Here is a 115343-nt window from a genome sequence, read left to right as displayed (position 1 = left end):
TGAGCACGTTTGCCAGCCGCTCTAATTGCGGTTTCTAAAATCTGATAGCTATCTTGCATGTTCTTTTGTCCTTATGCTGGTCAATTCAAAGTCTGGCGAGGTATTTCTAATCACCAATTTGACCGGTATTTCTTCTATAGTTTGATCAATATAGGGATCTTGCCCCCTGGCTTCCAAGCAAGATAAGACACGCTTCGCGGTTTCCTCGACATCTTGATGAATCGTCGTCAAGCGATAACTGTATTGCGCGGTTTGCGGCGTATTATCAAAGCCAATGATGTGAAAATCTTGGGGGGCATCAAAGCCATTTTCTCGCATCCCATCCAAAAAGCCGCAGGCCAGCTGAGCATTAGCACAAAACACACCATCGACTTTCCCACCTTCAGCACAAAAAACGTGAGCTGCTTGCCTTCCTCCTTCATATCCATCCATGTCGGCGACAATATGAAGTAAATCGCTCTCATCACATAGACCTATCTCAGCCGTGGCCTGACAAAACCTCTCGCCGCGGTTGATACCAGACCAAGTAGAGTCTTTATAATTCAGCCAAGCAATAGACGAGCAGCCACAACGCACAAACTGCTCCGCAACAAGAACGGCTGCCATTTTATTGTCGGAACAGACAAAATCCACATCAGGGATATCCATATGACGATTAATGCCGACGACAGGAATATTATGTTGTACGCACTCTTTCACCAATTCCACTGGTGGCTGGCCGGATGTGACGACCACTCCCGACACACGAAATTGCGTAAAGCGCCGAATGGTTATTTCCAATTCGTCCGCATCACGTACTTCTGTAACGAGGGCTTGATAGCCCTTACGCTGAATTTCACTCAACAAGCCCTCAAGCAAACTGCTACGAAAAGGATCACTTAAGCGCGCCACCACCACACCCACTAACTGGCTGCGTTTACGGTTTAAACCCTGAGCCAAAAAATTAACTTGATAACCCAACTCATTCGCCGCCTGTAATATTTTTTCGCGGGTTTCGCGAGCCACATTGCCTTGATCGCTAAACACGCGAGACACAGACGCACGAGACACGCCAGCAAGTTTCGCAACATCTTCGGCAGATACAGATCGGCCACCTCGAGAATCGGTCACATCTTGCCTCCTTGTCCTATTGAAAGAGAATCAAAGACATGTCGACTAAGATCAATATCGTCTAAATCTAATTGCAAACCATCTCGACTCAAAAACATGTCAGGAATATCCCTCACAGCTTGCAATAAACTCGGTATCGCCTCATCAAAACAATGATAAATCCCCAACGCCTTAGCACCAGTGTCCACAAGCAAGCGCTCACAACCTGGCAAATCCCCATGAGAGGAGTCATTAGATAAAGCCTCAAAAGACGCGCATTCCTGAAAAGCCATGTCCACATCTTTCATCAACGACTGGCTAGCAGCAGTAGGACGACCATCTCCACTGTAAAACAAGGTTTTTTCATCGGCCGTAATTCGAATCGCTTTGTTCGCCATTTCATGCTGAGTGTTCGCTGTGCGGATGTGCCAGTGCTCCCATTCGAATTCATCCGCAATGTCCTGCCAATGAATCTCAAAACACACCTGAGTTTCCGGCCACACAGCCAACTCCACCAGCGCTTTTAGAGGCTGCTGCTGTTCGGCTTGGCAAAAAATAGTCAAAGGCTCCGTGCGATTGAAACTTTTCCATTGGTTAATCAACGCGGCTAAACCTGAGCTATGGTCTGGATGTATGTGTGTAAAATAAATTACCTGAATATCATTCACACCAATACTTCTCTGCCAAATCGCCCGAGGCACCGTTGGCCCACAATCGATAAGCCATTGGTTTTGCTGACAATCTATAATTCTAATCGAGGAGGTATTGTTGCGTTTAGAGAACGCACTACCACTACCAATTACGTCAATTTTCATACTGCCTCACCAAGATGTCTTTTTAGCTTAATTAAATTGTCATAAAGATCCGACAAAGTAGGCCACCATAATGTCGGTTAGAGATTGCATTTTTTTTACAAATCACTGAACACGTGTTCATTTGTTAAAAAAACTTCAAAAATCCTACCGACACTCGTTTTATCGGTTTGGAGAAAAGAGAAGGCATGGCGCACTTACACATAAAAAACTTACAGGCAGGCTACGGCAAAAAAATGATATTAGATAATATCAATTTAACCGTTGAGCAAGGCGAGATGATTGCCTTACTCGGTCCATCTGGCTGTGGAAAAACCACGCTACTCAATGCCTTATGCGGCTTCGTTCCTGTTAGTAATGGCGAAATTTTTGCCGGTAACCGAGCCGTTTCTCAGCTTCCCGCCGAAAAACGCAACATTACCATGGTCTTTCAAAGTTACGCTCTTTGGCCTCACATGACCGTCGCACAAAACATCGGCTACGGGCTCAAAGTTCAAAAAGCCAAACGGGCAGAAATAGACTGCCGCGTCGCGGAATTATTAGGCATAGTAAAACTAGAAGGGTTAGAAAATGAGAAGGTTACCGCCTTGTCGGGGGGGCAGCGTCAGCGAGTGGCATTAGCACGCGCTTTGGCGATCAGACCCGATGTGCTGGTTCTCGATGAGCCACTTTCGAACCTTGATGCAAAGGTTAGGCTAAGCGTTCGCCATGAAATCAAAGCACTGCAAAAACAACTTGGCTTCACCTCACTCATCGTCACCCATGATCAAGAAGAAGCCTTGGTTATGGCGGACCGAATTGCTGTGTTAAACCAAGGCAAAATCGAGCAAATTGGTACACCAGAAGAGATTTATCATCACCCAAGTACACCTTTTGTTGCCGACTTTATGGGGGCAGAAAACCATATCGAATGGCCCACTAACGACGACGCTTTCCATCTAAACCTGGGTAACCATACCACTCCATTAGACATTTATTTTCGTAGTGAAAATGCCGTGCTATCGACTCAGCAACCTGCAAGTAAAGATGACTTCCATACGGGCTTGGAGATCAACGGTCACGTCGAACAAAGTGTGTTCTTTGGCAACAATTACCAAATTAGTGTGCGCTGCGGGAAGCACGCCATACAGGCGGATCACGACCAGAATCTACCTGAGAATACTCCCGTTACTTTACGCGTTCCCACCGATGCTCTGCATGCTTTCATTAAAAACGTAGAACATGCCAAGCATCAAAAAAACCATGCCGTTACTGTTTAATCAATGAGGATGAATCATGTTTACTAAAACGAATGTCGCCGTAATTGCCGCTGTCGGCCTTACTCAATTTTCAACTTTTGCTTACGCAGACACCACACTCAACGTGGCCTCTGCCGGCAGTCAAAACATGGTGGATTACGTAAAAACCTACCTTGCTCCTAAATTTGAAGCAACGCACCCAGGTGTGAAAGTTAACGTAGTTGGTACAGGCCCAGGTGATGCGGGCTCCCACAAAATTATGGAAAAGCTATCGGCGCAAAATGACAGCGGTATGGATAAATGGGACATTGATGTGGCCGTTGTGCACCAAAAAATTGGTGGGGAAATGGTAGAAGATGGCTTACTGTCAAAATACCGCAGCGAAGTTAAAACGGGTGACATGGTCTCTCGCGACAGTGCTAAAAATGCATTAGGTGTCAATGTTGATGGTTACGTTATGCCCATGTTCCATAGCCAAACCGCCATCGCTTATAACAGTGATTTCGTTACAAACCCACCAACGTCTTATGACGAATTGGTTAAGTGGACGCAAAAGCACCCTAAAGCGTTTGGCTATAACGGCATCAAGAACGGCATGTCTGGCGTTAGCTTCGTAACTGGTTGGATTTATGCTTATGGCACAGATGCAGAAAGACTGTCTTCTGCGCCATATGATAAAAATGTCGAATCGTCTTGGGATAAGGCCTTTGCCGAACTAAAAGAGTTCAACAAGAACATCACTTTCACACCGGGCAACGCAGGCACGTTAGACATGCTAAACCGTGGTGAGATTTTCATGGGGCCGGTTTGGGTCGACATGTTCTACAGCTGGAAAGAGCAAGGCAAGATCCCACCTTCGCTCAAACTCTCTTTGATTGCACCAGGCATGCCAGGTCAGCCAATGTACTACGTGACGCCAACCAAAGCTGCGCACCCTCAACTGGCTCGCGAGTTCATTGAGTTAGCCACCAGCCCAGAAATTCAAGCCAACGGCATTGTAAAGCAGTTCAACTGGTATCCAGGCATTGATGCGAATTATGTAGAAGCCAAGCTTGATAAAGCCACATGGGAAAAATTGTTCGCAGAAATCACACCGAACGATTTATCTAAATATGGCAAAAGCTTCCCAATTGGACCCTACTTTGATGACATCAAAGAAGGCTACGAGCGGAACGTTTCTAACTAGATCAGTGAACTGGATAGTGAACTAAATCACTGAGCGAAGTACTCGTTCAACCTAAGCCCTGAGCACGCATTCCCTATATTAAGCGGCTCAGGGCCATTTTCTCTTGTATTGCTCATTGGAAATAAACATGCGTCAAACAACATCACGCAATCTACTAAAGAATCCTCTTTGGTTAATCGCCCCAGCCGCGCTCATGGTCGGTATCTTTTTCTTATACCCATTGTGCTTTTCGCTCTATTCAGCCATGACATTAGATGATGGCGGTTTTACGCTCAGCCATTTAAGCAAAGCCTTTGAGCTTTACTCAAATGACATCCTTTTTACCATCATCATTGTGTTGATTTCGGTCGCCATTTTGGCGGTATTATCCATTACCATTGCCGCGTTAATTACCTTATCGCCATTTCGTTCTTTGACGAAGATACTGGGCTTTCTTTATCGTTTGCCTTTATTCATTCCCTTTATCGTCACCGCGCAAATGATGCGCACCTTTTTGGCGAAAAATGGCTTAATGAACAATGCCTTTGTCGCTTCTGGCTTACTAACGCCCATGGATACTGTGTCTTTCCTTGGCTGGAGCGGCATTATTATTACCTTTGTCTGGAAGCAATTGGCCTTTTCAACCTTATTAATCTCTGGCGCCATGGCCGCCCTGGACGACTCTCAAATTCGTGCCGCTCGCAATTTAGGCGCTTCGCGTTTTCGCATTTTATTTCAAATCATCTTGCCACAAATTATTCCGACGCTGGGTGTCGCCATGGTTTTATCCATTGTCACCATGATGTCGGTATTATCCGTTCCACTGATGATAGGCACAGGCTCGCCTACTATGATGACAGCGGATATGGCGTTCCGTATCAACTCTTACGGCGATTATCACGTGGCGAACGCGCTAGGCTTGGTGTCGTACTGTATTTGCGCTGGCTTGGCTTGGTTTTATCTGCGCCAAAATCTCAAAGAAAAAGGGGCTAACTGATGATCTATCCACAAACTAAAGCCTTACTAGACAAGCTCAACATTCGCACTATGCGATTCAGCTTCTGGCTACAATGTGCCTTTATCTTATTGCTCGCACTGGCGTTATTTGGCCCAATCATGAACTTACTGATTTGGACCGTAACGGAGAGTTGGTACTTTCCGCATGCGCTCCCCAGCCAATGGGGATTCAAATATTGGCAGCAAGTGTTTAACCCTTATAGCGATGTGTCTGGTTCATTATTTACCAGCTTACTGATTGCGGTATTAACCGTGGTGGTTTGTATGATCGTCTCAATTCCGGCGGGCTATGCTCTCTCCAAACGCAGTATGCCATTACGTATTTTTTGGATGTTACTGTTTTTAATTCCTCAAGCATTTCCAAATCTAACCGTGTACATGAACATCGCTCGGCTGTTTTATGAATTTGGCTTAAACGGTACCTTACCTGGTGTGATCATAGTTCATAGCGTTCATGGTTTGATGTTTTCTATCTGGATCAGTGTCGCAGCATTTTCATCAACTGACCCAATGCTAGAGCGTGCGTCACGGAATTTGGGGGCAGGGCCTTTCTACACCTTCTTTCATATCGTATTACCACAAGCAGCACCGGGGTTAATCGCCAGCTGTATTTTTGTCTTCTTAGAGTCATTAGACGAATTTACCGGGACTTTCTTTGTTGGTTCGCCGAATATCAGCACATTGCCACTCTTGCTGTACACCGCCAGTATGGAAGGGAACTATCAGATAGCCTCAATCACCGCATTAATTCTTCTTGTGCCGTCCATCCTATTTATGGTCATCATTCACAAATTTATGAAACCTGAGATGCTATCTAAACTAGGCAAATAACACTATGAAAACAGAAACAGCTTCAAGGCTGCGACCGTCGACATAATACGAATTAACCATTTGAATTGGATTGGGTTCACTTTTTTTAATACGTAGTAGCCGATGAAAGAACCTATAACCAATCCAGGCACCGCGTATAAGCTGGTTTTTGTGCTCTCGACTGAAAGCAAGCCAAGGCTGATATAAAATGGCAGTTTTACCACGTTAATAATGAAAAATGCCCACGCGCGGGTGCTGACATAAGTTTCTTTATCGAGCTTTTGTTCCAATAGGAACAGGCTAAATATCGGCCCTGCAGCGTTGGCCATCATGGTCACAATGCCACCAATAAACCCCATGGAATAAGCCGCCAGCGGCTTCTGCATAAAAGACGTTGGGCGGTAATCTAGATAAAGGCCCAGCGCAATCATGGCAATAATCATCACACCTAGAAAGCTCACAAACTGCTCCGCGTTAATGTTTGCGAGGAAATGGCTGGCGACAAACACCCCGAGAAAAGCCAAAGGCAAAAAGCGCGCTAAAACAGACCAAGCGATTTTAGACCTATAGCTAAACACCGCCATAATATCGGTAATAATATACAGAGGTAATAAAATGGCTAACGCCTCAGGCCCTGGGACAGCAATCATCACAATGGGCAGGACCAATAATCCCATGCCGCCAACAGAAAACTTAGAAAAGCCGGTAATTAAACCCGCTAGAAATAACACAATAACCGTAATGTCCACGTTCCACTCCTTCAAATATCTCACGACATAACTCGTTTTATGCGTGCAATAATACGGCAAATAATGAACAATAAATAATCTCGTTTTATTATCAAAACGATCCCAATTAATAATCATCTTGAGACCATCATGAAACTGGATCAATTAAGAGCCTTTATTGCCGTGGTCGAAACGGGCAGTTTTCGATCCGCCGCAGACGCCATTCACAAAACTCAACCAGGCATTAGCGCGGCCGTAAAAGCATTAGAAGAACAATTTGGTTTTTTGTTGTTCGACCGTAACAGCTATCGGCCGACACTAACACCTGAAGGCCATGCCTTTTTCCTGCAAAGCCAAAAACTCATGTCTCAGGCTCTGCAGCTGGAAAATTTAGGCAATGACCTCGCCCAAGGCACAGAAGCGCCACTGCAGCTCTGTTTAAGTCAAATGGCGTTAGACGATAACTGCATGTCACGCATTAAAGCCTTTCAGCACCATCACGCTAATATCGCCTTAGACATCACCACAGATCACCTTTATGGCGTGCAAGAAAAGCTCGCCAAGAACAAATGTGAAATCGCCATTGGCCCACGATACGGGCTCGATGACAGACACGCCTTTATCGAACTGAATAAAATCACCATGATGGCTGTGATCAGCCCAGAATTACTTGCTACGCTTAACGCCAGCGACACCAAGATCAAGCAACAATCCTTGTACGCCATTCCCCAAATTTTGGTCAACGACACCACGGCCAATGTCTCAGAAAATGGCCATAGGTACGTTTTACCAACAGGCAAACGCTGGTACGTAAACGATTTTCAAGCGAAGAAAACCTTGTTGGTGCACGGACTTGGTTGGGCACGCATGCCGAAGCATTGCATTCAGGCAGAATTGAGTAACGGACAACTGGTGCCGATTGAAGTGGAGAATTTTACCTCACAGAATCAGCTGCCCATTTTTATGATTCGCTTACGCCATCAAACCCAGAGTTCGCAAGCGAACGCATTCTGGGAAATGATGAAAGGCTTTTCTAACAGCACGGGAAGCGATTTATAAAGTACGATTCAACGACCAATCGTAATCTAGAAAACGGGGGGTCATATCCTTGTCTTTAAGCTTCTGAACCTCTTCAGGGTTTAAAGACAAATCCACTGCGTGATCGACTAAAAACTGTTCCAACGATGAATAGCCCTTCCAGCCTTTTTCGAAGTCTTCTCGATACCATTTGAAAATCGACGACAACGCTAGCTTGCCATTATCTATTCGATTCCGACTGCGATCTTGCAAGAAAAGTCGCGTTTGTTCGTCTAGCTGAGCATCTAAACGCTTGCCCGTATAAGCTTCATTACGAAGCGCAGGACAACCGATACTCGCACAATTCACCGCGAAATGAATGCGTGGGTCTTGATAACGATCTGAACCACGAATCAAGGTATGTTCGATATCATCCAAAGATCGAGTTTCACCCAATAGCGGAATAAAAGACTGACTCCACGGCGAACTAAAAAAGCTGCCGAGATCTTTAATCGAATCCAAATCCGGCCACTGGGTAAGAATCAAATCCACCGTCCAGGCATTGTACGCGTTGATCAAAAACGCCAATTGCTCGTCTTTAGACCAATCATCAAACTCAGGGGTCGCTACTTGAGACAAATCCGCTAAGTAGCGATCCAGTTGCGCCTTATCATCGGCAAAGCCTTGATAATCCACTTGGCTTGCCTGACCGCCATTGAGCGGCAACACATGCTGTTTTAGCAATGCACCCCATTGACTATGATCAAATGCGTTTGCCGCGCTTACCTGAGCGCTGAACAAGCCAGTGAGGATGAGACTCAGCAAAGTCAAAACCAATAAACGAAGCGTTTTCATCGAATTAACCTCGTCGCCAAGTGTGGTATTTTTCCAGCCAATTCAAAATACGCTGTGGCGCGTGAGCACGCTTCCATTCACCTGCGGCGTATTTGTTGGCTTCCGCCCATGTTGGATAAGTATGAATCGTGCCGAGGACTTTATTCAGACCAAGACCATGCTTCATCGCCAGTACAAATTCTGCCAACAAATCCCCAGCGTGTTCGCCAACAATGGTCACGCCCAAGATCTTATCTTTGCCCGGCACCGTCAGCACTTTGACAAAGCCTTTTGCCGCACTATCGGCAATGGCGCGATCCAAGTCATCCAATTCGTAACGCACCATTTCATAAGCAATGCCTTGGTCTTTGGCGTCTTGTTCACTCAAGCCCACTCGCGCCACTTCAGGATCAACAAACGTCGTCCAAGGAATCACTCGATAATCGACACGGAATTTTTTCAGAGATCCGAACAAAGCATTTACCGCCGCGTACCAAGCTTGGTGAGCCGCAACGTGAGTAAACTGATAAGGGCCTGCCACATCGCCCGCGGCAAAAATATTGGGATAGAGCGTTTCCAGATAATCGTTAGTGACGATGGTACCTTTAGTCTCAATGCCAAGGTTCTCCAAGCCATAACCTTCCAGACGCGCTTCGCGGCCAACTGCACAGATGAGCGCATCAAACTCAATGATCGATTCTTGTCCATCATGCTCAACGATCAAACGCTTCACCTCGCCTTCTTTTTCACAACGTACGGCACTGTGAGAAGTCAGCATGATTACGCCATCTTGAATTAAGCTTTCTTGTGCCAGCTTGGACACTTCTTCGTCTTCTCGGCCCATAATACGAGCCGAGCGTTCCACTTGTGTAACCTTGGACCCTAAACGAGCAAAGCTCTGCGCTAATTCACAACCAATCGGGCCACCACCTAAAACCACAAGGCGCTTCGGCGGCTCATCGAACTTAGCAAAGGCGTCCCACATGGTATCGCTGGTGTAATAACCCACCTCGTCTAAACCTGGCAGATTCGGCACAAAAGGGCGAGCGCCGGTTGCCAACACAATACTGCGCGCCGTCAAACGTTGCGTGTCGCCTTCATGTCGTTGAATTTCTACCGTCCAAGGGTCAATCAACTTGGCGTAACCCTGCACCACATCGACACCCATTTTGCTGTAACGCTCAACGCTATCGTGAGGCTCAATTGTCGCAATCACATCGTGGATTCGCTGCATGACTTTTTTGAACGAAAACGTCGGCTCGCTGCTGTTCAAACCATAGTTTTCAGCATGGCGCATTTGATGTGCGACTTTCGCACTTTTGATCAATGCCTTACTCGGAATACAGCCGTAATTTAAGCAATCACCTCCCATTTTGTTAGCTTCAATCAAGGTCACTTTGGCTTTCACTGTGGCTGCAATGTAAGCACTCACTAAGCCACCAGCCCCAGCACCAATAACAATCAAATTTCGATCAAAGGATTTTGGCTTGGTAAATCCAGCATAAACGCGACGCGCTTTCACTACATCGACTATTTTTTTCGCGATAAGAGGAAACACTCCCAACAAGACAAAAGACAATAATAACGAAGGCGATAAAATGCCCGACAAACTCTCTAACTGACCCAATTGAGTCCCTGCGTTAACGTACACCAAGGTGCCCGCGAACATACCCACTTGGCTGACCCAGTAAAAAGTAAAAGCACGGATGGTCGTCAAACCCATCAGCAAGTTAATCAAGAAAAAAGGGAAGATAGGCACAAGACGAAGGGTGAATAAATAAAAGGCGCCGTCTCTCGCAATGCCTTCGTTAAAGGCTTTTAAACGATCACCAAAGCGTTTTTGCACTGTGTCTTGAAGTAGATAGCGAGAAACCAGAAACGCCAGTGTTGCACCAATGGAACTGGCAAAAGACACGATCAGCGTGCCCCAAGCCAAACCAAACAAAGCACCAGCCGCCAATGTCATGATCGCCGCACCAGGCAAAGACAAAGCGGTAACGACAACGTACAACAGCAAAAACGCACCACCAACCAATAACGGACTCTCATCACGCCAAGCATCAAACTGCGTAAGGCCAGACTTCAAGCCTTCTAGCGTTAATAGCTGGTGTAAATCGAAATAGAAAAAGCCCGCCGCCAATGCTGCAATGAGTACCAGCAATCCAATTTTTTTCATTAGTAGAACTCCGAAAGAGCCTTGCGACTCGGGGAAAATACAATTAATCAATTCGTTAATGGTATTTAGACAGAATACAGACTGGAATTATTACAGCAAGAAGGATTATTTTTTCAATAATCCACTAAGAGCAGAAAATGAAGCCGCGTCTGACAGACTCAAACGCGGAAAACAGAAAAATCGCGGCTTATAAAACGGCTTTAATACGACCAGCCCAAAGGCTAAATAACACACCAAAACAGCAAATACACAAAATTAATATGACCAAGCCAGAAAGACCATAAATCGCGATTGCCGTTGCGAACGTCGGTGGCCCAACCGTCGCACCAATATTACCAAACTGAGCAAGTAAGCCATAACCTTGCGCTTGTTCACTTGGGTTACGAGCAAGTGTTGGAATCATCGCCAACGCAGAGCCAGGTACCATTCCTAGAAACAACACCATCACACCAACCACAACACAGAAGAGTTCAGCCGAGCCACTGATTAATGACAAAACTACCGCACTGCTGGCAACGCCAAAATACGCCATCAATGCGACTCTTTGCGGACGCATCAGATATTGCGCAATGGCGCCCGCCAAAAAAGTACCGCTAGTACTAATGAGTGGCAACACAACCATCATCAACTTCTGTAGTGTCGAATCGCCAATCAAACCAGGCACGTAGGTCAACACAGACACAAGTGTGCAGGTATAAAACAAGAACACACAACTAGGCAATAAAGCGCGAGGATTACGATAAATTTTTATCATCTGTCTCAAGAAGCCATCCTGCATTTCTGTCACTGGTACCAAATCCAAAACCGGATTTTTTCTTAGCTTGAAGAACAACACCACACCGATTGTGGTGATAAAAACGCCATGGCTTAAAAATAAAGTCTGCAAACCATATTGATCTAAAATATTCTTCCCAGCCCAGCCACATAACGCAAAAGCAACGCCAAAGAAGGTGCCCCAAATCCCCATGGTCAAAGACTTGTGTTGTGGCGCACTTAACTTGGCAATCAAAGTTGGTGCCGCGACAACCACACCTAACTGAGAAAAGCCTTCCAACATGCGTGTCACAAATAACAGATTAAAAGGCGGCAGAGTGGATTGAATCAAAGACAAGCAACCGCCTAGCAGTAAAGCGCCCACCAATACCTTCAAATAGCCAACTCGACTGGCAATCATGCCCGCCGACACACCAAACACCAAACCAGCAATCCCCACTGCGGAAAGCGCCGCTCCTGTTGACGTCGCACCCATTTGATAATGCTCAAGCAAACCATCAAACGAAACAGAGAACTTGGCAAACTGCATCGCCGCAGAAATACCCGCGATCCAAAGTAAAATGACTTCCAGCCACTGGGTTTTAGGCTCAGTGATTGAGAAGTTATTAGAAGTAGAGGAAGAGCTGGACATTGATTTTCCTTTTAACAATATTAATCAAGCCATATGCACATGAAGAGATACAAAAAGCTGACCTAGTGGACAATTTATGGGCGCTATTCTAAAGCAAAAAGCACCAAAGATGGGCAGGTATTTCTAATAGATAGGGAAAAATGATTATTGCTTTTCTCGATAGTGAGAAGGAGGAAGTGAGTGATGTCTCGCCCAAAGTCGACGAAACTGCCTTGGATCGTCGAAGCCGCAACGTTCTGCGACATTTTCTATAGGCAGAGAAGAACTTTGTAAAAGTTGCATTGCTAAAGCAAGGCGCAGTTTATGAATATATTCTCGTGTCGTCACTCCCGCGCTTTCTTTAAACAAGCGCACAAGGTGTCGCGGGCTACATTGGGCGACCTCAGCTAAACATTCCAATGACCAATCACGAACAGGATCAACCTGAATAGCATCTTGCACACGATGTACACTTTGATGGAAGTGATTGCGGTTTTCTAACCACGGAGATTGACTCGGATCATTGGGGCCACGACGAGAAAACAGCACCATATGACGCGCTACCTGACTCGCACAATTAAAGCCAAATTCCTGTTGTATTAGATACAGAGCTAAATCAATACCTGCCGTCACACCAGCACTGCTATAAAAATCACCATCTACAGTAAACAATCGATTAGCAAGCACCTTAGCGCTAGGCGCTGCCTCTTGCAGTTCGTCTATATGCATATGGTGAGTCGTACAGACTCGTCCGTCTAAAAGACCAGCCTTAGCAAACAATAAAGTCCCCGCACAAATACTAATATAGCGGCCAATACAATGTTTCTGCTGACCTAACCAGTTCACAGTTGCTTCCATGCAAGACGAATCCAAATCAATGAATTCACCCGCCAAACCGGTACTTACAACCCAGCTATTAGCCTCTATAACATCGGGTAATGACGCCACTTGAATAGTCAAACCCAAGGTATTTTCAACCTTTGTTTCGGGGCCAACAAAATGCAATTCAAATTGCCTCTGCCCCTCAAACTCAACTCCTGAAACAAAACGATTTGCATATTGAAAGGCTTCCGCTGGGCCAATCGTATCCAACAAAACGCTATTTGGTAGCATAATAAAATAGACATGAATCTTAGCTATCGCGGACACGCTTTATGCCTCTTTAAAGATTGTTTTTAACTGATAAAAGAACCGAGTACCAAAGGTATTAACCAACAAACCAACCAATACAAAACAAACACCGATCCATTGTAGTGGTAATAGACTTTCATCCAATATTATCGACGCAAAACTCAAACCCACGACAGGCACACCCAAGGTCAAAGGCGCAACCTGACTGGCAGGATAACGGCTCATTAAATATCCCCATAAAGAGTAGCCTAAAATAGTCGCTACCAAAGCAAGATAAACCAAAGCGCCAATAGACACCCAACTCATACTAAGTAAAGCCGATTGCATCAACTCAGGCCCTTCCATAAACCAAGAGCAGACAAAAAAAGGCAAGGGCGGAACCCAAGCACTCCAAATAACCAGGTTCACATTTACCGAAAAACCTTTCTGGCTCATTGTACGAGCGCTAATATTGCCCATCGCCCAACTGGCGGCGGCAAACAAAGTCAGGACAAAACCAAATAACGTCATATCGCCTACGCCAGACACCAGCGCAATCATCAGCAAACCGCTACCGGCTAACGAAATTGCCAACACTTGATGAAAACGCACACCTTCTTTCAGAAACACCAACGCAAATACCATGGTAAACAACGCCTGAGACTGCAATACCAAAGACGCCAACCCAGCGGGCATACCATTCGCCATCGCCATAAACAAAAAGGCGAACTGCATAAACCCCATTGGTAGCGCATAAATGCACCACCACTTCAGCGGAATATTTGGCCGCTTCACCAACAAACATCCCACAAACGCCACAGCTAAAAACCGCAATCCACCCAACAACAACGGAGGCACTTCACCAAGGCCAAAAGAAATCACCACAAAGTTTAATCCCCAAGCGAGGATAATAACCAGAGCCAATACACTGTCTTTAAACGTCATAATACGTTCCACCATTAAATTTGATAGAAGCACTATAAAATCGCAACTTAATCGAAACGAGGGCAGACCGTAGGGTCAAAAAGGACATGACAAATGGTCTGACAGATAATCTCCCAGACCATTTAAAAATAAGTAATAAAAACTACTAAACCGCTGTCGCTAGTTCCGCTTTTCTCAGTTCTTTCATGCGCAAGCCGATGTTGCCAAGAATTAACATCAAGCCGCCGATGATTTGATAAGCCGTTAAGCCCATATCAAGGAAAAGCCAGTTGATGGCAGCGGCGAATACAGGGAAAGACAGTTCAGCCAAGGTAGCAAGTTGCGCGGGAACCGTTTTCAGCCCTTGGTAATAGAACCACATGCCGATAAAACCACTGAGCAACGCCATGGCAACGGCAAGACTAAGATCAATCGATTTCATCGCGACCAAGGTATCAGACTGTGATAACGCCATTGGTAATAACACCAATAATCCAGCCACAAAACGGCCTGACATGATCGCGTTGGCTGGCATGTGTTGATAAGACAAATACTTGCCACAGACCGTTGCCGCCCCCCATGCGATGACCGCAATGAGCGTGTAACCATAACCTTTTAAAATGCTCGTGGTGTCGCTTGAATAATGCCATTGTGCGTCACCCAGTTGACGTAAGTCTGGCCACATCATCACGAAGCTGCCTAATAAGATGACCGCTGCCCATTGCACAAAGTGCCCTTCAATGCGTTCTTTTAGCAACCAATAAGCCAACAAAATTGCCACGATTGGCTGTAATTTTTGCAGCAAGATCACCACAGTTGGATTCAAGTAATGAAAGGCTTCGGTAAACGCCAAGGTACCCATTGCAGAACCAATGCCGCCAATAAAAAACAAGCACGAAAAGCCGCCTATCGACATATGACGATAAACATGGCGGTAGCGCCATAGCATAGGACTGACAAACAGCACTAAGGTAAGGTGTTCGATTAAAACAATTTGCAGAGTGGAATAACCCGCACCCAGCAAGGGGTAACGAATTAAGGTATCAAGTGCCCACGTGAAACACGCGATCATGATAAAGAAAGTGCCTGCCATCTTTGGTTTCTCCAAATATCAAGATGTACAGGGGTGATGAGAACAAATACTACCAAGATCTGTACGCAAAAAAGCACAGCTCAGAAGCCCCTGAAAAACAGGCGCAACAAAGGCTTGGTCGATCTTCTATCATCCGGACTATGACCGTCGGCTCTGGAGTCTCACCAGATCTGCTGACCCTTGCTCCTTAAAAGGCATTTCTTAAGATGCTTTTCTTAAGTAAGAAACAAGGCGCTCGCGGGCTGTTTACTGGATTATTCAACCAAGCAAATTACCGCCGGTGGGGAATTTCGCCCCGCCCCGAAGTTCGATTAATGTAAAAAATTACTGTCTAACTTTAAACCCATCATCCTGCTTAGGCAATGAGTTCGGCGTTCACACTAATAAAAGAGTCTATTTCAAATATAAAACCTAGTGAGGCCTTTGTACTAAATTGCTTTGTAGTATATTGCGAGCAAAGGCCCAAACAAAAATCTGACCATTTAACCAGTATTGATATACACTCTATTTCCTAAAAAAATAATCATTGAACAGGACGGCTTCAATGCAAACTTCTTCCAAAAGTGGCATTTTTTACGCGTTAACGGCGTTTATTTTATGGGCCATCGCGCCAATCTATTTTAAAGAAATGTCGTTTGTCCCTGCCCAAGAAATTCTCGCACATCGTGTTATTTGGTCATGCCTGCTGGTTCTTGTGTTAATTATTCTGCTGCGTTACACCAAGGCATTAAAAACCGTACTAAGTTCGCCCAAGACTTTATTAGCTATGCTGGTTTCGACCGTGCTTATTGCTTTTAACTGGGGTACTTTTATTTGGGCAGTACAAAATAACAAGATGCTCAGTGCTAGCTTGGGTTATTACATCAACCCTCTCATTAGTATTTTATTAGGCGTGATTTTCTTCAAAGAAAAGTTAGATATAGTCCGTAAGGCCGCGGTGATTTTATGCTTCTGCGCGGTTGTTTTTGAGGTCATTCAATTTGGCTCATTGCCTTGGGTCGCTTTATCACTCGCTATTACTTTTGGTTTTTATGGGCTAGTGCGTAAAAAAGTAGCCGTCGATAGTTTCACAGGGATGGCTATTGAGACCGCTATTTTATTGCCTTTCGCTCTCGCCTATTTAATGCTCAGCGACTCACCAAGTGCCAATATGTTTGAAAACAGCAGCACTGTAAATTGGCTGTTATTCGCCTCAGGGCCAATTACCATGGTGCCACTAATGTGCTTCGCAGCCGCTGCGAATCGAGTGAGTATGGTGACGCTTGGCTTCTTCCAGTATATAGGGCCAACTGGCATGTTTTTCCTAGCAGTATTTCTGTACGACGAGCCACTCAGCCCTGAAAAATTCACCACCTTTGTACTGATCTGGTCAGCGCTTGCCATGCTAATTGTGGATTCTATTCGCCGCATTCGCAAAACCAAAGCTGCAAAACTGATTACCCCGAAAGAGACTATCTAAGCTTTTCGAAGGAGATGACTCATGATGAGTTATTTCCTCTCATAAAACGTTAATAACCCTAATGTAACCTGTAAGTGAGATGTATTAATAAATAGAAAAATGGAGACTCTAGCTTATGAAAACAAGGCACTTAAACGTTAACACGGTCCTAAAACCTATGGCTTTAGCCATGAGCACCATAGCGCTACTTAGCGCCTGTGCAAGCCAACAAAGCACGCAATCAACAAGCGCTTCACCCACAAATATGCCAACAGGTCTGGGTTATGAGCAAAACGTGCCAGAGCCAAGCGTTTCCTTTCCTCTACCCGCCGTAGACAATATTGCAAACAACGGCAACGAGCATAAATACAATCCAGCCTATAATCCGATTCTTGTACTGCTTTCTGGGTTTAATCAGGTATGGACTCAAGGCGATGAACAATGGGCAAAAGGTGGCGCAAACAGCAAAGGTCCCGCGGATTTTAGTCAGGAAAAAATCCTCAATAAAACGGCTTGGCAAGAAAACATCGCTTATGTGGTGAAAGTGACTAATCATCGAACTTATCAGCAAACGCTGGATGCTTATTTAGATGATCGTCGCGATAAGAACTTCAGTGTTATCGATGGTTTTGGCCCGCTTGCTAATGCCTATATAAAAGGCGCTCAAGCAAATTCGAATTTATCTCTTCATACGATTAGCGATGTCACTAGAGCATCGTCCGATCCAGCTTATTTTGACGCCAACGCAACCCTAGATTATTCCGAAGGCGGTGACGATGACAAGGCAAAAGGCTTATCATCTTCTGAGCTAGGCAAAGTCGTTGATTTAGTACATTTGCTACGGGAAAGTTCAGCGTCAACCTCACCATCAAAGTATGTATTCTCTTCACCTCGCCCGTGGCGCATGAATGACAAAGGACAAGTCATCCCCTTGGATGCTAATAAAGATGGCGTGGCAGATACAGAAACTCTGGGTGATAAAACATTCGAGCTTTACGATACCAACGTCGCTATTGTTCCTTCACTTAAATATCAACGACGCAAAGCCCAAGATGGCCGACGCAAAGATGGCGCTTTCCCAAGTGGTCACACCAACGCAGGATACCTAGCGTCCTGGGCCTACGCATACGCTTTCCCAGAACGATTCGCAGAGATGGTCACTCGTGGCTCTGAACTTGGTGAGAGTCGTATCGTGGCAGGCATGCATTCCCCCTTCGATGTCATCGGCGGCCGTATTCAATCTCAAGTCGTTGCCGCAGCGGCACTGGCCAATAGCCAAAATTCTGAACTCAAGCAAGCAGCTTATGAGAACTCAGCAGACTATTTCTCTAAACTCTCTGGCAGCCAATCGCTTTACGAACTGGCTCACCAAGCGGACAACAATGATCGCTGGGCAGACCATGATCACAACAAAGCGCTATACCGCTTTCGCATGACTTATGGTTTTACTCAAGACAAGAGCAAAGTTGGTCAAGCGCCTATTGTGCCAAAAGGTGCCGAAGTTATTTTAGAAACTCGCCAACCTTATCTGACTGCAGAACAACGTCGCGCGGTGCTTTATACCACATCCATTGATTCTGGTTACCCGGTACTAGATGAATCAAATGGCTGGGGCCGCTTAGACTACGTGACAGCTTCCGATGGTTATGGCGCGTTTCTAGGCGATGTGACTGTCACCATGGACGCATCAAAAGGCCGCTTCAATGCTCATGATTGGTGGCGCAACGATATTAGTGGCAACGGCTTATTAACTAAGCAAGGCTCGGGCTGGCTAACCTTAACGGGGAATAATTCCTATGAAGGTGGCACAATTCTGAAAGAAGGCACGTTAGAAGCTCAATCAAGCAAAGCTTTTGGTTCTGGTAATGTGCTTGTAGAAGGCGGCTCGTTGCTCGTTAATACTGGGCTTACGGTGAATAATTACACTCAGCAAGACGGTGTGCTTACCTTGTCACTTTCACAAACTAAGCAAGAGCAACTAAAGGTAAACAGCAAAACAGTCATTACTGGCGGCGATATTGTCGTTAAACCGCAACATAGCAAGCCCGTTGCTGGAGATCGCATCAGGCTGATTTCAGCAGATCAATTTGAAGGAACCTTTGACAAAGTCATCACCGAAGGCTTTAAAGCATCAGTCCTATACGACGACACAGGACTGACACTGTTAGTCAAAGAATAACTTTCTAACCGATCAGAAGAAAAGGCGAGTCTAATCGTTCGTCTTTTCTTCTTTTTTCTCTTCGCTCCCTTCTTTGTGGCCATTATTTTTTGCGAGCAAGAACAATCCGTAAAGACTGCAGTTTCCCCGTCATCAACAAGGAAGCTTCGCGGTAACGTATTGATCAGTCTATTTATTCACTCACAAAGCCCTATTGTTAGGAATATCTCCAACAAGATGGTTTCTTCCAATGAGTATTAATATCCAAAAAACCTTTGCCAAAACATTCGCAACTATTTTCTTCACACTTTCGGGTTTCGTGGTGCTTGCCAGCTTTGGTGGCGCCATCAATGAATATCGTCACGGCGAAAGCCTTACCCAAGTTATCATCAAAATTATCAATTCCAACATCATTGCTATTGCCGTGTTTGAACTGGCGATGGTCATCAATAAAGAGTACGGCAGTGATAACGAGCATGACGTTATTGTCCTGCTCAGACGTACGTTACCGCGTTTTATAGGCACTGTGTGTGTTGGCATGGCCTTAGAAGGTCTCATCATGGTGATTAAATACAGCCAACTTGATATGGCAGGAAATTTGTATTATCCGGTGGCGATTGTCGCCAGTGCGGGGTTCCTGCTGATTTCTCTTGGTGTATTTCTCAAATATGCGCCTAGAGAACACTAATATTTGCAGAATAAAGATGCTAGAAAGAGAGTGTTTTTGGATCTAAAAAAATATGCAAAATCGCTCTCTTTTTTGTTTCTTTTTTAACCTCCAAGCCTCACAATCGCGGCATGTTTGGCTACTGATTATACATAATGAAGATCATCTCGTTTGACGCCCTAAGAACCCTCCACTTACCTCAGGTTAAATACATAAAGCCTGAATCCATGTACGATCATTTGGAGGAAATCAAAGAAGCCGATTGGCTGCTATTTCCACAATATTGGCAGCTCACCGCTTTGGTTTTTGGACTTAAGAAACGCATTTTTCCAAGCCTTGCGTCATACATGATTGGTCACGACAAGGTCGAGATGACGCGAACATTTCGTACTATCGCACCACAACAACATCCTTATACGATTATTTCCGCCAACACGCCTTATGAGGCGGAAAAAATTTGGGATGAAATGCCATCACCTTTTGTGGCTAAAATCCCACGCAGCAGCATGGGAAATGGTGTATTTCTCATAGAAACGATTGGTCAGTGGCGCGATTATGTTGCTCAAACCGATGTTTTATATGTGCAGGAATATTTACCAATAGACAGAGACATGCGCGTTATTTGGGTCGGCAATAAAATTGTCAGCGGTTATTGGCGTCTACAGTCAGACAACGGTTTCCACAACAACATCAGCCAAGGAGGCCAAGTAGAAGTCGCTCTGATTCCAAAAGAAGCCCAAGACCTAGTGACTTATTTGGCAGAATCATTGGACATCAACCACGCAGGGTTCGATATCGCCATGGTCGGATCTGTACCTTATGTGATTGAAATAAATCGTATTTTTGGCAATCAAGGTTTGCCAACTATTCAACAGGATGTGAATAACGAGCTGCTCAATTACCTAAATGAACAACATTTGTTAACAACCGCTATGTTAATAGATCAACCCAGCGGATTTTAAATGTGGCACAAGGTATGAACGAATAATCATACCTTGTGTAAAATAGTACACAAACTTGCTCACGAGAAATTTTTCGTCATCGTTGCGTCATATAATTCGGCTAAAATAACTGATACAAAAATCACTCGTTAGCAAGGACTCTCCTTTGAATACTAGAGCATTTATTCCAGTTATCGGCATGCTAGCATTAGCTGGCTGCAGCTCCTTTGGTACCACATCAAATACAGCGTCTGACACCTATGTTTATGGAACTAAATCCGTTTATGTTCCCCAAGACAGCGCTAAAAACTACAGCACCGTTCCAGCAAGCTACACACTGGTTTACACAGAGTTAGTAGCTCGGCACGGTTCGCGCGCGCTTTCTAGCCCTAAATATGACGACATCAGCTTGAAAATTTGGCAAGCCGCCAAAGAGCAAAACGCACTGACACCTCTAGGCGAGCGCTTAGGCGCTGAAATTGAGCGTCTCATGGCCGCCAACGTAAAAATGGGCTACGGCAACTTATCTGAGCTGGGCAATCAAGAACAAACTCAAATCGGTGAGCGTATGGCACAGCGCAACGCCAGCTTGTTAAATCAAGCCGTACAAAACAAGCAAAACATCGCCTTTGAGTATTCAGGGCAAGATCGTGCAAGAGACAGTGGTCTAGCCTTCGTTCAAGGCTTAGAAAACGTTAACCCAGCTTTAGCGCCACTGATCAGCAAACCCGTTAAAAATAAAGCTCAGCTGTACTTCCACAAGCAAGACAACAATAAAGATTATCAAGACTATAAAGATGAAAATCCGCAACTACGCGCAGCCATCGATCATCTATTTGACCAGCCGAAAACCCAGCAAGTCGCAAGAGAAATGCTAGAGCGTGTTTACACGCCAGCCTTTGTTGACCAGCTTGCCGAAGGCAAACTGTCTTTCGTCAAAGTTGGTAAGAAAAAACCAACCGTCTACAACGATGTGGAAGCGGCGATCCAACTTTTTAATCTTTACCTAATTGCTCCAGGGTTAACTGATGAAGCAGGCGAACAACCATGGAACTTCACCCAGTTCGTCACACCTAAAGAATCTCAATGGTTGTCTTATGTGTTGGACGGGGAAGATTTCTATGAGAAAGGCCCAAGCTTCTCTGATACCAATATCACCTATAAAATGGCGTCTGTTCTAGAAGATGACTTTTTCAATGAGATCAAAAGTGTTCAAGATGGAACAAACAACAAAGCGGCAAAAATACGCTTTGCCCATGCCGAAACGATTATTCCATTTGCCGCACAAATGCAGCTAAAAGGCAGTGAAGCTGGCGTGTCTCGTGACGCTGGCTATACGTTGCAAACTAGCCCTTGGCGTGGCGGTTGGGTATCACCATACAGTGCCAATATTCAGTGGGATGTTTATCGCAACCAAGCCGGTGGCTTGTTGGTGAAAATGCTTTATAACGAGAAAGAAACCGCCTTTAAAGACAGCTGTAAACCTATTAGTGCTGACAGCTATTTTTATCAATTTTCTGAGTTAACCCGCTGCTACGGTAAATAATGATTTGGTAAAGCAATACCAAACCTTATGATCAAAAAAATAGCCATGATGCTTCTTCGCACCATGGCTATTTTTTATCCTAGAACTCATAAAAGTCACTGAACTTGTCTTGCCATGACGATCATCTTATCAAGTGCTGTGTGCAATGGCTTAGCAACGTCAGGTCTAATCCGAGAATTTGCCGTACAATCATTAATAGCTGCGGCATATTCTGTGAAGAGTTTTTTCTCTGTGTAACGCTCACTAAGATGCTTAAAAAAAGTCGCTCTTTGGCGATCAAACAGCTTTTGCATTAGCTTGGCTTGCGCTTCATTTCCACCATACATGCTTAATAATTTTGGCGTAATAACGTCATTTTGAAGAAAATCTTTATAGGCAGACAAGCCGCTATGAACCACGGCCATATCTTCTACTGCATGATGGCTAGCAAAGTTATCTAATTTGGCATCAACAAAATCCACCAGAGCCACGCAAGAATTAAGCTCGTTAATAGAAGCATTCGCCGCCAATAACGCAGGTGAACAGAGTAAATTGATGGCAAAAATGAGGTTTTTATATACCTTCAAAGCCCTTCTCCTTTCGTCTTATTATTATTGTAAAGCGGATCAAACGCTCAATAGACGACAAAGCATCACTTGCATAAAATAACACTAAGACGAGCGTAATCAAGAATATCTTGTAAATAGTTATCGACACTACTTCGATATTCTAAACCGCTAAATACACAAATAGCATGACGTCTTCAATATGTCACCGCGGCTATTTGGCTTTACAGTCAGAAATTACGCGTTCAGTAGAAGGGGGATTGTTCGTCAATTTATTCGCCGGACGAATAGGTCTTGGGGCAAAATTACCACCGCAGTTTGGACAACGGCCATTAGGAAGCATTGTATCGACACAATCGAGACAAAAGGTACATTCAAAACTGCAAATCATTGCATCTTCGGCGGACGGGGGTAAATCTTTATCGCAACACTCACAATTAGGCCTTAGTTCTAACATACATCTCCCTCCAACTTATTTAAGCACGAACAGATTAGAAGCAAGCCAACATAACATGAAGAACACCACTAAAACCTAAGACCTTAGTGGTGTTCAAAAAAACTAAATAATGGTCAGCTTAACTTGCCAGTGTAAAGCGCGCCATCGTCTGTTTCATCGCGGCGCTTTGCCCGCTTAGCTCTTCGGCTGCGGCAGCACCTTCAACGGAACCCGCTGCATTTAATTCTACAACGTCACCAACAGAAACCATGGCACGGCTCACTTCATTCACAGCCAAAGCTTGCTCACCGCTGGCAGAGGCAATTTTCGCAACAATAGCCGATGTTTCATTGATACCATCAAACACAGCTTGAAGCGATTTATTTGTGCTTTCAGCAATAGAAACACCGTTTGCCGTCTTAGACGATGATAGCTGTATTAATTTCGCCGTTTCGGCCGCAGCCCCAGTGCTTCTAGACGCCAAACCTCGCACTTCATCGGCAACCACAGCAAAGCCTCGTCCTTGCTCTCCGGCTCTGGCAGCTTCAATCGCCGCATTAAGCGCCAGTAAATTGGTCTGCTCGGCTATCTCATCAATGGTTTTGATGAAGCCAGCAATACTTTCTCCAGCGTCTTTAATTTCGTTCATTGCTATGACCATTTCTTGCATCTGAGCTTGTCCTTCAACTACTGCTTTTTGAGCAGTTTCGGCTAGCAGATTGGCTTCTCTAGCATTCTCGGCATTTTCACTGGTTTGCACCGATAGCTGCTCTAATGCTGCAGAGATAGTCTGCAAATTATCCTTCTGCTGCGTCGCGCCTTCAGCAAGAGAATGGCTAAAAATGGACACTTGCGAACTACCTGCGGCAATTTGATCTCCAGCATTTTGAATATCCATAAGAATCGTATTTAGGTTTTTCACCATATCTTGCAACGCTTGCCCAAGGCTGTCTTTCTCTGAAGCCAACACCACAGTAGCTGTCAAATCTCCATCGGCTATTTTTTGTGCTAAAACCGCCTTAGCTTTTAGGCTCTTCACCATGTTTCGGATCGCCGCATATAAACTCGCTTCTTGCTCGTTATTATTTGGCAACCGAATTTCTAAATCGCCTGCTGCGACACTGCGAACTACATTGGTCACCAACGCAGGATCACCACCTAATTGCGTTGTTGTCGCACGAGTAATCAACCATGCCACAGCGCCACCTAACAGAATGGCAATCACCACAAGCGCTTCAATAACATAAACTGCCGTCGTATTACTTGCTACTAACTGAGGCCCTAACAAGTCTTGTTCTTTCTTGATAGATAGCTTGAGATCTTCAGTCATATTGGTAACAACAGAACCGACAGGGTTTAACGTCTCATTGATAATTGCATTACGCGCTACAATCACAGAAACCAACTCGGAAAAGGCCTGTTGATATGTCGTAACATCTTGAATAACTGTACTTAACAATGCTTTACGGGATGGATTTTTTAATTCACTTTCTAGTGTTTTTAATTGTACTTCAAGATCCGAAAATTCCTGATCGACTCTATCAACCGCATCTTGGGCATTGGATTCCAAAAACTTCATGACATATAAACGCGCTAGCAACAAACTTCTTGTTGCTAATGACGCATTGTAAGCAGCGGACATATCACCATCATTTTTTGCAGAGACCAGTATTTGAGTAAGGTTTTTCTCTATGGAAGGTCCTGAAACACTCAATATATTATTAAACAATTCGTTTCTTCGTGCTTTAAAAGCGACTACCTTTTCAAAGCCAGTAACGTAATTGTTTAATGAGTCTTCTAACTCACTGATTATTTTTATATCTTCAGGGCTATTAAGATCACTCGACGCGTCGTTGATTAATGTCTGAGTTTTTCCCCAATAAACATCAAATGCCTCTTTGTCTTTTTCATTGCCCGTTAAAATGTAGCTTTTCTCTTCCATTCGAGCCATCAGCATATTGGCTTGAACCCTGCCAACAGCGTTAGTTGCTCGCGCCAGAGAACGATACTCCTCAAAACCATGCGATGCGTTGTTTAACGCAAAATAGGCCGTAGATCCGACTAAGGCTAAAAGAATAATTACAATGGAAAAACCTAGATATAATTTTTTTGCGAAGGTGAGCATATCCTTTAACCCCATTTTGAATAACGAGACGTCCGTTATTCAAAAATAGAAGGTCTTATCTAATGTGATGCGAAAAAATTGTATTTATTTGTAATCGACACCTTCAGAGCACTAGAAAGCCTTTTTTATGCTAACGAACACTTTGACAAAATTGTTACTACAGATTTAAAAATAACCTTTTTTGTCCCAAATGTTTTAACCTGACAGCTTATCCATAGGTGCGCGACTTATCGTTTGTATCATAGGCATAACAAGTCACCACAAAATAACACAAGCTTTCTTGAACAAAATGGATCAGAGCAAACACATGAACAAACGCAATGCCACTTCTGCTGATGTCGCTATTTTAGCGGGCGTATCGCAATCTACTGTATCACGTAGCTTTGACCCCAATAGTCGAATCTCAAAAACTACTCGCCAGCGAGTTTTTACCGCAGCCGAACAGCTGGGCTATCAAATCAACAAAGCCGCACAAACCATGATAAAAAAACGTAGCGATCTCGTTGGCCTTGTCACGGCTGGTTTAGAAGATCCTTTTCGCTCAGAGTTCCTACATAAGTTGATCGTTGAAGTGCAAAATAGCGGGCTTCGCCCCATGGTCATGGATGTGTCTGATAAAGAAACTATAGACGAAGAGCTACACGGACTGATTCAATATCAGCTTAGCGGTGTGATAATTACCTCAGGGACACCCAGTGAAAACATTGGAAAAGCCTTTATAAGACACGCTATTCCCGTGGTATTGGTAAATCGTACAGAGCATTCCGATGAAGCAGACATCGTTAATTTAGATAATGAAAGTGCTGGAGCCATGGCGGCTGAAGCGTTTATAAAATCAGGTAAAACTAACCTTGTCGTCGTACGATCTAAAAAGCCAAGCTTCAGTAGCGTAATGCGCGTCAAAGGTTTCTTAAATTATTTAGCGCCTTTCCTAAACAGTGAAAAAGTTCGAGCTACAGAAGTGTTGTGTGAAGCTGGGAATTATGACAGCGGTTATCAAATTGCAGACAAAATCTTAACCTCACAACATAAACCGGACGGCGTTTTTTTCTGCATGGATCATATTGCCTGTGGCTTTCTAGATGCCGCTAAGCTATTCGTAACCGCCAAAGAAATGCAGTCTATCGGAGTCATTGGCTGCGATGACATAGCCCTAGCCAGCTTTAAGGCCTATGACTTAACGACCGTTAGACAATCTTCAACCGAAATAGCAAAAGCTTCGGTGCAGACCCTATTAAACCGATTAAAGTCCCCAACCTCAGTACCCAGTAAGCAAGCGATTCCCGCGGAACTAATCTATCGCTCTACTTTAGCCAAGCCCATAACGAACTAACGTAGAAAACAAAACATACTATTTATACCGACCGAAATACGTTACCTATTGACCACAATAGAATTTTTATTTCACCTTAAATTATTTTTGAAATTTACCTTTCGTTATCGAGATTTGCCTAGTATGCTTATTTTGTTGTTCATACGTATGCACAACTATTTAAAACATCAGGAGGCAATATAAAAATGAAAAACTCTCCATATATCCTTAGCCTTGCTTTCGCGACAGCGGCGACATTTTGCGCCGCACCCGCTATGGCCAAAGGTAAGCTAAATGTTCTTTGCTCCACAGATACCGATTGGTGTAGCTTGATGGAAACAAGCTTTGAAGCAGAAACAGGTATTGATGTCTCTCTTATTCGTAAGAGTTCTGGCGAAGCTTATGCACAGCTACGTGCTGAAGCTCAAAATCCCAAAATTGATATTTGGTGGGGCGGTACTGGCGATCCTCATCTACAAGCCGCAGCGGAAAAGCTCACTCAAGTTTATAAACCTAAAGCGCTCCCAAACCTAAGGAATTGGGCACAAAACCAAGCGAAAGTATCGGGCTACCGCACTGTCGGGGTTTACGCTGGTGCACTGGGTTTTGGCTACAATGAAGATATCCTAAAATCCAAAGGATTGCCTGCCCCACAATGCTGGAAAGATCTAGCCAAGCCGATTTACAAAGGGGAAGTGCAGATAGCCAACCCGAACTCATCTGGCACTTCGTACACGGCTCTAGCGACCTTTGTACAAATGATGGGAGAGGATCAAGCTTTCGATTTCCTTGCTCAACTGCATAAAAACATTAACCAATATACAAAGTCCGGCTCGGCGCCGATTAAAGCCGCGTCCAATGGAGAAACCACCATCGGCATTACTTTTATTCACGACATAGTAAAACAAGTGAAAAAAGGCTACCCAGTTAAAGCCGTCGCGCCTTGTGAAGGTACAGGCTATGAAGTGGGCTCAATGAGTATCGTCAAAGGTGCTCGTCATCTGAAAGAAGCGAAAATTTGGGCTGAGTTTGCCTTGCGCCCAGATATTCAAACCATGGCTGAAAAAGCCAATGCTTACCAAGTACCATCCAATAAGTCAGCGACAACACCACCGGGTGCGCCTGACTTCGATACGCTAAAACTGATCGATTACGACTTTGCCAAATACGGCTCTGCGGACACGCGCCAACATTTGCTGCAACGGTGGGACAATGAGATCAAATCTCTACCTCGTTAATCATTCAGACGAACCTTGGTTTTCCTGAGATCTGCTGGGCCTTAGTCCCGGCAGAGACTCAAGTTACTGTTTGGAGTATCGATCGTGAAACACTCTTTTATTCCGTGGCTGTTACTCGGCTGGATCGGCTTTTTGCTGATGCCGTGGTATCTGCTCGAAGATGGCTTTTGGTCATTTGTCTGGTTAACCGACGGTTATCCTACTGACCTCTACTACGCTCCTGCGATTCTGCAAGGCTTGCTTGGTGATAAGCTTTGGTTGCTGCCATTAGCCTTGCCTTTAATTGCGCCTTTGCGCCTAATTTCATTAACGAAAAGCGACCCTAGATACAGCCGCTATCTAATCTATTCTGGCGCTTTTGGCCTTATCTATATGATGGGCCAAGGTTTCGCCATTGGCGTCAGTGGTTGGCAATTTTCAGGACTGGAATCCTTATTTGGCGAACTAGAATACCAACAGTATGGTTTTGGCTATGGAGCCATGCTATGTGGTTTGTCCTTCCTGATACTTTTAACCACTGGACTTGCTGCTACAGGCTTTTTGAAAGGTGATGTCTTTGTCACCGGAAGCATTGGTTTGATCGTCGCGTTGGTTGGCTTATTTGTATTTTTCCCTGTCAGCCAAGTATTAATTAGCGCCTTTATGAACAATGACGGCATGTTTGCTCCAACGGCGTTTTTCGGTAAGTTCTTTAGCGATAATATTTGGTCGTTGTCGTGCCTCAGCGGTGGCTACGCTTGCGGCACTGCGTGGAATTCCCTAACGCTGGCAATTCTGACAGCAACATTAACAACCTTGCTAGGCTTGTCTTTTGCGCTAGTCGTCACCCGCACTGGGTTTCGCTGGAAAAGATCCTTACGTCTGCTCACTGTTTTACCTATTATCACACCACCCTTTGTTATTGGCTTAGCGCTGATTCTATTATTCGGACGTTCTGGCGTAGTGACACAATTCTTCGCTGATGCTTTTAATATTGAACCAGGTCGATGGCTGTATGGCATGCCGGGAGTATTACTTGCTCAAGTATTATCTTTTACACCGATTTCCTTTTTGGTATTGATTGGCGTGGTGGAAGGCGTTAGCCCTTCTATGGAAGAAGCCTCTCAGACCTTACGTGCCGATCGTTGGCGAACCTTTATCAATGTGTCACTGCCATTAATGCGCCCTGGTTTAGCCAATGCATTTTTACTGGCTTTCATTGAAAGTTTGGCCGATTTCGGTAATCCAATGGTACTTGGTGGTGACTTTGATGTGCTTTCCACCGAGATATTCTTCGCCATCGTCGGCGCCCAAAACGATCAAGGTTATGCGGCTGTCCTCGCCATTCTATTGTTGATTTTCACTCTAAGCGCATTTTTCCTTCAGCGTCATTGGATCGGCAAAAAATCCTATACCACAGTAACGGGTAAAGCAGATTCCGGTGCTTACATGGGCTTAAACCACGGAATGAAGTTAGCTTGCTACATGACGGCCCTGCCTTGGGCAGCATTAACCATCGTCATTTACGGCATGATAATGTTCGGTGGTTTTGTACAAAACTGGGGCTACGATAACAGCTTTACCTTGCAGCATTATCAAGACGCTTTTTCTGTCGGATGGGGCGAGTTTGGTGTGATCTGGGAAGGCGCAGCATGGGATTCCTTATGGACGACGCTAAGCATTTCCGCCATTGCAGCACCTTTCACGGCCATCGTTGGTTTGTTGACTGCTTACTTGTTAGTACGCCAGCAGTTCAAATGGAAAAATGCCTTCGAGTTCGGCACCATGTTGAGCTTTGCAATTCCGGGTACTGTTATTGGTATCAGCTATATTCTTGCCTTTAACGTGCCGCCGCTAGAGCTTACTGGCACAGGCGTAATCCTGATTATCTGTTTTGTTTTCCGTAATATGCCAGTTGGCGTACGTGGCGGTATTGCCGCCATGAGTCAATTAGACAAGAGCTTAGACGAAGCCTCGCTCACCTTAGGTGCAAACAGCTTAATGACCTTCCGACGCGTGATACTTCCTCTGCTACGCCCTGCCATCATCGCAGCTTTGGTATACAGCTTTGTGCGCGCCATTACCTCGGTCAGTGCGGTTATCTTTCTTGTCAGCGCCGATCACAATATGGCGACCTCTTACATCATAGGCTTAGTGGAAAACGGCGAGTACGGCATTGCAATCGCTTACTGTAGCGTGCTGATTTTAGTCATGTTGACGGCCATTATCGCTATTAATTTATTTGTTGGGCAACGCCGCCTACGACGCACAGATTCGATTTCTCATTCTTCCAAATCATCGGCTACTTCAAGCCCTTCTCTTAAGGAGAAACACGCATGAGTCTCCATTACAAACCAGGCTCGGTGAGCTTTGAAAACGTCATTAAAACCTTTGGCAATGTTACGGCCATTGATAACGTGTCTTTCACCATAGAGCCAGGCAATCTTGTCACCTTATTAGGGCCAAGCGGCTGTGGGAAAACAACTACTTTACGCATGTTGGCTGGGTTAGAACACCCCACTTCTGGCCGTATTATGATAGGCAATAAAGACGTTACGCATCTACCTGCAACTGACCGAGACGTCAGCATGGTGTTTCAATCTTATGCTTTGTTCCCGCACATGACAGTGGCCGAAAACGTTGCTTACGGCTTAAACGCCAGCGGTGTTAATAAAATCGAAGCCAAGGAAAAGAGCGAAGAAGGATTAGAGCTGGTTGGCTTGGCAGGCTACGGGCAGCGTTACCCGAGTGAACTATCCGGCGGTCAGCAGCAACGTGTTGCTGTGGCTCGAGCACTAGTTCTAGAACCTGAAGTGCTTCTGCTAGACGAACCGCTATCAAACCTAGACGCCAAATTACGTCGCCATGTTCGGGAAGAAATTCGCGAACTTCAGCAAAAAATCGGTTTAACCGCGGTTTATGTGACCCACGATCAAGAAGAAGCGCTGGCTGTATCGGATCGCATTATCGTAATGAATCGCTCAGTCATTGCCCAAGAAGGTAGCCCACGTGAACTCTACGAAGCACCTGCTTCAAGCTTTATTGCTGATTTTATTGGTGACGCCAATCTCATCGAGGCGGACATCATCGCCACCGACGGGCAGACCGCAGACGTTGCCGTTGGCACGCTACGCTGTTCTTTACCACAGCGCGGCTTCAGCAAAGGCCGCGTGCAGCTAGCAGTGCACCCAAGTTCCGTACGTTTATCCATGCGAGACCAACAGTCTAGTGGGCTCACTGGCACCGTTAGACGAGCCACTTATTTAGGCAACCAAATGCAATACGATGTTGATTCCGAAGTGGGTAACTTATTCGTCGTCGACTATCGTGTTGAGCAAGCAATTCCCGTCGGTTCCGATGTGTCTATTGCGTTTTCAAATCGCGGTCTTGCGTTAGTTAAGACAGCTTAGAGTGGAGAGTAAACCTCATGTTTTTAGCTCATAACCTAATAGATCAAACGGTTCTCGACCGATTTAACCATGCTGAGAAAGTGATCAAAATCGCTGGGACTCAAGCTCTGGAGTATTTTCGTAATCGAGAAAAGTTAATCGTCGAAACCAAAATGGAACCACAAGACGTAGTAAGCATCGCTGACCGTAATGTGGAAGTCACCATTATTGAAGGCTTACAAGAGCACTTCCCGCAAGATGGCTTTCTTGGTGAAGAGCAAGGTATTACCAAAGGTGACAACCAGTATTTGTGGGTCATTGATCCAATTGACGGTACGGCTTGTTTCCTCAATGGCATGCATTCTTGGTGTATTTCGATTGCGCTCATGGTGAACGATAAAATTGCCTGCGGACTAATTTTTGACCCAAACAGTAACGAACTATTTAGCGCCGTGGCTGGCAAAGGCTGCTTTGTAAACGACAAAAAAGTCGCAACATTAGCAGTAAATTCAGTACAAGAAGGCGTGATGGGCTTAGGTACGTCTCACCGAGTTCCAGCATCGCTATGTGTGAACTTCATCGATAAGCTGTTAAACCAAGGTGGCATGTTTATTCGCAACGGTTCTGGCGCACTCATGTTGGCTTACGTGGCGGCTGGTCGTTTGATTGGCTACTACGAACCTCACATCAACTCATGGGATTGTTTAGCAGGACTCATTATGGTGGATGAAGCTGGTGGCGCAACCAATGACTTTTTATCAGGTGAAGGACTGCTAAAGGGCAATCCTATAATCGTGTCCGCAAGCGGAATCAAAGACTCACTGAGACAGATGATTAACCAATTATCAGTTTAAAAATGCGTTTCTTCGAACTTTACCGCCTCACTGCTTAAGCAAATAGGCGGTCTTTTTTTATCCACTAGAAAATATCAAGACAAAATATTTGGCGCTGTTTTATTAAGACGCTTAGGGCGTTTTTCCCAGCGCACTTTTACTTCAAACTGCTGACTATCTTCGTCTTCTGACGCACTAACTTTTAAGCGCATTAGCCCCTTTGGATCGAGAGTTAAGGAACCTTCTTTTTCTTCACTAAATTCCAGTTTACCCTTCGATAAACCTTTCGACAGGGCTTTTAGTACGTCTTGAATATCGTCGGCATCCAATAAGGCTTCATATTTGAATTCTGTTTTCGATTTCATAATACTTGTCCGTAAATTCCTTGTAGTTCGATTGAGGTCATTACTTTTGCGGTTGGGTAATCACAGCTCAACCCAACGATGCCAGTGTCTTTTCCTATCAAGGTCGCGCCGATGCCATGGCCTTTTAAGCCTTCCGCTGTGCGCGAATGGCAGTCCAAGGTGATATCAGCTTCCACATGCACCAGACCTTTTTTGATAGTAATTCGCTGACCTTGCTGACGGTTGATATGACCTTGTACAACCACATGAATACCGGCTTTGTGAATGGCGTTTACGCCGCGCTCAGTTAGCGGAAGATCGGCATCGCGGTATTTTGTGCGAAAGGTATTGGCAATCGAGCTGTAGTAAAAGCTGAATAAATCTCGACGTTTTAAATTGCGATGGAAGGCTTTGTTCGCATATTTAGTGCCGCTTTTCAGCAACATTTGCCCCATGCTGTCGTCCAAGCCAGCATGTAAAAACAAGAAGGAGCCACGCTTAGCGACCAGCTCCATCCTGCGGAAAAACCAATTAAATTCGCCTTTCTTATGCAAAAACAACTGCTGGCATTTCAACGAGGTCGCATACACTTGTCGCAAGCTCAGCCCTGCGGACAGACAATGTTTCTCGAAACTATGATTCTTAGATTCCATTTTACGAACTTCACGGTCGATGCCTTCTGCGGTCAAAAAACCTGCTGCATGAAACGGAAACTCTTTAAACCAATCGTCGCCGGGGAAAAGTAGATCTCGGCATGTGTCTTCATCGGGAATTTTCTTATCCCAATGAGCGTCAGCCAAATATTCGTCGAAAACTTCCCGAAACAGCGGCACGACTTTTTTACCCATGCGTACGAAAAAGTGCTGGTTGCCCACATCCTTTTTGCGCGCCAGTGCCAACAATCCCATCAACAAGCGCAAGTCGTGGTTACCAGCGAGTAAAGTTACTCGTGCTTTTAGCTTATAAAGCTGCTTCACACTACGCAGTAATTTTAAATTACTCGGCCCTTTGTCCAAACAATCTCCACCCACGATGATTTCCGACTGCTTACCTTTTTTCGTCAGGGAAAGATGACCCAAACCCGCTTTTTTCTTACGCTCTGCCACACCAGCGGCTATCAAAGAGTCCTCAAAAGCTACTGCATCTGCATGAGGATCAGAAATAAACACCACGGAACGCTTTGGCCAGCGCAGCTTATTTTTCTTAAATAAAGACGGCGTTTTGTTCGGTTCTAAAACATGACTATTTACCGAGCTTTCATCCCGAGGCCAAGCCGCCCACTCGCTTGGTAAACGAGCGATAATGTCAGCGTGATGAGGACGGTCTGTGACGTTTGGGATGGGGCTTTGCATTGTATTGATTACCTTTTCTGTTAAAAGAGCCATTAATCAGGCGCGTGGCATTTAATCCAACGCAGCGATTAATTCATAAGCACGATCAAAGTCGATCTTGCCGGTGAGTCGATAAACGTCCACGTTCGCCAGTTCACGACAATAGTGCGCCACAGAATCAATGGCGTTCAGATCAGCAAACTCACCGCTCTTATCTTGATAAAACGGCCCAGGGCGTTTGCGTAGTCCTTCGATCACTTCAGGCTGAGAAGACAAATCAACCGGTTCTAATTGCGTCGGCTCAGCGCTGTCTAATGACCAGTCCAGCATGATAAGACGAGATAGATTTCCGGCTAAGCGAACACGGTTTGGGCCGTATTCATCTTCGATTTGTACATCGTATTTTTCTTCCAAAGACCACAGCTCACTTTGCGGCATTTGGCGTAAGGCTTGCTGGCGCGCTTCTGGCAAGATGTGACGTAAACGCTCGGCATGTAACAAGGTACCTGGGTTTACTCGCGGCAGTTTAGCCAAGCCGATGGTTTGCGTACCTTGCTCGGTCTTTTTAAACAGAATGCGATCGTTGGTGAGGAAATCACGCTCAGGATTTTCCAGACAACGCAGCATCAAGGTGGACTTGCCACCGCCCGATCCAGCGGCGATGGCTGTCGCTTCACCATTTACACAAAACGCCGACGCATGGCCCAAGGTGAAACCTTCACGCAAATAATGATTCAAAAATTGGTTGTTAATAAAGTTGATAATTTGCGCCAAGTTAGACGCACAAGAGCCCACAGCAACGGCGTGATCCGGTCGTTGTAAAAACGCCATACCGGTTTTAAATTTTTTAATCCAACGTCCACCAGCCACATCAAGATAGCCTTCTTTACGGCCTTGTTTGCCTTCTTCACGTGGCACATTTAACCAATCTAGCTCATCGCCAACGACGTTTTGCTCCATCACATACAAGTTCAAAGACATTGTCGTGTGGGCCTCGGCCTTCAAATAACTACGATAATAATCGGCAATACCCGCCAACAACATGGCCTCATTGGAATGAACAATTACCGACAGATCGGCAAAATGAAGCCGAATCGTTTCTTCACAATGACTTAATGCTTCGTTTACATGGGGCAAGTTCAATAAGGTTTTAATCATGATGCAATCTCCTTCTTCTGCAATACACCATCTTTTGAAGTATCGTTTTGTAGAACACATTTTTGTAGGACAAAGTCCGCGTAAACACTGGCTGCATCGATATCACAACCCTCTAACGCGCCTTTAAAACCACCAAAAGCCGACACTTCGAACACCACTGGACCTTGATCGGTCAGGGCAATATCTACGGTAGTAAAACTCAGGTCATAACAAGATTGGGCGCGGCGGCCTAATTCAATCAACTCGGCATCAGGCTCAAATTTTTCATACTTGCCACCGCTGTTAATCGTGGTGTTCCAAGAGTCTTTATTGCCGACCCTCGCGTAAGTACAAAGATATTCACCGCCAACAAACACCATGCCCAAATCTCGGCCATCTAATTTCACCGTTTGCTGAATATAATAAATGGACTGACTCTGACGATACTCTTCCAACGCGTTGCGAACAAATTCGTCACTGTCATCTTCGGTCAACATAATCATGCCGCGGGCTTTGGTGGAATAGAGGGGTTTTAATATCGCGGAGCCAAATTTTCGCACTGTAGCAAAAGCTTGTTCTGGGTTCTCTGTGATGCGCGTTTTCGGCATAGGAATGTTGCCTTGCTGCAACGCCAGAGTACCGCTCAAGCGGTTCACCAAGTTACCCACACTTTGAGTTGGGCTAAACAGTTTGACGCCAGCGCGTTCCGCATAAGACAACAGATGAATACGGTCTTCTGTTGCCGGCGCATAGACTTCGCTGATCTTCTTGATGATCAAACCGTCTAGCGTCATCAAATCTAAGTCTTGAAACATCAATTGATTGGTGTCTAAGCGCAACTCAACTTGACTCATATCGATCACAGCACGAAAGCCAGTACGCTCTTCAAGGCGATCCGCCAATACTTCTGTAGACCATTTTCCTGGGATGCCAATGACCCCAATTCTCGGCTTATTCAACGTAAAGCTCCTTAAGCGGTAAGGTAAATGTTTGGGCTTGTTCAGAGGTGCGTTCTTCTGACGACAGCTTTGCTAGACGCTCCAGCAAATAGCGAGCGCGTAAATGCATTCGAGATGCGAGCTTTTTATCAAAAATAAATCGTGTCGAAGTCGCAAAAGAACGGGCAAGCCCCGCCGCAAGACGAACTTCAAACGAGGTATCTTGTTGACGATTGGCAAAGCGTCGACCAAAGCGATACACCTCTTTGGCGCTTTCCATCATGTGCGTCCGCGTCTCACCACTTAATACCTGTAAGCGGTAAATCGAGACCATTAACACCGACAAATCTTGCACATAATCAAAGTAAGACGCGCGATGTAGATCGATAAAATACACGCGTTTTTCCGCATCATCGTAAATCAGATTATCGACGTTAAAATCCCCATGGGTCAGCACGGAAAAAGGCGCTCGCCATTGGGCTTCGTTTACAGCCACGCGACGTACTAACTCATCAAAGCTTAGACTGGTGTAACCACAAATGCGTTCTTCGTCTTTGAAAAATTCAGGATGAACCTTGCGACTGTCGCCAATACGCTTTTGTAATTGCCCCATGAAATTTGCCGTGCAAGATTCCGACGTTAAACTGGCTTTCCACGTTTGATTCAGGGTTTTAAATAAGACTTTCAACGCGGCTTTCGTGCCGACTTGGTCACCATCGAGCAACAAAGCTTCCAAAGTTTTCCCCGGAATATGTTCGATCAATAAAGACGATTGCTCATTGCTGTCATCCTTCTTCCCATTGATTTGAGACGTTCCGGTTTGGGAAAGAACGCTAGGAGCCAATCTGGGATCAATATTGCGCCATTGATTCACGCCAGCCACTTCTTCTTCAATCTTGGCGCGATCGCCTTCTTTGTAAACCGCTAACACCTCTTTGCCAGATTCATCCTTGTGGGTAATCGCCGCAATGGCACTGCCAGAGCGAGTTAGCGCTAGGCGCCTTACTTTTAAATCTCGTAGGTCATAATTTAGGTTGGTCGCACTGTCCAATAAATGAGGGTAATTTTGCAATGTGGCCACTTGACCAAGATCCGCCTTAATCAAGGCTTCTGCCACCACGCCTAATTGCTCTATCAGGCGCTTCACACTGACATTACTTAGAATCGCAGCGCGCAACTGGTCATCGCTCAGGTCGAACTTCGCTTGCAAAGTTAACGCTTGCAGCTCGTTATAGCTCGCCAGCAGCTTATGCGTGCGTCGGCCTAGCTTAATGCCCGTCCGGCGACGATTGTCGCTCACACCAACTTTCACAAGGCGTAAGGCACGTCTGATACGTTTCACCAACTTGCGGCACTCTTGCCCTGTTGGATGTTCATAGGCTTCCTCTAGCGTGCCCTCACGAACACAATCGAAACAATGCTTGGTCAACATCTCAAGGGCGATCACCAAGGCATGCATGCCACTGACTTGAGCATGGAAGGTGGTATTGGCTTTGCGACGTTCTAATAAACGCGCCGTTTCAATGTCGGCTTTTTCCCGCAGCGCTTGCACATAACCACGACGCCCACGAATACTCGACAATAACTCAACAGAACCTGATGTAAAAAAAAGCTCAACGAGATGACAGTGTGTTTCGACCTCATGCAAGAGAAAAGACACACGCTCTTGTAGAGTCGCCACAACTGGGGTTGAAGGCATAACATTTTTCCCTACTACTTTTACCTTTGACTATACAGACAGTAGAAAGCATATAAATGACAGTTCTGTGACAACTCAACACCTGACTGCATGAGAAACAAGCGAACCATCCGCTTCATTGTTTAAAATACCATCACTTAAAACATGACTTGAGGCTAAAAATATCGTTACTATCGAGGGACAAGAAATGCTTTCAGATCAAGGATGTGCTTCATGACCATTAATTTTAGACAAAAAATTCGATCTAACCGCCTTCATAACAGTCACAATTCTAGCGATGATGAACGAGCGGCTTTATGGCACTTTGAAAGTGATCGCGGCCGGATTATCAATTCCGCCGCCATCCGCCGCTTGCAGCAGAAAACCCAAGTATTCCCTTTGGAACGAAACGCCGCTGTGCGTAGTCGTCTCACTCATTCCATGGAAGTTCAACAAGTCGGACGCTTTATCAGTCAAAAAATCTTCAAGATATTGGGAGAGAATCTGCGAGAAGAATACGGATTAGAAGACTTAGAGCGCCAATTTGAATCTATTGTCGAAATGTCTTGTCTGATGCACGATGTCGGAAACCCATCCTTTGGACATTTTGGTGAGGAAGCCATCAAACAATGGTTTCATAATCATATCGACGAACTTACCAAAAGAGAAGATTTGAAAAACGACCTAGACAAGCTAGCGCCTATCAAGACCGACCTTTGTTCCTTTGAAGGCAACGCCCAAGCCTTGCGTATCGTTCATTCACTCCAAACGCTTAACTTAACCTATACGCAAATGTCCGGCATCATGAAATACACTAGACGAGCTGATCAGGACAAACCCAAAGAAGAAAATGACCCACAAAGCTACCTAAAGAAAAAGGTTGGTTTTTATCTCAGTGAAGTGCCGCTCATTCATAAGATAAACACCAACTTAGACATTGCAGAAGGCTGCCGCTCACCCTTTGCTTATATCATGGAAGCGGCTGACGATATTTCTTACTGCATTGCCGACATCGAAGACGCCGTCGAAAAAGACATTCTGAAATTTGATGAACTCCTCGACAAACTAAAAGAAGAGTTTATTGAGCAAAGCAAACGCTACTCAGTGAAAGATACCGAAGAAAACTTAATGGAAGAGCTCATTAAAAAGCCCAAAGAACGCTACGAAATAACTAATATTTTAGGTGATTTTTTCGTGCCTTTTCGTGTCGCTATTAATACTCGCGCAGTTGAACACGCCAGTAATCAGTTTAAAAACAACATTAACACCATATTCAACGGCACATACAATCAGGCCTTAGTAGAGGACAAAAGCACCTGTCATGCTCTATTAGAAACCCTCAAAGCCGTGGCTTTTAAATACGTTTTTTCCGCGAAAGAAGTTCAAAAACAAGAACTGCAAGGCTATCGCATCATTACGGGGTTATTGGACATTTACAAACCACTGTTGACACTGGATAAAGCCACGTTTACCAACATTCTCAACAAAACAGATAAAAAACCCATTTATGAAATACGTTTGTGCAATAAGCTTTCAGGCAAACATCTCGCCGCTTACCAACAAGCCCTTAAAAACCTAACAGACTTTAAAAGCCACTTCACAGGCAATGAACTGGAATTCGTTAGTGACGAGACGTGGGAGTTCTATTTCCGCTGTCGTCTCATTCAAGACTACATCAGCGGCATGACAGACCAATTCGCTTACGACGAATATCGCGCCTTGCATGTAATTGATTAGAAAAAGAGACAATATGAAGGGACCCAATCCAGATAACAAAGAGCCGATGAAAGGCTTCCCACAAGTCGGCTACCTGAAAAATTTCATTACCCGCGACAACATCATCGTTGGTGATTACACCTATTACGATGATCCAGATGGGCCAGAACGTTTTGAAGACAATGTGCTTTATCACTTTGATTTTATTGGCGATAAGCTAATTATCGGTAAGTTTTGCGCCATCGCAAAAGACGTCACATTCATTATGAATGGGGCGAACCATGCTAATGCGGGGTTCTCAACCTATCCGTTTTACATCTTTGGTAATGGTTGGGAAAAAGCGGCGCCAAAGGCAGGAGATTTACCCTACAAAGGCGATACGAATATAGGTAGCGATGTATGGATTGGCTACGACGCCACCATCATGCCAGGCGTGAAAATAGGTAACGGTGCCATCATTGCCAGCAAATCCGTCGTGACATCAGACGTGCCAGCTTACAGCGTGGTCGGTGGCAATCCAGCCAAGATCATCAAATACCGTTTTGACGAGCAAACCATTCAAGCATTACAAGACATTGCTTGGTGGGACTGGAGCGCCGAGAAAATCACCCAACATCTAAACGCCATCGCCGGTGCTGATTTGAATCGGTTACATGCCGCCAAAGACGACTAATCAAGGCAAGTACTAGGAAGATTAATCACATGACCATCAACATCCGCACCATACAAGCAACAGACGCCGCCGCTTGGTCAGCCCTAAGAATCGAGTTTCTACCAGAAATCAAAGATATCAGCCAAGCGGAAGTCGATGCTTTCTTTCATGGAAGCTATCCAAATGTACAAGAGGTGTTGATTGCGCTTGATGATGCCCAAAAGATGATCGGATTTATCGAGCTGAACCTTCGCGACAATGTCCCTGGCAGTAGCCAGCAAACCACGCCTTACATCGAAGCTTGGTTTGTTTCACCAGATTGCCAAGGACAAGGCATTGGCAAAGCTTTAATTCACGCCGCCGAGGAATGGGCCAAACAACAAGGCTTTCAGGAGCTCGGCAGCGACGCCCCGATTACCAACGAGAAAAGCGTCAACCTTCACAAACAGCTTGGCTTTAACGAAATAGAGCGCGTTGTTTGCTTACTAAAACCTTTGAATGGATAAATATCATGATCAAACAAGTCGGTCCAACAGAGATAAAACTCAATCGCTGTCTGCATTAGAAGCCATATGGAAAAACTTTCATTTTCCTCTGGAATAATATTTAATTATGCTACATTTTCTAAGATATGGATTTCAAAAAATGGCAGATTTAATTCTACCCTCCACTCCCATCACCAAAGACAATTACCGTAATTTTTTACAAGCAGACTCACTGGACATCTTCAAAAAGAACAATGGTATTCTTAGCGACTTAATTCCTGGTAATAATATTTATAATTCTTCTAGCCAGTGTTACGCCACAGACCCATCCGAAGCAGACTTAAAGTCACTAAATGCAAAGTCTAACAGTATAATTAAAGTAATGATGGACACTTACGGTGAAGACGTAACAATGGGAATCGCTGAGGTTTTTCGGAATGTTGATATTTCACCCTCTAGTATGATTGGGGTTGCCGGAGGAGTGCAAGGATACGCTGACACAAAAGGTAACATACTGATAGATAAAATGAACGAAGTCAGCAAGCTAATGGAGCAGCATCATCAAATGCTAAGAAATAACATCAACTCTTATTCCATTCGTGCTCGTGAAGCCAATATTCAAAATAAAGTAATCGAGTTGAATAAAAGATTCAGAAACGAAATTGAAAAACATGTTGCTCGAAGAAAACAACAAAAAAAGTCTCATTTCACCAATCCTAACAGAGCCGTAAACTTAGCAAGAGACGGTAAAAATACGACCAGCTTTTATGTAAAAGACCGACAGGATTTTAAGAAATTAGTCAACATGACTCGCTACATTAAAGTGGTAGGTAAAGGACTCATAGCGCTGGATTTTCTTGTTCGTCTCAAAAATGTTTATAACGACTATGATAATGGAAAAGATTATGCACGAACTGCTGTAGGACAATTTGCAAATTGGAGCGTTGGTATAGGCACATCTTATGCTGCCTTCACCGCACTGGGTTACGTTGCTGCTTCCGCTGGTGTTGTTGTAAGTGGCCCCGTTTTGGTATTGGTGCTAGCAGTTGGAGCAGTAGCAACCGTCTTAACAGCAAGCGCAACGGGAAATGCAGCACAATCTGTTGCTGAAAACATTTACGATAGAATCGTGAGCTTTTTTTCTAATGCAGATGAGGGTGCCGAAATAGATGCTTACACTTACTGATATTCAATTTGTTGTCATTGGTTTAGTGATGTTCTCAGCATTTTTTCTTTACTTGATTTGTGTTCTGGCTTATTGGCTAAAAGTCGTGCGTAAAATTGATAATATTCTAGCAAGTCACGGTAACCCTCCCGAGAACTTCGATATTTTTTGGGGGCGAACAATGCTTTACATGCATGGAACATTTTGGCCAAAGCATTTTGTTAAATCAGGCAGGAAAGAAAAACTCTTTGACCCATTTTTATTTATAGGCAGTGTCACTTATTTTGATAAATTTTTGATGGTATCTCAATGGGTATTTCTCATTCTATTTTTCACTCTTCTTAGTTTTTTTAGTATTTTTGTAGAGATCTAAGAAAAACTACGATTAAACTCTCTCCCCATAAGTTGCTTCCGAAGACAATAGAAAATGATCAAACAAGTCGGTCCAACAAAAATAAAACTCAAACACAAAGGCAGTTGTCATTGTGGTGCTGTTGAATTGGAATTAACCCTGCCTAACGGCATCGAAAATCCAAGGCGCTGCGATTGCTCTATTTGTCGTCGTAAAGGTGCCATCGTAGGTTCTGTCACGCTAGATAACCTTCGAATAGTTAAAGGCCATGATGTGTTAAAGCTTTATCAATTCAACACCAACACAGCCAAGCATTTTTTCTGTTCAAACTGTGGCATTTATACTCATCATCAACGTCGATCAAACCCAACCCAATATGGCTACAACATAGGTTGTCTTGAAGGTGTTAATCCTTATGATCTTGGCGATGTGGTGACAAACGATGGCGTTAATCATCCGGCTGATCGTAAGCCATAAAACCTCAGCGAATTGCTGAGGTTTTGATAAGTTTTTACATCTAGTGTTACCAGCCTCGACGATCCGCAAAGTCGTGCCATTTCATAATCATCGGCAAGAACCAAGGTGTTCCAGTGTACAAAGAACGCGTTTTGAAGGGAAAGCCATCAAATGAGGTTTTGCCTTCCACTTGGTTAAGCACTTGTTGAGCGATTTTACGACCAAAGTAATTGGCACGACCAACACCAGAACCACAGTAACCCATGGCGTAGTGCATGTCGTCCATCTTGCCAATGTGTGGCACATGGTCAAAGGTGTAGGCGACATAACCTGACCAAGCGTAATCGATTTTTGCCTCTTCCAGCTGAGGAAAAGTACGAATCATGAAGTCTTGTAGGTATTTCGAATACAGCTGTGGCTGGTCGCCGCGGCCAAACGCTCGACCGCCAAACAAGATGCGTTTGCCATCTGGCGAAGGTCGATAATAGGCAACCAAACGCTCGGTGCCGCCGTGGGCGCGTAATTTCGGGCTCACGGAACGAATCACAGATTCAGGTAATTCTTCGGTGGCAATCATCGCAGAACGAATAGGAATGATGCGGCGTTTGAATTTATCAAACTCGCCACCTGTGTAGCCATTGGTCGCGATAATCACTTGATCAGCATCGATAACACCGCCATCGTACTGAACCTTGTAGCTAGCGCCCTGTTTACTGACATCACGCACCTTGGTGTGTTCTAGCATTAACACACCTGATTGCTGAGCAATTTGGCAAAGCCCACGATGTAGCTTGGCGGGCTGTAACGTACCATCGGTCGGATAAATCACACCACCGTGATACGCGTTAGAACCTACTTCTTCGAATTGATCCTGACGGCTCACGGCAATAGCGGGGAAATCCACGACTTTCGCTAGCTCTTCCGCTTGCTCGATCAACCCAGCGTAATGGCTAGGATGACTCGCGCCACGGAAGCGGCCACACAAGGACAGGTCACAATCGATTTGCTCTTCCTTGATAAAATCCACCAGCCAATTAAAGGCTACTAAGCTTTCACGAATCGTCTCATGAACATTGTCACGACCATACTGGCGTTCGAGTCCATCGACGCCTAATTTGCTGAAGCTTGGCCCAAGCAAACCGCCATTTCGACAGCTCGCGCCTTCGCCTAAATGCCCAGCTTCTAGTAGAACCACTTTGAGTCCCGCTCGCGCCAAGGTAATGGCTGCAGAGATGCCAGTAAAGCCGCCACCGACAATAACAGCATCGGCTTTTTGTGGGATTTCAAAGCGTGCGTTTGCGTGGATTTTGCTCGCCAAAGACGTATCTGCCAGCCAAAAAGGCATGTTGGTATACGTCGATATATTTTTTGCCAACATATCGATTTCATTCCATAAAATAAGGGTAATTGCGTATTTAACTTAAACCACATAAACGATGTCGCGAGCGAAGTTAAGACGAGGCAAAAATAGACGAGAAAGCAGAGTTTATAATTATAAATGAGCATTTCGAGTCTATTTTTAACAAAGTATTAACGAGCACAGCAATCGTTCAAAGGTTTCAGAGAACGTGTTGTAAAAATTCTTTTGTCCTATCCCACTGGGGATTCACCAACACCTGCTCAGGTGGCCCGACTTCGATAATTTCACCGTCGGCCATGAACACCACGCGATCAGCAACTTGTCGAGCAAACTGCATTTCATGAGTAACACACACCATGGTCATGCCAGTTTTGGCGAGGTCGATCATCACATCCAATACTTCCTTGACCATCTCGGGATCGAGTGCGGAGGTAGGCTCATCGAACAGCATGATTTTGGGTTCCATAGCGAGGGATCGGGAAATCGCCACGCGCTGTTGCTGACCACCAGATAATTGCCCTGGATAACGTGTCGCGAGATGAGCAATCCCGACGCGATCCAGCAAACGCATGGCCATTTTGTCGGCGTCACGTTCTGACATCTTGCGCAGCCAAGTCAAACCCAAGGTACAATTCTGCAAAACAGTAAGGTGAGGGAATAAGTTAAAGTTCTGAAACACCATGCCCATGGTTTGGTGAATGATCTTATGGCTTTGACGATCCCGCGAAAGCGGCTGTCCAAACACGGAAACCACACCTTCTTGGTACTCTTCTAAATGATTCAGAGAACGAATCAGCGTCGATTTACCTGAGCCAGACGGCCCACACACCACCATAATTTCGCCTTCGCTAATGTCTAGAGATACGTCTTTAAGAACGTGGTGATCTCCGTACCATTTGTTCAGGTTGTCGATTTTAATCGCCGTTTCAGTGACGGCTTTTTGGGCTAAATTTCCTGATGACGTCGTCATTAGCGATCCACCTTTAAACGTTTTTCAAGATTCAAACTGTATTGAGACATGCTGTAGCACAAGATAAAGAAGAGCACGGAAATCATCACCAATGGCTCAGTGTGCATTCCCACCCAGTCTTTGTCGTTGGCAATGTTGCGCGCCATCAACATGATGTCGAACAAGCCAATGATGGAAACCAGCGTGGTGTCTTTCAGCAAGCTGATAAATGAGGTCATGATGTTCGGAATCATCATTCTTAGGGCCTGTGGCAGAATGATCAGCACCATGGTATGCAGATAGCCTAAGCCAAGCGTAGCTGCGGCTTCGTACTGACCTTTTGGAATCGCCTGCAAACCACCGCGAATGTTTTCTGCCATGTAAGCACCAGCAAACAAACACACTGCGACCAGTACTTGCGTGAGCTTGTTAAACTCCATATCCGCTGGCAAAAAGATAGGCAGCAAGGTCACCGCCATAAACAAGACGGTGATCAAAGGTACAGAACGAACTAGCTCGATCACTGTCATCGACAACCAATGAATCACTGGCAATTTAGAACGTCGACCTAGCGCTAAAATCACGCCCACAGGAATCGCCATGGTGATGGCAAAGCCAGCAATAATGAAAGTTAGGAACAAACCGCCCCAACGCTCAATTGGCACAGGCTCAAGTGACACTTGGCTAAGCCCAAGAGCGATCACCAATGCAACAAGCAACCAAACAGCAACAAAGCTCAACAGATGAATACGGCGCTCAACCAAGCGTGATACCAGCGGCACAAACAGTTCGTTTAGGCCTTTTTTGCCAAGCACCGACAAGATCCAGTTAGCGTAGATAATGGTTAGGAAAGCCAAGGCAAGACAGGTCATCGCGCCATGTACCAAGCCCAATTCCTCGCCAAAGCGGCCGCCTAAGAAAAGATAAGCACCCACAAAAGGATACAAGCCAATCCAAGACAACAAGATGAAGTTACGCAAAGCAATGCGCTTCGACATCAGCGGTAATAGCCACACCAACCCGAGCAATACGCCGATATTGACGCGCCATTGCTCGTCCACCGGAAAACGCCCGTAAATTAAGCCATTAAACCAGCTAATAACACCTGCCCAACAGGCACCGTCTGGGCTGATATCCATACATTGACGACGATTATCCGCGATGAAAACCGCGTTAAATACCGCCCAATCCAACACATGTTTCACTAAATAAAACAGCACTGTCGCCACACACAAAGTCAGTAAGCTGTTACCAATGCTGTTAAAACAACGATGGCGAATTGTGCCAAGAATACCTCTTTCGCTTTTACGTGGCGGACGAGGTGGAGTCGGGACAAATTGCTTTAAAGCAGGTTGGTTTTTCACATTCAAATCGTCCATTTATCGCACCTTATACTGCACGCTGTCGTTGTACTTGTTGAGCAAGTAAGAGATCAGCAAACTGATGAAGATATAGAAACCCATAACCATAAAGATGATCTCGATAGCGCGTCCGGTTTGGTTCATGGAAGTTTGCATGAACACAGACACCAATTCCGGGAAGCCAATCGCCACCGCCAGTGACGAGTCTTTTGTCGCTGCCAACCAAGAGTTGGTCATTGGCGGAATAATGGATCGAATCGCTTGAGGAATCAGAATCAAGCGCAACGACTGAACGCGTGAGAAACCAATGGTAAACGCAGCTTCATGTTGTCCTCGGTCGATAGACTGCATACCAGCTCGAACCGTTTCAGCAATCGCCGCAGATCGATACACCGTCATGGCAACAAACGCTGCACCAAACGACGCAGGAAGAAACGCACCACCGCTGAAGTTAAAGCCTTGTAGTGTTGGAACAGACAAGCTCATCGAATTAGAAAAGCTCCAAATCGCCCAACAAGCAGCCAACACCCACGCAACTAAGCCGATATAGAATCCTGTGGAACGAGAACCTGACAAGGTGTAATAAGGTTTAGACCAACGGAACAAAGCGTAAAGCGCCGCGATTAAGGCAAGCCCAAGAACAACAATCCATCCCCATGACAAGGTACTTTCCATTGTCATCACATAAAGACCACGATTATTTAGGAAAAGCCATTCGCCAAGGTGATAGCTTTGGCGAGGCGCAGGCAAGGTCGAAAACACCACGGTAAACCAAAAAATAATCTGTATTAACAGAGGCACATTACGCACGACTTCAACGTACCAACGTGCTAATTGAGAAACCAAAGGGTTATCGGATAATCTTAAAATCCCCACCACTGTACCAATGAGAGTGCCGACAACAATCACGCAGAAAGACAAAATTAGCGTGTTCACAATACCGACTAAAAATACACGCCAGTAAGTCATACCTGGGTCGTAAGGAATCAGACTCCAGCTAATATTAAATCCTGCCGTCACCTGCAGAAAATCAAAGCCAAACGTCATGCCTAGGCGGTTTAAGTTTTCACTGGCATTGGCGAATAAAAACCACAAGCCGAGCAAAACCAGCATCAAGACAATGGCTTGCAAGATCACCGCTCTGCTTGAATCATTATTAAGCAAAGACAGCCATTTTTGTGTCGTAGACGAAGGTAAACCAGCACCCTTAGTCGGGCGTTTTTGTGGTTTACTCGTAGAGGACTGAATCATATCTATATACCGAACGAAGGAGGAAAACTAAAATTGCAGCAATAGATAGGCCTAGAAACATAACCTACCTATTGCATTCACTATTAGTAAATAGAATTAGCGGAAAGACTTCGCGTACATCATGCCGCCGTTAGTCCACAACGCATTCAATGTACCTTCACGATCTAGACCCAGAACACTATTCGTTCCTACGTTACGTTCGTATACTTCACCGTAATTACCAACGTTTTTAATAACTTGATATGCCCAATCTTGCGGAAGCCCTAGACCTGTATTCAAGTCACCTTCAACACCGAGTAAGCGTCGAACTACTGGGCTTTGACTTTCTGCACGCATTTTCTCGACGTTTTGTGAATTCACACCAAATTCTTCTGCTGCAACCATGGCAGCAAAGCTCCATTTCACAACGTTCGCCCATTCACTGTCATTTTGTTTAACAGCGAATGACAAAGCTTCTTTAGAAATTGTTTCTGGCAAAATAATGTAGTCATCTGGGTTTTGCGCAGCTGAACGTTGCGCTGCTAAACCCGATTTGTCATTGGTTAATGCGTCGCAGTTATTGTTGAAAAAAGCCGTGTTACGCACGGATGAATCATCAAATACGACGGTTTTGATATCTAAATTATTCGCACGGCTATAATCCGCGATATTCAATTCACTAGAGGTTCCGGTCAATACACAAACCGTAGCGCCTTTAAGTTCTTTAACAGATTTCACACCTAAGTCTTTACGCACCATGAAACCTTGGCCGTCGTAAAAATAGGTATCAAGGAAGTCCAGACCTTGTGCCGCATCACGGGAAAGCGTCCACGTCATGCCTTTTGATAAAATGTCACCTTTACCACTCTTAATAGAAGTGAAACTTTGCGCCCACTGTACTGGCAAGAATTTCACTTTAGTGGCATCACCAAACACCGCGGAAGCGACACCACGACAGACATCAATGTCCATGCCTTGCCACTCGCCAGCTTTGTTTAAGCTGTAAAAACCTGGAAAGGAGTTACCAATTACACAGTTTACATAACCACGTTCTTTTACCGCATCTAGGGTAGAAGTGGTATCCGCTGCATAACTGTTTGCCGCTAGAAGCGTTGTAGCTGCTGCTAACGCTATAGAAAATTTCTTCATTGTTCGTTCCTTTTATATGCTGTTGATTTTGTAATTTCTTTTTATTCAGACTCATTTTTATTATGAATCGAGTCCGCGACCCCATCGTTTTGTTAAATCTTTTGATGCAGATCATACAACTAACAGTTAGGATCTTATGTGAAGATTTTCTATAATCACACTGAATATTTTTAATAGTCTAATAACTTTAGGTTATGCCGATGAACATCAATAAGTTGCGTATATTTCACGAAGTATTTGTTACTGGCAGCATCACGAGAGCCGCGGAGCGAAGCTATGTTAGCCAACCAGCGGCCAGTAAAATGCTAGCGAATTTTGAAGAAGAAATTGGCTATAAACTCTTTGTGCGTAACAACGGCAAGCTTATTCCGACAGATGAGGCGCTCTACTTACACGAAGAAGTCTATGGCATCTTACAAGGCGTAAACCATCTAGAAGACAGCATAAAACGAGCCAAAAACAGCAAAACTGGCAGATTGCGAATCTGCACGATTTTCGGACCTTCTTATCAGTTTTTACCCGAACTTATCGCTGAATACATGAAAGATAACCCTGGTGTGGATGTGAGTTTACATCTCTCTGGCTGCTCGGCCATTAGACAAGGTATCGCATCAGGACAATATCAAATCGGCTTGGTTGATAAAGCCCAAAGTTCATCAAAACACGACTCAGTCGCCTTCGACTTACCTTGTTATTGTGCCGTGCCGAAAGATCATCCAGCTGCTCAGCTAGACGTTATTCACCCTAAAGACTTATTGGATCTTAGTTGGATCACTTTAGATTCCGAAAACGCCACTACGAAAGCGCTCAAACGCATTTATGCGGAAGTCGGGCTGCCATTGAATCGAACCTTAGAAGTTCATACGACTATTCATGGTCTCTCCTTTGTGAACTTAGGAATGGGCGCTACCTTAGTCGACATTCTGAACTTCCGTTACTTTGACAAAGTCTTTCAATTGCCCAACATCGTTTTGAAACCCTTCCACCCCAGCGTTGTTGAACCGCTCGAAGTACTGACCTCCAATTTGAGTCCACTGTCTGGCCTCGCCAAAGATTTTTACGACGCATTGATAAGAAAATTAGAGTTACAAACGCAATCAGACTGACACCAGTAAATGGGGTTGTCGTGTGTGTGTTCTCCTTTATAATGACGTTAATAAACAATAGACATCTAAGGAAAGATTGATGACATGGAATAAAATACCGAGCACCGTCAGTGCTCAAGATACAATTACACTAAATAGCAAGTCAGCGGCCAGTTATAATGTCAACTTGCCAAGTAGTTTCCCTTTTAATAAAGCGCAATTTACTGTTCAAGCCTTAGCTATGCTGTCTCAGCTTAACGACTTTGATGCCATGATGGTCGCAAAAGAGATTATCGAAATTAGTCATCATCCTAATTCACCCAGCTCAATCAAACACAGCCTTAACCCTTTTCGACGTATACGTCGTACTAAGTACCCATTTCGCAACTATCATTATTTCGTTAGATATAGGGTGGACGGCAGCAACATCATTATTGAAGATATTATATTTGACGAACAATTACATGGTGCAAAAGACAGGCACTCGACAGAGCGAACTATGTTATATGAAGTAACTCGGACAAGCTCAGCCAAATATACCGGAGCAGTTGACGATGATGGGATTGAAGAATTAAAGGGGGCTTGGTCACCGAATCCAAAACCTACAACACAAGTTCGTACTGAGCATGCGGCCGTTAATGGAATGCAAAATGAGCTCAGAAAAGCCACTTGGTTAATGGGCACTCATCTTGATGCCGCCTATCAAAACGATAATATCCAAGCCTATACCCTATTCCATAACCCGACAGATAAGTTTGCACTAGATGTTGTAGAATGCGCTTTTGATCGAAAAAAAGGCAACACCTCCCATAATGCTCAGCATCTGGCTGCAGTGTTAGCACAAAATCAACAGCAAGGTAAAAAAGTCAAATGGCTTGTCCATAGCCAAGGGGCGATTATTTTCTGCTCGGCATTACAGCACTTTCGTCGTCAATACACTGGCCAACTCACCTCACAACAGGTGGCAATACATGGCACGGGGGCGGAGCTAGCCTTATTACAAAGCATGGCAAAAGGGGTGGGGATAAAAGTTCACTCGTTACGCAATAACCCCTTTGACCCTGTGCCCAATTTCGGCGGAAAGATCGAGCGTTCAAGAAGCAGTTTTATTCGTGCCTTGCGTTTCTTTAGGAATGTAACAGGAGGCAATATTGGAGCCAGTCCCCATACACTTCCTTTTTTAGGGCTAAAAACCTACGCAAAACAATTAGAAATGCTAGGGTACAGAGATAAATCCGCTGAGGTGCTGAAGTTTATGCGCACACTCCCCAAAGGAGATCCTCGTTTATGATAACTAAATTCAAAGCAGCCTTTCGGGGTTTTCTAGCAGGGCCTGATTTTAGATACCAGCGGGCTCACCGTTTTACACTCGAAGATAAACTTTTGAGCATTACTCTTCCTGATAGCAATGTTGTCGCTGTACCTAATACGGTTGACTTACATTACCCTTATAAAAACAAATTATGGTTTGAGAGTCATTGTAAACAGCGTGACCAGCATCAATTTGTTCGGATAATTACTAAAAATTGGATGTACCTTCCTCCCTTTAACTTAATACCGGACAGTGAATATGGCATGTTATCTTGTCAGCTGCGAATTAAGCGAACCGAAAAAATCAATGTTCTCGACACAAAGGCTTTAGCTAATTATCTGACTCAAGAATATGATGACTTCTATAATGGCCCAGAGGGCCAAAATACAATAGTTCGTCAGGAAGTCGAGGAACAATCTGCTAATCTGGTAACGCCTTTCACACCAGAAGAACTTAAACAGCAATTAGGTTACGCCTTAGCTAATAGAGGATATCCGCCACTTGATCCAGCCAAACAAATAGAAATAAATAACCGAACCTGGGTGTTTTATCATGAGTGGATGCAAAACCAACGCTCTTTTCAGGATTATTACTGCCTACCGTTAAGCGAACATTGCTTTTTAGAAGCTAAATTCAATCACCGAGTGGATCGCTCGGACAAACATAAAAAATGGAAAAATCATGCCCTGCAAGCTCAAGAACGCATCATGCAATCTATTACTTTAGGCGACATACCTGAGGAAAAAGGTAGGCTGATTGAAGGGCAAGTGGAGTAATGTGGTCCCGCGTAAAAGCCATCTATCATGGTTTTCTAGCAGGGCCAGATTTTGCTTATACTCATACTTATCGATTTATATTAGAAAACAAACAACTAAGCATTACTCTACCGAACAGTAATATTGGCATAGAATCTAAAGTAGATATAAATTACCCCCATTTTTCGAAGTCTTGGTTTGAAGAGCGCAAAAAGTCTCTCGATCAACATGAATATGTTCATATGTGTATAGAAATGTGGGGGTATTTGCCTTTAGTCAACCTTACCCCAGATAACGAACTTGGTGTCCTCACCTTTCAGCTTAGAATTAAACGAACAGAAAAAATCAATGCTCTCGATACCCATGCGTTAGCTAACCATGTCATTCAAGAATATGATGACTTCTATAATGGCCCAGAGGGACAAAATACAAAAGTCAGGCAAGAAATCAAAGAGCGATTTGACCGTAGCCGAAATGCTATTATCGAAGGGAAAGAAAAAGAATTTGAGAACTATGAAGCAGAACAGTTAGGGTATGCACTAGCCAACAGGGGCTACCCCCCTCTTGATCCCGCCAAACAAATAGAGATAAATAATCGAACCTGGGTGTTTTATCATGAATGGCGCCATAATCGCCGCTCTTTTCAAGATTATTATTGCTTACCTTTAAGCGAAAACTACTTTTTAGAAGCTAAATTCAATCACCGAGTGGATCGCTCGGACAAACATAAAAAATGGAAAAATCATGCCCTGCAAGCTCAAGAACGCATCATGCAATCTATTACTTTAGGCGACATACCTGAGGAAAAAGGTAGACTGATTGAAGGGCAAGTGGAGTAATGTGGTCTCGCGTAAAAGCCATCTATCATGGTTTTCTAGCAGGGCCAGATTTTATTTTCCATGGAGTTTATAGATACCTAATAAATGCGCAAACAAAATGACAAAACCCGCTGCGCGTGGGCCAGTTCCGCGCCAGATTTTCCCCATTACCACGATACAGAATGGGGTTTTCCGGTTGATGACGACCTGCGTCTGTTTGAAAAACTCTGTTTAGAAACCTTTCAATCAGGCTTGAGCTGGCGAACGATTTTAACTAAGAGAGAAAACTTTCGCCTCGCCTTCCAGCAATTCGATTTTCATAAAGTCGCGCTGTTTGGTGAAAAAGAAATAGCAGAATTACTCAACAACGAGGGCATCGTGCGTAACAAGCGCAAAATCCTCGCGGTTATTAACAACGCAAAACGCGCCCTAGAAATGGTAAACAAAGAAGGCTCGTTAGCCGCGTTTATCTGGCGCTACGAACCCGACGAAAACACCCTTCCTCCACCCGAAACCCAAACCACCTGCGCTGAATCTATCGCCCTTTCAAAAGAGCTCAAAAAACGCGGCTGGCAATTCGTCGGCCCAACGACAATGTATGCCTTCATGCAATCCATGGGACTCATCAACGACCATGCAGAACACTGCTTTATGCGGGAAGAAATTTATCAAGCGAGGAAGAGGTTTGTAAGGCCGTAAAAGCACATCCAATCGATGCGCTCATTTTTGCGTATGGATCACGGCTTTCAAATCAAAGTTAAGGGATTTAAGCACTTTTACTATCGTATCAAATTGCGGCCGAGAACCTGATCTGAGGGCTTTGTAAAGGCTTTCACGCCCAAGTCCACTGTCTTTGGCTATTTGAGTCATGCCTCGTGCTTTAGCAATGTGACCAAGCGCGTGAATCAGCTCGTCGGTATCCCCATCCTCAAGCACCATAGATAAATAAGCAGCAATATCTTCGTCGGTACGAAGCTGCTCAGCCATATCAAAGTTGGTCAATTCTTTTATTGAAGTCATGTCGTCTCATCCAGTTTTGTGGCTCGCTGTTTAGCCAATTCTATGTCTCTGCTTTGCGTCGATTTATCGCCACCAGCCAACATTATGATCAAAGTCGTCCCGCGTTGAACGTAATACATTCTCCAACCTGGTCCAAAATGCTCCCTCATTTCATACAAACCATCGCCTACAGGCTTAACATCGCCAAGTAATCCACGTGACGCCTTTTCTAAGCGGCGAGCCAAACGAATTCTAGTCGAGTGATCTTTTAGTCGGCGCAGCCAAAGGTTGAACTCATCCGTGAGTTTAATATCATACATAAAAAAATCCGTATCCATTTGAATACAGTATGGTTGTTTTTTAACCTAATCTCAATGCTTTTTTCCACTTTCATACAATCAATGGGATTCATCAACGACAAACAGAAGAGTGCTTTATGAGAGAAGAAATTGATCTGGCAAGGAAGGAGAGTAATAGACCAGTAAGAAAACGACGCATAGGTTTTCTTTGGTATATACAAAATAAACGATCACAGCCATTATTGTTCGTTAATAATAAAAGGCCGCATTTGGTCGATGTCTTTATCTGATTATTAAAAGGGAAGTCCAAAATGAGTCTAGCAGGAATCCGATCCAATCGTGGAGACGCATATCAAAGGTCTGTCGCTCTCTATTGGACGGTAAAGATGCTTCTAGATGAAAATATATCTGGAATACAAGTCGATGCGGTGTCTACTCCTGACGACACAAAGCCCGTATACCAAGACGATATAATTATCTTATATAAAAATGGCGATAGAACATTTATTCAAGCAAAAATAAATCAAGCCAAGCACGAAGCATGGAAGCTAACAGATACCACTCTCATTAAAGAGCTTAAATCCTGCAAACTTCAGTTACTCTCAAAACCAAACTACGAAGTTCATTTCTATTCTCGTACGCCTTTTGGTGGTTTTCAGCGTCTCATCGAAGAAAGCTCAATACATCCAGACTTAGAAGCTTTTTTAAGAGATGTGCCTCAAGGACAGAGAGATACTTTCGATGACATCAAAAAAATTTGGGAGATTGATGCAACCACAGCATTATCATTTATAAAGAGGATTCGAATTGGTCCTCAAAATGGCTTATCCGAATGGCAAGACCTAAGTCATGAGTTATTGAAGCCGACCTTTCCAAGAGCAAATACAGCGCTTGAACTAATCTATAACTATGTAGATCATCAGCACCTGCACCTTGCCGATAGTAAAGTTTTTTTAGAGCGGCAAGACATTCTGGATATGCTGCGTGAGCGTGGGATTCATCAAGCTGTCACCTTTAATGAAAGCAAATTGATACAGTCATTTCGCGACTTCTCTACCCAAGGTAGGCAATGGGTAAGAAGCATTGGTGGAGAAAAAATACTCAGAGAAGAGCTGACTTTACTCAAACAAGCTGTCGAGCAAAAAGTACCCTCAATTCTATTAGAAGATATAGCGGGTGGCGGAAAAACATGCCTTCTGCTTGATCTCATGGATGATCTGGATGATCTGGATGATCTGGATGATCTGGATGATCTGGATGATCTGGATGATCAAAAAGAAATTGTCTCTTTATTTATCAAAGGCGATATTTTTGCCTCCATCAATACACTAAAAGACTTAGAACAATATGGCTTGCCTCAAGACTTCATATCTCAATGCGCCTATTTGGCCGATAGAAGACATCTCGTCATAGCAATAGATTCTCTTGATGTTTTGGCCGTGGGCAGAAGCCACAATAGCCTTAGATGCTTCTTAGGTATGATTGCAAGCTTATCCAAAATCCCGAACATTACGGTTGTTGCTGCTAGCCGTTCCTTTGATGCCAAATATGATCCTTTATTAAGAGAAATGAAATGGGGAGAAGTTATTTCAATTTCGCCTCTTTCGTTCAATGACAGCATTGCTCCATTATTTGATAAATGGGGCTATACCGTTAGCCAACTCAGTGACAAACTGAAAAATGTATTAGTTATTCCTCAAAACTTAAGGCTCTTTTATGAGCTATTACACAAAGGGATGACGATAGATGAGATTGGAGAGCATGACCTTTATGACATATACCTTCAAGAGCTTGTTGAAAAAGACGTTAATCTTGGGAAAATTGTTCTGAATGCGTTGCAGGAAACGTCTCTTGATTTATTAAAGCTGCGTAGTTATGAGTTCCAAAAAAGCTCACTAGATGTTTCCCCTGACCAATTACAATATCTGTTGAGCAAACAGATTATTATGGAGGTAGGACCTAATCAGCTCATGTTTAGCCATCAGACATTAGCTGATGCGCTGCGAATAAGACAAGCATTTCAGAACGGTACAACGCTATTAGAGTTTTCTATATCACAGCCTCAACTCCCTTTCATTCGTCCTGCTGTCAGATCATTAATTCAAACATTGAAAAATAGATCTCCGAAGCAATGTATTAGACAATTACGTGAATTCTTATTATCAGATAAGGTGTCAATGCATTTAAAACGTCTCGCAGTAGAGACATTAGCTGAAATGGAAGCAAACGGAAATGATCTTGCTCTAGTCATTACACTATCAAATCAGCACCCTCAATTATTCCGCCGCCTGTTAGAAAGAGCCAACAATAACAGCTGGTTTCTGCTGATTCATGACCAACTAATTCCGAACATTAATGTAAAAAATTCACAGCAAAATACCTACGCAATTATATATTTTCTATCAAAATTTTTTAAAGGTAATGAAGAGAAAGTTGTAAGGATTTGGCATAGAGCAATTGATGAAGAATGGTTAAATATTAAAAATTTGAGTTGGTTAGTATCATCTGAATTAGAAAAAAATAAAAACTGGAGTATTCCTTATTTAGATGATTTTTTAAAAAAGCTTTTAGAAAACAGTGATGATGATCACTCTAGCCTTGGAAAAGCTATTTGTCAGTATATAGAGGCAACAGGAAAAGGTGATCACTTATTATGGGAGTATATCACTTTAAATACTAAGCCGATTGGTGAGATTGATGCTAGTAGCGAACTAGAATTCAACTGTAATTCTCACGACCTTCTAACAGAAAACTACTTTCGAGAAAGGCTTAAAGTTTCTGATGAACTATTTAATAGTGCTTTGAACTACCTGCTTAGCTTTACACAAAGTAATAATTCATTTTTTTATGTGGATTTTTTAAAAAATACATCTTATGAAAAACGGCATACTCATAGTGATATATATTTTGGTAGCTCTACCAGCAATTTTTTAAATGCTGTTGGAGAAGCTTTGAAAAAACGATGTAATAAAAACGATGGTTGTTGGAAGAGTTTCGAACCTAAACTAAGAGTATGCGATGATCTCGGTCTAATTTATTTACTGATTGAAGCCTACCACGAAAACATCATTGGAAATGTCGTAGGTATTTCTGCGATCCTTACAAATAAAAACTTATTAAAATACGGTAACTTAGAGTTTGAATTAGGTACTCTAGCTCTTGCTGCTTATCCTTATATCTCTAATAAAACACGCGAAGAGCATCAGCGAAATATATTTAATCACTATGAGAATAAAGAACGTCAGGATTACTGGACCCTAAAGGGAATGTATGGAGACTTAATATGGGTTCCTGCCTCATATCGTCTACCAGAGCTGTTTGACACTTTTGTCTTGTGTGAGAAAAAGTATGGCACGCCTAACCTTTTCAGACAGCCAAATATTACTGGATGGTCAGGTACTGTTACATCTCCCATATCAATAGATCAAATTTTACACTTCTCTAATGATGGTCTTGTGAATGTTTTGAAACATTACACTAATGAAAATGGTTTCTCTGACCATCTTCTTGGCGGCCTTGATAGTGTAGAGAGTGCATTAACTTCAGCAGCCACTCAGGTACCTCTTAAGTTTATTCCGATAGCACATTTACTCTACCAATCAAATGCACCAATCAGTAGCATACTATCAATTATTAACGGAATAGCATCCCATTTAAGTCATCGATTTGGCAACTTGCAAACATCCAATTGGAAAGAGGTTCAACCTCTCCCTGACGGACAAGCATTAGCTTTGGAGTTATTAAGTCTCGTTGAGCGTTACGGTAAACATGATTTTCGTAAATATTCTCACGCAAGAGCAATTCAAGCATGTAGCCATATTTTAAAAGACGAGCAGTCAGTTGAGCGTCTGTGTTTTCAACTTTGGCAACTTAGTACAAGTACAACCCCTAACCCTAATGAAGACAATGAAACTGAATCCCTTGTCGGAAAAGGAATTAACTCAGTAAGAGGTGTTGCAGCAGAAACAGTATTAATAATATGCAATGATCGCTTAGAAAAACACAGAGAAATCACCTCCAGTTTAAAGCAACTTCTAACGCGCTTTGCCAAAGATGCCTCAATGGTAGTCAGAGCAACATTTTTGAGACGGTTTCCTTACTTTCTAAGTAAGAACTCAGAGTTTGGTTGGCAGCTCATTGATATTATTACGAAAAATGGTTCATCAAGGTTGTTAAAACACCTCGAACATATCCTGTATTATCAATATCATGAGAACTTTGATTTAGTAGAACCATACCTTAATAAACTTAAGCTCATTGACGATAAAAAAAGTGCTGAAGCTTGGGGCAGGTTAGCAACACTGTGTTACTTGTCAGACTATATTTCTGAGGAAGACCTTTGGCATGACTTGTCTCAGCAAAATGCTGCCGCTAAAGAGGGGCTAGGGCAAGTGTTGATAGCTAACTATGCAAATAAAAAACATGCAAGTAAATGCTTAGAAGGACTGAAAAGACTTTTTGTGAGTCAAGATTCCGAATCTATTTACTTTAAGTTTGAACGATCATTAAGCAACAAAAACGCCTTACACAGCGTTACCTTAGAAACAATAAATTTATTCATTGAATACTCTACATCAGCCAAACCTAGGGAGATAGATGGAGTTTTTTACTGGCTAGAAAAGAATGTGTTACATATGCCAGATGAGATTTTGAATACCCTAGAAAAAATTATACACCGGTTTAATGATGAATCAGAGCCTGTATATTTTCATGAAAAAGAGCCTTTACTCTCTACTTTGAAATCTCTTCTTCAAGAAGCAGATCTTAGCGATGATGAGGAGTTTATTGATAGAGTACTTTCTGCTCAGTATTGGTTCCTTGATAAAGGCGTTCAAGACATAGAGAAGCTGATCGAGCCATAGAGTTTTCCAACACTGGCTCAAACGCTGGGTTCAACGGGTGCTGTAGTTTATAAATATTGCTCATGTATCATCCTTGCGACTTCTATATTGCGGCTATCCTTGCTCGCTTCTAATTCAGCCACGGCCAATAAGGCTTGGCTTGTTTCTGACCATGCTAATTTGGCTCCCCAAAAGGCTGGCACTAACCATAAATTGCCTTCTGGATTCGGGCGACATTTAAGTTGGGCTAGTTTCTTTTGTAACGGCTGGCGGGTAAACAGCTGTAACTCTTGAGGATGAAGATAATGGGTTAACTTTTCTGCTGCGGCTTCTCCCCCCCAAAAGTCGTTCTCTTTCATTGGTACATCTTGCCAGTCTCCTTCGAACTGTAAACGAATTCCACCTAATTTTGGCCTAATGGATAAACGATAGGCTTCGACCCAGAGGTCTAACATACGTTCCGCATCGAGTACTCGTCTCGTATCGCCAAGGCTAATTAACGACTCAGCTTGAAGAATTCCCAAACCTTTGCTTACCATACCCAATGAAATATTGGCGTATTCTGCAATCTCTCGGTATGACAAATTAAGCACATCGGGACTCGATAAAAGAGCAAATAGCAGCTTTGCTGCACCTTCACCTAACGTGTTGCTTTTACTTGCAAGGTTTATATCGATCTGTGATGGATTAGGCTTTTTGGATTCGATCCAAATATGCAGAGTACCATTGTTAATCCTCACATTACCTGCGCTATCAATGAAATTCACCCCATTTTCCATGCAGATATCAGCTAAATAAGGCGTAAGGCGATTACAAATCAGCAATGTATTAGGCGCTGTATCAGCTAATAATGAGCTTAAGCTTTCCTTGCGATGGATAGTTTTTACTGCAACATAGAAAGGATATTCATCACCACTCACGGTTAAACACAACTCACCATCGGTAAAGTGCTCACTGTTAACACACTCATTTTGGACGAAATCGGCTTTAATGTGATCAGGCAGTAAAGCCAACGCATTAACAGCCAATGCAGATTGTCTTGCCATAGTTGATATCACTCAAATTAAGCTATCGTTCACAAACTGAAATCGTTCATGATTCATGAACAAACTATAGCCATGAACATAAAATAATACAAATGTCTTTTCGCTTTCATGCAATCCATGGGACTCATCAACGACCATGCAAAAAACTGTTTTATGCGGGAGGAAATTGATAAAGCGAGGAAGGGGTTTGTTAGGCCGCAACGGAATAAAGTAGGTTAAAAAAACAGTTATTTAATGAGGTGTTTTTTAATTTCATCAACCATAATTCATCTAATGTTTATTTATTGCCAATGAGGCAGCTCCCCTTCTGCGATAGTTTAAGGATAAGCCTAGATGATTTTTAGCAAAAGAAAAGACAAGCCATCGACTTCGAACCCAGAGAATCAAAAACTAAAGCAGTGCCATGATGAGTTAAGCGCCATTAAGCAAAATACCGCCTGTATCAGCTTTGATGTAGACGGCATTATCTTAGATACCAATCCGATTTTCTTAGAAGCGGTGGGCTACACATTAGAGCAAATCGTCGGTAAACATCATCGTATATTTTGTGATGCAGAATACACAAAGTCAGCTGAATACAAAGCATTTTGGGATGACCTCAAAGCAGGCAAATCTTTCCACGGTACCTTTCTACGCTTTAAGCAAAACAAGCAACCTATTCACCTAGAAGCCAGCTACTTTCCTGTCTCCGATGAAAGTGGCAAGGTCACAAAGATTCTTAAAATCGCCAACGACATCACCGAGATGCAGGAATCACTGAAGAATAAAAATGCCATATTAACCGCTCTCGATCGTTCTCTTGCCGTCATTGAATTTGATCCTGAAGGCAATATACTTCACGCCAACAGTAATTTTTTAAGAGCAATGAAATACGATCTACAAGACATTGTTGGCAAACATCATAAAATGTTTTGCGATGAAAAATTCTACCGAGATAACCCAAGCTTTTGGTCTAATTTAGCGCATGGGCAACACTCTTCAGGACGCTTTCAGCGTTTTGATGGTAATGGCAAAGTTATTTGGCTAGAAGCCACTTATAACCCCATCTTTGATGAAAAGGGCCGAGTCTATAAAGTCATTAAATTCGCCTCTGACATTTCAGAACGAGTTAATAATGCCATGAACGCGATTGAACTGGCCGCAGCCACCTCGGAACAAACCAGCCAAGTATCATCTAATGCCGTCGACATTCTGAATGCATCAGTACAAACGTCCAATGATATTGCTGAAAAGGTAAAAAGTGCTGCCAATATAGGTGGTTTACTGAAAACCCAATCTAAAAGTATTTCAGACATCGTTGTCACTATTCGCTCTATTGCCGATCAAACCAACTTGCTTGCTCTCAACGCCGCGATAGAAGCTGCTCGAGCTGGCGACGCTGGACGAGGCTTTTCGGTAGTAGCTGACGAAGTCCGCAAGTTGGCCAGTAACACGGCTTCAGCGACCGCTGAAATTGGGCAAGTCGTCGAGAAAAACCATAATTTAATCAATGAAATGGATGACATGCTCAATTCTGTTACAGGTACAGCACTGCATGGCAAAGAAAGCATTAACGAAGTATCACGAGGTCTCACCGAGATTTCAGCTGGTGTGGCGAGGTTCGTCGAAATGGTCGACAAAATGAAGGATTAACCCTTTTCATCCTAAGAGCTAACTCAATCAAATCGAGTTAGCTCTTTGACTCCAAGCATTACTTCACCTCCTTTCAAGCAATATCATGTTTCAGTAAAACGCCCTTTAATTGTGCAAAAATAAAGTATTGCATCGAAACATTTTCGGTCTTAACGTCAATTATTGCTGGTCACAAAATGCACGATTAAGTCTTTTAAATCAGGCTTGAATGATGGACAGTGGTAACAATAAGAATGGTGCAGTGAATTAATTTATGTCAATTAAAGAGATAGCAACCCAGTTGGAGTTGTCGGTGTCTACGGTGTCACGAGCGCTGAACGATTACCCAGACATTAGCCCGAGTACGAAGAAACGTGTGCTGAAAGAAGCCGCGCGACAGGGCTACCAATTGAAAGGGCCAGAAATGGCTCATTGGGTGCAAGCAAAACGTGTGATCACGGCGATTATTCCTTGCCAAGACACACAATATCTCGACCCCATTCTTTCGAAGGTGTTGGCCGGAACTCGACACGCGCTGCAAGCAGAAGGTTATTTGCTGCAAGTGGTGGCAATCGATACGGGCAAACAGGAATTAAGCGAGTTTGAACGTCTTGTCAAAGCGGGCGATCAAGACGGTTTTCTCCTCCTTCGCACTCGGGTTAACGACCCGAAAGTCCATCGTTTACTGAAACTTAACGTGCCTTTTGTGTGTTACGGACGCACCGAACGTGCGGCGCAATTTGCTTGGCTGGATTTGGACAATTACCAAGTCGGTCATTTAAGCCTTAGCCGATTGCACGAACAAGGCCACCGCAAGATTGGCGTAGTATCGGTAAGCGAGCGATATTTTTTTGCCCAAGAAAGGCGACGCGGTATTCAAGACGCCGCCGAACAAATTGGGCTTTCTCTTGCGTCTGAACAATGGTTAGAAGTCGGCTTTGACGAGGAAGAAAGTTACCTCGCCTGCGCCGAATTTCTGCTCCAGCACCCAGATATCACCGCGTTGATTTGCCTAACCAGCACCAGCGCGCGAGCCGCCGCATTGGCGGCCATGCGATTGCACAACACACAGCTAAATGAAAGAGAAAATCCTGTGTGTGTAATTGGTTGTGATACACCCGCAGATGAGCTGACCGCCAGTATGGGGATTACCAGCATTCAGCAAGCGCCGCCAACGCAAATCGGTGAACAGCTTGCCCAGATGATGGTAGCGCGCATCAAAGGGACTCCGGTGAAGGACCTACAAGTCGTTTTAGCTCCGGGAGTTGTGACGATAGGACTTTAATAACAAGCGTTTTTGAAGTCATAAGCAGCAGACAAATAAAAACAAGAGGAAGCCATAATGAAAAGTAAAACTTCACTATTCGTCGCCGGCACAATGCTGGCAAACGGACTCCTGATAAGCCAGCTCGCTCACGCCGCCACGGTAGAATTTTGGACCGCACAAACCCAAACTGACCGCTTACAAAATATAGAATTACTGGCCAGCACCTTTGAAGCTTTAAACGATGGCGTAACGGTTAAAGTGGTCGCCGTTGATGAAAATGAAATGGCAACACAAATGGCAGCCGCCGTCGCGGCAGGCACAACGCCTCAGCTAATTGAAGTGAACTCCGAAATCATCATGGCGTTGGGCGAAGAAGGCATTGTCGATACTAAAACCCACCAAGGCGTAATCAAAGACATTGGCAAAAATCGCTTCCATAAAGGCGCTTTGACCACCCTAGCCTCACCCTCTGGGGAATATTACGGCTTGCCCTACCATGGTTGGATTCAAGGAATCTGGTACCGCAAAGACTGGTTTGATGAAAAAGGTCTTGCTGCACCAAATACATGGGAAAACATCGAAACCGCAGCCAAAGCACTGACCGACAAAGCCAATAATCAATACGGCATTTTGGTCGGCACCAAACAAGACAGCTACACAGAACAGGTCTTCACTCAACTGGCGCTATCCAATAATGCCAGTGAGTTCGATGCCAAAGGCAATTTGGTTTTCAATAGCCCAGCCACACTCGAAACCATTAAGTATTACAAAGAGCTAGCTAAATACAATCCACCTGGGCCACAGAACTGGCGCGCTCGGGATTATTACTTACAAGGCAAAATGGGCATGTTCTTCTATTCCACTTACATAATGGATGACCTTGCTTTGGCAGAGGTCGCCAAAGGCTCTTTGTCTTCTGAGAACTTCAAAGAACTCAGCGGCGGCACCTTCGACCCTGAATTGGTGAAAAACACCGAGTTCGCACCGATTATCACCAATAAAAGCGCCGCCTCTTACGGCACTTTATCAGGCCTTGTCGCATTGAAAACAAAAAGCGCTGAAGACACTAAAGCCACCAAAGACTTCATCGAATTTATGTACGATCCAGCTAGTTACATCACCTTCCTACATATGGCACCAGGCGGCATGAACCCGATGCTAAAAGGCATCGCTGAAGATCCAGCCTATTTGGAAGATCCAAACGGTGTATTTAAGCTTTATGGTGCAGACAAGATGAAGCAGATCGTCTCTGGTTTTGACGACATTCGTTCTTTCTCCGTGGTGAAAGGTAAAACCTTCCCAGCTTCTGGCGCCATCTTTGCGAAATCAGTGATCCCACGAATGATCTACGACGTGACCATTGAAGGCAAAGATCCACAAGCCGCACTAGACAGCGCGGAAGCGGAAATGAAAGCCATTATGGGCGAATAAACAAGCGAAGGTATGAATAAAGGGAAGCAAATATGTCTTCTGTTTTAATAAAAAACGAATCTCGACTTGGCTTAAAACTGGTCGCGCCAGCGGTTGGTATTATTGGCTTACTAGTGATTTACCCAATTTTGTTCAACATCTATCTAAGTTTTTTTGATGTTCAACTGAATGGCACCAAGACCTTTGTTGGCATAGAGAATTACACGGATTTGCTCGGCAATCCGCGTTATTTCCATTCCATTGGCGTGTCGGTTATTTACCTAATCGGAACCGTCGTCGGAACGACCGTGTTGGGCTTGGCGGCCGCTATTTTGATGAATCAAGAGTTTCGCTTTCGTAACCTTGCTCGTGGTTTGATTCTCTTACCTTACTTTGCCCCAGTCATCAGTGTGGTGTTTGGTTGGCAGTTTATTTTCGATCCAGTAAACGGCATTTATAACCACGTGGTGGTCGATGTTTTACACCTGACCGACACTCGGGAAAACCTTATAGGTAATCCAGATTCCGCTTTGTTTGTGGTGATCTTGTTCGATATCTGGAAGCATTTCCCTATCGCCTATTTGCTGTTTCTTGCCAAGCTGCAAAGCGTACCGAAAGATTTGTACGAAGCCGCCGCGATAGATGGACAAAATGCGTGGGGACGGTTTTGGCATGTGACCTTACCAGAGCTGAGATTCGTCATTGCTACCGTGGTACTGCTGCGCATTATCTGGAATTTGAACCGCTTTGAAGATGTTTACTTGCTTGCACCCAATGTCGAAACCTTGCCAATTTTCACCTATTACCAAGCGTTCGCAGGCATCGTCGATCAAGGCGTAGCGGCGGCGATTTCGGTGATTCAATTACTCGTGCTGGTCGGCTTAATCTGGCTGTATGTTCGTAAAGTCCTTAAGTGGTAGGGGAAGAATATGATGAATAAACGCTCAACCACCCAATCGGTGATCTTGTATACCTTGGTGCTTGCTTTAGTGATTTTCTGCGTGTTTCCCTTTTTGCAGATTCTATCAACCTCGTTAAAACATCCGATAGATTGGGGTAATCCATCACTCATTCCGCGTGTTTTACACTTGGATGCATACAAAGAGCTACTTGGCTTGATGCCACCGAAAGAAGCCGACGTGCCAGCCAGTGTGCAGCGCTTGCTGAGTAATCCGGCGCTGTCAGAGGAACAGAAGCAAAAGCTCTTGGCGAAGTTTAGCTCTGGCGGCGATGTGTTTCCATTCGGTCGCTACATGCTTAATACCTTTGTGATTTCCTTTGTAACAGGGATTTGCTCGACTTTCTTGGCCTCTCTCGCGGCGTACGCCATTGCGCGCTTACGCTTCCCAGCGCAATCCTTGATGGCAAACGGTGTTTTGTTTGTCTACATGGTTGGCGGCGTGTTGCTGATGGTTCCACTCTATCAAATGAGCGTTAACGTCGGCTTGGCGTCCAGTGCCGCGGGGACGATTTTTAGTCTGTTTTTGATCTATCTGATTCAGACCTTGCCAGTCGCCATGTACATGTTGGGAAATTACTTCCGTACCATTCCCTTCTCGCTAGAAGAAGCGGCGATGATGGACGGTTGCTCAAGGGTAGAAGCCTTCTGGCGCATCATAATGCCCTTGTCAAAACCCATGCTGTTTACCGTGTTTATCTATTGTTTTGTCATCGCTTGGAACGAGTATTTGTTTGCTTCCGTGTTCCTCAAACAATACCAAGATTTCCAAACTTTGCCGCTGGCATTGCAAACCCTATTTACTTCGAAAAACGCTATTTGGGATCGCATCATGGCCGCGTCCATGTTGACGCTACTGCCAGTGGTGATTTGTTTCATGTTGGCGAATAAACATTTGTCAGGTGGACTTACCGACGGCGGTGTTAAAGGATAAGGAATGGAATTATGAGCTCAGTAATCTTACGTAACGTGAATAAATCCTACGGTAACTTGCCGATCGTAAAGAACCTTAATTTAGAAGTAAAAGACGGTGAATTTGTCGTGCTGGTTGGCCCAAGTGGTTGCGGTAAAAGTACCACGCTGCGCATGGTCGCCGGGTTGGAAGACATCACCCAAGGGGAAATACAAATTGGCAAACGTGCCATTAACGATTTACCGCCACACAAACGCAACATCGCCATGGTGTTTCAAAACTACGCCTTGTATCCGCATATGTCAGTGCGAGAAAACATCGTCTTTGGTTTGAAAAAGTCCGGGGCGGACGCTGAAACGATTAAAGAGAAACTCGCAGACGTATCGGAAATGCTCAAGCTCGACGATTACTTGGATCGTAAACCCGCCGATTTATCCGGCGGCCAGCGCCAGCGTGTCGCTATGGGACGCGCCCTTGCCCGAGATGCAGACGTATATTTGTTTGATGAACCACTATCGAATTTGGACGCCAAGCTGCGTCATCACATGCGGACAGAAATCGCCCGTATTCAGCATCAATACAACATGACGGCGATCTACGTTACCCACGATCAGATCGAAGCTATGACCTTAGGCGATAGAGTCGTGGTGATGCGCGATGGCATCGTCGAACAAGTCGGCACGCCAATGGAGATCTATCTACAGCCGACCAACACCTTTGTCGCCACCTTTATTGGTTCACCCGCGATGAATTTAATTGAAGCCGAGATAGAAGGCGAAGATCTGGTATTCGATAATTACCGACTGCCAGCGGCGAAAATCGCCAATGTCGATTTACAGGACCTCAAATCCCACGATACTGTGTTAGTGGGCATTCGCCCTGACTTCTTTGAAGACAGTGCCTTGTCTTTAAAGAGATCTCCAAGCGACAACCTATTTGAATTCAACGACATACAAGTAGAGCTGGTGGAAAACCTCGGCTTCGACAAAGAAATCATGTTCAAACTCGGCGGCGAGGACGCCAAAGCCCGACTCGACCTACGCTCCCACGTTAAACGCCAAGAGAATATTTCGTTATCGGTGGATCTAAATCGAGTCTTGTTATTCGACACCAGCCCGCAAGGCATGCTGCTGAATGCGGGGGAAGTTTAGGATTTGGCTTAAATTAAACCTATCACACCATCCCCGCGCCAATCGTTGCTCGCACCGGAATACCTTCGGTGCTGAAATCTTCTAAGCAATAAACATTGATGCCGAAAAAGCAGGCGAGACGCGTTTGCGATGAAAAGGATAAATACCGCAAACGTTGCAAAAGAAGTGCCGCGCGATTTTAGTATGGAATTGATATTCGGTCAGACTGCCTTCGCCCTTGATGAGCTGGAATTTGCTCTCATGCACTTTAACCATCAAGGCGTTTTTTCTGATGCAAATAGAGCAATCGCAGGTGGTTAATTCTGGTGCGTCAGTGACGACTTTGAATTGCACATTACCGCAGTGACAACTTCCTAAGTACTCTTTTTCTTGCATATGGATCGCCTTACAAGAGGCCATTGGCTTAGCCAAATTAGCTTTACTTTACATTTCCCATGAGTCAAATACAAAAAATAACCTTAAAGCATAAGAAGTGACTATGGTGCCTATGGCGTACAAGAATATATTTAATGTATAAGTTTAGTATTGGTTCGTAATAATTATGCATTTTCAACATGGTATAAAAAATAAATTGCTCATCGGCACCAGTCGATTTAAAAGGACTTAACCTCATGACTATCTTAACAACAGAAGCGCTTTTCAATATTGTCAACGGCTCAACATTATTAGCAAGTGGGGGTGGTGGCTCGATTAAAACAGCCTACTCGTTTGTTAGCCAAATAATCGAAACAGGCAAAACCATTACGTTAAGTTCATCAAACAAAATGAAAAACAGTGATTACGGTGTAGTGGTTGGTGCTATGGGTTCTCCTGAAAGCTTTGAAAAAATAGGCTTACAAGGCGCAGAAAAAAGAGCGGTTGAGGTTATGCAAGACCTTAACGAATCAAAAAAAATCACGTTCACTATTTCAGTCGAAACTGGATCCAATATTTTTGTCGCTATGCTAGCCGCCGCCAAAACGCTAGACCCTGCTCTTATTATTGACGCTGATGGTGCGGGACGTTCCGTTCCGACATTATCCTGCTTAAGCTATAGCTCCCAAATCAATATTACGCCTTTTGTCGTATTAAATGCCCCTCACGGAAAAGCGCTAGTCGAGGGGAATATCGTTTTGAACTTGCCTCATATTAGCGACGAAGACACAGGCGGGGCTGCGAAGAAAAAAGCTCAAGCAAGTATCATTGAAAATATGGTTAGGCCCATTTTGTCGTCTGAAGGCAGTTTTGATGGTGTTGGTGCTATCTCAGGCTGGATCATGAATGGCGACCAAGCACAATCTGCGCTCGTGCCAAATACTATCTCCATGGCTCAAAGTATTGGAGGCGCGTTGAATCAATTCGCGACAGATGGCAAGAATGTCGTTCATCTAATTGCTGCATTTTTAAAACTGGAGTTCGGCATTCCGCTCTATAGCCTTTCTGAGAACAATGCACCTTTTACTCTTACAAGCAAAGAAAGCGTTTCTCAAGGTGGGTTTGATTTCAATAAATTGTCGTTTACCCAAACGGTTAACGACCGAGTCAGAGAGCTCATTGTCATTAACCAAAATGAAAACTTACTCATTTGGGACAAAGATAAAGATCATCCTTTGACTATCTGCCCCGACTCAATTTGTATGCTAGGTAAATTAGACGAGACAATTAAAGATGACATTCTGGCTGGTTTAAGCTCACTCAGTGACATAGAGAAAGAAAAAGCCGATACATCACTTTCAGGATGGCATGGTCTTTCAGTAGAAGACATTGTAGAGGGACAAGAAGTGTATTTATTTAGTTTACCATCACCTGAAACACTCAAGAATGATAATAAAGAAGTCTTTTCTGCACTAGCCAAGCAATTTGGCTACTACGGCTCGTATGAGTCTTTAGACAAGCTACTAACTAAAGAAGACATCTAGAGCATCTTATTTGCTAACTAATAATCGCTATATTCTTATCGCTAACACGGAGGTTTCATGAAATTTAGTGAGCTTTTTGATCAAGAAGAACATGATTTAATGATTAAAGAATGCCTTTTTCAATTATGGAGCCATTCTGACGATCTCATGTTTATCGTTGCTGTCGAAGAGGGTGGCGAGTTTTCCCTTTATGATAATAATGCCGCATCCCGTGTTGCAATGGGGATTGATCCGCACCAAATTTATCACCGAAACAGTATTAGAGACATGTTTCCAGAAGAGATTGTCGAAGGTTTTTACAGTACTTATCAGGAAGCCATTGCCAGAAAAAAACCTACTTTAATAGAGCAATTTACCGTAAAGGATGGAACAGATTTATTTTACAACACCTTGTTAGTACCTATTTTTGATGAGCAAGATAAGCCTTTATTTATTTGTGGTATCAGCCATGAAACAACCAAAATAAAGACTGCCGAAAAAATGGCCATTGAAGCAGGTCAGAAGCTCAAAGAATACAATGTTGGACTGAAACAAATAAATGACAACCTTGATGCAAAAGTCAGGGAACGAACAGCCGCACTGGAACTCGCTAAAGCGGAGCTAGAAGAAGCACTCGAAGCGAAATCATCGTTTGTCGCTAGGATGAGTCATGAAATCCGTACGCCTATTAACGCGGTCATCGGTTTAAGCGATTTGGCTCTCAATACTTCCCCTAATGAAGTGCAGCAAGACTACCTGCAAAAAATAAGAGACTCCGGCGATATCCTACTTAGTCTGGTAAATAATGTGCTGGATTTTTCCAAAATAGAAGCGGGTAAATTAATCGCTGAGTCTGTGAGTTTCTCAACGGAGAAGTTAATTCGGACCACAGTCAACATGAATATATTCGCAGCCCATGCGAAAAAGCTCGAGTTAATCACAGACATATCTGATGACATCCCAGAATATTTATTGGGGGATCCACTTCGTATTCAACAGATATTGGTCAACTTAGTGAGCAACGCGATTAAGTTTACCCAGAGCGGCACCATCATTATCCGCTTAGGCTGTAATAGATTAAATGACGATAATATTTTGCTGCAATGCGAAGTGATAGACTCTGGCATCGGGATTCCATCTGAGCAGCTAGAAGAACTTTTTTCTGCCTTCTCACAGGCTGACAACAGTGTCACACGCGTCTATGGTGGAACAGGGTTAGGATTAACAATCACGCGTCAGCTATGTGAGTTAATGAATGGGGAAATCAAAGTAGACAGTGAAATTGGTAAGGGCTCAACTTTCACTGTCGTATTACCTTTAGAAATACCAGATCACCAGCCAAAGGTTGAAACAATCTACGCATCAAACACGCTTAACGCACTAGTGGTGGATGATCACCCCCTATCCAGAGACATTCTAGCCAAGCTATTAAACGGCTTTGGTATAAAAAGCACCTGTGTGGGGAGTGGCTGGGAAGCCATCGATGCCATTCGCCAATCTGATGTTGCCTTCGATGTTGTCTTTATGGATTGGCAAATGCCAGATATAGACGGAATAGAGACATCGAAAAAAATAAAAGCATTATTCAGAGAATTAGCACCTCCCATCCTGATGATATCAGCCTATGAAAAGCATCATGTTCAACAACACTTAGATGCGGGCATTATTCGTCAATTCATAGAAAAACCCATTGAAAAGTCGTCGTTATTCGATGCAATAAATCAGTTTTTTAGCATTGAAAAAATAGCCATATCAAATAAAACAATAGCACCTACACCTGAGTTTTCTGGTTTTCATATTTTGCTTGTTGAAGATAACCCTATTAATCAGCAAGTCGCATTGGGCTATTTAAAAAGTACTGGCGTTCTGGTCGATTGCGCGGAAAACGGAAAAGTCGCCATTGATAAAATTAAGGATACTCAATATGACCTTGTCCTTATGGATATACAAATGCCCGTCATGGATGGATTAACCTCTTCGGCCTTTATTCGCAGCATGGATCTTGGCTATGATCTGCCGATTATTGCCATGACAGCTCACACTTCTCCAGAAGATAAGGGAAAAAGCCTAGCTGTGGGAATGAATGACCATATTCCTAAACCCATTCCAGCGGACTTACTTTATAAGACACTAAATAAATACTTGGTACGTAATAAAGAAAATAGAAAGGTCGACCTTGTACCAGTAACGGCTGAGTCAACACTGAACAATGCGCTCTCTCTACTTTACAAGATAAGTAGCTTAGAGGCTGAAAAAGCCCTTGATTCTCTAAAAAATGATGCAGCACTCTATTTAAAAATAGTGCGTGCCTTTTGGGAACAATATAAATCCTACTTAGAAACCCCTAACGTCTTATTTTTAACTTTAGCTAACCGCAACCTGCTCAACGAAATACACTCGTTGAAATCAAATTCGGCTTATATTGGTGCCCAAGCTATTTTCCAAGATTGCGTCGTCATAGAGCGTAAGCTGCTTAAAAATGAGCATGTTGACGATTCTATTTTAAGAATCGTCAACAGCAAGCTATCAGCTCTTTTAGTAGAGCTAAACTTTGTATTTGACCAAACTGAGCACGATAATGTTGATTTGAAAATTGATTTTGAGGCAACACTTAGACAAGTACTTCCATTGCTAGAGCAAAGTAACTTCCAAGTAGAGAATTATTTTCATGTTTTACAACAAGAGTCAAAGAACACTGAATATGACAAGGATATTATTCAAATAATACAGAATATTAACGATATTGAGTATGAACGTGCGGCGAAGCTTGTTCGTCAAATTTTAATCAAATTGCCAGGTAGTTAGAATGCCCAATGCATTTAGTGTCCTTATTATCGATGACGAAGTAATCAACTTACAAATCATCAGTGATATTTTGCGTGACGAAGTCGACATTATAATGGCAAAAAGCGGAGAGCAAGGCGTCCGTAAAGCGTTAGAATTTTCACCGGACTTAATTCTACTCGACGTTATAATGCCAGAGATGAATGGCTTCGAAACAATGAACAAGCTAAGCCAAGACGCAAGGACATGCGATATTCCAGTCATTTTTATCACCGCATTGGATGACATAGAAAATGAAGAGAAGGGACTTTTACTCGGCGCCAGTGATTACATTCAAAAGCCAATACATGCTTCGATCATAAAAGCTAGGGTTGCCTTGCATCTTAAACTCATTAATCAACACCGCATATTAGAACGCTTAAGCACCATAGATCCATTAACGTCTTTGGCCAACCGGCGCAAATATGAAGAAACCATTCGATCTGAATGGGAGTTAATGGGAGAGCTTAACGAGACCTTATCTTTAGCCGTTATCGATATTGATAATTTCAAACAATATAACGATTTTTACGGTCATGCAGCTGGTGATAAAGTGTTGCAAAAAGTTGCCGCTATTCTAAGTAATAACTTTAAACATAATGGTGATCTAGTGGCGCGATATGGCGGAGAAGAATTTGTCGCTATTATGCCCAAAACGACCAAAAAAGAAGCATTACTGCGCCTTAATAAATGCATTGACGAAGTGCATAAAATGGCCATCACCTGCCATAAGAAAGATAAAAATGTTGTCACTATCAGCGCTGGAGTCGCCTCTATTACACCTAAAAAAGACCTTAGTTTTGAGTCTTTATTCACAACAGCTGATGAAGCTCTATACCTTGCAAAACATAATGGCAAAAACCAAGTTAAATGGAAAAGCGTTAACAACAACGATATGACCTAATGACTTTTATCAGCGAAAGAAACTTAGTCAGATATTTTCTGCATCACAGCCATCATCGGATGCTGCGTTTGCGCCAATCCATCCCATACGCCGTTTTTGTTTTCAACACTTTGGTTTTGGCTAAGTTTGAATTTACCTTGAATGTCGGTCACGGTGATTTCCACACCAACAATGCCAGCAAGCCGCTGTTCTATATAATCTTGTGGCGCATCGGAGATAGACCAAGGTGCAGGTTGTTTCTGCTCGTGGATATTGGTGAGTTTTTCCAATAACAACAACTTCCATTCGGCTTCATGGATAAAGTTTATTGTGCCTTTGATGTGAACCGCTCGGTAGTTCCATGTTGGCACCGCTTTGCCATCTACTTTTTTAGAGGGATACCAATTCGGTGTTATATAAGCATTTTCGCCTTGGAAAATAACCAATACATCCGCTTGGTTCGCTAGGCTCTGCCAAAGCTTATTGGCCTTGGCGATATGGGCTTGCAAGACAACTCTATTCTCTGCATCGGCATGAACCAGCATAGGAATATGCTCGGCGTTTAAACCGTCATCACCATTAGAAACTAACGTCGCGAAAGGAAAGGCTTTAACAAAGGCGAGCAACTCTTCTTGATCGTTTATTTCAAAGTGTTTTGGCAAATACATAGTGTTCTCTTTTCTAAGGATAGCGCGTCTAATGTTAGAGCTTAATCATGACAAATAGTAGTAAAGAGCTTCTAGTTTAAATGACTGCCAATTTTGTCCATTGTATTTTTGTGCAGCTAATAGCTTGGCTGTAAAGAGCCCACTTTATAGCTAATAAATACTGTGTTTTTGGAGAGAACGAACAAAAAAGCCGATGTATTTCGATTGAAATAACATCGGCATAAGTGAAAACACGCTCTATTTTTTCATTGCTATAGCTTGCCAGCTCCTGCGTTTTGTTTAACGTAGTCAATCACGTCTGCGGCAGGCAATACTGGCGTTGGGCCATATAAGGTTGGCGTCCAGCCCACCTCTTTAGAAAGAGGTTTGCCACTGGCTTTGTTCGCTTCTTCAACGATATCAATCATTTCGCCATTGAACATGGACCCCTGATCGTAAGCCACTTTCCCTTTCATATTACCGATAGCATGAGAAGCATCGCCATTTTTGATTTCAAACACATTGGCTTCTGAGTATATCGCTGAGTCTTTACCTGCTCCCAATGCTTGGCGAACGATATTGTGCTTAGGCTTATGTTCCAACGAATTCAAATGGCGCTCGTAAGCATTTGCACCAACACCATCGCCTTCTGCATTACCGACAAAGTAATTGTTGTAACTATGCACTTTGCCATAACGAACACGCGGCATACGCTGACCGACATTTTTAAAGTAATTACCGTGCAAGGTAACTCGTAAATAGCCAGTGTCTGCGGTTTTTCCATCACTATTACCAATCAAGAAAGCCTTATCATGATCGTGAAAATAGCTATTAGAAATCGTCACTAGATCCGCCTGATTAGTGATATCAACCAAACCATCATGATGCTGAACTTTTTGTGTAATTTCATTCTGTGGGAATGGATAGACTGGCGGGAACATGGAGTCTGGGCGATCACCATCAGAGAAAGTGCTGTGATCGATCCAAACACGCTTACCACCGTTGATAGAGATCAAGTCATACTCTGAATTCCAACGACCTCCTGGACATAATTGTGGCCCATGTGAAGCATCCGTATATTCCTCCATGCAGCCAGGGTAATTGGTGTCAATTTTAAAACTATCACCTGGATCCCAACCGGGGAAATAATCAAACGCGTCTTCAAAAGTAATATTACGAATGATGACGTTTTCAACGCCTGCACTAATTTGCAAGGTGCCTTTAATGATTTTTGCGTTTTTACCTAAACCTATGATGCTGGTATTTGAAGGGACATCAATGACAATTTGGTCTTTTTGTTTTTTAGCCGAGGCTAAACGAGCTTCTTCTTGAGGGCCGGTTAAATCCCTATTTGGGCGTTTTTTAATAAGTGGTTGTATATTCCACACAGAGGGTGCGTAAGCATTTTTATAATCTTCGAAATTATAAGGTGCAACACGATAATCTGATTCAGTCAGCTCACGACCTTGATCATTAGATGATAAGTTAATCGTGCCACTAATTTGAATAATCTTAGGGAGGTTACCCGCTTCTTTTAATGCATCAACGAAGGCTTTTCGACTACTGACGGTATAAATATGAGCATCAAGTGCATTCGCACCGCCCGTCACTTGCCCTTCGGCTGCCGCCCAGCCGTCGTTAAGAGGAAGAACAACACGCGCCACATTTTGCGTCATACTATTCTTTCCAGTATTTGACTGCTTCTGTGACGTGTTATCCGTACTCACAGCTGAACATCCGGCAATTAAGCTAGCCGCCATACAAGACGCAGCTAAAATTTTTCTATTCATTTTATTCTCCAAAGACATTGAAAATAAGCAGATCAAGAACACTCGCCGTGCGTATTTTCAAATCGCATTGTTATTTTTATTGGCAGCATACAAAGAGCAACCTACAGCTATGCTTTCTGTATAGGAGAATAGACTATCAGGAAAACCAACAAAGTAAAACGATGTTTTATTTTTAATAAATCACCATTTCCCACAAAGCATTAGAAAGAAGAAATATCTTTAATCACTCAAAAGGGCTGCAGCGCTACCACAAACTGTCATGATGAAAAGGAACCATTTTAGATGACTCGGGTTGGCCTTTATGGCCAATTTCACCGCGAGAAACGAGCCAAGCATAGTGCCAGACGCTAAGATTAATCCAGGAATCCAAAGGATCTGGTCGTTCCAAATAAACACGCCTAATGCCAACGCGGTAAAGCCAAGTGTACAGACCATTTTTAGCGCATTGGTACGAACTAGGTCGTAACGCAAGGTGCCTGCTAAAGCGGCAATCAAGATAAACCCCACACCTGCTTGAACAAAGCCACCGTACACACCAGCAATAAACAAAGCGATCCAAGCACTTGGCTTTTCCGATACTTTAAACGGCACAGTACCTTCTGGTGGCGCAATCATGGTAGGACGAATAATCATGATAATCGTCATGCCAATCATGGCGCTCAATAGCAAAGGTTTAAGCCAAGTTTCTGGCGCATAACTGGCAGCAAACGCACCGACCACGCCGCCAAGTAACGACGGAATCATTACTGGCAAGATGTCAGCATTATCAAGCTTCTTCGCTTTGCGAAAGCCGAAGGTCGCTGCCACATTCTGTAAAAACACGCCAACGCGGTTTGTTGCGTTGGCGATGTCAGCAGGCATGCCCATGACCATCAAAGCAGGCAAGGTCAGGTTGGAACCGCCGCCCGCCAAAGTATTAATAATGCCAGCAATAAAACCTGTACCGATCAAAAGAGACACAGTGAATAGACTGTAATCCATAACATTGTCCTTAAATGACTCTTGCGCGAGTCGGAAAAGAATAAAAAGAGGAGCGAATAATAAGGAGTATTGGGCGAGCTGACAAAAGATAATTTGGGCGGAAGAATTGAAAACGGCCCAACTTAATCAGTTAAGAATAAGTTGAGCCGACAATAAATAATTTATTTAAGCGAGTTATTCGCCATAAAGGTTTCATCAACACCTTTTAATTTCATCTCATCCATCATGAAATTAACAGTATTCAACAAGCGCTGTTCACCTTCTGGAATCAAATAACCGAATTGGCTTTTGGTGAACGGATTGTCTTCACGTACTGCATCCAGTTTCTTGTTAATGACTTGATAATAAAGCGCTTCAGGTGTCTCTGTTACCATCACATCCACTTTGCCTGCTTCGACGGCTTTAGGTACATCTAGATTGTTTTCAAAACGCACGATCGTCGCTTTAGTAAGGAACTGATCGGCAAACTTTTCGTTAGTACCGCCAATATTCACGCCCACTTTTACTTCTGGACGATTCACTTTTTCTAGCGTATCAAACAAGGACTCACGACCTTGTGAAACAAGGAAGCATTTACCAAACGTCATGTATCCTTGGCTTTGTTCTGCCGCCATTTGGCGAGAAATTCGGCGTGTAATACCGCCCATGGCGATATCGTATTTGTCGTTATCCAAACCGGCTAATAAATCTTTCCATGTCGTTTGCACAAATTTCACTTCTACACCCATTTCCGTCGCAAAATACTTAGCCACATCAATATCGTAACCTGAAAAAGTGCTGCCATCGTAATACGAAAAAGGCTTGTAATCCCCCGTGGTGCCAACCGTGATATAGCCTTGCTTTTGAATATCTTCCAAGCGATCAGCTTGCGCTATAACGCTGTAAGTCATAGTGGATACGAGTAATAAAAATGACGCAGTGAACTTCATAAGTTTTTACCTAACCAAGAGTTGAAAAGAATATATAAGCACTTGCTGTGCCAGTTTTTCAATTTTTAACTTTCAAATAAAATAGAAAATAACAAGACAAAGACCTCAAAATCGCTTATTTTCAGGCTCAAGAATTACAAGGAATGTAACTCCAAAGAAAACGCTATTTAATAGGATGTTTTCTGCTCGTTAAAAGCTCCGACATTCCTTACTTTTATTGGATGTATTAAGTAAAGAGGTTTCCATGACAGTTAAATCTAAGATTATTGCCCTAATGGCAGCAGGCGTAATACTCCCTGTATTTATCGTATCCGCCGTCATTATTAAGAATATTCGCGCTAACGCCCTTCAGAATTTCGAGCAACAAAGCCAATCAGAAATTAGCTATGTAGATACTATTTTTTCCATGTATTTAAACAACTTAGCTGAAAATGTCGCATTTTTCGCACAATCAAATGCGCTCACTAGACTCTCTCCTGGTAGTATCAAAAGTTATGCAGACCAGCCAAACCAAGAAATCATGACTCCTGACAAAAATTCAGAGCTAGAGCAAGAAGCCTTTGCTCTGATGGATGCATTCGGAAAATCACACCCTGATTTAACCTATATTTGGCTAGGATCAAACGATAAGGGCTATTTACAATGGCCAATAGGCAAAAATTCTAAGAATTATAATCCTTTAGAAAGAGGCTGGTACAAGCAGTCGATTAATAGCCGATCCCCTATACGCATCCCAGCCTATCGAGACAGCTCGACGAATGCGCCTCTTGTTGATTATTTACAACGTTTTGAAGGACAGAATGGTTTTTATGGTTCTGTGGGTATAGACGTGACGTTAAAAAAACTCACAGAGCTGCTAGCTGAAGTAAAATTTGGTGGTGAAGGCTATGTGGTCATGATAGAAGATACCAACACTGTTCTAGCAGACCCTTCTGACCCGACAAATAACTTTAAATCCATCGCTGATGCATCACGCCCTTACGCCTCACTTACAGATGAAACCAAGCCTCAAGAGTTAGTAATAGATGGCGAGGTTTGGTTTGCGAAAGTGTATACATCACCGGAACTAAAATGGAAATTTATTGGCCTGGTTCCCAGCAAGGTTATTTATGCACAAGCAAACAGTTTAATCGTCACTATTGTCATCATTTCCTTGGTGATGATTGCCATTTTTATGGTGATTGGCGCTACTTTGTCTAGCCTTGTTATTCGGCCTGTCAAAAACATGGCCGACAGACTCACAGACATTAGTCATGGTGAAGGCGATTTAACACAACGCCTAGAGGTGAAAAGTAAAGATGAAGCAGGCCAAATGGCATCCGCATTTAATCAATTCGTGTCCTCAATAGACAGTATCATTGGCCACACCAAGTCTTCATGCGAAAAAATTAGCCAAGTTGCACACCAGTCTGAGAATTTATCATCAGAACTCAATGGCGTGGTTTCCCACCAAGTAAATTCTGTCGATCATGTCTCTACAGCGTTTAACGAGATGGTAGCGACAGCCAATGAAGTAGCATCTAGCTGCAGTAGTGCCGCAGCGGCAGCTGAAAACAGTGAAACACAGGTTAAAGAAGGAAATAAACTGATTCAGCAAACAATGGACTCGTTACACGGACTCGAAAAAGAAATTCATAGTTCCAACGAGAGTATGATCGAGCTATCCAAAGAATCTGAAAGCATTGTGGGGATTCTAGACACCATCAAAGCCATTGCAGAGCAAACCAACCTTCTCGCATTGAACGCAGCGATTGAAGCCGCTCGTGCCGGTGAACAAGGTCGCGGCTTTGCCGTGGTCGCAGATGAAGTTCGCACTCTTGCTGGCCGTACTGCAGCATCGACTGAAGAAATAGATAAAATGCTTAGTAAATTACAGCAACAAACAGGCTTCGCCGCGACGAAAATGAACAACAGTGTGAGCGTAGCAAAAGATTCAGTCGTCTTGGCATCCCAGACTCATCAGGTCTTTGAAAAAATCCTTAGTTCAGTACTAGAGATTAAGGACATGATGATTCAAATCAGCGCATCAGCGGAAGAACAACATTTGGTTGCTGAAGAAATTAATACCAATGTCATCGTGATTCATGATGGCACCATCAAATCCAATGACTTATCAAATCAAGTTGCCCAAACCGCAACCGCATTAAACCAACTGTCTGATGAATTAAAAGTCATGGTAGGACGCTTTAAATCTAGCCAGTCTTAATTTTAGAGACCATAGAAACAAAAAAACCTAACGCATAAATACGTGCGTTAGGTTTTTTTATAATCAACGGAAATGAAGTTATAAACGCTGCAGCAAACAAGTGGCAACAGTTTGATCGACACTATGAGCAAGATGGGGAATAAGATCGTATGTGCTTGCTACACCGCGAGCCCTTAAGGCCTCATGCGCTAATTGTGACAAGCGATAGTCAATCACATTATCTTGATTTCCATGGATAAAATGCACTTGCGTGTTATTGATGGGTTGTTTATTGGGAGATATAGCAAACCGCCCAGATAAAGAAACGATTTTTTCCGCTAACGTTTCCTCGACCATCTGCATGGAAGACAAGGACATAATGGCGCCTTGGGAAAATCCAATTAGCGTCGTTTGCTCCGTACTTAAGCCGATTTTTTGCTGCCAATATTTTACTGTCTCAATAAAGGCTGGCATCGCGGCTTCAATGCGTTCAACACGATTTTCCTCTGTCACGCCTTGTACTGAAAACCACTGATAGCCTTGTCCGAAATCAGAGGCATCAGGTGCCTGAACAGACACTATAGCGGCTTGAGAAAAAGACTTAGCCAAAACATCTCCCAAAGGAGATAAACTCTGAGGCGTTGCCCCAACCCCATGAAATAGTAAAAACAAACGCTCAGATACTCTAGGTTCTTGTATCAAAATAGAAGTGTTCATCATACATCCTTATAAAAACTCAACAAAAAATATAGTAACACTCTACTCTTTCTATAAAACAAGATATATCAGCTATTCCGCAAGCTTCTATTTCATAATTAGAAACAATCTGTGATCGAACAAAAGACAATAAAAAATGCTCGTCCAGTTTTCGGTTGTTGCTTCGTTAAGAATCAAACTAACCTTCTCTAATAAACACTTTCACAACAAACACCAACCATTATTCAGCAACGGAAAAACGCATGTTAATAACAGATGAAAAACAAGCCGATGATTATTATCAAGCCTTACTAAACCGTGAACCCAGTTTTGTCGGCGTGTTTTTTGTCGCCGTCAAAACCACTTCTATTTTTTGCATTGCAACGTGTCGAGCACGTAAACCAAAGCGTGAAAACGTGGAGTTTTACACTCATTTCAAAGACGCAATGGACGCAGGTTTTCGCCCTTGTAAAGTCTGTCGACCCACTGAAAATGCTCATGAAGCGCCTTATGAAGTGCAAGCCGCAATGAACCTTGTGCGAGACTGCACTAAGGCAAAAATCACCGACCAAGAGTTGAGAGAATCTGGAATACGGCCCATCTTTGTGCGTCGTTGGTTTAATCAACATTACGGCATGACCTTTCAAACCTTTCAGCGCATGTATCGTATTAATTATGCGTTTCAAGAATTAAAAACAGGCAAGAGCGCCACCAATACCGCGTTAGATTCAGGCTACGATTCTTTAAGTGGTTTCGGTTACACTTTTAAAAAATTACTTGGCCATGCGCCGACCCTAAATTTGGAGAATGCTGTGATTTTAATCGATAGGCTGACAACGCCCATTGGCCCTATGTTTGTCTGCGCCACTGACGAAGGAATTTGTCTATTGGAATTTGTCGACCGACGCATGTTAGAAACCGAGTTTGAAGACTTACAGCGTCGTTTAAAAGCACCGATTATGGCGGGAGAGAATGCTCACATGAAGCAACTCAAGCAAGAGCTAGAAGAGTACTTTCTAGGTAAGAGAACCGAATTTAGTGTACCGCTTCATACTCCAGGAACCGACTTCCAAAATGCCGTCTGGCAAATGCTTGGCACCATTCCATTTGGTAAAACCGCCAGCTACCAAGAACAAGCCACTCGATTGAATAACCCTAAAGCTGTGCGAGCTGTCGCCAGAGCCAATGGCATGAACCGTGTTGCCATTGTTATTCCTTGTCATCGAGTGATTGGTAAAGACGGCAGTTTAACCGGTTATGCGGGTGGATTAGAGCGCAAACGCTGGTTGCTTGATCATGAAAGATCGCACCGTCAATATTTAGAAACTCAAAGCCTCGAAAAAGGCTGAGATTAAGTGTTCGAATGCCAGTAGTTTCATGAATACATCAAGGTTGTGTCATGGCAATGTAATTTACTTGTACAAGACTTGAAATGACCTTTAAGCAAGTTCATCTTCTACACTTTAATTGTAATTAGATGGAATTCAACATGCCTACAAACATTGTTGCTGTATATGGGACGCTTCGTGAGGGGCTAAATAATCACGAACTTCTTGCCGACTGCAAGCGCATCGGTCTAGGTTGGCTGACGGGGTTTCGCATGCACAATTTAGGAGACTTTCCAGCCATTACCTCAACTCACGACGAAAGTGGTCGCATCCGAGTCGAGTGGTATGACGTCTCAGACGAAATACTCGCGTCTTTGGATCAACTAGAAGGTTATGACCCAAAGGCGCCAGATAGCTCTCTATACATAAGAAAGCGTGTTTTCTCGCCTTACGGTCGTGGCTGGATTTACGTGTACAACAAATCTCTAGACCATGCTCCGTATATGGAAGCAGGCGACTGGGAGCGTTATTCCCGAACGTCTATGCTTCACCAAGGCGCACAATCGGCGTAGATAAGACTTGAGCAGTTTGACTGCTTTGTAATTGGGCAATATTCGCCACGCTCGCTTTGACTTGATCTTTATCCGTTAACAAGCCAAAACGCACTACAAAGTGCTTAGATTCCCCAGCGGCAATCGTCGGCACCAAGCCTAAATCGCGCTGATAAGATCGGTTATAAGCAAAGCTAGTGCCCGGCTCGATTCCCACCACATAACCTTGTTCCAGTGTGTCCGTATTTTTCCACACGGTAAGCACTGGCAAGGTATCGGTTTGATAGCTCACTTCTATGCCACTACTCGCATTTGCATTGTGCAATAAGGCATAAGAAAAACCTTTCTCGTCACTAACTGGCCGAATGTTAAACACCATTTCATCAAAGTCTTTCGTTGGCGCTGGCATCTTATTCCAATCACTCAAACCACCAGCGGCATAGTCATTAAACGGCGATAATTCCGCCATAGGAACATGCAGTTGTGCGCCGTTTTCCAAAATCGGCTGAGCAAAATTATTGTGATAAATCGCTTGGTATTCGCGCGGATAACTACCTTTATTGGTCAAGGTATCTTCAACCAATAAATAAGGTTCATCTGGCGTCAGTGACAAGACAGTTTGCAGCTCGAAATTAGTGAACTTGAAGCGTTTTTCATCGACTCGGCCACGCAGGGTGACACGATATGGCGGTACTTGCTCGACCTCTAAAACCACTTCGTCTGCAGGTGTGTTCTGAATACGACCATGTAATGTCAAAAATTCATCGCCGTCTTGACCGGGATGCCCTGCCCATTGGTAACCACAACGCACTATCATCTCGTTAAAACCATCTAACCAACCAATGCCGCCGGACGCTTCTTGATTAACAAAGCTTGGATGAACGATTTCTTTAACCGGCGAGTCCCAACCAAATCGCACTTCTTTTCCTGTCGTATCTTTCCTAACAACATCAAGAACCGCCATGCCACGAGTCGGCACAACGCGAACCACAGAATCGCCCACGGTCAACGTGATCAAACGTGAGCCGGTTTGCTTGCCGCCCATAAGGCAAGTCTGCTGTACGCTAATCGGAATATCTTTCGGTAAACCCATTAATTCTGCAGATAAAGAAAGGTTAGCAACATCAATATGCTGTTGATTACTAAGAAGAACAAGTTGAAACATGGGCCAAGCTCCAAAGAAAATTTACTCATGCTAGCGCGAGCTAGATAACAAGGCTAGCCATGAAGATAAAATCTGCTATTTATTCAATGTTGCTTGGCGCTTCGTTCTAATTAAAAATCCCCCGGCGCACACTGTAGACAAGTCAGCCCTAAGTTACGCCAGCCTTGAACCACAGCATCGCGGTCGTCCAATACCAACCAAGGCGTAAAACCATCTTCGTGGATTTTCTCCAACAAGGCTTTTTTAACGTCCTCGTCTGGCAAGGCATCAGCATTATCTGGGCGTAGATAAATGCCATCGCACGGAATTTGGTGTTTTTGAATCCATTCAACCGAGTGCTGTTTATGGGACTCAGGACGGCCACTGCAAATTAAAATATGTTGACCTTGTTGCTTGAGAATATTGACCAAACGCAACACATTTTCGATCACTGGTGCATGTTTCATGTGTTCAAAAAAAGGGTCCCAATGCTTTTCTGCACCAAGCACCCAATGGGCTACTTCAGTATGATCGAACTCGGCAAGAGTGCCATCTAAATCCACAATTACGGCATTTGGTATCATATAAAGCTTCCTTTAAAAGGGGTAATTTCCCAGCTGTTTTCATCTTGGCTAGGCACAAAAGAAATGGGAGTAACGTTGCCGATTCTTGGGCAATACGGCGTGCCGTTGATAACATTGTTTAGCACTCGATAAACGCCAGAATGCGCAATAATCAGAGGCCACGAATGCTCGCTGAGGATCTCATTCAATGCGCTCAGCACACGAGTCTCGAAGTCTTGCCAAGATTCACCATTCGGTGGCGTCACGTCATAAGGTAATTGCTGTTCTATCGGGCAGCCTTCAAGGTCGCCCCAATTACGCTCTTTGAGTTGCTCATAAGCCATAATGGTTTGCTTTGGCACCGCATGAAACGCGGTCTCTTGCGTACGTTTCAAAGTACTGGTTGCCACAACGCTCCAATCAATGGCGCTTAATATTGGCGCCGCGTCTTTTGCTTGCTGAATTCCGGTTTCACTTAACTGACTGTCGGTAAAACCGCCGATACGAAACGTGGCGTTAAATACACTCTGCGCATGGCGAGCAAAGACAAAAGGTTTAGAAAGTAAAGTCATAATCTAACTCAATATAAGAATCTGCAGTGACGCTTGGGCCAAGAGCCTGTCGCCACTCATTTAGGTCTTTCATGGTGTGAAAAAGTGGAACACAAATACGGCAACCAAGATGATCCACCAGCAGTTTTAGATCTTGCTTACGCGGATGCACATTCCAGCGTTCAAAATGCGCCCTGTCTTCGCTCACGGCCTGACGAGCGTGTTCTGGCAAATGTCCGGTATAAACCGGCAAATATCGCGATGGTTGTTGCAATAAAACAGCCGCTTCACCACTCAATCCATCAGGATCACCACACAACACCACTTTGGCATTGGGATTAAACTGTTGGCTTTTCATGCTTTCCAAGACAAGTCGAATATCGGCACAAACACTGCCTTCAGGTCCAGCCAAAACAGTTTCAGGCGCAATGCAATCTTCCCCTAGAGTCCAATCATGGAAGCCTAACGAAGTTAACCAACATGCCATTTCTAACGCTCGTCCAGTTTGAGGAACTGGCATCAGCAAGGCGCGCTCGTCCTTCAGATAATGCAGCAAGGCGTTTTTACATTGTTCCAATGAATTGTCGTACAAACCGTAAGACGCATCGAGTAAAGCAACACTGGCATGCGGAGGCATTGTAAAAGGATACAAACCAGATTCGAGGCTGAAATCGCCGCTGTAAAATACGCCCTCACCCATATCAAGATGCAGCCACACACCGCCAAAGGAATGACCTGCCGAACCGGTTGTCACCTTTATGCCAGACACATTCGTCGAGCCACAAATAGGTAAGGTATGAAGGTTCAAATGCGTTGGCAATTGCTGCTGAACGGGTGAAGTGGCGTAGACCGGAACCTTACTATCAATATCGATCAAACCGCCCATATGATCTTGATGATCATGGGAAATAAAAATCGCGTCTAAGTGATCTGGTTGCGTCCAGCCTTTGTCTTCACCTACCTCTAACGCGCCGCCCGCGTCGAGTAAAAAGCGAATCGGTTTGGATTGGTTGTCCATTTCGTAGGTCACCAAAATCGCGGCGGCGGTTTTTCTTCCTGCGCCACTTAGAATATCAATGCTAACCCTCATGACTCACTCTCAAGCGACCAAGCTTGCCCAAGACGAACCTGATGCTGGCTTGCTAGCGTCATCGGCACATCGCTGTACGCGAGTAAGCGCTGACCATCCTTTAGCGTCAATTCAATATCGTAACGCTCGCCACGAAAAATACAGCTGTGAACGCTACCCGTCAGTGCCGACTCGTTCGCGCTGACGAAATGAATATCTTGCGGACGCACGAGCACAGAACTGGCCGCTTTGTCCGGCGAATGCTGACGAATCAACGCGTGCAAATTGGTACCACTGACGTATTGCGCAGGCGCAACTGCAGTGACCGACAACACAGAACCTCGACCAATAAAATTCGCTAGCCAAGTGTTTCTTGGCCTTGCATACAGTTCCTGAGGCGTTCCCCATTGCACCAGCTGCCCTTTATTCAACACGGCAATTTTATCGGCCAATGACATGGCTTCGGATTGATCGTGAGTGACATACACCATAGTCGCGCCAGTACGTTTGTGAAAGGCGCGGAAGGTTTCTTCCATCGTCGCTCGCAAATGTCTATCTAAGTTAGCAAGTGGTTCATCAAACAACACCACATCAGGCTCGGTGACCAAACTACGCGCCAACGCCACACGCTGACGCTGGCCGCCACTGAGTTGCGCTGGCAAACGATCGGCGTATTCTTTCAACTGAACAATGTCTAACGCATCGTTAATGCGTTTGTTACGCTCAGCTGTTGGCGTCTTCTGCACTTTAAGCGGGTAGCCGACGTTTTCTTTCACTGTCATGTGCGGCCAAAGCGCATAGGACTGAAACACCATGCCGAAGTTTCTTTCTTCTGTTGGCACATGACGTGTCGAACTGGAAAGACAGTCATCGCCATGAATGATTTGACCACCTGAAACATTTTCAAATCCTGCCAGCATTCTTAAAATGGTCGATTTACCACAGCCGCTTGGCCCGAGTAAGGCGACAAACTCACCTGGCTCAATCGTTAGACTCAAACCTTTTACAACTGGTGCGCCATGAAAAGATTTTTCAACACCATCCAATATTAACCGTGCCATGGAATCACTCCTTTGGGCAGACGAGGGGCCACCAAACTCAATAAACTCATTAGCCCTGCGACCAGTAAAACCACCAGCACAGCAATGGCCGAAGCCAACACACTGTCGCCACTTTCATCGAGATTAAAAATCAACACACCGAGGGTTTCATTGCCTGCGCTCCACAACAAAGCCGATACCGTCAGCTCGTTAATGGAAATCAAAAACACGAATAAGCCGCCGGCAAAAAAGGCCGGTGCAGTGAGCGGTAAAATGATGTCAATCAGGCGCTGTATCGGCCTTGCGCCTGCCAATTGAGCGGCTTCTTCTAAAGCCGGATCAATCTGCGACATAGCGCTTAATACTGGCTTCAAACACACACTCAAAAAACACGAAAGATACGCCAAGAAAATAATGCCCAACGTGCCGTACAAGCTAACCTCTATAAAAGGCAAAGGCTTGGCGAACAACAAAATAAAAGCAATGGCTAATACAATGCCAGGGATGGCATAAGGCACTTCGATCAAACTGGCGATCACCGCTCTGGTGCGCATTGGCAAACGCATCAATAAATAACCCAATGGCAAAGACACCAGCATCAAGACTAATGCATTGAAAAAAGCCAAAAACGCGCTGTTTTTAAAAGCTCTGGAAGTAACGCCTTGCCGCCCAATCATTTCGTAAAACGCGGCAAAGGTAATGGTATCAGCGTTCAATGGCATGCCGAGAGCAGGCACCAATGAGCTCACAATCAAAGCAAATAGCGGTGCGACCAAGATAAAACACAATACCAAAGCCAACAGAATTTCGAGGGGCAAACGCCATTGCTTAAGACGGAAAGAAAGCGACTGCGCCGTGTGGCCTAACAAGGAATAACAACTGCGTTGCTGTAGCCATTGTTGCAACAACATGCCCGCTAACACCAACAAAGCAATAATCATCGACAAGCCCGCTACTTGGCTAAGCATATCGTTACCAAACCCTGCCATTTGCTGATAAATCAAAGTTGGTAAAACGATGTAACCTGCTGGAATCCCTAACATCGCCGGAATACCAAAATTACCCAAAGAAGAAACAAAGGCTAGCGCAGCGCCAGCGATAATCGAACTACGACACAAAGGCAGGATGATATCGACCCAAATTCGAAACTGAGAAGCACGAGATAGTTGAGCCGCTTCTAATAAATCCTGCGGCAATGAAATAAGCTGGGTACGCAAAGCCAGAAACACCAAGGGCGCACTTTGTATACCTAACAGCAAGGCAATACCTTCTGCCGAATACATAGGTTGTGGGCTGCCCAACGCTGGCGCGAAGCCTAATGTATTTAAAATGGGGCTCGCTGGACCAAACAGTTGCAACCAACTCAACGCCGTCACTTGTGGCGGAATCATCATCGGCAACATAAAACAAAACACCCAAATGGCGCGACCACGAATATTCGTTAAAGTCACCACAAAGCCAAAGCCGCAACCTAAAATCACCGCGATGAGCGTCCCTAACCCTGAGGTATAGAAACTATTGCGTAAAGCAGTCCAAGTACGTTCACTTCGTAGTACTTCTGCCATAGGTGAGGAGTTAGAAAAGGCCGTATGACTCAAAGCCTCTACCAATAAACGCAGGCTGGGTAATACACTTAACGCAGCAATCAATAAGAAGAGTCCAATGGACAACCAGCGTAACTGGCTATCCATGGAGGCTCCATCCATAAAACGTCTTTTTAATAACGAAGGTGTCATCTTTCTTAACCTTCAAAGATTTTGCTAAAGCGCTCTTTGTTCGCTTCGTTGTCGCGCAATGTTTTTGCCGCATCGAATGGCATCAAACGAATATCTGTACGCTTAGGGAAACCTTCTGGCACACCAATGTCACTACGAGCCGGTAAGTAGCCCTGCTCTAATACTAAGGCTTGGCCTTCTTTTGATAAGAGAAAGTCTACAAAGCGTTTCGCTGCAGCTTTATTTTTAGCTTCTTTCATGATCGCCACTGGCTCAGTCACCATGGTGACGCCCGTTTTAGGGAAGATAAACTCAATCGGAGAGCCTTTTGCCGCTTCACGTATTGCCAAAAAATCCACAATCACGCCATAAGGTTTGGTGCCTGATGCCACCGCTTTTAGTACGCCACCATTACCGCCTTGTGCCATCGCTTGGTTGGCATGTAATTGCTCAAAATAATTCCAGCCTAGTGATTTGTCAGCAGTTAGCGTCGCAAGATGAATCAGCGCAGCACCAGAATACAAAGGGCTTGGCATCGCTACTTGGTTTTTGTATTCAGGCTTGACCAAATCAGCCCAATCCGTTGGATGTTGCGGCGCTTGTTTATGACGAACAATGCCTGTAGTAATCAGTTTCGTGCCGTAATAATAGCCATCTTTGCTGTACAAACTATCTTCGTATTGATCGCGATTAGGGCTCATGTAGGAATACAAATAGCCATCAGACACCATAGATTCCATGGTCACGCTGTCAGCAATAAGCAGTACATCGGGTTTCACCACGCCAGAGGATAATTCCGCGCGCAACTTCGTCATTAATTTGGTCGTTCCGTCACGCACCCATTCCACTTTTATATCTGGATTGGCCGCTTCAAACGCATCCACCGTCATTTGCGCATCTTGGTTTGGCTGACTGGTATACAAGGTCAAAACATCTTGAGCTTGTACGGAAAGAGGAAAAGCAAGTGCCGCAGCACATAGCAACAAGGTCTTCTTAACGGTCATGGTGAAACTCTCTTTTTGATAAGTGAGCTGCAACAATACCGACATAATTTGACACTATAGTGACGAAAAAATTTCGTTTAATGCTGGTTTGCTTTCGTTTCGACGATCTTCATTTAAAAAGCTTCATAAAAAGGACTGAATCACTATGAACAAAAGGCACTATGACATCGTGCAATGGGTGAATAAGCAAGGACGCCAAACATTACAGGCCGTCGCCGACGAATTTTCGGTCTCAGTGCAAACCGTTCGATCGGATATTAGGCTATTAGCCGAAAAAGGCTTGGTATTGCGCAGCCATGGTGAAGTGATCCCTTTTCCTCATCGCGAGAACATTAGTTTTGATCAAAGACGAATCCGCCATGCGGCCGGAAAAAAGCACATTGCCGACCTTTGTGTGAGCAAGTTGGCGGACTATCAATCAATCTTTCTTGGCAGTGGTTCAACCGTGGCAGAAGTCGCCAACCAGCTTTCGCTCTTTCAGGGCTTACAAGTGATGACCACTAATCTTCATGCCGCACGTAATTTGTGTGAGCACCCGGACTGCGAGCTCACCATATCAGGTGGTCGAGTAAGAATGCGCGATCAAGATGTCATAGGTGGCGACGCCATGCGTTTTTTCCAGCGCTACCGAGCGAACATTGGTATTTTTTCTGTCGCAGCGGTGAACAAACAGGGACATTTATTTGATTTTACTGACGATGAGGTCATGGCGCGAGAAGCCTTGGTTGAACATTGCCATTATCGAGTTTTAGTTATCGACAGTACAAAGTTTGATACTGAATCCCGATGTTTATGGGGAAAAATGAGCGATTATGATTGTGTAATTACCGACCAAAAACCGTCTTCTTCTTTACTCAGCTCGCTAAGTTATCAAGGCGTTGAAATATTGTATTAACAATAACGAGGTTAAAATAAAAGCACCTTTGTATAAATTGTGTAAAAAATGCGCTTGATCTCAGTCTTTATATAAGACTATTGTCTTAGTTACCCCCACGTCGCAAAGAATTGAGGTTGTTATGAAATCACCTATTAGAATTCGACAGCAGATTAATATTGGTTTAGTGGTTATTCTCTTACTCGCTCTTGCCAGTATTTATCTTGTTATAGAAACGAAAGTGAAACCCGACTTAACTGCAGAACGCCAACAACAAATTTCCGTTAATCAAAAAGGTCTGAGTGAATTACTCAGTGCCAAGCTAGAAAAGATCCAATTACTCACCAGCACTCTGGCTTTGGCTAGTGCCGAACTCCCGAAAGACGAAGCGCTGTTTAAAAAAGTCTTCCCCAGCATTATTAATAACCATGACGACAAAAGTATCGCCGGTGGTGGTATTTGGCCAGAACCTTCTGCTTTTACTCAAGGAACGCAGCGTCGTAGTTTTTTCTGGGGCCGCGATGGCTCTAAGATGAGTTATCTGGACGATTACAATGACCCAGCAGGCTCTGGTTACCACAACGAAGGTTGGTATACCGTTGGTAAAACGTCTCCGGTCAATCGCTGCGCCTGGTCTGAAGCCTATATTGATCCAGTAACAAAGATTCCAATGGTAACTTGTACCATTCCAATGAAAGAGAACAATAAGTTCACCGGTGTAACCACAGTGGATATGATGCTGGATGGCATCACCAAGACCCTTGAGCAATACGGAAGTGAAAACCAAGGTTATGTTTTTGCTATTGACCAAACTGGACAAGTCCTGAGCTTCCCGAAAGGTAAAGCCAATTTAGTCAAAAACGATGGCAGTATGTTAACAGCCACTGAGCTTGGTAATCAGCTGCCATGGTTAAAACCCGCCCTAACAAAAATAAGCGCTGTAGAACAAGTTATCGCACTTGATCATGATGACATCTTAGATGGCGCTGCTTATGTTGATCTTTTTAAGCAACCACAAACCGGTTGGACTATTGGCTTAGTTGTTCCTAAAGAAAGAATGACAGAGATCGCTCAGAGCATGGGCTTGTTCCTAATGATCGTCATTGGTGCCTTATTGATCGTTGTTAGTATCATTGCCATTTCGTACTTCCGTAGTCTGCTTGGCAAGATCAATCAAACAACACAGCAAATTCAAGAACTGGCGGATGGCGGCAGCACCCAAGAACTTGAAGTTGGCAAATTAAATGAACTAGGCGATTTACGTCAGGCAGTGAATGCCTATGGCGATAAACTGAAAAAACTACTAGAACAGATTCATATTGAATCCGCCAATCTCGTGAAAGATGCTGGACGCTTAAGCACATTTAGTAATGACTTCTTGAACAAAGCCAATAGCCTAAGCGATGAAAACACCACATTAGCAGCTGCGACGGAGGAGCTAGGCGCGACCTCTCACGATGTGGCTATGTACGCCAATGAAACCAGAGAAACGGTTGAACGTATTCACAAAGATGTACGCAGCAGCGGCGATGAGATGAATACCGTCATCGAAACAATGCGTTCTCTCACCAGCGCCATGACACAAGCACAAGCTAATATTCTTCAGTTAGACGAAGACAGTCGCCAAGCAAACGGCATGTTGGGCGTTATTCGGGCCATTGCCGAGCAAACCAATCTCTTGGCACTAAATGCTGCCATTGAAGCAGCCAGAGCCGGAGAAACAGGTCGAGGCTTTGCAGTGGTTGCGGATGAAGTGCGTAACCTTGCCGCGAAGAGCGAGAGCTCTGCCGTGGAAATCGAACAAGTTCTAGGACGTCTACAAATCGCGTCGAAAGAATCTGTCAGCTCCATGGAACTAGGTCATAGCGAAACGATTCGTGCAGTAGAAACAGCAGAGTCAACGGCGAGTCACTTGCAACAAGTCGTTAACGCCTTCTCTCAAATCACCGATCAGGCGACTCAAATTTCTGTGGCAGCTGGCGAGCAGCAAAAAGTATCTCATGATTTGAGCCAATTTGTGTCTCGGTTGCAGGAACTCACCGGTAGTAACGCCAGCGATTCAAGCCATCTTAGCCGCATGAGCCAAGAGATCGATGCCATTGCCAATCGACTCAACGCCTTGAAATAGATACATAAAATACAGTAGAACGACAAATCCCACGCTAATTAGTTAGTGTGGGATTTTTTACGTTTACAGGAATGTCCAAAATTTTGCGACTAACCGATGAATACGACGCCGATACGGTGGACGCAGCAAGGTAAGAACATTCGGCCCACGTTTACGTAATACCGACTTGCAATGAGAAAAGGTACGAAAGCCTTCTTCAGCGTGATAAGCGCCCATTCCGGATGCGCCAATGCCACCAAACGGCAAGTCCGCCTGTGCTACTTGAACCAAAGTGTGGTTGATCACCAAGCTGCCACTGGCAATATTTTCCTCGCAGCGCTTTTGATCGTCATTTTGTTGCGTAAACAAGTACATTGCTAAAGGCCGAGGTCGTTGCTGAATATAAGACAAGGCTTCAGACATCTCGGAATAGATCAGAATTGGCAACAAAGGTCCGAATATCTCGTCCTGCATCACTCTCAATTCATCGTCTGGTTGATGAAGCACATGCAACGCCAGCTTGCCATTACTTTCTTCTGGTCCCTGCGGCATGAGATTCTCACAAACGACACCAGCCACTCGTGCTTGCTCTAAATAACCTTTTAGGCGATCTAATTGGCGGACATTAATTAAACTCGTGTAATCAGGGCTTAACACACCTTCTGGATAATAATCCGCAAGTTCCTGCTTTATATAATCGATTAAGGTCTGCTTTTGGTCGGAATGGCACATAACGTAATCTGGTGCGACACAGGTTTGCCCCGCATTTAGAGCCTTACCAAACACCAGCTTCTTAGCCGTATCACGTAAATCCGCCGACGGAGCAACCAGTAACGGAGATTTACCACCTAGCTCCAAGGTAATGGGCGTTAAATGCTCGGCGGCGTTGCGCATAATAATGTGCCCCACGGACGTCGAACCAGTAAACAAGAGATGGTCGAATGGCATGAGACTAAACTCGTTGGCAATTTCGGCCTCACCTTCAATCACTTCCACCCAGCTTTCTCCTAAAGCTTGAGTCACTATGTTACGCAATACTCGATTGGTTTCAGGGCAAAACTCCGACAGTTTCATCATCACACGATTTCCTGCGGCTAATGCGCCCACCAAAGGCCCTAGAGACAGCAACACAGGATAGTTCCAAGGTGAGATGATACCTACCACACCTTTTGGCTGATAGAACACCTGAGCGCTAGCTGGCAAGGTACTTATGTGAACCTTGCGCTTTGACGGTTTCATCCATTTCGCTAGATGACGTTTCGCGTGCTTTATTTCCCCAATTAAAGGAACAAGCTCAAGCAGCCTAGATTCTTCATGAGTACGATGTCCAAAATCTTTCTGTAAGGCATCTAATAAAGAGGTCTCATGACCCATTAACGCCGCTTGCAAACGGGTCAGGCATTGTTGGCGTTCTTCGGCAAGAGGAAAGGGAGTTTTCTGAGTCGCGCTTTTCAGGCGAGACAGTGCCAAGTGGATACCTTCTTTAGAAGAAATAGCAGGTGTTGTGTTCATGACGCCCTCTTCAACGCTCTCTGTTATTTTATGATTAAACGCCGCTTATTAACTACACTATCTATTGATCCATAAATAATGCAAGGAGCACATCATGGCGACTATTTTATGTTACGGGGACTCACTCACTTGGGGACGAGTACCTAACGGCGGACGTTACCCAAAACACCTACGCTGGCCTACTATGCTAAATGACTTATTAGGTCAACAACATCAAGTTATTAACTTTGGTTTACCGGGCAGAACGACGATCTGGAATGATCCCTTTTTGGAAGGTCGAAATGGCTTATCCTATCTTCAAGCAGCATTAGAAACCTTTGGCCCTGTCGATATTTTAATTTTGATGTTGGGCACCAATGATTTGAAGCGACACTTCCATATTGGAGCCTACGAAGCGGCAAAAGGTGTTGAGAAACTGATCGAAAAGTCAAGAATACCAAATACTGATGATTTCTCAGTCCCAACCCTTGTTGTAATCGCTCCGCCAAATATTTTATCCCCAATCGGCTCTATGGCCGAAAGTTTTGATGGCGCCATTGAAAAATCACAACATTTTCACCAGTACTATCAGGATATTGCGATTCGTAACCAGTGTATTTTTCTTAATGCTGCTGGGATTTTACAGCCAAGCGAGGTCGATGGCGTACATTTAGACGCTAGAGCAAATGAGCAACTAGCGAACTCGATATATTCTTTGATAAAAGCTGATATATAACAATAAGACATTGTTTTATATCTATTTTTTAAATTCTCTAGATGCATAAGGTTTTTTCTATAGAAACGAATCAATCTCAACTAGATAACTTTATTAAGATTCCTTAATTGGATTTTGTTGCTAATAGCTATTGACAAAGGAGGTAAGATCCAGCAGCACAAAAGGAAATAATGAAAATAGTATAAAATATGCACGATTATTTGATCATACTCGCTTTTTGACGAAATAATCGCTCACTCAGATTTTCTTACACAAAGTTATCCACAGGAATTTTGGCTGAGCGACCTTTATCAAAACACGCATTAAAATGCTACCGAAATAGCAATTATCCGCTTCTGTATGCTTCATTTCCTTATTTTTTGTACCTCGTAATTGCTAAGCAAATCAGTATGATCTGTCTATTAAATTTGTTTATCAAATCCGTATCTCGAACAAATGTAGTAAGGAGAAAAGCAATGAAAGTAAGTTTCATCGGACTCGGAACTATGGGTTACCCAATGGCTGGCCATGTGAGTAAAGCGGGCCACGCGGTTGTGGTCTTCAATCGATCTACACAAAAAGCCCAAAACTGGTGTGAGGAATACACAGGCACCTTCGCTACAACGCCAGCTCTTGCAGCGCAAGATGCTGATATTGTATTAACTTGCGTGGGTAATGACGACGATTTACGCGCCGTATATTTAGGACAAGACGGCGCATTCCAACAAGCAAAAGCCGGCACTCTTTTTATTGATCACACTACCGCTTCTGCAGAAGTGGCGAAAGAGCTTCACCTGGCAGCTCAAGAACGTGGGGTTCACTTCATGGACGCACCAGTATCTGGCGGACAAGCTGGAGCAGTCAACGGTGTATTAACCGTAATGATGGGTGGCGAGCAAAGCGATCTAGATAAAGCTCAGCCTGTATTAGATTGCTACGCAAAAGCCACCAGCTTAATGGGCTCAGTGGGTAATGGTCAGATAGCAAAAATGGTCAATCAAATTCTTATTGGCGGCGTGTTGTCTGGTTTGTCTGAAGGGATTCGCTTTGCTCAGAAAGCCGGTTTAGACATCGCTTCATTAGTTGAGACTTTAAAACATGGCGCTGCGGGTTCTTGGCAATTAGAGAATCGCGGCGAAACCATGGCGAAAAACGAGTTTGATTTTGGCTTTGCGATTGAATGGATGCATAAGGATTTAGGTCTGTGTCTTGCCCAAGCAGAAAAAATGGGGATCAAGATTCCATTAACCCAGGCCGTTGACCAGGATTATCAAGATCTCATGGCGGAAGGCCGTGGTCGTCAAGACACTTCTGTTCTAATAAAAGCGCTCGATAAAAAAGCCTAATTTTTAGTGTTATGTGCAGTTTAGTGTTTCTCTGAGGAAGCACTAAACTGTCTTTATATAGATTTAATACCTCGTTAAAAGCCCTCTTTCAATCTCTCTTTTCTCAATTTTTTGCATGTTTTCTAAAAAAACAATCCTTTTTTTTCCATATTCCTTACTCAGCAATTTCCCTGCAAAACCTTTGTTATCAAGGCTTCCCTGCCTTTATAGAGATTATGTATTCATTACACGCATAGGACATATCGTTATTTCGATTGGTTATTTAAATTAGCTTGAGTAATCTTCAGAGACGCTATTTTTGATGCTTCTGTTTATTCAGATTCATCATTCATAGCTAAAGGGGGCTCAGGGACGAGGCAGAGCAACCCCATTCGAACTAGGAGTTTGGATGGGGTTTGTTTTAAAAAACTGTAAAAACTCGAACTATGAAGATGGCTCTTAACCTACCCAAGATAATCACAAAAGTAACGAATACCTTGATTCGACTTCCCACGTGTTTGACACGAATATAATTATGTTAATGGAGAGTTACAATGAAAAAAGGGTTAGCAAAACTGACGCTTGCACTTATGGCTGCTGGAGCAATCAGCACCACTGCTCACGCCGCAACAACACTGGTTTATTGTTCAGAAGGTAGCCCTGAGGGCTTTAACCCGGCATTTTATACTGCTGGTACTACTTTCGATGCGACATCGAAAAACATGTTCAACCGTTTAGTCGAATTCAAATTGGGTACGACAGAAACTGAACCAGGCTTAGCAACAAGCTATGATGTATCAAGCGATGGCCTTGAATACACTTTCCATTTGCGTAAAGGCGTGAAATTTCACACTTCTAAAGACTTCACACCAACACGTGATTTTAATGCCGACGACGTAATCTTTACTTTTGACCGTCAAGGCAACAAAGAAAATCCTTACCACAGTGTGTCAGGCGGCTCTTACGAATACTTCACTGGTATGGGCATGGATACCTTGATTAAAGAGATGGTGAAAGTCGACGACTACACAGTGAAATTCATTTTGACGAAACCAGAAGCGCCTTTCATTGCTAACCTTGCAATGGACTTTGCGTCTATTTTCTCTAAAGAACAAGCCGACGCTTACATGAAAGCCGGCACACCAGAAAAATTGGACATTGATCCAGTTGCTACTGGTCCTTTCCAAAAAGTTCAGTATCAAAAAGATTCTTTGATCCGCTACACAGCGTTTAAAGACTACTGGCAAGGTAAAGCAAAAATCGATCGTCTTGTTTTCTCTATCACACCAGACGCTTCTGTTCGTTACGCTAAATTGAAAGCGGGCGAATGTGATGTTATGCCGTATCCAAACCCAGCTGATCTTAAGCAAATGGAAGCGGACCCAAACATCAACCTAATGAGCCAAGAAGGCTTGAACGTTGGTTATTTGGCATTTAACACGCAGAAAAAACCATTCACTGATCCTCGTGTTCGCCAAGCACTAAGCTTAGCTACTGACAAGAGCGCGATCATCGATGCTGTTTTCCAAGGCGCTGGTAAAGTCGCTAAAAACCCAATTCCACCAACTATGTGGTCTTACAACAAAAACGTTGTAGATTACCCATACGATCCAGTAAAAGCGAAAAAATTGCTTGCTGAAGCAGGTTATCCAGATGGTTTCTCCACTAACATCTGGGCAATGCCAGTACAACGCCCATACAACCCAAATGCGCGTCGTATGGCTGAAATCATGCAAGAAGACTGGTCTAAAATCGGCGTAAAAGCGGAAATTGTTTCCTACGAATGGGGTGAGTACTTAAACCGTTCTAAGAAAGGTGAACACGATACCGTACTGCTAGGTTGGACTGGTGATAATGGTGACCCAGATAACTTCCTATATGTATTACTAGGTTGTGATGCTGTTGGTGGTGCTAACCGTGCACAGTGGTGTAACGAAGAGTTCAACAACTTACTTCTAAAAGCGAAACAAACTTCGGATAAAGCAGAACGTACTAAGTTGTACGAAGAGTCTCAAGTTGTTTTCAAACGTGAAGCTCCATGGATCACTATCGCTCACTCAGTGGTTTACGAGCCAATCCGTAAAGAAGTTAAAGGTTACAAAATTGATCCACTTGGTGGTCACTACTTCTATAACGTAAGCAAATAATCAACGTTTAGAAATACGTCCTTTGGACAACAAAGTACTTACTCGCTGGGACGTGAGTAAGTACTTTGCTGACCGAGCTCAACGCTCGATCATCTAATATCTCAAGAGAGCCCGTCCTTTATGTTCCAATTTATTTTCCGTCGCTTAAGCCTTGTTATTCCGACTTTTCTCGGGATCACCTTGCTGACCTTTACCCTTATTCGCTTAATCCCCGGTGACCCAATTGAAGTCATGGCCGGTGAACGCGGTGTGAGCGCAGAACGTCACGCCGAGCTAAGTGCTCAACTTGGCTTTGATCAGCCGTTATATGTTCAGTACTACCACTATGTCACCGGCGTTTTACAAGGTGATTTAGGCAACTCCCTCATTACCAGAGAACCGGTAATGAAAGAATTCCTTACGCTTTTCCCAGCCACCATTGAGTTGGCTTTTTGTGCGGCTATTTTCGCTATTTTGATCGGTTTGCCCGCGGGTATTTTTGCTGCGGTAAAACGTGGAACGGTAATTGATCATTCGGTGATGACCTTCTCACTGACCGGTTATTCCATGCCCATATTTTGGTGGGCGCTACTATTGATGTTGGTATTTTCCGTTAATCTGGGTTGGACACCCGTCTCTGGACGGATCGATGTGGTGTACTGGATCGACGACGTTACCGGCTTTATGCTGATTGACTCATTATTGTCCGGTGAAGAGGGTGCGTTTGCTTCTGCCGTTTCGCACCTGATCTTGCCAAGTATTGTTCTCGGCACCATTCCTATGGCGGTTATTGCCCGTATGACGCGCTCTTCTATGTTGGAAGTATTAAGCGAAGATTACATTCGTACCGCTCGCGCGAAAGGCATTGCGCCTTGGCGAGTCATAGTGATTCACGCGCTCCGTAACGCTTTGATTCCGGTTATTACGGTCATTGGTCTGCAAGTAGGTATTTTGTTATCCGGTGCCATCCTGACCGAAACCGTGTTCGCTTGGCCGGGCATTGGTAAATGGCTAATCGAGTCTATCGGTCGCCGTGATTACCCCGTTGTACAAGGCGGTATTTTAATTGTCGCTTGTATCATCATTGTCGTGAATCTCTTGGTAGATATCACTTACGGCATTGTTAACCCACGAATTCGACACAGCCGATAAGGAGGCGTTTATGACAACATCTACAGAAACGTCCACGACAGACATTCCATTGACTGCACCAGCACCCATGACGCCATTACAAGAGTTTTGGCATTATTTCAGCAGCAACAAAGGCGCTGTAGCTGGCTTAGTCGTTATTGCGATCATTTGCTTCATGGCGGTATTTGCCAATTTTGTTGCTCCTCACTCACCTTCTGACCAATACCGCGATGCGCTGTTATTGCCTCCCGCTTGGCTAGACGGCGGCAACTGGTCTTTTGTTTTGGGTACAGACGATGTAGGCCGAGATATCTTATCTCGATTAATCTATGGTTCGCGCCTTTCTATTGCCGTTGGCATTGTGGCGGTAACTGCGTCTTTGATAATGGGCATTCTACTTGGTCTAGTAGCAGGTTATTTCAGAGGCATGATAGACACAGCCATCATGCGTATCGTCGACATCATGTTGGCAATGCCAAGCTTATTGTTGGCTATTGCGATCGTCGCCATCTTAGGGCCAAGCATTGTTAATGCAGCTTTGGCAATTTCCATTGTCTCGCTGCCACATTATGTACGCTTAACCCGTGCAGCGACCATGGCCGAAATGTCCCGAGATTATGTGACGTCTTCACGCGTAATCGGTGCTAGCCCGCTGCGTTTGATGTTTGTATGCATTTTGCCAAACTGTTTAGCACCGTTAATCGTGCAAGCAACATTAGGCTTCTCCAGCGCGATTCTAGACATGGCAGCGTTGGGCTTTCTTGGCCTAGGTGCACAACCACCGACCCCTGAATGGGGTTCTATGTTAGCCGATGCGTTGCAGTTTGTTCAGCGCGCGTGGTGGGTGGTTACTTTCCCCGGTTTGATGATTTTGATCACAGTACTGGCGTTTAACCTCATGGGCGATGGCTTACGTGATGCCCTTGATCCCAAGTTGAAACAGTAAGAGAGGTTGTTATGTCACTGTTACAGTTGGAAAATTTAAGCGTTACCTTCGGCAATTTTCGCGCCGTAGATAACATCAGTTACAAGGTCGAAGAAGGGGAAGTTCTCGGCATCGTTGGGGAATCTGGCTCAGGTAAGAGTGTGAGTTCATTGTCCATCATGGGTTTGATCGACTTCCCAGGTAAAGTTAGCGCAGACCAATTAACCTTCGATGGTCAAGATCTGCAAGCCATGCCAGAAAAGCAACGTCGTAAGTTAACCGGCTCCGACATTGCGATGATCTTCCAAGATCCAATGACCAGCCTTAACCCATGTTTCACCGTGGGTTATCAGATCATCGAAGCGTTAAAAACGCACCAAGGCGGCAGCAAGAAAGAGCTGAAAGCGCGCGCTATTGAGTTATTAACACAAGTGGGTATTCCTGCACCGGAATCGCGTTTGGACAATTATCCTCATCAGCTCTCAGGCGGCATGAGCCAGCGTGTGATGATTGCCATGTCCATTGCATGTGATCCACGCTTATTGATCGCAGACGAGCCGACAACCGCGCTAGACGTGACCATTCAAGCACAGATCATAGATCTATTGATCGAGCTACAACGCAAGAAGCAAATGGGCTTGGTGTTGATCACTCACGATTTGGCTCTTGTGGCCGAAGTGGCTCATCGCGTTATCGTTATGTACGCAGGACAAATCGTTGAATCTGGTCCAGCGTCGGAAGTCTTTAGCACCCCAAGACATCCATACACGCAAGCCTTACTGGCTTCTTTGCCTGAGTCTGCCTCCGGCAAAGCACGCCTTGAAGCGTTACCAGGAGTGGTTCCAGGTCAATATGATCGCCCATTGGGTTGCTTGCTCAGCCCACGCTGTCCTTTTGCGACGGATCATTGCCGCAAGGTTGAACCTGCGAACCAGGGCGATCTTGATCGCCAAGTAAAATGCCATACGCCATTGGACCGCGAAGGGAGACCAACCGCATGAACCAATCCGATAGCCAATTAATTTTAAAAGCTGAAAACCTAAAACAGCATTACCACGTCAAGCAAGGTTTGTTTAAACCTGACGCCGTGGTGAAAGCCGTCGATGGTATTAGTTTCAATCTTGAAAAAGGCAAAACCCTTGCGGTAGTAGGCGAATCTGGTTGTGGTAAATCCACTCTTGGTCGCATGCTCACCATGATTGAAACACCGACTAGCGGCAAGCTAGCGCACCTAGGTGAAGACTTACTAACCTTGAGCTCAGACGCTCAAGCGAAGCTACGTCAGAAGATCCAAATCATTTTCCAGAATCCTTATGGCTCGCTGAATCCACGTAAGAAAATTGGCGCGATATTGGAAGAGCCATTGGTGATTAATACCAAGCTTTCCAAAGCAGAGCGCAAAGAAAAAGCTCTCACGATCATGGCGAAAGTCGGCTTAAAAACCGAACATTACGACCGTTACCCACACATGTTTTCCGGTGGTCAACGCCAGCGTATCGCTATCGCACGTGGTTTGATGCTCGACCCAAATGTCATTGTGGCCGATGAACCTGTGTCAGCGCTGGATGTATCGGTTCAGGCGCAAGTATTGAACTTGATGATGGATTTGCAGGAAGAGTTTGGTTTGAGCTATGTGTTCATCTCTCATGATTTGTCTGTGGTGGAACACATCGCCGACGACGTCATGGTGATGTATCTAGGTAAAGTGGTTGAACAAGGGACTCGCGAGCAGCTGTTCGAAAACCCAAAACATCCTTACACCTTAGCTTTGTTGTCTAGTACGCCACAGCTTTCACCAGACAAACGTCGCGTTCGTATTAAGCTGCAAGGCGAACTGCCTTCACCGCTCAATCCACCTTCTGGCTGTGCTTTCCACGGACGTTGCAGCTACGCCAACGACCGCTGTAAAACCGAAACGCCATTGCTACGATTAGACGATCAAGCGGAGCAAGAACAAGGCCACATGATTGCTTGTCATGCTGTGGAAGAAAACCGTATTGAAGCGATTGAAGTGGGAGCAGCGTAAGCGAAACTATCTAAGATATGTGAGTTTAAAAAGCGCCCGCAAGGGCGTTTTTTGATCTACTTTAAATGCCCGCCCTTCGTTCATGTGATAATCCGTGATCTATTGCACCTTGTAACCCATAGTATGAGCTAATAGAATCCGCTTCATATAAACGCAAAAGGGATGCTTGTCATGCGGTCAGTTCTATCCGGTCTTCACCTCATTTGGATGAGTTTGTTACTGCTTTCCAGCACGCTCCACGCGGCGGATTTTTATATATCAGATGTCAGTGAAACCACTCAAGACAATGCGCCCGCATTGGTTATTCGCTTTACCGATTCGATTGACCCTCAAAGCGACCTAAGCAAATCTATTTCTGTAACACCCAATCCCACCACTGGCAATATCTGGATACCGCAAAATAATGGTCGCCAATGGGTACTGCCATTTGTTGAACCCAGCACCGAATACACCATCAAGGTAGACAGAAAACCCAAATCAGTCAGCGGAAACACTCTCTCCGAGAAAGACAGCGAAGGTAATATTCACCGCTTTGAGCGCACCGTAAAAACCCGTGAAATCATTCCCGGCGCCAATTTTTCAGGTAACGGAAGCTTCTTAGTTGGCAACATTCAAAATGGCATTCCTGTTACTGTCATCAATCAAAAATCGGTGGACTTAGATGTCTTTCGGGTTCGTGATGACGCTTTAGATCGTTTTCTTGATGAAACATCATTGCAAGGAATGAACGATTACTACAGCCTTACACGACTAAAGCAATACGCCGATTTGGTCCATTCTGCACGCTATGAAAATGATGCCAAAGCCAATCAACGTAAGACCTACAATTTAAACTTAGATCCAGTTTTAGAAAAAAACGCCCCTGGCATTTATGTGGCCGTTATCCGCAAGCCAGGTGATTATGACTACGCCTACGACACGGCGGTTTTCACCATCACAGACATAGGTTTACACGCCAGAAAATACAAAGATTCTTTGGTGGTTTACAGTCACTCCATTGCCACGGCAAAACCAATGGCTGATGTTAATCTACGGTTTTTGTGGCCGAAAACAGATAAACAAGCGGCGCACGATCAAACCGCCACAAGTGGTCTAGATGGCAGCTATCAATTATCGACCAACGACTTGCCACAATCCGTGGTTGCTCGTCATGGCGACAGCATTACCTTCTTAAAATTAGACCGTGATGAATTAGACTTATCCGCCTACCCAAATGTGCCAAGCTTACATCGCCCTTACCAGATGTTTATGTACGGCCCGCGAGACCTTTATCGCCCTGGTGAAAACGTCTCGATTAATTTATTACTGCGCGATTTTGACGGCCAAAAAGTGGCGAATTTGCCCCTGCAGGCCAAGCTTTACGATGCTCGTGGCGAACACAAAAAACAGTTCACTTGGCAACCTGACAGCACCAACCTTTATCAAACAGACTTCCAGTTAGACGACAACGCGACAACAGGAAAATGGCGTCTTGAAGTCAGTATTAACGATGAATATGTTGATACTTACTGGTTTCAGGTAGAAGATTTTTTACCGGAAACCCTAACGCTGTCCTTTTACGATGATGTTCCTAATCAAACTCGCTATGCTCCAAAAGGCCGTTTTGATGTTCCGATTCAAGGCGATTATCTCTATGGCGCGCCTGCAGCAGGCAATGATGCCGATGCGGTTATCACTGTCACACCTTCGACGACGCCGTTTCCGTCGCTAAAAGATTACTACTTCGGCAATGCCAACGAAAAAATCAATGGCCGCACGCTGAAAACAGCCCCTATCAAACTGGATAAAGATGGCAAAGGAGTGATTTCCATCCCCGACAATTGGGCCAACACGCCAGTACCATTGCGCTATCTTGTCAGCGCCAGCGTTTACGAAAGTGGCGGCCGTCCGGTAACGCGCAATCAAAGCGTCATACAGTTACCAGACTACGATAAGCTGGTTGGTATCCAGCCATTATTTAAAGGCCGACCTGCGTCCAATGAAACGCTGCAATTTAAGCTATTAAGTGTCGATCAAGAAGGGGAACCGGTTGCTGACAAGCTCAGTGTTCGCCTGTCTCGAAATTACCGCGAATACTTCTGGGAATACAACGAATCCCGAGGCTGGTACTGGAATTATCAGAGCCATATTTATACGGTCGGTAATGAAAATATTAACGTGAAAGACGACGCTGTCACCGTTGATTTCCCTGTGCAATGGGGCACGTATATTTTGGAAGTCACCTCTGAAACGGGAGCGAAGAGCACCTTTGAGTTTGAGACAGAATGGAGTTGGGATAACCAAAGTAGCAGCAATTTAAAACCCGACATGCTGCAAATGTCGTTGGATAAAGATCACTACGAGCCAGGCGATAAAGCAACTTTGCGTTTAACCAGCCCAGTGGCTGGCGATGGCATTATCAATGTGGAATCCACTAACGGAGTGCAATACAGCCTGCATAAGAACATCGAAAAAGGCACAAATGAAGTTAGCATCGATGTACAACAAAATTGGAATCGACACGACTTATACGTCACGGCGATGGTGTTAACGCCAGCGGACCAAGTCACCGAAGTCGCACCAAAACGCGCCTTAGGGTTTGTGCATTTACCCATCATTCGCCCAGATGCCATTGCCGACGTAGAGCTGACCACCGAAGAAAAAGTTCAGCCAAACAAAGTAGTTAGCGCACATATTAAGGTAGCGAATATATCAGAACTTGGGAATCAACCACTTTATGCAACGGTCGCTCTTGTTGATAAAGGTGTGCTGAATATTACGCGCTATAAACCACCTCAACCTGAGCAGTATTTTTATGCTCCGCGCCGTTTTGAATCGGCGTATTTCGATATCTATGGCAAGATCATAAATAACCTAGGTTATGACATGATCCGCCAGAAATTTGGTGGCGATGCCTTTAATGAATCTGATGCAGACCTCAGCCGCGGCGGTAAAAAACCAAAATCTGATGTGCAAATTATCTCCTTCTTGAGTGAGCCGGTTGCTCTCGTCAATGGCGAAGCCGATGTCAGTTTTGATCTGCCTAATTTCAATGGCAAATTGGAATGGATGGTTGTGGTCTATGGCGATAACAGTTACGGCAGCGCCCATAAAGAAATGATTGTCGCTGACAAGCTTGTCTCGCAAATTGCCATGCCGCGTTTCCTTGCGATGGGAGATAAGAGCCAAATCAGCATTGACTTGCACAACCTTTCCGATGCCAAGCAGACATTTGATGTCAGTGTGAAAGTAAATGGCGCCGTCATTAGCGAAGGTGTGCAGCAGAGCCTAGAGCTTGCCGATAAAGAGAAAACCGTACTTACCATTCCTATCACAGGCGCGGACAGGGAAGGCCAAGGTGTCATCACACTTAATGCCACCAATGGTGACGACATCAATATCACGCGAACGTGGCGACTTGGCGTACGAAGCCCTTATCCTTGGGCAACGAATCAATTACGTGCGACGCTAGAACCAGGCGAGCAATGGAAGCCGAGCTTTGATATCAGTTCATTGCGAGACAGCAGTGTTCAAGCAATGTTAACGATTTCTAATCGCCCTGCGATCAACTTTAGAAGCCAATTCGAGAACTTATTACAATATCCTTATGGCTGTTTAGAGCAAACCACCAGCTCGACCTATCCTTGGCTATTGTTAAACGAAGACATGGTCAATCAGCTCGATTTGAATGACAGTATTGAACAAGAATTTAAGCAACCCTTTAGCGAAGCCTTCCGTCTAAAGCAAATCCAGGACGGAATCGAAAAACTTAAGTCAAAGCAATTGAGCAATGGCGGCTTCGGTTACTGGGATTCGAGCAGTTGGGAATCTCGCTGGGGCACCGTTTATGCCACGGAGTTTTTAATCGATGCGCGTAAACAAGGCATTGTCATTGATGACGATATGCTGAACCGTGCGATCAAACGATTGACCCTCTTTGTCAACAATAACCCCGAAAGCGACATGTGGAGCGAAAGCTCTGATTATTATCAGTTCTCCTATCGCGCTTATGCCGCGTTTGTCTTAGCCAAAGCGGATGCTATTAGCTTGAGTTTCGTTCGCCGCCTCTTTAATCAGTCGTCGACAACAGAACTAAACGAGTCCGGACTTGCTTGGATGCATTTAGCTGGCGCCTTAAGCCAATTAAATGATAAAAATCGAGCAGAAACAGCACGCCAGCTAGCATTAAGCAAACAACGTAAGCGTTACGCTTATTACCGAGATTATGGCTCTGTGATGCGTGACCAAGCATTAAGTCTTGCGGTTGCCTTAGAACTCGGACTGGATGACGGAGACCTTGCCGATAAGATGATTGAGAGCCTACAAAGCAAGCGTTGGTTCAGCACTCAAGAGCGCATTGCTTTATTGAAGGTCGCAAGTCAGTACGCACAAAAAAGCAGTGAGTGGCGCGCTACCATCCAATTACCATCTGGCGAACAGTCGCTAGTAAAAGAACAGGCATTCAATTCTGTATTTGATGCCGACCAGTTGCGCAAGCTCAAAGGCATTACCGCAGACGACCAAAAACTGTATGTCAGCCTGCAATACCAAGGCGCACCTAAAAACACCCCAGAGCCATACAGCGAAGGGCTGCGCATTAGCCGCCAGTATTACGACCTAACAGGTCAACCGACGACACCAACCACATTAACCAGTGGGGATTTGCTCATTGTGGAATTAAATGTTTCCACAGTTGATGATGACTTACGTATTCCAGATGCCTTGGTAGTGGACCTTTTACCAGCGGGTTTAGAACTAGAGAACCAAAACCTAAGCAACGCCAGCGTCGATTTGGATAGCATTATGATTGACGAAAAACCGCTTGGTAGCTACTTCCGTGAAAATAACCTGCTGTATCAAGAATACCGGGATGATCGCTTTGTGGCTTCCGTAAGCCTTACGAATCGTTCGGTGAAAAAGCTTTACTATCTGGCTCGCGCAGTCACACCGGGGACTTATCAGGTCGCGCCACCCTTTGTAGAAGATATGTATCGTCCTAATTACCGTGCCATTGGTACATCGATTACAACCTTGGAAATATTGCCTCGTTAATGGCTCGTTTTAATGGTCGATTCCGGTTATGGGTTTGTTTACCCATCGCCGGAATACTGTTGTTTTTATCTTTCTTATTATACGACTGGGTTGTACCGGTCGATTTAGAATCCCGCTCACTGAGTCAAACTGTTCTCGCCGAGGATGGTTCGATTTTGCGTAATTTTGCTGATGACAACGGCGTATGGCGCTTTCCGGTAACATTAGACGAGGTTTCCCCAAACTACCTCGAAGCGCTCATTACTTACGAAGATCAATACTTTTACTATCACCCCGGCGTCAATGTGTTTGCGCTCACTCGCGCTACTTGGCAATGGATAAGCACAGGCGACATCGTCTCTGGCGGCTCAACCTTGACCATGCAAGTGGCTCGTATACGTTACCCAGAACCCAGAACCGTATGGGGAAAACTCAAAGAAATCGTCCGTGCTCTGCAATTAGAATGGCACTTTAGCAAAGCAGATATCCTCACCTATTATCTCAACCATGCGCCCTTTGGTGGCACCTACGAAGGTATTCAAGCCGCTTCCTTGGGTTACTTTGGCCATAAGGTGAAACAACTGACAGACGCCCAAGCGGCACTCTTGGCGGTTTTACCACAAGCGCCCAGCTATTACCGACCAGACAGACATAACGAACGCGCCCAGCAAGCGCGGGACAAATTGATGCGCCGCTTAGTAACACTGGAAGAGTGGTCAACAGAGCGCTTAAACGACGCATTAATCGAAGACATTCCCACCATAACCAAACAAGATTACCAATCAGCACCATTACTCGCCCGCCGATTAGTGACGCAAAGCACATCGCCCCAGATCAAAACCTTTATCCACTCTCAATGGCAAGGTCAGATCAGTAACATGCTGAGAAACTATGTCCATGGTATTGGGCAAAAAGTCTCGGCTGCAGCATTAGTTGTTGAGAATGAGACTGGCAAGATAAAAGTCTACGCTGGATCGGCCGATTTTAACGACAACAGCCGTTTCGCTTACGTGGATATGGTTCAGGCTACTCGCTCGCCAGGTTCAACACTTAAACCCTTTATTTACGGCATGGCATTGGATGAAGGCTTAATTCATAGCGAAAGCTTATTGATGGATGTGCCGCTTAAGTTCGGGGACTATCAACCCGACAACTTCAATGGTGGTGTCAGTGGGCCAGTATCCGTTGCTCATGCCTTGCAAGCAAGCCTGAATATTCCCGCGGTGCAAGTATTGGAGCAGCTCAAGCCGATTTACTTTTTCTTAAAAATGAAAAAAGCAGGCATCGAGTTGAAGCTCCCGACCGGAGCGAAGCCTAATTTGGCGGTGGCTCTCGGTGGCGTTGGCTCGAATTTAGAAGATCTTGTCTATGCCTACACCAGTCTTGGAAACAAAGGACAAGCACAGCATCTGCGTTTTAGTACTGAAGATAAACAATCACAACAACCGCTGTTGAGCGAGGGCGCTGCTTGGGTTATTCGAAAAATATTATTAGATAATCCAGGTTCTGTTTCTGGCTTGGCGGTTAAAACCGGAACAAGCTATGGATTCCGTGATGCCTGGGCGATTGGCGTGAGCCAGCATTACACCCTAGGCGTTTGGATTGGCAGACCCGATGGTGTTCCCATGCCCGGCCATTATGGCCAAGTTACCGCCGTGCCATTATTAAATAATATTTATCAACGGCTAAACGATCAGCGCCCAGCCCCACAAATGCCCGACAGCGTGTCTAAAGTAGACATATGCTGGCCACAAGGTGACATAGTTAAAACGAACTGTGAGGAGAGCCACAGCGCTTATATTCTTGACGGCACCATTCCTAAGACTTGGTACAACACTGCGGCGCTACAACAGCCATTCAACCAATCTGAATTTCAATTCTGGCAAGCAGATGATTCCAAATTACGAGTCAATATAAGCTGTCAGATCGACGCCAAACGCCACAAGGTAACAGTCTGGCCAGCGCCATTAGAACATTGGCTAAGCCCAGAACAGCGCCGATCTTCTCGCATACCAAGCTGGGACCCTAGGTGCGCAACGACAGGCAACCTAATTCGTCAATCCCCCGTTCGCATCTATGGGCTGGCAAATCAGGATGCGTTCCAACTACCTAAGCAACAAAACCGAGACATCAACATTTCCGCCGAGGGAGGAGAAGCGCCTTTTTACTGGTTTTTAAACGGCGTTCTGTTAGCAGACCAGCAAAGAAAGACCACATTAAAAGACCTAAAATCCGGCAACTATCAACTAACTTTAATAGACCAAGCAGGCGCAAGAGACCAAGTCGAATTCTCGGTTCTTCTCTATTAAAATTTCGCCATTGGTAGTCATTATGATCCAGATTAAACCCAATGATTTTCTATCACATCGTAATGACGAACAAAGGTATCTGGATCTAGCTCATATTCATCATCTTCAGGATAAAGTTTAGCTACTTCAATATCCTGACCAGCGAACGCCACAATCGACTCGCGTGTCGGCCAATAAGTAATCAGAGTCACCTCGAACGTTAGCTCATCAACTTCTCGCCCAAAAATTTGAGCCCCTTTGAACCCTTCGGTAGCAGATGTATCTTTCACTCCTGTTTCATATAAGTAGGTGATGAATCCTTCTTTTTTAGACATTGGGCAACGGGCTTTCCACTCCCTCGCGATCATATTAATTCCTCCTCTTATAGACTGTGTGTTTGCGGATTTATCAGAGTAAACAACATTGTTTATAAAAATACTGTTTACTATATCAATAATTGATGCACTAACCTCAAAATTGGATGACTAAGTCAAAGCATCAAGCATTACACTTTATAGTCGCTGTAAAACGAATTTAAAGTTTTACCTAGATTGCTGACTTATAAAAATAATTAATGCACTGGTGTAAATATGAAGTTTAATTTTTCTGCCTGCGACCTTCAGGTTGTAGACGCTTCAGCACAAACTCTTGCTGGCATTTTATTGGATAAGGGTTTTGGAGAGCATCATTTTATTCAACAAGCATCTCAAGAGAAACTTGCCACGTTGAGGTTTAAAGAATTTGGACCGCTTTCTATTTTAGAATATGCAGCGGGCGTTCCCGTACATGTAAACTCCTCCCAAGTCGCTAACGCTTATTTTCTGAACGTCATTTCAGCTGGCCACAGTGTCGAACAATCTCATGATAGAAAGCGCGTACTGAAGGCTGGCGATTCCACTTTGGTTATGCCTAAAGCCCATTTGATATCCAATGATTCAGCAGGCTGTAAAAAGTTAATCGTGAGGATTCCTACGGATTTTCTACATCAAACAGCGCGCGAATTTGGCTATTTATCTTCCATCAATCCAATTCAGTTTGATGCTAAGGTAAGCCAATTCCCACTCGCTGGGCCTTTGTTTAATTTGCTAAATGATATATTGCAGCAAGACAAAAAAGAACTGAACGAACGCGCACGAGTTTATTACTGCCGACTCTTAAACAGCGCCATTCTTAATATGTTCAATAGTAATGTTCGCCAAAGCTCTCTTTCTAATGAGTCATTACACCGCCATATAGAACGTATTCGTAATTATGTATTGGACAATATTACAACCGATATAACGATCGATGAGCTAGCGAACCTGTGTCAAATTAGTCGCAAATCACTTTATAACTTGTTTGAGCGAGAGACAGGACTGACTCCTTCAGCTTACGTTCGCCGTCTCAAACTAGAAAGCGTACATTCGGAACTAAAGAACAATGAGCGAATTAAAAATGTGACTCAAGTCGCATTGAAATACGGCTTTACTAATTTGGGAAGATTCTCGGCTCAATACCGCGAACAAATAGGAGAACTGCCTTCACAGACATTGCGTGATTTATCGTATTGATGAAGATAAAAAGAGCAAACCGGATAAAAGGGTAAAGCCCGGTTTGCTCTGGTCAGTACTCTTTAAAACTTGTACATCGCCATCACTTCAACTTGCTGTCCAGCAGGGCGAGATGACGTTCCAACCGCTGAAGATGGTCGGTTAGGCATATTCTGATCACGTAATTCCAAACCGAACTCTAACCCAGGCACATAGGTGTAAATAACATTAGCAAGGGTGAGTTTAAGTGTGTCATCTGTAAGCGTTGATGAGACTTCATCAGAGGTAACCTGACCATAGCGCAAATTGACTCGCACCTTCTCGCTTAACTTATGGCCAATCCCCGCAGTGAAACCTGTTAACGTTACCAAATCCCCTTGTCCGTCAACTTCCGTCACGCCGGACGCACCAGTCGCCCCTAAGTAACCCCAGCCCGCGTATACGCCTGCACCTTTACCAGTAAAACCGCTAAGCGATAAACTCGTGTCACCAAAATTAAGTTTTGCCGCTAAAGACAAGGCAGCACCAAACTTAGAATCGTTGTCCGTTGTGTCTGAAGGCGTCATATCTACATCACGACCTGTAACGGCAATATTGAAAGCATGGCCACTCTCTGTGCGGTGAGTAAACGCCGCAACCATATCTGGATAGCTTGCATCACTGTAAACAGGGTCTTGAAAGGTCAGGCGAAAGTCTTTTGTCGCGTAATGTACAACAAGATCAGGTCTGACAACTGCACCATTACCCGCAATAGTACCTATACCTAAGCCCCAAAGATTAATCATTTCCGTATCGAATGGCGCATTAGCAAAGAACTGTCCGTTCCATGTTTGACCAACGGTTAGGTTATCTACCGTAATGGTCGCATGACGTAACCGATAGGCATAAGTACTATCAGTGGCTGTCGTGTTGTTATCCCAGAAGTCAGCTTCTATAAAACCACGTATTTTGTGGTCTTCTACTGTACGGCTTGCTGTGAAATTGACACGAGACTGACGAGCACTACCGTCAAAAGTGCTGCTGCCTTCATCTGGATTACTAAATACACCTTCAGCTTTAAGATAACCACCTACGCTAAATTGAGTGCCATTAAAATCACCTAACTCTACGGCAAACCCTTGAGAAGAAAGGCTTGCAACGATAACAGCTTGCGCGACTTTATTTTTGATTAGCATATTGATACCACCCTGTTTTTATCATTTATATTTATTATGGGAAGCCAATATCGCAAAGCGAAGCTCAATGAAATAGCCACATAGTGCAATCTTTGTACACTGGGTGAAATAGCAATAAAAAAAGCCGCTACCTATTCGGCAGCGGCTTTTTTTATTGAAGCAGCGAAGTACGTAATAACCTACAAATTACACTCGAAACTGTTTCTGCAGCCCCATCAAGAAATTACGTAAAATTTGGTCTTTGCATTCACAGTAGTGACGGTTATCTGGTTTGCGGAAGAAAGAGCTTAGCTCATGCTTGCTTAAGTTAAATTCCGCTAGAGACATGATGTCGAGAATTTCTTCAGCTTGTAGGTTCAAGGCGATACGTAATTTCATGAAGATAGCGTTATTGGTTAAGCGCTTTTCAGGCTCAGGTTGTGGACCTTCGCGTTTACCACGCTTGGTATTGATAAAGCCATTAAGAAATGTCGCCATTTCCACATCAATCATTTCAACATAACCTGCATCGTCTTCTTTCTTTAGCCAGCTAGTAACTTGCTCTTGCGATGCAATGCCATCGGCTGCAGCAAAGATTTCTACAATAGAGAGCTCTTTTAAATCAAAAGTGTAGCGAAGACGGCGTAAAATATCGTTGTTGTTCAAAATGATTTCCTAGTGTTAGGGGGCATAAATAAGAGTAAGCCGCGACTTTAGCAGATTGGCAAGCATTTACCTATATATGTCGCTAAACCTGTAAGAATATCGTCGAAAATGCATGATTAACGTAAAATTTTAGGTTCTGTCTACAGTCTATATTGATTAGAAACAAAACTGGCGACTTAATAGCTTGTATCTCTCATTTTCATGGATGTAAGCCAGTGAACATTACCCAAAAACCTACACTGATGAACATCGAGGTTTCCAAGAAGCCTTCGGTTGATGAATCAAGTCCAGCCAAAGCAAAAAAATCGGCTCGGATCATAGAATTTGATTATCTGCGCGGATTGGCCATTGTGTTAATTGTGCTTGGGCATTCTGTCACCAATACCAATGATGGTTTCCCTGTTTGGCTAGAAAATATAATTCGTGGTGGCACAGGCGTTTTTGTGTTTATTTCTGGTTTTTTCTTTCATCACATCTTTGCCCAACGCTTTGATTATAAAAAATTTATGTCAAAGAAAGTACAGAACGTATTAGTGCCATTCTTGTCTGTTTCAGCATTTGCAATTGTGGTCAATTTCTTCGTTTTTCTATTCGTTGATCACGCCAGTGTGACGGAAGCTCTGTCGATGTGCTGGGAGGTTTTGCAGCAAGGTTTTGTGCTGTTTCCCCATTGGTACATCCCTTTTATTATGGCGACCTTTCTTTGTTCTGGGCTGCATTTTCGTTATTTAAAACTGCCATTATTGACTCAATTGTCTATCTTGGCATTATTTTCACTCACTGCCGTCGTTATTCATCGACCAGATGGCAACATCAATGTGCTGCAGTCTGTTGTGTATTTCACACCCTTTTATTTATTCGGTATGTTGTATTCTCAGTATCTTGCCTGGATGAAACAGCATTACCGATACTTTTTAGGCGTGGCTATTGTCGCGGTAGTTGTCACGGTTTGGTTGCAGTCTAGCGTTTTATTCCATGCCGGTGGCTATCACAAAGCGGCTTTTGAGTGGGCCGGTATCGATTTGCAGTTCATTCAAAAAATGGGTCTATGCGTATTATTTGTCGGATTTTGCTCTCATCTCGTTTGGCCTGCGCTTGGCAAACATTTGATAATGCTCGCTTCCATTAGTTTCGCGATTTTCTTCTTACACCCCTTACTCAGTATGATATGGGGAAATACTAAATATATATTACTCAATGCTGGCTATATCGAACCCAATACCACCATGGCCTACAGCCTTATCTCATCGGTGTTTTTGTTTATTTTTCAGTTCTATGGATCGGTATGGTTAATCGGCAAATTGAAACGCTTATTTGGTTCTAAAAGCCGCTTATTGATTGGGGCTTGATACAAAAATCGTTTTAAAGTGCAAAAACAAAAAATGCCCATTTTCTCAAATGGGCATTGAGTATTTTTTTGTTGTGCAAAAGCTTATAACGTTATTTTTTCTTCGGTTGGCGACCGTGATAAATCGCAAAGCCTTTATCTCGATACAGACGAGTATGAGAACCCAGCGCCGCGTCTAAGATTGGTGGGTAACGCAAGAAGTCGTTGGCAACAACAAATAACTCACCGTTCAAGGTAAGATGTTGTTTAACCGTCATAAAGAAGCTTTCGGCAATGCTGTAGTCGGTGTTCACACCACTGTGGAATGGTGGATTGGTGACAACATAGTTAAAGCGACCTTTCACTTCATCTAAGCCATTAGAAGCAATTAAAGTCACCGCGTCGCTGACTTGATTCGCAGCGAAAGTTAATTCCGTTGCTTTTAACGCCAATACGCTATCATCCAAAGCAGTGATGCGCGCGCCAGTTTTGTTGTGCAACCAAAGAGCGATGATGCCGTCACCACAACCAAAGTCGAGAATACGTGCGCTGGCAACGTCGCTCATAAAGCGATGCTGATTAAGCTGGTTTAATAAGATGTCAGTGCCTTTATCTAATTTGCCGTGACCAAAAACGCCAGGCAAGCTACACAAAGTCAACGTTTGTCCTGCAATTTCCTGTTTCCAGGTCATAATCCAATCTTCGAATACAAAGGGCTTAGCAGGACGGCGTTTGTAGCCTGTATAAAGCAAACAGTGCTTAGCACCATCTCGCTTACCTACTTCATCCAATCCCGCTTCTAGGCGCTTCATAGAGGATTTAACCCCACTTTTGTTGTCTCCCACCAGCCAAATTTGACCGCCATCTTTTAGAAGAGGCAAAACTGACGCAAGCAAATAATCCAACAACTCTTTGGCTTTAGGCTGATAGATCACAATGTGATCAAAGTCATTACCGTTTTCTAGCGCCCATTGTTCAGACAAGAAAAGCTTTTCATCTGCAAAGCCGACTCGAAACAAAGCATCATAAAAGGTTTTAGATTGGCACCAAGCATACACATCCGCTTTTCTGCTTAAATCAAGTGGATAAGTGTCTTCAGGGTTAGCAAATAAAATTTTGCCGACCAATTCTTCTTCGTTGCGCACCAATAATTGGCTCGTCGAGTTAAGATTCATAAGTTACAGATAGCTCTTTAATAGATAAGGTGGTTACAGGCGCTAATAAAGTATTCAAACGCTCAGTAGGAAGTTCTGGTTGCACTCGCGGATAACGCGGTGCTCTTCGATCATTCAACAAAGGCGATGCCCAGCCTTTGGTTAAGGTTAGAAAGTCTTGCGCAAAATCATCACCATGTTCTAAGCAACCAGACAAAATAACATCTAGGTAACTTAGTGCAATAGGACACTCATCGTGTGGTTCAGTCACATCATCCGTGTGATAAATCCAATAAGTGCCTTCTGGCAAAGGATGATCTTGATACGTAGTTAATTGCTTAACTTCGATCATTGCTCGTTGGTAACCTTTTTCCCGTTCATCAAATAAAGGAAATTGATCATAAGGCACTTCAACTAAAACACCATTGCAGGCTTTCTCAGGAGCATGGATCACAGCAACAGAGCTCATACCATACTCAACTGACATTACCGACCAATGACGCTCGAATCCATGTAACTTAACAGGCCAAACTTTGCCTGTTTCGCCAGTTTTCGCACGGCTTTCACCATTAATTAGGCTGCCATAGCCCAAAATAAAGTGTCGATCTAATGCGCTCATAGCAACCTCCAAGCAAAACTAGGTAAATCAAATATCCAGATAACACGCATGATAACGTGTGGCTTTAGACAGTACTAGCTTATGTATTCATTGGTCGATAAGAACGCAGCAATAACAATGTATAAAGATACAAAAAAGCCCTGAAAAATCAGGACTTTCACAATTTATATCTGAACCTTAATGCTTTTTATGCTCTAGATTGTTTCGACTTTCCTTTCAACAAAAGCACCAAAGGCAAAGCAGCTACGGTCACCCACATCATCAAACGAAAATCTTGTAAATACGCCAAGGTTGCAGCTTGCCCAGTCACCACTTGGTTTAGTGCCGT

At 44.1% G+C, this 115343-nt stretch carries 98 protein-coding genes and 1 riboswitch (2 of these 99 running past the window's edge); of the genes, 52 read left to right on the top strand and 46 right to left on the bottom strand.

What is annotated here, in order from left to right:
* The 3 genes in view from CYL31_RS01520 to CYL31_RS01510 are tightly spaced (each overlapping or abutting the next) and all read right to left on the bottom strand, a layout consistent with a single transcriptional unit that may run on beyond the window.
* On the bottom strand, positions 1-59 hold the start of the coding sequence (locus CYL31_RS01520; protein WP_212917247.1) for an inositol monophosphatase family protein. 712 nt of this gene lie to the left of the window's left edge; the window shows 59 of its 771 coding nt (coding positions 1-59); its start codon is at positions 57-59; its stop codon lies off the left edge, out of view.
* Positions 49-1110 (bottom strand): LacI family DNA-binding transcriptional regulator, encoded by a 1062-nt coding sequence (locus CYL31_RS01515; protein WP_212917246.1) that lies wholly within the window; start codon positions 1108-1110, stop codon positions 49-51. Before CYL31_RS01515 ends, CYL31_RS01520 begins: the two co-directional genes overlap by 11 nt.
* Positions 1107-1904, bottom strand: coding sequence for an MBL fold metallo-hydrolase (locus CYL31_RS01510; RefSeq protein ID WP_212917245.1), 798 nt, complete (start codon positions 1902-1904; stop codon positions 1107-1109). Before CYL31_RS01510 ends, CYL31_RS01515 begins: the two co-directional genes overlap by 4 nt.
* A gap of 185 nt (positions 1905-2089) precedes the next feature.
* On the opposite strand from CYL31_RS01510, the gene CYL31_RS01505 reads away from it, so the two are divergent.
* The 4 genes from CYL31_RS01505 to CYL31_RS01490 all read left to right on the top strand — a co-directional run bounded on the left by CYL31_RS01505 (position 2090) and on the right by CYL31_RS01490 (position 6152).
* Positions 2090-3160 carry an ABC transporter ATP-binding protein gene (locus tag CYL31_RS01505; RefSeq protein WP_212917244.1) on the top strand — a complete coding sequence of 357 codons (1071 nt, stop codon included), beginning with the start codon at positions 2090-2092 and terminating at the stop codon, positions 3158-3160.
* A 16-nt stretch (positions 3161-3176) separates the two neighbouring features.
* Entirely contained in the window at positions 3177-4325 is a 1149-nt protein-coding gene (locus tag CYL31_RS01500; RefSeq protein WP_212917243.1) for an ABC transporter substrate-binding protein, read from the top strand.
* A 127-nt stretch (positions 4326-4452) separates the two neighbouring features.
* The gene (locus CYL31_RS01495; protein WP_212917242.1) at positions 4453-5301 is read left to right on the top strand and encodes an ABC transporter permease; all 849 of its coding nucleotides are present in this window, start codon (positions 4453-4455) and stop codon (positions 5299-5301) included.
* Positions 5301-6152 (top strand): ABC transporter permease, encoded by an 852-nt coding sequence (locus tag CYL31_RS01490; protein ID WP_212917241.1) that lies wholly within the window; start codon positions 5301-5303, stop codon positions 6150-6152. Before CYL31_RS01495 ends, CYL31_RS01490 begins: the two co-directional genes overlap by 1 nt.
* A gap of 2 nt (positions 6153-6154) precedes the next feature.
* On the opposite strand, the gene CYL31_RS01485 is transcribed toward CYL31_RS01490, so the two are convergent.
* Positions 6155-6880: a sulfite exporter TauE/SafE family protein gene (locus CYL31_RS01485; RefSeq protein WP_212917240.1), complete on the bottom strand. Its 726-nt coding sequence runs from the start codon at positions 6878-6880 to the stop codon at positions 6155-6157.
* Between the two features lie 129 nt (positions 6881-7009).
* Between CYL31_RS01485 and CYL31_RS01480 the strand changes: the two genes are divergently transcribed.
* On the top strand, positions 7010-7918 hold the full coding sequence (locus tag CYL31_RS01480) for a LysR family transcriptional regulator (RefSeq protein WP_212917239.1): 909 nt from the start codon (positions 7010-7012) through the stop codon (positions 7916-7918).
* Here the strand turns inward: CYL31_RS01480 and CYL31_RS01475 are convergent.
* From CYL31_RS01475 to CYL31_RS01450, 6 genes are all read right to left on the bottom strand, one after another.
* A complete protein-coding gene (locus tag CYL31_RS01475) occupies positions 7913-8731 on the bottom strand; it encodes a DUF547 domain-containing protein (RefSeq protein WP_212917238.1) in 819 nt (272 codons plus the stop codon). The two genes, CYL31_RS01480 and CYL31_RS01475, sit on opposite strands and share 6 nt — an antisense overlap.
* Positions 8732-8735: 4 nt before the next feature.
* Positions 8736-10886, bottom strand: coding sequence for a dihydrolipoyl dehydrogenase family protein (locus CYL31_RS01470; RefSeq protein WP_212917237.1), 2151 nt, complete (start codon positions 10884-10886; stop codon positions 8736-8738).
* A gap of 187 nt (positions 10887-11073) precedes the next feature.
* Positions 11074-12291 carry an MFS transporter gene (locus CYL31_RS01465; RefSeq protein WP_212917236.1) on the bottom strand — a complete coding sequence of 406 codons (1218 nt, stop codon included), beginning with the start codon at positions 12289-12291 and terminating at the stop codon, positions 11074-11076.
* Between the two features lie 144 nt (positions 12292-12435).
* Positions 12436-13419, bottom strand: coding sequence for a GlxA family transcriptional regulator (locus CYL31_RS01460; protein ID WP_212917235.1), 984 nt, complete (start codon positions 13417-13419; stop codon positions 12436-12438).
* 3 nt (positions 13420-13422) lie between these two features.
* Positions 13423-14325, bottom strand: coding sequence for an EamA family transporter (locus tag CYL31_RS01455; protein ID WP_212917234.1), 903 nt, complete (start codon positions 14323-14325; stop codon positions 13423-13425).
* A gap of 145 nt (positions 14326-14470) precedes the next feature.
* A complete protein-coding gene (locus tag CYL31_RS01450) occupies positions 14471-15397 on the bottom strand; it encodes a DMT family transporter (protein ID WP_212917233.1) in 927 nt (308 codons plus the stop codon).
* Between the two features lie 117 nt (positions 15398-15514).
* Positions 15515-15709, bottom strand: a riboswitch (FMN riboswitch).
* Between the two features lie 232 nt (positions 15710-15941).
* On the opposite strand from CYL31_RS01450, the gene rarD reads away from it, so the two are divergent.
* From rarD to CYL31_RS01425, 5 genes are all read left to right on the top strand, one after another.
* Positions 15942-16856 (top strand): EamA family transporter RarD, encoded by a 915-nt coding sequence (gene rarD, locus CYL31_RS01445; protein ID WP_212917232.1) that lies wholly within the window; start codon positions 15942-15944, stop codon positions 16854-16856.
* Between the two features lie 169 nt (positions 16857-17025).
* Positions 17026-19014 (top strand): phosphatase PAP2 family protein, encoded by a 1989-nt coding sequence (locus tag CYL31_RS01440; protein WP_212917231.1) that lies wholly within the window; start codon positions 17026-17028, stop codon positions 19012-19014.
* A gap of 229 nt (positions 19015-19243) precedes the next feature.
* Positions 19244-19681, top strand: coding sequence for a hypothetical protein (locus CYL31_RS01435; protein ID WP_212917230.1), 438 nt, complete (start codon positions 19244-19246; stop codon positions 19679-19681).
* A 134-nt stretch (positions 19682-19815) separates the two neighbouring features.
* The gene (locus CYL31_RS01430; RefSeq protein WP_212917229.1) at positions 19816-20622 is read left to right on the top strand and encodes an ATP-grasp domain-containing protein; all 807 of its coding nucleotides are present in this window, start codon (positions 19816-19818) and stop codon (positions 20620-20622) included.
* Between the two features lie 145 nt (positions 20623-20767).
* Entirely contained in the window at positions 20768-22147 is a 1380-nt protein-coding gene (locus CYL31_RS01425) for a histidine-type phosphatase (RefSeq protein ID WP_249411657.1), read from the top strand.
* 95 nt (positions 22148-22242) lie between these two features.
* Here the strand turns inward: CYL31_RS01425 and CYL31_RS01420 are convergent, their stop codons facing one another.
* The 3 genes from CYL31_RS01420 to CYL31_RS01410 form a co-directional block, all read right to left on the bottom strand.
* Positions 22243-22713, bottom strand: coding sequence for a hypothetical protein (locus CYL31_RS01420; protein ID WP_212917228.1), 471 nt, complete (start codon positions 22711-22713; stop codon positions 22243-22245).
* 193 nt (positions 22714-22906) lie between these two features.
* Complete coding sequence (locus CYL31_RS01415; protein ID WP_212917227.1) at positions 22907-23149, bottom strand: DUF1272 domain-containing protein; 243 nt, start codon at positions 23147-23149, stop codon at positions 22907-22909.
* Positions 23150-23267: 118 nt separating this feature from the next.
* On the bottom strand, positions 23268-25253 hold the full coding sequence (locus CYL31_RS01410) for a HAMP domain-containing methyl-accepting chemotaxis protein (RefSeq protein ID WP_212917226.1): 1986 nt from the start codon (positions 25251-25253) through the stop codon (positions 23268-23270).
* Between the two features lie 307 nt (positions 25254-25560).
* Between CYL31_RS01410 and CYL31_RS01405 the strand changes: the two genes are divergently transcribed.
* The 5 genes from CYL31_RS01405 (at position 25561) to CYL31_RS01385 (ending at position 32025) form a co-directional block, all read left to right on the top strand.
* Entirely contained in the window at positions 25561-26586 is a 1026-nt protein-coding gene (locus tag CYL31_RS01405) for a LacI family DNA-binding transcriptional regulator (protein WP_212917225.1), read from the top strand.
* 185 nt (positions 26587-26771) lie between these two features.
* A complete protein-coding gene (locus CYL31_RS01400) occupies positions 26772-27803 on the top strand; it encodes an ABC transporter substrate-binding protein (protein WP_212917224.1) in 1032 nt (343 codons plus the stop codon).
* Positions 27804-27887: 84 nt separating this feature from the next.
* Positions 27888-30122 carry an ABC transporter permease gene (locus CYL31_RS01395; protein WP_249411656.1) on the top strand — a complete coding sequence of 745 codons (2235 nt, stop codon included), beginning with the start codon at positions 27888-27890 and terminating at the stop codon, positions 30120-30122.
* A complete protein-coding gene (locus CYL31_RS01390; RefSeq protein ID WP_212917223.1) occupies positions 30119-31192 on the top strand; it encodes an ABC transporter ATP-binding protein in 1074 nt (357 codons plus the stop codon). Before CYL31_RS01395 ends, CYL31_RS01390 begins: the two co-directional genes overlap by 4 nt.
* Positions 31193-31209: 17 nt before the next feature.
* The gene (locus tag CYL31_RS01385; RefSeq protein WP_212917222.1) at positions 31210-32025 is read left to right on the top strand and encodes an inositol monophosphatase family protein; all 816 of its coding nucleotides are present in this window, start codon (positions 31210-31212) and stop codon (positions 32023-32025) included.
* Positions 32026-32099: 74 nt separating this feature from the next.
* Here CYL31_RS01385 and CYL31_RS01380 read toward each other — a convergent pair whose 3' ends face one another.
* The 5 genes from CYL31_RS01380 to CYL31_RS01360 are packed head-to-tail and all read right to left on the bottom strand — an operon-like array spanning position 32100 to position 37453.
* Entirely contained in the window at positions 32100-32369 is a 270-nt protein-coding gene (locus CYL31_RS01380; protein ID WP_212917221.1) for an amphi-Trp domain-containing protein, read from the bottom strand.
* A complete protein-coding gene (locus CYL31_RS01375; RefSeq protein ID WP_212917220.1) occupies positions 32366-33700 on the bottom strand; it encodes a metallophosphoesterase in 1335 nt (444 codons plus the stop codon). The genes CYL31_RS01380 and CYL31_RS01375 overlap by 4 nt, the downstream gene beginning before the upstream one ends.
* 51 nt (positions 33701-33751) lie before the next feature.
* A complete protein-coding gene (locus CYL31_RS01370; protein WP_212917219.1) occupies positions 33752-34837 on the bottom strand; it encodes an HprK-related kinase B in 1086 nt (361 codons plus the stop codon).
* A complete protein-coding gene (locus tag CYL31_RS01365; protein WP_212917218.1) occupies positions 34834-35775 on the bottom strand; it encodes a GAK system ATP-grasp enzyme in 942 nt (313 codons plus the stop codon). Before CYL31_RS01365 ends, CYL31_RS01370 begins: the two co-directional genes overlap by 4 nt.
* Complete coding sequence (locus CYL31_RS01360) at positions 35768-37453, bottom strand: phosphotransferase (protein WP_212917217.1); 1686 nt, start codon at positions 37451-37453, stop codon at positions 35768-35770. The genes CYL31_RS01365 and CYL31_RS01360 overlap by 8 nt, the downstream gene beginning before the upstream one ends.
* Before the next feature lie 213 nt (positions 37454-37666).
* Here CYL31_RS01360 and dgt point away from each other — a divergent pair, with 213 nt between their 5' ends.
* The 6 genes from dgt to CYL31_RS01330 all read left to right on the top strand — a co-directional run bounded on the left by dgt (position 37667) and on the right by CYL31_RS01330 (position 42279).
* On the top strand, positions 37667-39169 hold the full coding sequence (gene dgt / locus CYL31_RS01355; RefSeq protein WP_212917216.1) for a dGTPase: 1503 nt from the start codon (positions 37667-37669) through the stop codon (positions 39167-39169).
* Between the two features lie 13 nt (positions 39170-39182).
* Positions 39183-39821: a Vat family streptogramin A O-acetyltransferase gene (locus tag CYL31_RS01350; RefSeq protein WP_212917215.1), complete on the top strand. Its 639-nt coding sequence runs from the start codon at positions 39183-39185 to the stop codon at positions 39819-39821.
* A 29-nt stretch (positions 39822-39850) separates the two neighbouring features.
* Positions 39851-40306 carry a GNAT family N-acetyltransferase gene (locus CYL31_RS01345; protein WP_212917214.1) on the top strand — a complete coding sequence of 152 codons (456 nt, stop codon included), beginning with the start codon at positions 39851-39853 and terminating at the stop codon, positions 40304-40306.
* Between the two features lie 139 nt (positions 40307-40445).
* Positions 40446-41471, top strand: coding sequence for a hypothetical protein (locus tag CYL31_RS01340; RefSeq protein WP_212917213.1), 1026 nt, complete (start codon positions 40446-40448; stop codon positions 41469-41471).
* The gene (locus CYL31_RS01335) at positions 41455-41823 is read left to right on the top strand and encodes a hypothetical protein (protein WP_212917212.1); all 369 of its coding nucleotides are present in this window, start codon (positions 41455-41457) and stop codon (positions 41821-41823) included. The genes CYL31_RS01340 and CYL31_RS01335 overlap by 17 nt, the downstream gene beginning before the upstream one ends.
* Positions 41824-41877: 54 nt before the next feature.
* Positions 41878-42279 carry a GFA family protein gene (locus CYL31_RS01330; protein ID WP_212917211.1) on the top strand — a complete coding sequence of 134 codons (402 nt, stop codon included), beginning with the start codon at positions 41878-41880 and terminating at the stop codon, positions 42277-42279.
* Positions 42280-42325: 46 nt separating this feature from the next.
* On the opposite strand, the gene CYL31_RS01325 is transcribed toward CYL31_RS01330, so the two are convergent.
* From CYL31_RS01325 to CYL31_RS01305, 5 genes are all read right to left on the bottom strand, one after another.
* Positions 42326-43636: an NAD(P)/FAD-dependent oxidoreductase gene (locus tag CYL31_RS01325; RefSeq protein WP_212917210.1), complete on the bottom strand. Its 1311-nt coding sequence runs from the start codon at positions 43634-43636 to the stop codon at positions 42326-42328.
* A gap of 181 nt (positions 43637-43817) precedes the next feature.
* Entirely contained in the window at positions 43818-44588 is a 771-nt protein-coding gene (locus CYL31_RS01320) for an amino acid ABC transporter ATP-binding protein (RefSeq protein WP_011977989.1), read from the bottom strand.
* The gene (locus CYL31_RS01315; protein ID WP_114413188.1) at positions 44588-45946 is read right to left on the bottom strand and encodes an amino acid ABC transporter permease; all 1359 of its coding nucleotides are present in this window, start codon (positions 45944-45946) and stop codon (positions 44588-44590) included. The genes CYL31_RS01320 and CYL31_RS01315 overlap by 1 nt, the downstream gene beginning before the upstream one ends.
* Complete coding sequence (locus CYL31_RS01310) at positions 45947-47179, bottom strand: amino acid ABC transporter permease (RefSeq protein ID WP_212917209.1); 1233 nt, start codon at positions 47177-47179, stop codon at positions 45947-45949.
* Positions 47180-47275: 96 nt separating this feature from the next.
* Complete coding sequence (locus tag CYL31_RS01305) at positions 47276-48307, bottom strand: amino acid ABC transporter substrate-binding protein (protein ID WP_212917208.1); 1032 nt, start codon at positions 48305-48307, stop codon at positions 47276-47278.
* 200 nt (positions 48308-48507) lie between these two features.
* Between CYL31_RS01305 and CYL31_RS01300 the strand changes: the two genes are divergently transcribed.
* From CYL31_RS01300 to CYL31_RS01280, 5 genes are all read left to right on the top strand, one after another.
* Positions 48508-49413 (top strand): LysR family transcriptional regulator, encoded by a 906-nt coding sequence (locus CYL31_RS01300; RefSeq protein ID WP_212917207.1) that lies wholly within the window; start codon positions 48508-48510, stop codon positions 49411-49413.
* A gap of 79 nt (positions 49414-49492) precedes the next feature.
* Positions 49493-50683 carry a hypothetical protein gene (locus CYL31_RS01295; RefSeq protein ID WP_212917206.1) on the top strand — a complete coding sequence of 397 codons (1191 nt, stop codon included), beginning with the start codon at positions 49493-49495 and terminating at the stop codon, positions 50681-50683.
* The gene (locus tag CYL31_RS01290) at positions 50680-51480 is read left to right on the top strand and encodes a hypothetical protein (RefSeq protein ID WP_212917205.1); all 801 of its coding nucleotides are present in this window, start codon (positions 50680-50682) and stop codon (positions 51478-51480) included. Before CYL31_RS01295 ends, CYL31_RS01290 begins: the two co-directional genes overlap by 4 nt.
* Positions 51480-52298 (top strand): hypothetical protein, encoded by an 819-nt coding sequence (locus CYL31_RS01285; protein WP_212917204.1) that lies wholly within the window; start codon positions 51480-51482, stop codon positions 52296-52298. The genes CYL31_RS01290 and CYL31_RS01285 overlap by 1 nt, the downstream gene beginning before the upstream one ends.
* A gap of 84 nt (positions 52299-52382) precedes the next feature.
* Entirely contained in the window at positions 52383-52976 is a 594-nt protein-coding gene (locus CYL31_RS01280) for a DNA-3-methyladenine glycosylase I (protein WP_212917203.1), read from the top strand.
* A gap of 21 nt (positions 52977-52997) precedes the next feature.
* Here the strand turns inward: CYL31_RS01280 and CYL31_RS01275 are convergent, their stop codons facing one another.
* Complete coding sequence (locus CYL31_RS01275; RefSeq protein WP_011977978.1) at positions 52998-53297, bottom strand: addiction module antidote protein; 300 nt, start codon at positions 53295-53297, stop codon at positions 52998-53000.
* On the bottom strand, positions 53294-53596 hold the full coding sequence (locus CYL31_RS01270) for a type II toxin-antitoxin system RelE/ParE family toxin (RefSeq protein ID WP_212917202.1): 303 nt from the start codon (positions 53594-53596) through the stop codon (positions 53294-53296). Before CYL31_RS01270 ends, CYL31_RS01275 begins: the two co-directional genes overlap by 4 nt.
* A 365-nt stretch (positions 53597-53961) precedes the next feature.
* On the opposite strand from CYL31_RS01270, the gene CYL31_RS01265 reads away from it, so the two are divergent.
* Complete coding sequence (locus CYL31_RS01265; protein ID WP_212917201.1) at positions 53962-58437, top strand: NACHT domain-containing protein; 4476 nt, start codon at positions 53962-53964, stop codon at positions 58435-58437.
* 47 nt (positions 58438-58484) lie between these two features.
* Here the strand turns inward: CYL31_RS01265 and CYL31_RS01260 are convergent, their stop codons facing one another.
* Positions 58485-59462: a type IV toxin-antitoxin system AbiEi family antitoxin gene (locus tag CYL31_RS01260; protein ID WP_212917200.1), complete on the bottom strand. Its 978-nt coding sequence runs from the start codon at positions 59460-59462 to the stop codon at positions 58485-58487.
* A gap of 333 nt (positions 59463-59795) precedes the next feature.
* On the opposite strand from CYL31_RS01260, the gene CYL31_RS20785 reads away from it, so the two are divergent.
* The 6 genes from CYL31_RS20785 to CYL31_RS01230 all read left to right on the top strand — a co-directional run bounded on the left by CYL31_RS20785 (position 59796) and on the right by CYL31_RS01230 (position 66772).
* Positions 59796-61094 (top strand): methyl-accepting chemotaxis protein, encoded by a 1299-nt coding sequence (locus CYL31_RS20785; protein ID WP_212917199.1) that lies wholly within the window; start codon positions 59796-59798, stop codon positions 61092-61094.
* 253 nt (positions 61095-61347) lie between these two features.
* Positions 61348-62358, top strand: a complete 1011-nt coding sequence (locus tag CYL31_RS01250; RefSeq protein ID WP_212917198.1) for a LacI family DNA-binding transcriptional regulator — start codon at positions 61348-61350, stop codon at positions 62356-62358.
* A 57-nt stretch (positions 62359-62415) separates the two neighbouring features.
* On the top strand, positions 62416-63771 hold the full coding sequence (locus CYL31_RS01245) for an ABC transporter substrate-binding protein (RefSeq protein WP_212917197.1): 1356 nt from the start codon (positions 62416-62418) through the stop codon (positions 63769-63771).
* A 32-nt stretch (positions 63772-63803) separates the two neighbouring features.
* Positions 63804-64670, top strand: coding sequence for a carbohydrate ABC transporter permease (locus CYL31_RS01240; RefSeq protein ID WP_212917196.1), 867 nt, complete (start codon positions 63804-63806; stop codon positions 64668-64670).
* Positions 64671-64679: 9 nt separating this feature from the next.
* The gene (locus CYL31_RS01235; protein WP_212917195.1) at positions 64680-65642 is read left to right on the top strand and encodes a carbohydrate ABC transporter permease; all 963 of its coding nucleotides are present in this window, start codon (positions 64680-64682) and stop codon (positions 65640-65642) included.
* A gap of 11 nt (positions 65643-65653) precedes the next feature.
* Positions 65654-66772 (top strand): ABC transporter ATP-binding protein, encoded by a 1119-nt coding sequence (locus tag CYL31_RS01230; RefSeq protein WP_212917194.1) that lies wholly within the window; start codon positions 65654-65656, stop codon positions 66770-66772.
* A gap of 81 nt (positions 66773-66853) precedes the next feature.
* Here CYL31_RS01230 and CYL31_RS01225 read toward each other — a convergent pair whose 3' ends face one another.
* The gene (locus tag CYL31_RS01225) at positions 66854-67147 is read right to left on the bottom strand and encodes a GFA family protein (RefSeq protein ID WP_249411654.1); all 294 of its coding nucleotides are present in this window, start codon (positions 67145-67147) and stop codon (positions 66854-66856) included.
* A 236-nt stretch (positions 67148-67383) separates the two neighbouring features.
* On the opposite strand from CYL31_RS01225, the gene CYL31_RS01220 reads away from it, so the two are divergent.
* Genes CYL31_RS01220 through CYL31_RS01210 form a run of 3 tightly spaced genes read left to right on the top strand, consistent with a single transcriptional unit; the run spans position 67384 to position 72376 of the window.
* Positions 67384-68670 (top strand): S-methyl thiohydantoin desulfurase family protein, encoded by a 1287-nt coding sequence (locus tag CYL31_RS01220; RefSeq protein ID WP_212917193.1) that lies wholly within the window; start codon positions 67384-67386, stop codon positions 68668-68670.
* Between the two features lie 57 nt (positions 68671-68727).
* On the top strand, positions 68728-71454 hold the full coding sequence (locus CYL31_RS01215; protein ID WP_212917192.1) for a response regulator: 2727 nt from the start codon (positions 68728-68730) through the stop codon (positions 71452-71454).
* Position 71455: 1 nt separating this feature from the next.
* Positions 71456-72376 (top strand): GGDEF domain-containing response regulator, encoded by a 921-nt coding sequence (locus CYL31_RS01210; protein WP_212917191.1) that lies wholly within the window; start codon positions 71456-71458, stop codon positions 72374-72376.
* 23 nt (positions 72377-72399) lie between these two features.
* Here the strand turns inward: CYL31_RS01210 and CYL31_RS01205 are convergent, their stop codons facing one another.
* The 4 genes from CYL31_RS01205 to CYL31_RS01190 form a co-directional block, all read right to left on the bottom strand.
* Complete coding sequence (locus CYL31_RS01205) at positions 72400-73023, bottom strand: FMN-binding negative transcriptional regulator (RefSeq protein WP_212917190.1); 624 nt, start codon at positions 73021-73023, stop codon at positions 72400-72402.
* A gap of 251 nt (positions 73024-73274) precedes the next feature.
* A complete protein-coding gene (locus CYL31_RS01200; protein ID WP_212917189.1) occupies positions 73275-74792 on the bottom strand; it encodes a pectate lyase family protein in 1518 nt (505 codons plus the stop codon).
* A gap of 219 nt (positions 74793-75011) precedes the next feature.
* Complete coding sequence (locus CYL31_RS01195; RefSeq protein ID WP_212917188.1) at positions 75012-75773, bottom strand: sulfite exporter TauE/SafE family protein; 762 nt, start codon at positions 75771-75773, stop codon at positions 75012-75014.
* Between the two features lie 161 nt (positions 75774-75934).
* Entirely contained in the window at positions 75935-76702 is a 768-nt protein-coding gene (locus CYL31_RS01190; RefSeq protein ID WP_212917187.1) for a transporter substrate-binding domain-containing protein, read from the bottom strand.
* Positions 76703-76946: 244 nt separating this feature from the next.
* Between CYL31_RS01190 and CYL31_RS01185 the strand changes: the two genes are divergently transcribed.
* Positions 76947-78908 carry a methyl-accepting chemotaxis protein gene (locus CYL31_RS01185; RefSeq protein ID WP_212917186.1) on the top strand — a complete coding sequence of 654 codons (1962 nt, stop codon included), beginning with the start codon at positions 76947-76949 and terminating at the stop codon, positions 78906-78908.
* A 78-nt stretch (positions 78909-78986) separates the two neighbouring features.
* On the opposite strand, the gene ypfH is transcribed toward CYL31_RS01185, so the two are convergent.
* Positions 78987-79604, bottom strand: a complete 618-nt coding sequence (gene ypfH, locus CYL31_RS01180; RefSeq protein WP_212917185.1) for an esterase — start codon at positions 79602-79604, stop codon at positions 78987-78989.
* A gap of 242 nt (positions 79605-79846) precedes the next feature.
* Here ypfH and CYL31_RS01175 point away from each other — a divergent pair, with 242 nt between their 5' ends.
* Positions 79847-80932, top strand: coding sequence for a bifunctional transcriptional activator/DNA repair enzyme AdaA (locus CYL31_RS01175; protein WP_212917184.1), 1086 nt, complete (start codon positions 79847-79849; stop codon positions 80930-80932).
* Between the two features lie 140 nt (positions 80933-81072).
* Entirely contained in the window at positions 81073-81483 is a 411-nt protein-coding gene (locus CYL31_RS01170) for a gamma-glutamylcyclotransferase family protein (protein WP_249411653.1), read from the top strand.
* On the opposite strand, the gene CYL31_RS01165 is transcribed toward CYL31_RS01170, so the two are convergent.
* The 7 genes from CYL31_RS01165 to CYL31_RS01135 all read right to left on the bottom strand — a co-directional run bounded on the left by CYL31_RS01165 (position 81452) and on the right by CYL31_RS01135 (position 88548).
* A complete protein-coding gene (locus CYL31_RS01165; protein ID WP_212917182.1) occupies positions 81452-82627 on the bottom strand; it encodes an aldose 1-epimerase family protein in 1176 nt (391 codons plus the stop codon). The two genes, CYL31_RS01170 and CYL31_RS01165, sit on opposite strands and share 32 nt — an antisense overlap.
* A gap of 110 nt (positions 82628-82737) precedes the next feature.
* Complete coding sequence (locus tag CYL31_RS01160; RefSeq protein ID WP_212917181.1) at positions 82738-83190, bottom strand: phosphatase domain-containing protein; 453 nt, start codon at positions 83188-83190, stop codon at positions 82738-82740.
* The gene (locus CYL31_RS01155) at positions 83187-83741 is read right to left on the bottom strand and encodes a histidine phosphatase family protein (RefSeq protein ID WP_212917180.1); all 555 of its coding nucleotides are present in this window, start codon (positions 83739-83741) and stop codon (positions 83187-83189) included. Before CYL31_RS01155 ends, CYL31_RS01160 begins: the two co-directional genes overlap by 4 nt.
* Complete coding sequence (locus tag CYL31_RS01150; protein ID WP_212917179.1) at positions 83725-84810, bottom strand: MBL fold metallo-hydrolase; 1086 nt, start codon at positions 84808-84810, stop codon at positions 83725-83727. Before CYL31_RS01150 ends, CYL31_RS01155 begins: the two co-directional genes overlap by 17 nt.
* Positions 84807-85850, bottom strand: coding sequence for an ABC transporter ATP-binding protein (locus tag CYL31_RS01145; RefSeq protein WP_212917178.1), 1044 nt, complete (start codon positions 85848-85850; stop codon positions 84807-84809). Before CYL31_RS01145 ends, CYL31_RS01150 begins: the two co-directional genes overlap by 4 nt.
* Positions 85838-87520 (bottom strand): ABC transporter permease, encoded by a 1683-nt coding sequence (locus CYL31_RS01140; RefSeq protein ID WP_212917177.1) that lies wholly within the window; start codon positions 87518-87520, stop codon positions 85838-85840. The genes CYL31_RS01145 and CYL31_RS01140 overlap by 13 nt, the downstream gene beginning before the upstream one ends.
* A gap of 50 nt (positions 87521-87570) precedes the next feature.
* Positions 87571-88548: an ABC transporter substrate-binding protein gene (locus CYL31_RS01135; RefSeq protein ID WP_212917176.1), complete on the bottom strand. Its 978-nt coding sequence runs from the start codon at positions 88546-88548 to the stop codon at positions 87571-87573.
* A 145-nt stretch (positions 88549-88693) separates the two neighbouring features.
* Between CYL31_RS01135 and CYL31_RS01130 the strand changes: the two genes are divergently transcribed.
* Entirely contained in the window at positions 88694-89443 is a 750-nt protein-coding gene (locus CYL31_RS01130) for a DeoR/GlpR family DNA-binding transcription regulator (RefSeq protein WP_212917175.1), read from the top strand.
* A gap of 121 nt (positions 89444-89564) precedes the next feature.
* A complete protein-coding gene (locus CYL31_RS01125) occupies positions 89565-91550 on the top strand; it encodes a methyl-accepting chemotaxis protein (RefSeq protein ID WP_212917174.1) in 1986 nt (661 codons plus the stop codon).
* A gap of 63 nt (positions 91551-91613) precedes the next feature.
* Here the strand turns inward: CYL31_RS01125 and CYL31_RS01120 are convergent, their stop codons facing one another.
* Positions 91614-93041 (bottom strand): coniferyl aldehyde dehydrogenase, encoded by a 1428-nt coding sequence (locus CYL31_RS01120; protein ID WP_212917173.1) that lies wholly within the window; start codon positions 93039-93041, stop codon positions 91614-91616.
* A 94-nt stretch (positions 93042-93135) separates the two neighbouring features.
* Between CYL31_RS01120 and CYL31_RS01115 the strand changes: the two genes are divergently transcribed.
* The 9 genes from CYL31_RS01115 to pbpC all read left to right on the top strand — a co-directional run bounded on the left by CYL31_RS01115 (position 93136) and on the right by pbpC (position 108587).
* Positions 93136-93756 (top strand): SGNH/GDSL hydrolase family protein, encoded by a 621-nt coding sequence (locus CYL31_RS01115; RefSeq protein WP_212917172.1) that lies wholly within the window; start codon positions 93136-93138, stop codon positions 93754-93756.
* 455 nt (positions 93757-94211) lie between these two features.
* A complete protein-coding gene (locus CYL31_RS01110; protein ID WP_212917171.1) occupies positions 94212-95081 on the top strand; it encodes an NAD(P)-dependent oxidoreductase in 870 nt (289 codons plus the stop codon).
* A gap of 533 nt (positions 95082-95614) precedes the next feature.
* Positions 95615-97207 (top strand): ABC transporter substrate-binding protein, encoded by a 1593-nt coding sequence (locus tag CYL31_RS01105; protein WP_212917170.1) that lies wholly within the window; start codon positions 95615-95617, stop codon positions 97205-97207.
* A 120-nt stretch (positions 97208-97327) separates the two neighbouring features.
* Positions 97328-98338: an ABC transporter permease subunit gene (locus CYL31_RS01100; protein WP_212917169.1), complete on the top strand. Its 1011-nt coding sequence runs from the start codon at positions 97328-97330 to the stop codon at positions 98336-98338.
* Between the two features lie 10 nt (positions 98339-98348).
* Positions 98349-99263 (top strand): dipeptide ABC transporter permease DppC, encoded by a 915-nt coding sequence (dppC, locus tag CYL31_RS01095; RefSeq protein WP_212917168.1) that lies wholly within the window; start codon positions 98349-98351, stop codon positions 99261-99263.
* Positions 99264-99274: 11 nt separating this feature from the next.
* The gene (gene dppD / locus CYL31_RS01090) at positions 99275-100243 is read left to right on the top strand and encodes a dipeptide ABC transporter ATP-binding protein (RefSeq protein WP_212917167.1); all 969 of its coding nucleotides are present in this window, start codon (positions 99275-99277) and stop codon (positions 100241-100243) included.
* Positions 100240-101268, top strand: coding sequence for a peptide ABC transporter ATP-binding protein (locus CYL31_RS01085; protein WP_212917166.1), 1029 nt, complete (start codon positions 100240-100242; stop codon positions 101266-101268). The genes dppD and CYL31_RS01085 overlap by 4 nt, the downstream gene beginning before the upstream one ends.
* Positions 101269-101439: 171 nt before the next feature.
* The gene (locus CYL31_RS01080) at positions 101440-106299 is read left to right on the top strand and encodes an alpha-2-macroglobulin family protein (protein ID WP_212917165.1); all 4860 of its coding nucleotides are present in this window, start codon (positions 101440-101442) and stop codon (positions 106297-106299) included.
* Positions 106299-108587, top strand: coding sequence for a penicillin-binding protein 1C (gene pbpC / locus CYL31_RS01075; RefSeq protein ID WP_212917164.1), 2289 nt, complete (start codon positions 106299-106301; stop codon positions 108585-108587). The genes CYL31_RS01080 and pbpC overlap by 1 nt, the downstream gene beginning before the upstream one ends.
* 32 nt (positions 108588-108619) lie before the next feature.
* Here pbpC and CYL31_RS01070 read toward each other — a convergent pair whose 3' ends face one another.
* The gene (locus CYL31_RS01070; protein ID WP_212917163.1) at positions 108620-108934 is read right to left on the bottom strand and encodes an antibiotic biosynthesis monooxygenase; all 315 of its coding nucleotides are present in this window, start codon (positions 108932-108934) and stop codon (positions 108620-108622) included.
* Positions 108935-109156: 222 nt separating this feature from the next.
* Here CYL31_RS01070 and CYL31_RS01065 point away from each other — a divergent pair, with 222 nt between their 5' ends.
* Positions 109157-110116 (top strand): AraC family transcriptional regulator, encoded by a 960-nt coding sequence (locus CYL31_RS01065; RefSeq protein ID WP_212917162.1) that lies wholly within the window; start codon positions 109157-109159, stop codon positions 110114-110116.
* Positions 110117-110178: 62 nt separating this feature from the next.
* On the opposite strand, the gene CYL31_RS01060 is transcribed toward CYL31_RS01065, so the two are convergent.
* Both CYL31_RS01060 and CYL31_RS01055 read right to left on the bottom strand, forming a co-directional pair.
* Positions 110179-111270, bottom strand: a complete 1092-nt coding sequence (locus CYL31_RS01060) for a hypothetical protein (RefSeq protein WP_212917161.1) — start codon at positions 111268-111270, stop codon at positions 110179-110181.
* A gap of 186 nt (positions 111271-111456) precedes the next feature.
* The gene (locus tag CYL31_RS01055; RefSeq protein ID WP_212917160.1) at positions 111457-111915 is read right to left on the bottom strand and encodes a YehS family protein; all 459 of its coding nucleotides are present in this window, start codon (positions 111913-111915) and stop codon (positions 111457-111459) included.
* A 215-nt stretch (positions 111916-112130) separates the two neighbouring features.
* Between CYL31_RS01055 and CYL31_RS01050 the strand changes: the two genes are divergently transcribed.
* The gene (locus CYL31_RS01050) at positions 112131-113264 is read left to right on the top strand and encodes an acyltransferase family protein (protein ID WP_212917159.1); all 1134 of its coding nucleotides are present in this window, start codon (positions 112131-112133) and stop codon (positions 113262-113264) included.
* Positions 113265-113355: 91 nt separating this feature from the next.
* Here the strand turns inward: CYL31_RS01050 and CYL31_RS01045 are convergent, their stop codons facing one another.
* From CYL31_RS01045 to CYL31_RS01035, 3 genes are all read right to left on the bottom strand, one after another.
* Entirely contained in the window at positions 113356-114417 is a 1062-nt protein-coding gene (locus tag CYL31_RS01045) for a class I SAM-dependent methyltransferase (protein WP_212917158.1), read from the bottom strand.
* On the bottom strand, positions 114407-115015 hold the full coding sequence (locus CYL31_RS01040) for a gamma-glutamylcyclotransferase family protein (protein ID WP_100636168.1): 609 nt from the start codon (positions 115013-115015) through the stop codon (positions 114407-114409). Before CYL31_RS01040 ends, CYL31_RS01045 begins: the two co-directional genes overlap by 11 nt.
* A 187-nt stretch (positions 115016-115202) precedes the next feature.
* On the bottom strand, positions 115203-115343 hold the end of the coding sequence (locus CYL31_RS01035; RefSeq protein ID WP_212917157.1) for a DHA2 family efflux MFS transporter permease subunit. Its footprint extends 1386 nt past the window's final position; the window shows 141 of its 1527 coding nt (coding positions 1387-1527); its start codon lies beyond the right edge, outside the window — the gene reads right to left on this strand; its stop codon occupies positions 115203-115205.

It is taken from the genome of Marinomonas sp. A3A (assembly GCF_018336955.1).
In the GTDB taxonomy this organism is placed as follows: Bacteria; Pseudomonadota; Gammaproteobacteria; order Pseudomonadales; family Marinomonadaceae; genus Marinomonas; species Marinomonas lutimaris.
The sequence above is the reverse complement of the archived record's forward strand: the minus strand, read 5'-3'. Positions and strand labels throughout refer to the sequence as shown.

Coding starts and splice junctions, on each gene's coding strand:
- CYL31_RS01510 (WP_212917245.1), bottom strand. CDS start 1,904: ATGAAAATTGACGTAATTGGTAGTGGTAGTGCGTTCTCTAAACGCAAC.
- CYL31_RS01505 (WP_212917244.1), top strand. CDS start 2,090: ATGGCGCACTTACACATAAAAAACTTACAGGCAGGCTACGGCAAAAAA.
- CYL31_RS01500 (WP_212917243.1), top strand. CDS start 3,177: ATGTTTACTAAAACGAATGTCGCCGTAATTGCCGCTGTCGGCCTTACT.
- CYL31_RS01495 (WP_212917242.1), top strand. CDS start 4,453: ATGCGTCAAACAACATCACGCAATCTACTAAAGAATCCTCTTTGGTTA.
- CYL31_RS01490 (WP_212917241.1), top strand. CDS start 5,301: ATGATCTATCCACAAACTAAAGCCTTACTAGACAAGCTCAACATTCGC.
- CYL31_RS01480 (WP_212917239.1), top strand. CDS start 7,010: ATGAAACTGGATCAATTAAGAGCCTTTATTGCCGTGGTCGAAACGGGC.
- CYL31_RS01475 (WP_212917238.1), bottom strand. CDS start 8,731: ATGAAAACGCTTCGTTTATTGGTTTTGACTTTGCTGAGTCTCATCCTC.
- CYL31_RS01470 (WP_212917237.1), bottom strand. CDS start 10,886: ATGAAAAAAATTGGATTGCTGGTACTCATTGCAGCATTGGCGGCGGGC.
- CYL31_RS01465 (WP_212917236.1), bottom strand. CDS start 12,291: ATGTCCAGCTCTTCCTCTACTTCTAATAACTTCTCAATCACTGAGCCT.
- CYL31_RS01455 (WP_212917234.1), bottom strand. CDS start 14,325: ATGACGTTTAAAGACAGTGTATTGGCTCTGGTTATTATCCTCGCTTGG.
- CYL31_RS01450 (WP_212917233.1), bottom strand. CDS start 15,397: ATGGCAGGCACTTTCTTTATCATGATCGCGTGTTTCACGTGGGCACTT.
- rarD (WP_212917232.1), top strand. CDS start 15,942: ATGCAAACTTCTTCCAAAAGTGGCATTTTTTACGCGTTAACGGCGTTT.
- CYL31_RS01440 (WP_212917231.1), top strand. CDS start 17,026: ATGAGCACCATAGCGCTACTTAGCGCCTGTGCAAGCCAACAAAGCACG.
- CYL31_RS01435 (WP_212917230.1), top strand. CDS start 19,244: ATGAGTATTAATATCCAAAAAACCTTTGCCAAAACATTCGCAACTATT.
- CYL31_RS01430 (WP_212917229.1), top strand. CDS start 19,816: ATGAAGATCATCTCGTTTGACGCCCTAAGAACCCTCCACTTACCTCAG.
- CYL31_RS01415 (WP_212917227.1), bottom strand. CDS start 23,149: ATGTTAGAACTAAGGCCTAATTGTGAGTGTTGCGATAAAGATTTACCC.
- CYL31_RS01410 (WP_212917226.1), bottom strand. CDS start 25,253: ATGCTCACCTTCGCAAAAAAATTATATCTAGGTTTTTCCATTGTAATT.
- CYL31_RS01405 (WP_212917225.1), top strand. CDS start 25,561: ATGAACAAACGCAATGCCACTTCTGCTGATGTCGCTATTTTAGCGGGC.
- CYL31_RS01400 (WP_212917224.1), top strand. CDS start 26,772: ATGAAAAACTCTCCATATATCCTTAGCCTTGCTTTCGCGACAGCGGCG.
- CYL31_RS01390 (WP_212917223.1), top strand. CDS start 30,119: ATGAGTCTCCATTACAAACCAGGCTCGGTGAGCTTTGAAAACGTCATT.
- CYL31_RS01385 (WP_212917222.1), top strand. CDS start 31,210: ATGTTTTTAGCTCATAACCTAATAGATCAAACGGTTCTCGACCGATTT.
- CYL31_RS01380 (WP_212917221.1), bottom strand. CDS start 32,369: ATGAAATCGAAAACAGAATTCAAATATGAAGCCTTATTGGATGCCGAC.
- CYL31_RS01375 (WP_212917220.1), bottom strand. CDS start 33,700: ATGCAAAGCCCCATCCCAAACGTCACAGACCGTCCTCATCACGCTGAC.
- CYL31_RS01370 (WP_212917219.1), bottom strand. CDS start 34,837: ATGATTAAAACCTTATTGAACTTGCCCCATGTAAACGAAGCATTAAGT.
- CYL31_RS01360 (WP_212917217.1), bottom strand. CDS start 37,453: ATGCCTTCAACCCCAGTTGTGGCGACTCTACAAGAGCGTGTGTCTTTT.
- dgt (WP_212917216.1), top strand. CDS start 37,667: ATGACCATTAATTTTAGACAAAAAATTCGATCTAACCGCCTTCATAAC.
- CYL31_RS01350 (WP_212917215.1), top strand. CDS start 39,183: ATGAAGGGACCCAATCCAGATAACAAAGAGCCGATGAAAGGCTTCCCA.
- CYL31_RS01345 (WP_212917214.1), top strand. CDS start 39,851: ATGACCATCAACATCCGCACCATACAAGCAACAGACGCCGCCGCTTGG.
- CYL31_RS01340 (WP_212917213.1), top strand. CDS start 40,446: ATGGCAGATTTAATTCTACCCTCCACTCCCATCACCAAAGACAATTAC.
- CYL31_RS01335 (WP_212917212.1), top strand. CDS start 41,455: ATGCTTACACTTACTGATATTCAATTTGTTGTCATTGGTTTAGTGATG.
- CYL31_RS01330 (WP_212917211.1), top strand. CDS start 41,878: ATGATCAAACAAGTCGGTCCAACAAAAATAAAACTCAAACACAAAGGC.
- CYL31_RS01325 (WP_212917210.1), bottom strand. CDS start 43,636: ATGTTGGCAAAAAATATATCGACGTATACCAACATGCCTTTTTGGCTG.
- CYL31_RS01320 (WP_011977989.1), bottom strand. CDS start 44,588: ATGACGACGTCATCAGGAAATTTAGCCCAAAAAGCCGTCACTGAAACG.
- CYL31_RS01315 (WP_114413188.1), bottom strand. CDS start 45,946: ATGGACGATTTGAATGTGAAAAACCAACCTGCTTTAAAGCAATTTGTC.
- CYL31_RS01310 (WP_212917209.1), bottom strand. CDS start 47,179: ATGATTCAGTCCTCTACGAGTAAACCACAAAAACGCCCGACTAAGGGT.
- CYL31_RS01305 (WP_212917208.1), bottom strand. CDS start 48,307: ATGAAGAAATTTTCTATAGCGTTAGCAGCAGCTACAACGCTTCTAGCG.
- CYL31_RS01300 (WP_212917207.1), top strand. CDS start 48,508: ATGAACATCAATAAGTTGCGTATATTTCACGAAGTATTTGTTACTGGC.
- CYL31_RS01295 (WP_212917206.1), top strand. CDS start 49,493: ATGACATGGAATAAAATACCGAGCACCGTCAGTGCTCAAGATACAATT.
- CYL31_RS01290 (WP_212917205.1), top strand. CDS start 50,680: ATGATAACTAAATTCAAAGCAGCCTTTCGGGGTTTTCTAGCAGGGCCT.
- CYL31_RS01285 (WP_212917204.1), top strand. CDS start 51,480: ATGTGGTCCCGCGTAAAAGCCATCTATCATGGTTTTCTAGCAGGGCCA.
- CYL31_RS01280 (WP_212917203.1), top strand. CDS start 52,383: ATGCGCAAACAAAATGACAAAACCCGCTGCGCGTGGGCCAGTTCCGCG.
- CYL31_RS01275 (WP_011977978.1), bottom strand. CDS start 53,297: ATGACTTCAATAAAAGAATTGACCAACTTTGATATGGCTGAGCAGCTT.
- CYL31_RS01270 (WP_212917202.1), bottom strand. CDS start 53,596: ATGTATGATATTAAACTCACGGATGAGTTCAACCTTTGGCTGCGCCGA.
- CYL31_RS01265 (WP_212917201.1), top strand. CDS start 53,962: ATGCTTCTAGATGAAAATATATCTGGAATACAAGTCGATGCGGTGTCT.
- CYL31_RS01260 (WP_212917200.1), bottom strand. CDS start 59,462: ATGGCAAGACAATCTGCATTGGCTGTTAATGCGTTGGCTTTACTGCCT.
- CYL31_RS20785 (WP_212917199.1), top strand. CDS start 59,796: ATGATTTTTAGCAAAAGAAAAGACAAGCCATCGACTTCGAACCCAGAG.
- CYL31_RS01250 (WP_212917198.1), top strand. CDS start 61,348: ATGTCAATTAAAGAGATAGCAACCCAGTTGGAGTTGTCGGTGTCTACG.
- CYL31_RS01245 (WP_212917197.1), top strand. CDS start 62,416: ATGAAAAGTAAAACTTCACTATTCGTCGCCGGCACAATGCTGGCAAAC.
- CYL31_RS01240 (WP_212917196.1), top strand. CDS start 63,804: ATGTCTTCTGTTTTAATAAAAAACGAATCTCGACTTGGCTTAAAACTG.
- CYL31_RS01235 (WP_212917195.1), top strand. CDS start 64,680: ATGATGAATAAACGCTCAACCACCCAATCGGTGATCTTGTATACCTTG.
- CYL31_RS01230 (WP_212917194.1), top strand. CDS start 65,654: ATGAGCTCAGTAATCTTACGTAACGTGAATAAATCCTACGGTAACTTG.
- CYL31_RS01225 (WP_249411654.1), bottom strand. CDS start 67,147: ATGCAAGAAAAAGAGTACTTAGGAAGTTGTCACTGCGGTAATGTGCAA.
- CYL31_RS01220 (WP_212917193.1), top strand. CDS start 67,384: ATGACTATCTTAACAACAGAAGCGCTTTTCAATATTGTCAACGGCTCA.
- CYL31_RS01215 (WP_212917192.1), top strand. CDS start 68,728: ATGAAATTTAGTGAGCTTTTTGATCAAGAAGAACATGATTTAATGATT.
- CYL31_RS01210 (WP_212917191.1), top strand. CDS start 71,456: ATGCCCAATGCATTTAGTGTCCTTATTATCGATGACGAAGTAATCAAC.
- CYL31_RS01205 (WP_212917190.1), bottom strand. CDS start 73,023: ATGTATTTGCCAAAACACTTTGAAATAAACGATCAAGAAGAGTTGCTC.
- CYL31_RS01200 (WP_212917189.1), bottom strand. CDS start 74,792: ATGAATAGAAAAATTTTAGCTGCGTCTTGTATGGCGGCTAGCTTAATT.
- CYL31_RS01195 (WP_212917188.1), bottom strand. CDS start 75,773: ATGGATTACAGTCTATTCACTGTGTCTCTTTTGATCGGTACAGGTTTT.
- CYL31_RS01190 (WP_212917187.1), bottom strand. CDS start 76,702: ATGAAGTTCACTGCGTCATTTTTATTACTCGTATCCACTATGACTTAC.
- CYL31_RS01185 (WP_212917186.1), top strand. CDS start 76,947: ATGACAGTTAAATCTAAGATTATTGCCCTAATGGCAGCAGGCGTAATA.
- ypfH (WP_212917185.1), bottom strand. CDS start 79,604: ATGAACACTTCTATTTTGATACAAGAACCTAGAGTATCTGAGCGTTTG.
- CYL31_RS01175 (WP_212917184.1), top strand. CDS start 79,847: ATGTTAATAACAGATGAAAAACAAGCCGATGATTATTATCAAGCCTTA.
- CYL31_RS01170 (WP_249411653.1), top strand. CDS start 81,073: ATGCCTACAAACATTGTTGCTGTATATGGGACGCTTCGTGAGGGGCTA.
- CYL31_RS01165 (WP_212917182.1), bottom strand. CDS start 82,627: ATGTTTCAACTTGTTCTTCTTAGTAATCAACAGCATATTGATGTTGCT.
- CYL31_RS01160 (WP_212917181.1), bottom strand. CDS start 83,190: ATGATACCAAATGCCGTAATTGTGGATTTAGATGGCACTCTTGCCGAG.
- CYL31_RS01155 (WP_212917180.1), bottom strand. CDS start 83,741: ATGACTTTACTTTCTAAACCTTTTGTCTTTGCTCGCCATGCGCAGAGT.
- CYL31_RS01150 (WP_212917179.1), bottom strand. CDS start 84,810: ATGAGGGTTAGCATTGATATTCTAAGTGGCGCAGGAAGAAAAACCGCC.
- CYL31_RS01145 (WP_212917178.1), bottom strand. CDS start 85,850: ATGGCACGGTTAATATTGGATGGTGTTGAAAAATCTTTTCATGGCGCA.
- CYL31_RS01140 (WP_212917177.1), bottom strand. CDS start 87,520: ATGGATAGCCAGTTACGCTGGTTGTCCATTGGACTCTTCTTATTGATT.
- CYL31_RS01135 (WP_212917176.1), bottom strand. CDS start 88,548: ATGACCGTTAAGAAGACCTTGTTGCTATGTGCTGCGGCACTTGCTTTT.
- CYL31_RS01130 (WP_212917175.1), top strand. CDS start 88,694: ATGAACAAAAGGCACTATGACATCGTGCAATGGGTGAATAAGCAAGGA.
- CYL31_RS01125 (WP_212917174.1), top strand. CDS start 89,565: ATGAAATCACCTATTAGAATTCGACAGCAGATTAATATTGGTTTAGTG.
- CYL31_RS01120 (WP_212917173.1), bottom strand. CDS start 93,041: ATGAACACAACACCTGCTATTTCTTCTAAAGAAGGTATCCACTTGGCA.
- CYL31_RS01115 (WP_212917172.1), top strand. CDS start 93,136: ATGGCGACTATTTTATGTTACGGGGACTCACTCACTTGGGGACGAGTA.
- CYL31_RS01110 (WP_212917171.1), top strand. CDS start 94,212: ATGAAAGTAAGTTTCATCGGACTCGGAACTATGGGTTACCCAATGGCT.
- CYL31_RS01105 (WP_212917170.1), top strand. CDS start 95,615: ATGAAAAAAGGGTTAGCAAAACTGACGCTTGCACTTATGGCTGCTGGA.
- CYL31_RS01100 (WP_212917169.1), top strand. CDS start 97,328: ATGTTCCAATTTATTTTCCGTCGCTTAAGCCTTGTTATTCCGACTTTT.
- dppC (WP_212917168.1), top strand. CDS start 98,349: ATGACAACATCTACAGAAACGTCCACGACAGACATTCCATTGACTGCA.
- dppD (WP_212917167.1), top strand. CDS start 99,275: ATGTCACTGTTACAGTTGGAAAATTTAAGCGTTACCTTCGGCAATTTT.
- CYL31_RS01085 (WP_212917166.1), top strand. CDS start 100,240: ATGAACCAATCCGATAGCCAATTAATTTTAAAAGCTGAAAACCTAAAA.
- CYL31_RS01080 (WP_212917165.1), top strand. CDS start 101,440: ATGCGGTCAGTTCTATCCGGTCTTCACCTCATTTGGATGAGTTTGTTA.
- pbpC (WP_212917164.1), top strand. CDS start 106,299: ATGGCTCGTTTTAATGGTCGATTCCGGTTATGGGTTTGTTTACCCATC.
- CYL31_RS01070 (WP_212917163.1), bottom strand. CDS start 108,934: ATGATCGCGAGGGAGTGGAAAGCCCGTTGCCCAATGTCTAAAAAAGAA.
- CYL31_RS01065 (WP_212917162.1), top strand. CDS start 109,157: ATGAAGTTTAATTTTTCTGCCTGCGACCTTCAGGTTGTAGACGCTTCA.
- CYL31_RS01060 (WP_212917161.1), bottom strand. CDS start 111,270: ATGCTAATCAAAAATAAAGTCGCGCAAGCTGTTATCGTTGCAAGCCTT.
- CYL31_RS01045 (WP_212917158.1), bottom strand. CDS start 114,417: ATGAATCTTAACTCGACGAGCCAATTATTGGTGCGCAACGAAGAAGAA.
- CYL31_RS01040 (WP_100636168.1), bottom strand. CDS start 115,015: ATGAGCGCATTAGATCGACACTTTATTTTGGGCTATGGCAGCCTAATT.